The 100,935-nt window shown below is 70.1% G+C and carries 25 protein-coding genes; 18 read left to right on the top strand and 7 right to left on the bottom strand.

The features are described 5' to 3' along the window. On the bottom strand, positions 1-7,722 hold a 7,722-nt coding region (locus I55_RS18615), incomplete at its 3' end, for an S-layer family protein (protein WP_044562075.1). 1,210 nt (positions 7,723-8,932) lie between these two features. Between I55_RS18615 and I55_RS33230 the strand changes: the two genes are divergently transcribed. The 4 genes from I55_RS33230 to fabD are packed head-to-tail and all read left to right on the top strand — an operon-like array spanning position 8,933 to position 17,076. Beyond that, positions 8,933-13,945, top strand: coding sequence for a type I polyketide synthase (locus I55_RS33230; protein WP_049974262.1), 5,013 nt, complete (start codon positions 8,933-8,935; stop codon positions 13,943-13,945). Then, on the top strand, positions 13,938-15,260 hold the full coding sequence (locus I55_RS18600; RefSeq protein WP_044562073.1) for a SagB family peptide dehydrogenase: 1,323 nt from the start codon (positions 13,938-13,940) through the stop codon (positions 15,258-15,260). The genes I55_RS33230 and I55_RS18600 overlap by 8 nt, the downstream gene beginning before the upstream one ends. Then, the gene (locus I55_RS18595; protein WP_044562072.1) at positions 15,257-16,201 is read left to right on the top strand and encodes an acyltransferase domain-containing protein; all 945 of its coding nucleotides are present in this window, start codon (positions 15,257-15,259) and stop codon (positions 16,199-16,201) included. The genes I55_RS18600 and I55_RS18595 overlap by 4 nt, the downstream gene beginning before the upstream one ends. Continuing rightward, positions 16,198-17,076: an ACP S-malonyltransferase gene (gene fabD, locus I55_RS18590; RefSeq protein ID WP_044562071.1), complete on the top strand. Its 879-nt coding sequence runs from the start codon at positions 16,198-16,200 to the stop codon at positions 17,074-17,076. The genes I55_RS18595 and fabD overlap by 4 nt, the downstream gene beginning before the upstream one ends. A 67-nt stretch (positions 17,077-17,143) precedes the next feature. On the opposite strand, the gene I55_RS18585 is transcribed toward fabD, so the two are convergent. From I55_RS18585 to I55_RS18575, 3 genes are all read right to left on the bottom strand, one after another. Beyond that, complete coding sequence (locus I55_RS18585; protein ID WP_083901227.1) at positions 17,144-19,183, bottom strand: AarF/ABC1/UbiB kinase family protein; 2,040 nt, start codon at positions 19,181-19,183, stop codon at positions 17,144-17,146. Positions 19,184-19,479: 296 nt separating this feature from the next. Beyond that, positions 19,480-19,731 (bottom strand): hypothetical protein, encoded by a 252-nt coding sequence (locus I55_RS18580; RefSeq protein WP_148293829.1) that lies wholly within the window; start codon positions 19,729-19,731, stop codon positions 19,480-19,482. An 87-nt stretch (positions 19,732-19,818) separates the two neighbouring features. After that, positions 19,819-20,214, bottom strand: coding sequence for a hypothetical protein (locus tag I55_RS18575; RefSeq protein WP_148293828.1), 396 nt, complete (start codon positions 20,212-20,214; stop codon positions 19,819-19,821). A gap of 400 nt (positions 20,215-20,614) precedes the next feature. On the opposite strand from I55_RS18575, the gene I55_RS35455 reads away from it, so the two are divergent. From I55_RS35455 to I55_RS18505, 13 genes are read left to right on the top strand one after another with little or no spacing between them, the layout of a single operon-like run. After that, positions 20,615-30,067, top strand: a complete 9,453-nt coding sequence (locus I55_RS35455) for an SDR family NAD(P)-dependent oxidoreductase (RefSeq protein ID WP_085940052.1) — start codon at positions 20,615-20,617, stop codon at positions 30,065-30,067. Between the two features lie 16 nt (positions 30,068-30,083). Further along, a complete protein-coding gene (locus I55_RS36115; RefSeq protein ID WP_044562066.1) occupies positions 30,084-44,393 on the top strand; it encodes an SDR family NAD(P)-dependent oxidoreductase in 14,310 nt (4,769 codons plus the stop codon). Beyond that, complete coding sequence (locus tag I55_RS33225; RefSeq protein ID WP_049974261.1) at positions 44,390-47,833, top strand: MupA/Atu3671 family FMN-dependent luciferase-like monooxygenase; 3,444 nt, start codon at positions 44,390-44,392, stop codon at positions 47,831-47,833. The genes I55_RS36115 and I55_RS33225 overlap by 4 nt, the downstream gene beginning before the upstream one ends. Then, positions 47,830-63,330: an SDR family NAD(P)-dependent oxidoreductase gene (locus I55_RS36110; RefSeq protein ID WP_044562065.1), complete on the top strand. Its 15,501-nt coding sequence runs from the start codon at positions 47,830-47,832 to the stop codon at positions 63,328-63,330. Before I55_RS33225 ends, I55_RS36110 begins: the two co-directional genes overlap by 4 nt. Then, the gene (locus I55_RS18545) at positions 63,323-64,129 is read left to right on the top strand and encodes an SDR family oxidoreductase (RefSeq protein ID WP_044562064.1); all 807 of its coding nucleotides are present in this window, start codon (positions 63,323-63,325) and stop codon (positions 64,127-64,129) included. The genes I55_RS36110 and I55_RS18545 overlap by 8 nt, the downstream gene beginning before the upstream one ends. Before the next feature lie 4 nt (positions 64,130-64,133). Further along, the gene (locus tag I55_RS36105) at positions 64,134-83,678 is read left to right on the top strand and encodes an SDR family NAD(P)-dependent oxidoreductase (RefSeq protein ID WP_044562063.1); all 19,545 of its coding nucleotides are present in this window, start codon (positions 64,134-64,136) and stop codon (positions 83,676-83,678) included. After that, a complete protein-coding gene (locus tag I55_RS18535; RefSeq protein WP_049974260.1) occupies positions 83,675-84,910 on the top strand; it encodes a beta-ketoacyl synthase N-terminal-like domain-containing protein in 1,236 nt (411 codons plus the stop codon). Before I55_RS36105 ends, I55_RS18535 begins: the two co-directional genes overlap by 4 nt. After that, complete coding sequence (locus tag I55_RS18530; RefSeq protein ID WP_044562062.1) at positions 84,907-86,130, top strand: hydroxymethylglutaryl-CoA synthase family protein; 1,224 nt, start codon at positions 84,907-84,909, stop codon at positions 86,128-86,130. Before I55_RS18535 ends, I55_RS18530 begins: the two co-directional genes overlap by 4 nt. Further along, complete coding sequence (locus tag I55_RS18525) at positions 86,127-86,900, top strand: enoyl-CoA hydratase-related protein (RefSeq protein WP_049974259.1); 774 nt, start codon at positions 86,127-86,129, stop codon at positions 86,898-86,900. Before I55_RS18530 ends, I55_RS18525 begins: the two co-directional genes overlap by 4 nt. Beyond that, the gene (locus I55_RS18520; RefSeq protein ID WP_044562061.1) at positions 86,885-87,634 is read left to right on the top strand and encodes a polyketide synthase; all 750 of its coding nucleotides are present in this window, start codon (positions 86,885-86,887) and stop codon (positions 87,632-87,634) included. Before I55_RS18525 ends, I55_RS18520 begins: the two co-directional genes overlap by 16 nt. Before the next feature lie 17 nt (positions 87,635-87,651). Next, positions 87,652-88,986 (top strand): hypothetical protein, encoded by a 1,335-nt coding sequence (locus I55_RS18515; RefSeq protein WP_148293827.1) that lies wholly within the window; start codon positions 87,652-87,654, stop codon positions 88,984-88,986. Further along, a complete protein-coding gene (locus I55_RS18510) occupies positions 88,986-89,219 on the top strand; it encodes an acyl carrier protein (RefSeq protein ID WP_159107233.1) in 234 nt (77 codons plus the stop codon). Before I55_RS18515 ends, I55_RS18510 begins: the two co-directional genes overlap by 1 nt. Continuing rightward, positions 89,216-90,043 (top strand): metallophosphoesterase, encoded by an 828-nt coding sequence (locus tag I55_RS18505; protein WP_044562058.1) that lies wholly within the window; start codon positions 89,216-89,218, stop codon positions 90,041-90,043. The genes I55_RS18510 and I55_RS18505 overlap by 4 nt, the downstream gene beginning before the upstream one ends. Before the next feature lie 4 nt (positions 90,044-90,047). On the opposite strand, the gene I55_RS18500 is transcribed toward I55_RS18505, so the two are convergent. Genes I55_RS18500 through I55_RS18490 form a run of 3 tightly spaced genes read right to left on the bottom strand, consistent with a single transcriptional unit; the run spans position 90,048 to position 94,095 of the window. Then, entirely contained in the window at positions 90,048-91,391 is a 1,344-nt protein-coding gene (locus I55_RS18500) for a cytochrome P450 (protein ID WP_044562057.1), read from the bottom strand. Further along, positions 91,388-92,704 (bottom strand): cytochrome P450, encoded by a 1,317-nt coding sequence (locus tag I55_RS33220; protein WP_083901224.1) that lies wholly within the window; start codon positions 92,702-92,704, stop codon positions 91,388-91,390. The genes I55_RS18500 and I55_RS33220 overlap by 4 nt, the downstream gene beginning before the upstream one ends. Beyond that, positions 92,701-94,095, bottom strand: coding sequence for a PfaD family polyunsaturated fatty acid/polyketide biosynthesis protein (locus I55_RS18490; RefSeq protein WP_044562076.1), 1,395 nt, complete (start codon positions 94,093-94,095; stop codon positions 92,701-92,703). Before I55_RS18490 ends, I55_RS33220 begins: the two co-directional genes overlap by 4 nt. Positions 94,096-94,341: 246 nt before the next feature. On the opposite strand from I55_RS18490, the gene I55_RS18485 reads away from it, so the two are divergent. Beyond that, positions 94,342-100,935: SDR family NAD(P)-dependent oxidoreductase (locus I55_RS18485; RefSeq protein ID WP_044562056.1), on the top strand; the 6,594-nt coding region annotated here is incomplete at its 3' end.

The following is a 100,935-nucleotide window of genomic DNA, read 5'->3' as shown; positions in this document are numbered from 1 at the left end:
CGACAGGTTGACGATGTTGCCGCTGATGGTGCCGCTGTTGGAGATCACGCCCAGCGTCGCCGAGGCGCCGTTGTAGACGGCCGTGGCCCCGGCCAGCAGGCCCTGGTTCAGCAGCGTGCCCATGACCCCGCTGTTGCGGATGCCGGTCGCCGACCCGACGATGCTGCCCATCAGCGTGCCGAAGCCGATATTGCCCAGCAGCCCCAGGGTCCCGCTGTTGTCGATGCCGATGGAACCGGAGACCAGGCCCGCGTTCTGGAAGATGGTGACGGAACCGCTATTGCTCACGCCGCTGGTCACGCCCGTCATGGTCCCGGCGTTGCCCAGGCCGAACAGGGTGCCCCGGTTGTCCAAGGCCGCACCCGTGGTGCCAAGGATGGTGCCGTAGCTGGTCAGCGTGCCCAGCGTGCCCTGGTTGAGCACGCCGATGCCGCCCGCCATCACCCCCAGGCTGGTGCCGATCGTCAGCGGCCCGTTCTGGATGCTGGTGAGGCTGCCCACCACGTTGACCGCCGCCGTCGCCCCCAGCAGCGTGCCGGTGTTGAACAGCGTGCCCAGCCGGGCGCCGCCCGCCACATACACCGCGTTGTTGGCCGAGACCGTGCCACTGTTGCTCAGCGTCCCCAGCGTGCCGCCGACATAGTCGTTCAGACCCATGGCATACAGGCTGTTGCCCCCGACGCTGCCGGTTACCTCCAGCCCCACAACGCCGCTGCCATAAGCCAGGCCGGTGTAGCTGGACCCCGTGCCGCCGCTGACCAGCGTTGCCGCCGTGGTTCCCGCCAGGTAGGTGGCGTTGGACACGAGCGTCGCGACCACGGTGCCTCCGGTCATCACCGCGGCACCCGTTACCGACAGTTGGCCACCACCGACGTCAAGCGCGCCCGACGACTGGGCGTAGTTGCCGCTGACGGTCAGGATGGTGCCCAGCCGCAGCGCCGCGCCGCTGTTGACCAGGGTATGGCCCGTCACCACCACCCGGTCGTTCAGCAGCAGGTTGCCCGACACCAGGGTCACGTCCGACCCGGTGTTGGTGAGGGTGCCCAGGCCACTGTAGCCGGTAAGCGTACCCACCTGCGTGCCCGTGCCACCCTGGATGACCAGGGGCGCGGTGCCGGCGTTGGTGACGTTGCCGGCGATGATGCCGCTGTTGACGAGGGTGCCCAGGGTGGCGCCGGTGTCGATGTACAGGGCCTGCGACTGCGCGGTCAGCAGACCGGCGTTGACCAGCGTGCCCAGCCGGCCGCTGGTGTAGAGGCCCAGGCTGGCGCCGCTGATCGTGCCGCTGTTGGACAGCAGGCCGATGGATCCGGTGTTGCTGACGGCCGTGCTGCCGCCAACGATGCGGCCGCTGTTGAGGATGGTGGCGATCGTGCCCTGGTTGGTCAGAGCGAAGTTGGCGCCCAAGGTGCCGGTGTTGTTGAAGGTGCCCAGGACGCCGCCAGTCCCCACCACCACGGCGTTGTTGCCGCCGATGCTGCCAGCGTTGGCCAGGCTGCCCAGGCTGCCGCCGACATAGTCGTTGGTGATGGACAGCAGCAGGTCGACATTGCCGCCCAGGGTGGCGGTGGAGAAGGTGCTCTGCACCGCCGACACGCCGACCAGGGTCACCGCCTGGCCGGTGTAGGCGGAGCCCGCCCCGCCCTGCACCAGGGTATAGGCCTCGCCCGCCAGATAGTTGGAGGTGCTGACCAGGGTGCCGCGCACCATGCCGCCGGTCAGGCTGGCCGTGCTGCTGACCACCAACTGGCCAGTGCCGACGTTGATACCCAGGGTGCCGGTCGCCTGGCGGAAGTTGCCGGCGATGCTGACAACGCCCGGCAGGCTCAGCGTGCCGCCGTTGTTGACCACCGTGTTGGACCCGACACTGAACCCGTCATTCAGCACCAGGCCGCCAGACAGCACAACGTTGCCGCCGGTGTTGCTGATCATGCCCTGATTGGTCAGCGTGCCAGTCAGCGTGCCGTAACGGGTGCCGCTGTCGCCGACGATGGTCAGCGCGCCCGTGCCGCTGTTGATGATGTCGCCGGCGATGACGCCGGTGTTGACCAGGGTGCCCAGCACACCGCCGCTGGCGATGGACACGGCCACACCGTTGCCGCTGCCGATGATGGTGCCGCGCGTGTTGCTGAGCGTGCCGATGATGCCGGCGTCATAGACCGCCGGACCCACCGTGCCCGTCAGCGTGGCCAGCGTGCTGTTGTTGGCGAACGCCCCGAGGCTGCCGGTGGAGGCCACGTACAGCGCCGTCGCCGCCGTCAGGATGGTGGTGTTGTTGGCGCCCGACAGCGTGCCGCCGATGTAGTCGTTGCCCTGGCTCATCACCAGGTTGGTGCCACTGGTGGCGCCAGCGAGGGCCAGGCCCGCGATGCTGCCCGCCGTGACCACCGCCCCAGCGTAGCTGGAGCCCACGCCACCCTGCACCAGCGTGGCCGTGGTGCCGCCCACGAGGTAGTTGCCGCCGGCGCTGAAGCCGCTGGTGCTGACCGTGCCGCCGGTGATGCTGGCCGCACCACTGACCACCAGTTGGCCGCTGGTGCCCAGCGCCAGCGTGCCCGTGGACTGGCTGTAGGCGCCCGTGACGCTGACCACGGTGTTGAGCGCCACCGCCGCGCCGCCGTTGACCAGGGTGCCGGAACCGACGTTGACCGTGTCGTTGAGGACGATGGCGCCCGATGCCAGCGTCACGTTGGCCAAGGTGCTGGTGATGGTGCCGCCGGTGTAGGTGCCGGCGACCGTGCCGCCCGACAGGACAAGCCCGTTGGTCGACAGGTTGACCAGGTTGCCGCTGATGGTGCCGGTGTTGACCACCTGGCCCAGCGTGCCGCCCGACGCCACCTCCACCGCGATGGAGCCGGTGATGGTGCCGCTGTTGGCCAACGTGCCCAGGCTGCCGGTCGAGGCGACGTAAACCGCCCCGGTATTGGCCCCGGTGTAGGTCAGGGCGCCGGTGTTGCTCAGCGTCGCCAGGGTGCCGCCGACATAGTCGTTGCCGATGACCGCCAGCAGGTTATTGCCCGAGACGCTGCCCACCAGGCCCAGGCCGGTGATGCCGCCGCCCGCCACCACCGTGGCGTTGTAGGACGAACCAGCGCCGCCCTGGATCAGGGTGACATTGCTGGAACCGGCCGTGTAGTTGCCGGTGGCGTTGAAGCCGCTGGAGGTGACCGTGCCCACCGTGGCGCTGGCGGCGCCGGAGACCGTCAGCACCGCCCCGTTGGCCAGCGCCAAGGTGGCCGTGGACCCTTGCGCGTAGGTACCGGTGATGGAGATGCCGTTGGCAAGCTGCAGCGAGGCGCCGGCGTTGACCACAGTGCGGCCGGTGGCGGTGATGTCGTCGTTCAGCAGCAGATTGCCGCTGCTGAACACCAGGTCCGCGCCGGTGCTGGTGATCCGGCCCTTGTCGGCGCTGCCAACGCTGCCGCTGGCCCCCGTCAGCACGCCCACCACCGTGCCGCCGCCGCCGGCTATGGTCAGCGCGGTGGCCGCACCGTTGATGATGGAGCCGGCGATGGTGCCGGCGTTGGTCAGCGTGCCGATGGTGCCGCTGCTGCCCACGCGCAGCGCTGTCTGTCCCTGGATGGTCCCGCTGTTGGTCAGGGTGCCGATGGTGCCGAAATTGTCGACGGCCGAACTGCCGCCCAGGATGGTTCCGGTATTGACTAGGCTGACGATGGTGGTGTTGGCGAGGAGGGCGACGCCCTGGTAGTTCACGCCCTGGATCAGGCCGTCATTGATCAGGCTGACGATGGTGCTGTGGGTGCCCCCAGTCAACAGGCCGGTATTGGCGCCCCGGATGACGCCGCTGTTGCTCAGCGTGCCGATCGTGCCCTCGTTGAACAGGGCCGAGCGGGAGGTGGAGGTGATGGTGCCGGCGTTGGCGAATTGGGCGATGCTGCCGCTGGCATAGTTGTCCACGCCATAGACCTGGCCGCTGATGACCGCGCCCACGGTGTTGGACAGCGTGCCGACCACCCCGGCGTTGAACACGCCCGCCAGGCGGGACTGGTTGAAATCGGTGATGCTGCCGGATGCCGCGATGGTGCTGGTGTTGGCCAGCACGCCGATCGTACCGCCCGACAGGTTGGCAATGCCGGCGATGACGTTGAAACCGGTGACGGTGTTGCGGCCGGTGACGGTGACCAGGCCGCTGTTGGTCAGGGTGCCGATGGTGCCGCCGTTGCTCACGCCGGCGATGATGTTGCTGGTGCCGCTGACGATGGTGCCGCTGGCACCGATGGTGCCGCCCGTGGCATTGGTCAGGGTGCCCAGGGTGCCGTAGTTCAGCACGCCATCCGCGATGCGCGCGGCCGTGGCCAGGATGCGGCCGCTGTTGGTCAGGGTGTTGAGCGTACCGTAGTTGGCCACCCCCACCGCGGTGGTCGACCCGCTGGTGATGGAACCGGCGACCAGCCCGGCGTTCAGGATGGTGCCGAGCAGGTTGCTGTTGGCGATGCCGTAGGCGCCGGCGATGGTGCCGGCCGCCTGGTTGTTCACCAGGCCGATGGTGTTGCCGTTATAGATGCCCGAGTTGGGCAGGCTGTCCAGGATCTGGCCACTGTTGTCGATGGTGCCGATGACGCCGTTGTAGTTGGCGACACCCACGCGGCCAGCGATGGTGCCGCTGTTGACGAGCGTGCCGATGGAGGCGCCCAGCGTGCCCGACGAGCCCATGAAGATGCCGTTGCCGAGGTTGGCCTCGCCGTTCAGCACGCCGGTGTTGGTCAGGGTGCCGATGGTGGCGGTGCCCGCCACGTAAAGGGCGGCGCTGGCCTGGCTGTTGGTGCCCAGCACAATGGTGCCGGCCTGGGTGAAGGCGGCGGTGGAGGTGCCGAAGTAATCGTTCTCGACCACGGCCTGCAGGTTGTTGCCCACCTGGGTGCCGATGACGCCCAGGCCACCCACGTTGGACTGGACCACCGGCACGCTCTGGCTGCTGACCAGGGTGTAGCTGGAGGCCGCCCCCGCCTGCACCAAGATCGTGCTATCTCCCGCCACATGGTTGGTGAGGCTGTCGAAGCTGCCGACCTTGATGTAGCCGTCGCTGATGGTGGCCGAACCGCTGACCACAAGGGGGGCGCCCGCCCCAAGGACCAGGGTGCCGTTGGCGCTGTTCTGCAGGTAGTTGCCCGTGACCGTCACGCCCGGCGCCACGCCCAGGGTGCCGCCGGTGTTGTACAGCAGGCCGCTGCCGACGTTGACCTGGTCGGCCAGATAGACCTGGCCGCCCGAAACCACCACGTTGCTGTTGGTGTTGGTGATGGTGCCCAGCGTGCCGCCGGCGCCGGCGAAGGTGCCCCAGGTCGAGATGCCGCCCCGCAGGTTGAGGTCGGCCGCGCCGTTGTTGGCGATGTTGCCCTGGATCGTGCCGCTGTTGGACAGCGTGCCCAGGGTGCCGGTGGTGGCGATGTAGATCAGCGTCTGCACGCTGGGTGAGGACAGGAGGGTACCGGCGCCGACGACGCGCGACGCATAGCTGCTGCCGATATAGTCGTTGAGGACGGTGCCCCACAGGCTGGTGCCCTGGGTGTAGCCGCCCAGGGTCAGGCCGGTGATGCCGCTGTTGTAGGTGATGCTGGTGTAGCTGGACCCCACGCCGCCGGCGATGATGGGCGTGGCGCCGGCGGGTCCCTGCAGCAAGTTCAGCAGGCTGCTGGCGCCGACAACGGAGTAGCTGACGCCGCTGACGATGGCGGCGCCGCTGACCACCAGCTCGCCACCCGTGACGGCCGACAGCTCCAGCAACTGGCCGCCCGTCTGGCTATAGTTGCCGGTGATGGCCATGGGCTGGTTCAGGCGCACGGTGGCACCGTCGGCGACCAGCGTGTGGCCGGTGACGTTGACGCCATCGTTCAGCAGCACGTTGCCGGACACGGTGACATTGCTGGCGGTGTTGGTGATGGTGCCCACCGCCGTGCCGCCGGCGAGGCCGGTGAACGTGCCGAAGGTGCCTGCCGACCCACCCAGCAGGGTCAGGTCGCGGACACTGTTGTTGACGATGTTGCCCTGGATGACGCCGGTGTTGGACACCGCCCCCAGCGTGCCGGTGGAGGCGACGTACACCGCCGAGGCCGCGGTCAGGGTGCCACTGTTGGTGACGGTGCCGTAGGTACCCGCGATATAATAATTCTGGACCATCGCCAGCAGCTCGTTGCCGCTGGTGGTGCCGGTCACGTTGATGCCGGTGCCCGAGGAACTGACCACGCCGGTCAGCGTGCCATAGCCGAGGGTCAGGCCGCCGGCCGCCGAGATCAGGGTGATGGCTTCACCCACCGTGTGGTTGACGGTGGTGGTGAAATTGCTCAGCACCGTGCCGGCGATGCTGGCGGCGCCGCTGATGGACAGCAGGTTGGTACCCAGCGCCAGCGTGCCCAGGGTGGAGGTCTGGGCGAAGTTGCCGGTCAGGCTGATGGTGCCCAGGGTGCCGAAGGTCAGGTTGGCACCGTTGTTGATCAGCGTGTTGGTGCCGAGGTTGATGATGTCGTTAACCCGTAGGTTACCCGACGCCAGCACCACGTTGCTGGTGGTGTTGGTAATGGTGCCGATGGAATTGGAATAGCCCGTCAACGTACCGATGGTGGTCAGCGTGCCGCCACGAATGCTCAGGTCGCTGGCACTGAGGTTGATGATGTCGCCGCGGATGGTGCCGGTGTTGGTCAGGGTGCCCAAGGTGCCGGTGCTGGCGATGTACAGCGCCGTGGGATAAATGGTCGACGTGCCGTTCAGCACGGTGCTGCCGATGCTGATCGAGGCCTGGGCGCCGCCGACATAATCCATCAGCGGGTTGTAATAGATCAGCGTCGTGCCGCTGGCGCCGATGTTGGAGAAATGCGCGCCGGTCGGCGCCTGGACGGACTGGAAGGCGGAGCCGAGGTTGGAGATGCCAGTCGGCGAATAGATCAGGCTGGCGGCCGTGCCGACGATGTAATTGCCCGCACTGCTGAAGGACGGGACGATGGTGCCGGTGATCAGCGTCACGCGGCCCGTCACCGTCAGGCCGCTGGTGGTCAGCGTGTTGGTGGAGAGGGTATTGTAATAGTTGCCGGTGATGGTGGAACCGGCGGCGATGGTCAGGTTGGTGCCCCGGCTGATCAAGGTGCCGCTGCCGACATTGACATTGTCGTTGATCAGCAGGTTGCCGCCGGTGATCACGATATTGCTCAGCGTGTTGATGATCGAGCCCTTGCCCGACACGCCGGTGAAGGTGCCCAGCGTCGCCCCCGAACCGCCGGTGATGCTGAGGTCAACGGCCGAATTGTTCAGGACATTGCCGACGATCAGGCCGCTGTTGGCGATGCCGCCAACGGACCCCGCGGTGCCAATGGAAATGCCGGTGACCGCGCCGCCGATGCTGCCGGTATTGATCAGGGTGCCCAGCGTGCCGCCGCTGATGATTCCACCGATGAAGTTGTTATTGAATAGGGCGGTCAGCGTCTTGCCGCCCTGGATGCTTAAGCCGTCGGAATTGCTGACGGTACCCGTCGAGCTTGCCACCAATGTGCCGTTGTTGATGACGGTGCCCAGTGTGCCGGTCCAGACGAATGACGTGCAGTTCGCCACTGATCCGATGGTGGAGTTGGTGGAGAAGCTGCCGCAGTTGGCGGCCCACGCCGACTTCGGGGCCGCCAGGCCCACGCCAATGGCCACGGCCGATGCCCCCAGCAGGAAGGCCTGCCGCGTCTTCCTGTTGCCATTGCCGCGCGTAACCGTCTGCTTCGCCATGCCACCTGACTCCCAACCAATGGTTTTTACCGCCTTCGGGTTGGGAGACGAGAAGCGCGGCTTTGGGAGTATATCGGAGGACTATGCCCTCACGCCCAAATCCGCTTTTGCCCACCCAACCCTACTGACGTACCGGAAGCCAAAGCGCCCCGCCCTGAGCCCCCGCCCTGCCCCAAAAGACAAGGTCGCTGCCTTCATCTGGCGGATGAAGATCTTTAAGTCAATTTAATCTCGCAGATGTCCGCGTAATGACCGCTCACCCCTGGAAAACTTACAAAATCTTACAGAGTTACCACTAGGAGCGAGCTTTGTAAGATTTGGTGGGATTTGGTAAATTTGCTGACATTCCCTTCCACACCTTTTTCAACTTATTCCGTACAGGTGCGGGTCATATGTGAAAAAATACGGTGGTAGCCATATCCTCTTACGAGAATCTTTTACGGTTTCTTAATCTATATGCCCCTGCGGCGCGCCAGCCGGCCATGGGCGCAGTTCGGAATTGCGCTGGACAACCTATCCTGATGCACCTCGCCCCCTTTCGAGGCTGGTGTCGCCCGATAGGACGGATATAACCTTTAGTTTGTATTACGTAGGTTGTGGCCGGAGGTTGGGCGGCGAGTCCTCACGGTGGACTCGAAGATCTGCCGAGCCGCATGTCACGGCCCGGCCTCCGCCTTCATGGGCCGAATGTTCGTATTCCCAGGACGCGGCGCCGCCGGATCGTTGCAGGGCGAGAGGGGGACACAATCCTTATTCAACGGCCGCCAAGCCTTCCGCCTGAAGCCGCCACCACGCGGGCCAGGCGCTGGCCAGGTTCCGGCGGATCGACGCAAGCCCGTCCCGGCGCCATGCCGCGACCGGGCCGCTACGGGCCGCCGCCCCGGAAACGGTGGGGGATGGCTGACCGCATTCCCGGCGCGCTTCACATGCCCTGCCCAGAGCGACCACCGATCCAGGCCACTTACATGGACGTAAACGCACGTCGCCATCCTTTGCATATCGACGGTTGTGCACCCTCGGCTAATGCTTTAACATTTCTCGTCTACCGAGTGGATTGACGCGGCAGCTCGCCCTGTTCCCGTCCCAATCTTGAATTCCCACGTCTCCATGGCGCATTCCCAGATTTGGACCGGCGATGCTTGATCGGCTCAATCGCTATTCTCACGGTTACGTCGCCATTCCGATTCTCGCCGCACTGGAGCGGCGTGGGGTGCTGGAGTATCTGGCCCATGCCGGCCCAGTGACGTGGGAGACGCTGGTCGCCCGCTATGACGCCAACGCCGGGCATCTCGCGGCGGCTGTGCGGTTGCTGACCAGCCTCGATTGGCTGGAAGAGACAGCGGACGGCCTCATCCTTCTTCCGAGGGCCGAGGAACGGACGAAAATCCCGGCCGGTATCGCCGAATTGCTGGCGGTGCCGCCGATGGATGGACTGCGTGACCCGGCAGCCCTGGGGCTTCTTGGCCACTGGCTGCCCGCCGTCACGGCACGGTGGCACGGGGCCGAAGCGTTCCTCGCCGAAATGCTGGACGGCCTGGTGTTCGGACCAATGCTGATCGCGCTCTCCGGGCATGGGGCGGCCATGGGCATCGTCGACTGGTCGCGCCTGCCGCTGACCGGGTTGAGCCACGACGCCGTCGCCGTGGTTGACCAGCTCTGGCGCTCCGCCGGCTGGGGCGGATGCGAGGGCGAGACGCTGCGGTCAGACGCCGTCGGCGCCAGCATGCTTGAGCGCGGGCTCAACCTGGCAACGACACTTTCCTATCGCCGGATGCTGGCCCAGGTGGATGCCCTGCTGTTCGGCGACGCGCCGGCGGCGATGGCGGCGGTCGGCGGAATTGAAACTCACGTCGACCGGGGGCTCAACGTCACCGGCAGCGGCTTCCAGCATCACAGGTTCTTCGCCGACCTGGTCGCCCTGCTGCACGCCCGGTTCGACGGCAGCCAACCCGATGAGGAACCGGAGGTCGTGGTCGACATGGGGGCGGGCGACGGTTCGCTGCTGTTGGCGATCCATGACGCCGCGCATGCGGTTCCGGGCCGCGACCGGGCCTGGCCGGTGATGGTGGCGGCCGACCTTAACGCCGCGGCCTTGGCGGAGGCCGGCGCCACGCTGTCGCGGCGGGATGTGCCGCATCGATTGGTTGAGGCCAATATCGATCGCCCGGCGGAACTGATGGAACGATTGGGCGCGATCGGTTTGGGCGGCCGGCGGACGTTGCATGTTCGCTCCTTCCTCGATCATGATCGCCAGTGGCGTCCCCCGTTGGACGCGGCGGCGGCGGCCCGGCGGCGGCGGCATGGGCTGCGCGGCGTCTATGCGGCGCCCGATGGCGGGGAGATCGATCCCGCCGACGCGGTCCAGGCCCTGGTCGAGCACCTTGGCGCCTGGTCCGATACGGTGGGTGAAGGCGGGCTCGCCATCGCCGAAGTGCACGCACTGCCCGCCGCCACCGTCGCGGGACATCTCGATGACTGCGAGAACCTGCACTTCGACGCCTACCACGCCCTGTCAGGCCAGCATCTGGTCGAAGCGGACACCTTCCTGCTGGCCATGGCGGAGGTCGGCCTGTTCCCGCGGGCGGGGTCCCTGGTCCGCTATCCCCGCTCGCTGCCGTTCACCCGCATCACGCTCGCCTGGTACGAGAAGCGCGGCTATCGCGTCCGGCTGGCCGAACCAGCGGACCTTGAAAGCCTGCTGGCCCTGGATGAAGCCGGCTGGGTTCCCGCCCTCCGGTTCGGCCGGGACCGCATCCTGGCCTTGCTTTCGGATCACCCAGGCAGCGTCATCGTGGCCGACGTCGCTGGAACCGTCGCCGCGGCGGTCTATATCGGCCGGCTGCCGGCACCAGGGGCCGTGCATGGCCGCACCCTGGATGAGTTCCTGGCGGCACCCTTGGCCGAAGGCCCGGTGGTGCAACTGATGGGCGCCGTCGTGCTGCCGGACGCGCCGGCCGGCCTCGGCGGCCTGCTGCTGGATTTCGTGCTCGACTGGGCCTCCTGCAAGCCGGGCGTCACCACCATCGTCGGCGTGACCCGGTTCGGTGACTATCCGGCCCGGCCCGACCTGGAACCGGCGGACTATCTCCGCCTGTCCGACCCGGGCGGACTGCCGATCGACCCCATCTTGCGCTTCCATGCTCAACGGGGCGCGCGGATCGAGGGCTTGGTTCCGGGCTTCCGGCCAACTGACGCCGATAATCGCGGCTTCGGCGTCCTGATCAGCTATGCGCGTCGCGGCGACCTGCGGGTGGCAGGGCGGGACGACACCAAGGCGGCTGCCGGTGAGGCCTTGGATGTCGCCACCGTCGTGCACGGAACCATCAAGGCCCTGCTGCGGCCTGATCATGCCGAGGCATTCGCCCCGGACCGCCCGCTGCGGGAACTGGGGCTCGACTCCCTGGATTTGCAGGAGTTGCGTCAGCTTCTCGCCACGCGCCTCGGCCGCCCCATCGATCCGGGGTTCCTCTTCCGCTTCCCCAGCGCCGATGCCATCACGCGGGCACTCACCACGTCCGAGCCGGCCAAGGCTCCACAAACCCCGACCGCGCCGGCGGTGGGCCGCCCGTACCTGCCCGCCACCAGCACGGGTTGGCAGCCAATCGCGATCATCGGCCATGCCGGCCGGTTCCCGGGTGCTGCGGATCCCGAGGCGCTGTGGCGGAATTTGATCGATGGCACCGACGCAATTCGACCGGTCCCCTCCTGGCGCTGGGACGCCGCAACCCTGACGGCGGACGAACCGGGCACGCCCGGGCTGATGAACAGCGCCGAGGGCGGCTTCATCGATGGCATCGACCTGTTCGATGCCGGCTTCTTCCATTTGTCCCGGCGCGAAGCCGCCCGGCTGGATCCGCAGCAGCGCTTGCTGCTTGAAGCCAGTTGGCAAGCGTTCGAGCGCGCCGGCATCGATCCGAAACGGCTGACCGGTAGCCTGACCGGTGTCTACGTCGGTCAATTCAGCCACGACTATGAAGTTCTTCAGGCGAAGGACATCCAGGCGATCAGGCTGTCCATGGCCTACAGCTTGGGCGGATCGGCCGCCGGCGCGTCGGGGCGGCTGGCCTATTTTTATGGTTTCCAAGGGCCGGCCATCGCCATCGATACGGCCTGTTCCTCATCGCTGGTCACCATCCATACCGCCTGCCGCGCGCTGCAGGCGGGTGACATCAACCTGGCCGTCTGCGGTGGCGTCAGCGCCGTCCTGTCGCCGGAACTGAGCATCGCCTTCTCGCAAGCCGGCATCCTGTCCGCCGACGCGCGGTGCCGGACACTGGACGCGGCCGCCAGCGGCTACGGCCGGGCCGAAGGCTGCGGCGTCGTGCTGCTGAAGCGGCTGGACGACGCGCTGGCGGAAGGCGACCGGATCGAGGCCGTGGTGCTGGGTGGGGCCTTGGGCCAGGACGGCGCCTCCAACGGCTTCGCCGCCCCCAATGGCGCCGCCCAGGAAGCGTTGATCCGGCGCGCCCTGGAGGTGGCTGGGGTCGGTCCCGATGAGATCGACATGGTCGAAATGCACGGCACCGGCACCGCGGTGGGTGACGTGGTGGAGGCCGGCGCCCTGGCCCAGGTGTTCGCCGGTCGCCAACGGCCCCTGGTGCTGGGGGCGGTGAAAAGCGCTGTCGGCCATATGGAAGCGGCAGCGGGCGTCACCGGCGTGATCAAGCTGCTCCAGTCTTTCCGCCATGGCGCGATCCCGCCCAATCAGCACTATACGGTTCCGGCCGCCGGCTTCGACCCCGCCGCGATCCCGTCCATCGTACCCACCGCGCCCATGAGCTGGCCCTCATCCCGCCCGGTCGCCGGCATCAGCGCTTTCGGTTATAGCGGCACGCTGGCGCATCTGGTGCTGAGCGCGCCGGAACCGGCGGCGGACGCGCCCGTGGACAGACGCGACCATCATGTCTACGCCCTGTCCGCCCCCACACCGACGGCCCTCGCCGACCTTGCCCTCCAGCATGCGGACGCGATCGAAGCCCTGGACGCGCCGCTGGCCGATGCCGCGCATACGGTGACGACCGGCCGCGCGCATTTTCGCCATCGCCTCGCCATCGCGGCCCGGACGAAGGCCACCGTGGTCGACGCGCTGCGCCGGTACGCGGCCGGCGATACCGGTGGCGTCGAGGCTGGCGCCGCCGCGACACCGGAGGGGGTCGCCTTGCTGTTCAGCGGCCAGGGCGGGCACCATCCCGCCATGGCCGCCGCGCAGTTCGAAGCCGCGCCCGCCTTCCGCGCGGTGATCGAACGCTGCGAGGCGCCGGTGCGGGAGGTGCTGGGCCGGTCGCTCACCGCCGCGCTCTACGGTGACGACCCTACAGCCCTCGAGCTGCTGGCGCAGCCGGCGATCTATGCGGTGCAGGCCGGACTGTCCGCGTTGCTGCACGCCTGGGGCGTGAAGCCGACCATCGTGCTGGGCCATTCCCTGGGCGAATTCGCCGCCGCCGAAACCGCAGGCATCTTCTCGTTGGAGGACGGCGCCCGGCTGGTCGCCCACCGGGCCAGGCTGGTCGCGACCGCACCCGGCGATGGCGCCATGGCCGCCATCGAGGCCAGCGCGGAACAGTTGGCGCCCTTGCTGGCAGCCAGCACCGTGGCTGTCGCCGCCTACAACGCGCCAAACCAGACGGTGGTCAGCGGCCCAACCGAGGACGTGCTGGCGCTGATCGCCACGGCCAAGGCCGGCGGTCTGCGGTGCCACCGCCTGCCGGTGGCGCACGCGTTCCATTCCGCGCTGATGGAACCGATCCTGGCGGAATTCGCCGCCGCCGCCGGTGCCGCGACGCTGGCCCCGCCCACCATCACCTATATCTCTTCCCTGGAAGCGGCCGTCGCGAACGAGGCGGTCGCCACGCCGGACTATTGGGCCCGCCATCTTCGCCATCCCGCCCGCTTCAACAGCGCCGCCCGGGTGTTGTCGGAGATGGCGCCGGGTTTGGCCGTCGAGTGCGCACCGGTGCCCATGCTGGCCAGCATGGTGGCGGCGGGGGGCCTGGCCCTTGATGTCTATCCCGCCTTGGGCCTTGCCGATGGTCCGTGGGCCGGTTTGATGGCGATCCTCGCGCGCGCCTACGCCGGCGGTGCCGCGATCGACTGGTCAGCGGTGGATGATGGGCTGCGCCGGCCCCGCGTCCTGTTGCCAACCTACCCCTTCGAGCGTCGGCGCCACTGGTTCAGCGATGGCGCGGCCAGCGCACGCCGCAGCGAGGCCGTGGCAGATGCCTGAGTTGGCACTCGCCTGGCGGTTGGCGGATCCACACGCGCACGCGGTGGCCGATGGCAGCACCGTGGCGCTGACATTCGGTGACGGCGGCCGGCTGCGCCTCGACCTGCCATCGGCCGCTGCGGCGGACCTGCTGACACGTCTTGCCGACACCCATGGATTGGGCGAAGCAGACCTCGCCCGCCTGCCCGATACAGGGCGCGCGCTGGTCACGCTGGAGCGGCTGCGGCTTGCCGGCCGGTTGGAATGGTGCGCTGAAACGGGGAGCGCCAAGGGCGACCTGGATCCATTCGCCATTATCCAGCCCCTGACCCACCGCTTCGAACCGCTGGAGGCGGCCACGGCGGGCCTTGATATCGACCGGTTCGCCTATTTGCGCCGCGATGCCGGCGTGGCGGTGTTGGAATCACCTGAAGCCGCCTGCCGGCTCCTGCTTTCTCCGGCCGCCGGGGCCGCCATCGCCCGCATCATGGCGGGTGCCCCAACGGAGACCGACGCGCCGGCCTATCAGCTTCTGGGCCGCGCGGGCTTCCTCACCGCCAGGCCAGAGGCCCCCACGCGCCAGATCTGGTCCTTCCAGGATCGGCTGTTCCACGCGGCAACCCGGCCGGCGCATGAAGCGGTGAGGGTCGGGCCGACCGAACGGTTCAAGGGCGTCCTGCCCAAGCCCGCGCCCGCTTGGGCGGAGGAGCCGCCAGCGCCGCCGAAACCGGCACCCGCTGAATCAGCCCCGCTGCATCACCTGCTGGAACAGCGCCGGTCCGTGCGTGATTTCGCCGACCGTCCGCCGTCACGGGCCCAGATGGAGGCGTTGTTCTCCCGTACGCTGCGGATCACCGGACGTCGTCGCGCCGGGTTGGAAAGCTGGGTCGAACGGCCGGTTCCGGCCGCTGGCGGACTGGGGGAGATCGTCGGATATCTGGCGGTCCGGGCGGTCGATGGCCTGGCGCCTGGTCTCTGGCGCCACGATGCCCTGGCCGACCGGCTCGATCTGGTCGCCGGTCCGGCCCCAGCGCTGGACCGGATGTTCGAAACGGTCGCGGCTTTCACCCAGCGGCCCGGCACGCCACCGCCCGCCGTGGTGGTGCTGGCCGCCCGCCTGCCGCAGTTGGCGTGGAAATATGAAGCGATCGCCTATCGTTTGGCGTTGCTCGACGCCGGCGCGGCGCTGGGCATCCTGCACCTGGCGGCTCTGGATGTCGGTTTGGGCGCCTGCGCCGTCGGCACGATGAACCCGCGACATTTCGCGATGCTGGCCGAAACGGATGATTTTACCGAGGTATCGTTGGTGGAGATGGCTGTGGGGCGCCCGGTATGAAGCGCGTCGCCTTCATGTATTCCGGCCAAGGGGCGCAATATTTCCAGATGGGTCGCACGCTTTACGATGGCGATCCCGCCTATCGTGACGCCCTTCGGCGCGCGGAAGCCATCTGCGGACCGATCGAAGGCCGGACCATCACCGAGATCCTGTTCTCACGCCCAATGGCCGATACCGCGCGGTTCGATCGCCTGGCCGAGACCCATCCGGTCCTGCTGGCGGTGGGCTGGGCGCTGACCGAAGCGCTGGCGGCCCGGGGCGTGGTGCCCGATCTGGTGATCGGCTACAGCCTGGGTGAAACCATCGCCGCGGTGGTCGCCGGGGCGCTGTCGCTGGATCAGGCGTTTTGGGCCTTGCGGGCGCAAGCGGCCTTGTATGAGCGGTCAGCGCCGCCCGGTCGGCTGGTCGCCGTGTTGAACCGCGTGGAACTGCTCGACACCGCGCCGGAATGGCGTGACCGAATTCATATCGCGGCGATCAATGGGCCCGGCCACATGGTGGTGGCGATGGCGGAAGCGGATTTGGCACCGTTTCTCGACTGGCTGGACGCCCGGCAGCTGGTGTCCGTCGTGCTGCCGGTGCGGTTCGGATTTCATTCGCCGCTGGTGGAGCCGGTGCGCCACGGCTTTTTGGAAATCGTGGAGCAGCTGGGCTTCGGCCGTCTCCGGCTGCCGATGGTTTCCTGCGCGCTGGCACGCCCGGTGGAGACGCTGGACGCCGCGCATTTCTGGGGCGTCAATCGCGGCGTGGTCCGCTTCGCCGACACCATCCAGGAATTCGCGGCGAACCCGGCATCCATCCTGATCGATGTCGGGCCATCCGGCACCTTGGCGGGCTTCATTCGCCTGCGGCGGGAGGTGGCGGCGACCGCCCTGCCGGTGATGAACCAGTTCTGCCGCGACCTGCAAACCCTCGAACGTGTGGTGGAGTGCGTCGGATGACCCGGATTTTCGTCTTCCCCGGCCAGGGGTCCCAGGCCCGCGGCATGGGCAAGGATCTGTTCGACAGCTTTCGGGATATGGAGCGGGAGGCCGACGAGATCCTGGGGTATTCGATCCGCACCCTGTGCCTCGACGACCCTGATGGCAATCTGGTTCGCACGCAGTATACCCAGCCGGCCCTTTACGTCGTGGGTGCCATGGCGTATCGGCGGCGTGTCGAGCAGCTGGGCGACACGCCCGAGTTTGTCGCCGGCCACAGCCTGGGTGAATACAACGCGTTGTTCGCCGCCGAGGCCTTCTCCTTCACCGACGGGCTGAAGCTGGTGCGGCAGCGCGGTGCGCTCATGGGCAATGCCTCGGGCGGAGGCATGGCCGCCGTCGTGGGCGAGGACATCACCAACATCCGCGAGATGCTGGCCGAGGCGGGTGAGACCACCATCGACCTAGCCAACCACAACTCACCGCGCCAGTCGGTCCTGGCGGGGCCGAAGGAGGCGCTGGAACGGGTGGCGCCTTACCTTGAGTCGCGCAAGGGCGTGCGCGTCGTGCCGCTGAACGTGCGCACCGCGTTCCATTCGCGCTATATGGCCCCGACCAAGGCCGAGTTTGGGGCCTACATCGCGGGCTTCAAACTGTCACCCCTCATGCTTCCGGTGATCAGCAACCTGACGGCCCTGCCCTACCGCGACGATGAAATCGCCCATAACCTTGTCCAGCAGATCGACCATCCGGTGCGCTGGGTTGAGTCGATACAGTATCTGCTGCAGGAGCCGGAGCCCACCTTCGAGGAAATTGGCCAGGGTACGGTGCTGACCAAGCTTATTGAGGAAATCCGCAGGGTCCCGCTACCGGTCAACATCGCCCGGCGCTACTGACCGGCCGTGACGGCGCAGGCACGGGTGACGGCCGGCGAAAGCCAAGGGTGGCCGGAACGGTCCGGCATCACCGTCTCGTGGCGATCGACCGCTGGATCGCCCCCAATACATGGACCAGATAGAGCCAGCCGCAGGCGACCACCAGGAAGTCAACCGCGGGCAGGTCGGGCACGGCGTTCCGGATCGGGTTCAGGATACGGGTCGCCAGCGCCGGCACCCAGGCCGGACCATGCGCCACGATGAAATCGGTCTCTTTTTCGGCCAGCAGGGCAAGACCGGTCAGCGCGGCCAAACCGAGGAAGCCCCTCTTGATCGTGCGCAGGGCTACGATCTTCACGGTGGTGGGCATGTCCGCCATGCCCCGCTCCAACAGCGCCAGCTGCCGGATCTTGGGGGACAGGAAGGTATTGAGATCACCGCTGATCTTGACAACCTCCTGGACCGTGCCCGCCAGCGTCGCCATGCGGCCTTTGAAGCTGCTTTGCCGCTTCTGGCGATCGCGGAAGTAGCTTTTGTAGAGGCGCATGAAGTTGCCATCGGGCAGCAGCACCTGCAGCGAGGCGTCGAGCGTGCCCAAGGCGCGGCCGACCCGCAACAAGCCCCAGGAGGTCGGGACCCTGTACTTCGCCATCAATTGCGCCGTTTCAACCGAGGTCGAAGACATCGACCGTTGCGCATAGGGCAAAGCGTCGTTCTGGTTGCGGGCTTCCCATTCGCGGAAAATGGCGGCCAGCCCCTTGCCGAGTTCAGCGACACCGAAGGCGGGGACCCTGTCGCCCAGCAACAGCATGTAGTCGGCCGCCCGCTCATAATCGCCGGTCGCGACCGCTGCGGTCATCTGGCCATAGGTCTGCCAGAGGCGCGTCGTCAACCGGCCGACCGAGCCGAAATCGATCAAGGCGATCCGGTTGTCGGACAACAGGATGATATTGCCGGGATGAAGGTCGCCGTGGAAGTGATTGTCCTCGAGAATCTGCCGCAGAGCAGTGGTGAGCAAGCGGCGCGCCACCCGTTCCGGCTCAATGCCGTTTCGTCGTTCCCAGGCCCGGACGGCATTGGGCGCTTCGCGCCGGCGGCGGATATACTCCGACATCAGTACGCCAGGAACTTCCTCCATCACCAGCACGCGCGAACTGCAGTAGCGGGGGAAACACCGGGGCACGATGACGCCGTGGGACTTCAACTTTTTCCGCATCTGGCGCAGGTTGGCCAGTTCCTGCGTATAGTCCGCCTCCTCCCGAAGCAGCGCGCTCAACTCGACGATGCCTTCCTTGAGATTGAGCAGCCCCCCCAGCCCCAGCGCGTTGACCGCGAATGCCAGCATCCGCAACAGCCGGAGGTCGCCTTCAAAGGAACCGCGCACGTCGGGTCGCATGATCTTGACGACCACCGACCGGTTCTCCTCACGCAGCACCGCGCGATGCACCTGACAGACCGATGCGGCGGCGAACGGCTGGGCCTCTACATGGGAAAACACGCGGCTGATCGGTTGATGAAGGTCCGTCGCCAGGACCTCCATCGCCACCTCGCTGGGAAAACCACATATTTCGAACTGCAGCGCCGCCAGTTCCCTGCACATGGCTTCGGACAACACATCGGTGCGCAGCGACAGGAGCTGGCCCAGCTTGATCCACATGCCGCCCAGGCGTTCGAACAGATGGCGCGCATCCCGGGCACGACTCTCGTCCGTTGAACGCCCGGACCATTTCAACAGCGCCCGGCGCAGGAAAAACCCGATGATCAGTAACAGGCACCAAGCGCCCCGCCACCACGGGCGGCGGGGGACTGGGCGAAGCTCAATCGAACGCCGCCGCTTGGCGCTGACCAGTGGCGTCGGCGTCAAATCTTCCAGGCGCTCGGAAAAGCGCTTGCGCGCGGCCGGACCTCCCGGCCGGGCTATCGGGCCGCGGCGTTGATCCAGAAGCACAAGACGGTAGCGCGCCTTACGGGGGCGCGGGGCGCCCTCGTGGTAAGCCTGGATGGACGCCCCGGAGGACGCCCCGGATTCATTTGGCTCGAGCGACGGAGGCAACGTCCCGGCGCGCGCTGACAGCATCGTCACACGCACCGATTGATGTCTTTTCATCGGCATGTTCAGTTCAGACATCCCCGCATACGCCTACAATCCAGTGGCGATTGTGATCCCATAAATGGATTATCGCTAGAGGCGGCGTAGCTGGTGGCCACCGGTGCCGACGACGGCCGAAGCCTAGAGCTTCAATGAAGATGTCCCACGCCAAGACGGCGGACACCGGGCGGCCATCCACGGCAACTCGATCTGCCCGCGTCTTGACAAAGGCATGCCCTAACGGCGTGCCTGAACAGAGGAAACCGCAACCGGCAACGGGGCGCCCGAGGGTGCGCTTTCCTGGAAAACCGGTCGCGCTTTCAGATCAGCGGCGATCAGTCACCGAACAGGGAGAGACCGGTGCTTTCCTGGCGCACCACCACCACAACGGTCTGCACCTGGTCGCTCAGCACGCCTTGGCTCTGCAGATCGCTGACGGCTTCCTCAACCTTGTACATGAGCGTGCCCTCGCCACGGCGAAGGCGCTTGATGCGCTTCTTGGCGTGTTCACCCAGATCCAGCACACACACGATACCAGCGGGGTTGCTCGGGGCGCCCTTGGTCTTGTCGGCGGCTTCTGCGGTCATGATCCGAACCTTCTCCATATCTGAATTTCTTACGGCGTGAGCCTGGGCTTTGGCGCCGACCTCCCAAGGGGGCCCGCGCTCAAACGGTTAGTCGTCGTCAGGATCGCGAACGGCCCGACGCAGATTCTTGCCGAAATCCTTCAGCCAACCGTCCCCCTTGAGCGTGTTGGAACGGTCGTGCAGAACCATGTAGCGCGAGACCGAGCGCAGGCTCTTGCGCGCCATCTTATGGATCCGCTTGTCGAGCGCGCGGCTCAACTTCGACTGCTTCTTTTTCGGGCCGAGGCGTTCCTTGATTTTTCCGTGGCGGATACGCCCGGCCTGATCAAGCACGACGAACTTCACGCCGGTGCCCAGGTCGCCATCGTCATACTCATCGTCGTCCCGGTCATCGTCATCATCGCCATTGTCGATGCGGATGACCCTACCCTTGGCATCACGGTTGAGCATCGTGAGGCCTTCTACGTTGCCGCGAAACTTCATAGCCCGGCGCCCCTGAAGATTAACATCAAGTTATGCTGGCCAAATTAAGTAGACTTGTCAATCGCATAGGTTGCGAATTCCACATTTGTTCGTTCTTTTAAATAGCCGCTGATGCGCGTGCATCAATGAAGCCGTACGACGGTTTCGCTAGTCCTGCTGCGCCTCTTAGACAGAGGCCTGGCCAGCCAGAACCCACCAGGATGAGGCGGTCCAGCATCTTCCCGGCAATTTTCACCCAAGCTCCCCACCTGGACGCCCTCTGACCGGCACCCGAGCACTGGAAGGGGTATATTATCACGCCAGGTTGTAAAATGGGTTGCGCCGTTTATAGATTATTCGCTATCAAGTTTATGCTGATTCGGTGGGACAAATACAGGCTGTCCGAACGGCATAACACTCGATGAAGACGTTTTTAGGCCACAGCCGGGCATATCGTGGCGGCATTTCAGGGGGCATATTGCCAATGCACGGTGACGATATGGGCGGTGCGGACAACGCCGTCGCCGTAATCGGACTGAGCTGTCGCCTTCCCGGCGCCCCGGGTGAAGGTGCCTACTGGCGAAATCTGGTTTCCGGGCGATGCGCCATCACACGGCTTGACGATGACGGACTGGCAGCTGGCGGCGTCGGCGCCCATGACCGCCACAATCCGCAGGTGATCCGCGCCTTCGGCACCCTGGACGACATTGACCGCTTCGACCATGCGCTGTTTGGTCTTCCGCCGCGTCGCGCGGCCCTGCTGGATCCTCAGCAGCGCCTGCTGCTGGAAACCGCCTGGGCCGCGCTGGAAAATGCCGGCTATGCCCCGGATGGCGCCGGGATGACCATTGGCACCTACGTTTCCCTGACCCAATCCACCTATTTTCCCGACATCGCCGCGCAGGACGACGACGCCGTTTTCGCCTTGACCGCGAGCGAGAAGGATTACGCCGCCACGCGCATCGCCCATAAGCTTGGGCTGACCGGACCGGCGATGGTGGTGCAATCCGCCTGTTCCAGCGCGTTGCTGGCGGTGCATACCGCCGTCGAGGCGCTGGTCAGCGGGCAATGCGACATGGCGATTGCCGGCGGCGTGTCGATTACGCTGCCGCAAGGGGCGTACCGTCACATTCCCGGCCTCATGCTCTCACCCACCGGCCAGTGTCGTGCTTTCGATGCCGCCGCCAACGGCACGGTGCCGGGCAACGGCGTCGGCCTGGTGGTCCTGAAGCCGCTGGTCCGGGCGCTCGCCGACGGGGACCCGATCCGCGCCGTCATCATCGGCTCCGCCGCCAACAACGACGGCGCGGTCAAGGCCGACTATCTGGCCCCGAGCGTCACCGGTCAGGCGCATGTCATCGGCGAGGCCCTGGCCGTCGCCGACCTTGATCCCGCCGGGATCGGCATGATCGAAGCCCACGCGACCGGGACCCGTCTCGGTGACCCCATCGAAGTGCAAGCGCTGGCCAAGATATTCGGCGGTTTGCCCGCCGGCAGCATCGCCCTTGGCTCGGTGAAACCTTCCATCGGGCATTTAAACGCGGCCAGCGGCATCGCTGGACTCATTAAGGCGATCCTGGCGGTGGAGCATGGCGTCGTGCCCCCAAGCCACGGCTTCGCCACTCCCAACCCGGAGATTAATTTCGCCAACACGCCGTTTCGCGTGCCGACGGAAGCCCTGCCATGGCCCGCAACGGCGCCGCGACGCGCGGGCGTCAGTTCCTTCGGCTTCGGCGGCACGAACGTCCACGTGGTGATCGAGGCGGCACCTGAGCCGCAGCCGCGGGCGGCGGCGGCGGATGGCCCCTGGCTATTCCCGCTTTCGGCACTGGATGCCGACCGTTTAGGGGCGGCCAGGCTCAGCTTGGCCGCGGCCATCGAAGCCAATCCCGCCCTGCGGCTCGATGATGTCGCCTGGACGCTGATGGCCGGGCGTAAGGCGCTGCCGGCGCGCTGGATCGCACGGGCCGCCGACCAGGCCGGATTGGTCGCCATGCTGCGCGGCGAGGCGCCCTCCTTGCCCTTACCGCCCGAAGCGATCCGCTGGCAGGCGGCCGGGCCGGTCGACTGGTCCGGCTTCCGGCCCAAGGCGGCGCGGCGCGTGGCGCTGCCGGCGTACCCATTCGCCCCGACGCGCCACTGGGCGCCTCTGCGGGGCACGCAGCCGGCGCCGACGGGGCTCTGCTGGGATGGGGGGGATGCGACAGCGGCGGCCATCCCGACCCCTGTGCCGGTTCCTGTTACCGCCCAGCCGGCCGGCAGCGGTGATCCGCAGCGCGACGCCGAAATTTATCTTGTCGGCGAACTCGCCACGGCATTGGGTTGCCCGGCCGCCGACATCGATCCGGCTCGGCCACTCGCCACCCACGCGCTTGATTCACTGCTGATCGTGTCGGTCACGAACCGCCTGAAGCACGACTTTCCCGGCCTGCGCGACACCGCCCTGTTCGATCATGAGACGCCGCGGGCGCTGGCTGCCTATCTGGTCGCGCAATTCCCGGAAGCGGTCCGTCACGTCGCCAAACCAGCGATGGCCGCGCCAGTCATGCCGATTGCCGGGGCGGACGCCCCAAGGGGTGCGCCGGTGGGCGCCATCGCCGTCATCGGCATGGCCGGACGCTACCCAGGCGCCGCGGACCTCAACGCCTTTTGGCACAATCTCCGGGCCGGCCAATCCGCACTCGGGCCAGCGCCGGCGACGCGCTGGGACGCCCAGGCCCTGTTCGACCGCGAGCGGCGCGACCGCAGCTACGTCCTGAATGGCGGCTTCCTCGACGCCGTGGACCGGTTCGATCCGGTCTTTTTCGGCATCGCCCCGCGCGAGGCCCGGATGATGGACCCGCAGCAGCGGCTGTTCCTGGAAACAGTGTGGGCCGCGGTGGAGGATGCCGGATACACGCCCGAAGGCCTGAAGGCCGTGGCGTCAGCCGGGGTTATTGGTGATGTCGGCGTCTTCGCCGGCGTCATGAACCAGCCCTACCGACTGGTGGGCCATGCGGCGGCCCTCACCGGCCAGGTGCTGCAGAGTGGCCATTGGTCCATCGCCAACCGCATCTCCTATCACTTTGACTTCCAGGGCCCCAGCCTGGCGGTGGATACCGCCTGCTCCGCGTCGCTCGCGGCCGTGCATCTCGCCTGCGCCAGCCTGCGGAATGGCGAATGCGGTGTCGCCATCGCCGGCGGCGTCAATCTGGTGCTGCACCCGGTGCAGCAAGTGGAACTGTGCCGCGTTGGCATGCTGTCGCGGAGCGACGCCTGCCGCCCGTTCGGCGAGGGCGCCGACGGCACGCTTCAGGGCGAGGGGGTCGGCGCCGTGGTGCTGAAGCCGCTGAAGGCAGCGCTGGCCGATGGCGACCATATCCATGCCGTCCTGCTGGGTTCGGCGACGGATGCGGGCGGCCGAACCTCCGGCTATACCGTTCCCAGCGCGGCCGCCCAGCGGCGCGTGATCGCCGCCGCGATCAAGGCCGCCGACGTACCGGCCGCGACGCTCGCCTGCTTCGAATGCCATGGCACCGGGACCGACCTCGGCGACCCCATCGAGGCGCATGGCCTTGCCGATGCGCTCGACGACGCCGGCCGGGGTTCCGGTATGGTGTGGATAGGGTCGGTCAAGGGCAACATCGGGCACCTGGAATCCGCGGCGGGCATTGCCGGCCTGACCAAGTTGATCCTGCAAATCCAGCAGGCTGAAACCGTACCGACGCTGGTGGAGACACCCAGCCGACGGATCGACTTCGCGGGCGCCCGCCTGGAACTCGCCCGGCAGGTGGCGCCCTGGCCGGTGAAGACCGGTCCCGATGGCCGACCCGCGCCACGGCGCGGCGGTGTCAGTTCGTTCGGCGCCGGTGGCGCCAACGTGCATGTCATCGTCGAGCAGGCCCCCGCACGCGGCCCCCGCGCGCCGGCGGCGATGCGGCCGCTGGCCTTTCCGCTGTCGGCCCGCACCGACGATCAGCTTGCCGCCGTGGCCGCCCGCCTGGCGGCACATGTGGAGTCGACAACGGACCAGCCTGGCCTGCTGGACGATATCGCCTGGACGCTCGGTACCGGTCGCGTGGCGCTGGAACGCCGCGCCGTGGTTCTGGCCAGCGACCGGACCGAACTGCTGGCCCGTCTGCGCCTGCTGGCACAAGGCCGGGGGAGTGGCGGGATCATCACCGGCGCCACCATCGGCACAACGGCGCCCGGACCAAGCGCCGAAACGGATAGCGCCGAAACGGATACCGAAGCCATGGCACGCCTTTGGTGCAATCGCGGCACCGTCGACTGGCGCCGGTTGCTGGGGCCCGGCCGTCGCCGCGTGAGCCTGCCGACCTATCCATTCGCCGGGGAATCCTACTGGATCGATACGGCCCCGGCCGCCGCCAACCACCCGCCCGTCCATACTCTGCCCGGTGAGGAAATCGGCGGCCCCCTGCGTCGACGCTTGCGGGTGATGCCGGATGATCCGCTGATCGCCGGTCATCGGGTTCAAGGCCAGCCGACCTTGCCCGGCGTCGCCTATGTGCTGTGGGCGATGGCCGCAGCGGAGGCGGCCGGCTATCCGGATCACCATTCCGCGCGCAACATTTATTGGCTGCGGCCGCTGATGGCGAAAGATGCCCCGATCGAGGCCGAGCTGTCGCTGACTGAAACCACGGACGGCCTTAATTTCAGCATCACGGGCCCGGCCGGACTTTGCTGCCGCGGGCGTCTTGTCCGCACCTCCGCCTCGCACAGCCCGCCGCCGGCTCCGCCCGTTGCGGACAGGGAGGGAGCCGACGCCATTTATCGCCGGCTGGCCCAGGGCGGTCTGGGCTACGAAGGGCCTTACCGGGCCCTAGCCGGCCTTTCCGCATCGGCCACCGGCGCCACGGCCGAGTTGGCGCCGCCGCCCTCCGGCTTTGCCGGCTGGCCCTTCCCGCCCCCCTTGCTCGACGCCGCGCTGCAAACGGCGGCGGCCCTGGTCGACGGAACGGCCCGCCAGACACTGGTACCCTATGCCTGCGCCGGCATTGATCTTTTGGGGCCGGCGGACCAGGCGCGCGCCATTCGCGCCTTCCCCGCCCCGTCCGACACAGGGGACAGCACGGCGCGGTTCGATTCCTGGATCGTCGGCGCGGATGGCACGGCGGTGGTGCGGCTTACAGGATTGGTCGCCCGGCCCATCGCCACGGACGGGCGCCGGCCCATGCCGGCAGCCCGTCCGGACGCCGTCCCAGAAACCGCCAAGGATACGGGCATAGGCAGCGCCTTCTACGTTCCAGTCTGGCGTGCCGAACCGATGGCATCGACGCAGGGGCCCCGCCACGGCCTGCTGGTGATCGGCGCTTCGGCGCCCTTGGCGAACCTGGCGGCCGTGCGGGCCTTGACCGGTGGCACGCCCGGGCGGTTTGCCGTGCTGCCGGCAACGGATGACGAGGCGGAGACGCTCGCCGGGGCCGCGACGGCGGCGGGGAGCGTCGTCATCCTGCTCGGTCCCCAGGGCGAGTCCGCTGATCAGCCGGAGCTTCATCACCTGCTCACCTTCCTGCGCGCCCTGAAGCGCCAGGCGCTGCTCGACCCACTCCGTCTCACGCTGGTGACGGAACGGGCCCAGCGCATCCTGCCCCAGGACGACCCGCCCGCTTTCGCGACCGCGGTGCTGGGCCTGGGGCGGGTCGCGGCCAAGGAATGCAGCCGGTGGCAGGTCGCCTGCGTCGATATCGGCGCGATCGAGGAACTGCCCCGGGCGGTGGCAGATTCCGGCGACCCTGCGGGACGGGAAATCGCCTATCGCGATGGCCAGCGTTTCGTCGCCCGGCTGGAGGCGCGGCCCGCAGCCCGGAAGCCGGCGCCGTGGCGCCCCGCCGGCCACTACGTCATCCTGGGCGGGGCCGGCGGCATCGGCGCCGAGCTGGCCCTGGCCCTTGCCAGCCGCTACGGGGCGCGGCTGACCCTGATCGGCCGCTCCGCCGAAGATGAGGCGCGGCGCGCCCTCGTCGCGGAAATCGCCAGGCGCGGCGGACAGGCCCTATATCTGGCGGCTGATGGGGCCGACGCCACGGCCATGATGGCGGCGCTGGAGACGGCCCGCGCGCAATTCGGCCCTGTCCACGGCGCGATCCACTCCGCGATCGTGATGCAGGACCGGGCGCTTGAACATATGGACACGGCCCGGTTCGACGCGGCCTACCGCATCAAGGCGGCCGGCTGCGCCGCGCTGGCCGCCGCGACCGCAGGGGATCCGCTGGATTTCCTTTTGCTGTTCTCATCGGCCAATTCCTTTGCCGCCATGCCGGGCCAGGCCAACTATGTCGCCGGCTGTCTCGCCAAGGATGGCTTGGGCCTCAAGCTGGCGGCCCAGGGCCGACCGGTGCGCATCATCAATTGGGGCCTTTGGGGCGATGTCGGCCGGGTGGCGTCGCCGGAATATCAGCGGCGACTGGGCAAGGCCGGCGTGTGGCCATTGACGGTCGAAGAAGGGCTGGACGCCATCGACCGGGCGCTGGCGGGTGACGCCGTGCAGGTGCTGGTCCTCAAGGCCGATGCGGCCGCGTTGACCGCCCTGGGTGTCATTGGCACCCCCGACCCGATGGCGTCCCCCCTGGCCGCCGCGGTCACGGCCCCGGCCCTCCAAACGGACGATACCCTCGCCACGGCCGAGCGGGACTACGATCGGCTTGACCGCGTCGCCCGCCACGCCGTGGCCCGCTGGTGGGTCGAGGCCGGGTTGATCGGACCGCCTGGCAGCCGGTTCCGCCTGTCGGATGTCGAGGAGCGGCTGGGCCCGGCGCCGCGCCATGCCAAGCTGGTCGATGCGATGGTGGACATGCTGGTGCGCGACGGCGTCCTGGTGGCGGGGCCGGCCGGCCTGGTCGCCGCCGCCCGGACCGACAGCGACGCCGCCGCCCAGGATGCCGCCGATCGCGTGGCATTGGCCACCGGCCCCTACCAGGCACATCTGCGACTGCTGGACGAGGCGGTCGCCGCCTATCGCGAGGTCATCACCGATCGTCGGCAGGCGACGGACGTGCTGTTCCCAGGCGGTAGCCTGGACCGGGTCGCCCCGATGTACGCCGGCAACCCCATGGTCGATTATTTCACCGCCCGGGCGGCGCAAGCGATCGCATCCACGGCCGGTCCCGCCACGCGCGTCCTGGAATTCGGCGGCGGCACGGGCGGCCTGACCTCCGTCGCGCTGCCGCTGCTCGACCAGTTGGGCGGGGTTTCCGAATATCGCTTCACGGATCTGTCGATGCGCTTCAGCAGGGAGGCGGAACACCGCTTCGCCTCCGGGCGCGCCTGGTTCGCCACGGGCCTGCTGGATATTGGCCGTGATGGGGTTTCACAGGGTTTCGACGCCGCTTGTTTCGATGTCGTAACGGCGGCGAACGCGATTCATGCCACGCCGTCGATCGCTGACAGCCTGGCGACGGCACGCGGCCTGCTGAAGCCGGGCGGCCGCATCGTGCTCTATGAAATGATGCGGCCGCATGACTATGTCACCGCCACTTTCGGCTTGCTCGACGGCTGGTGGACAGCCGTCGACCGGCGCTTGCCGCATTCCCCGCTGCTGGATGAGGCGGGCTGGCGGACGGCCCTGGCCGCCGCCGGGTTCGAGGACATCCGGATTGACGGCGGCAAGGTGCACGGTGTCATCGTGGCGCGACGTCCGGCCGGCGCCGCGCCGGCGATGCCAGCGGCTGCGGCGGCTCCAAGCCGCAACCCCCTGGTCCGCCGTCGCGAGGCCGCCAGGACCGCCACGGCGGACCCCACAGCGCAGCCCGCGGCGGACACCAGCGCCGTCCTGGCGGCTGTCATCGCCGCGGTTGGCGAGGCGCTGGAACTGCCGGCGTCCGGAATTCGGCCGGACCGCGCCTTCAGTGATTATGGCGCGGATTCCATCCTTAGCGTCGACATCATCGCGGCACTCAATCGTCGGCTCGGCATCCAGCTGAAACCGACGATCCTGTTCTCCCAGCCCACCGCGGAGGCCCTCGCCCGCCATATCGCGGCGGAACATATGGTCGAGCTTGGTACGCCGGCGCCCGTGCCGGAGCCTGCTCCCACCGTTGTTCCCGCTGGGACTCCCGCTGGGGCCCCCGCTTCCTCCGACGTGCCGGAGCCGATCGCCATCATCGGCGCCTCGGGCCGGTTCCCGGGCGCCACCGATCTCGACGCCTTCTGGACCAATCTCGCCGCTGGACGGGACAGCATCGGACCGGTGCCGCCAAGCCGCTGGGACCATGCCGCGCTGCTGGACGCGCGCCCCGGGACCCATGGTCGAACCAATTGCCCGGCCGGTGGCTTCCTCGACGACATCGACCAGTTCGATCCGCTGTTCTTCAATCTGTCCCCCACCGAAGCGACCGCCATGGACCCGCAGCAGCGGCTGTTCCTGGAGGAAGCCTGGCGCGCACTGGAGAATGCGGCCCGCGCCGGCCGGGATCTCGCCGGTTCCCGCACCGGCGTCTTCGTCGGCACCGTCACCGGGGATTATGCCGAGGTGCTGAAGGCCGGCGGCCTGCCGGTCGACGCCCACGGCTTCATGGGCAACGCCGCCGGAATGACGGCGGCCCGGGTGGCATTCCACTTCGACCTTGCCGGGCCGACCCTGTCGATCGACACCGCCTGTTCTTCCGCCCTGGTCGCGATCCACCAGGCCTGTGAAAGCCTGCGCAGCCGGGCCTGCGACATGGCGTTGGCCGGCGGCGTCGCCGTCATGACCACCCCGGGCTTCTATCTGGCCGGTGCCAGCGCCGGCATGCTGTCGCCCATCGGACGATGCCGCGCCCTGGATGCCGGCGCCGACGGCTTCGTGCCGGGCGAAGGTGCCGGGGCGTTCGTGCTGAAGCGGTTGGCGGACGCGCTGGCCGACGGCGATCCGATCCGCGCCGTGATCGTCGCGTCCGGCGTCAACCAGGATGGCGCCAGCAATGGCATCACCGCGCCGAACGGCGCCGCCCAGACCCGCCTCATCCGGGAAACCTATGCCCGCTTTGGCATCGATCCCGGCCAAATCGACATGGTGGAACTGCACGGCACCGGAACCCGGCTGGGTGACCCGATCGAGATGGAGGCCTTGGCGGCCGCCTACGCCGATGCGACGCCCCCCGCCGGCGATTGGCGGATCGGATCGGTCAAGAGCAACATCGGCCATACCCTGGCCGCCGCAGGCGCGGCCGGCCTCGCCAAGGTCATGCTGTCCCTGGAACGGCGCACGCTGGCACCGACGCTCCATCTTCAGGCGCCCAATCCCCTGCTCGATTTCAAGGGGGGCGCGTTCCGCCCGGTCACCGCCCTGGCGCCGTGGCCGGCCGGTACCCGCCCGCGGCGGGCCGCGATCAGCGCGTTCGGCTTCGGCGGCACCAACGCCCACCTGGTCATCGAGGAGGCGCCGGCCGTGGAGCAGGTCCGCCACACGGCAGACGTCCACCCGGGGCAGCCTCACGCCATCCTGCTGTCAGCGGCAAGCCAGGGGGCCCTGGCCGCATCCATGGATGCGCTGGCCGCGTGGCTCGACGGTGACGGCCGAACCGCATCGCTGGCGGACATCGCGACGACCCTCGCCACCGGGCGCCGGCCCATGCGCTGCCGTGCGCTGTTCCTGGCGCGGAGCACGGACCAGCTTCGGCAATGGCTCGCCGACCCGGCGGCGCGTCAAGCGGCGTTGACGGCGCAGGATGGAGCCACGCCGCAGAGCGCCGGGCGGCGCATCCACCTGCCAACCTACCGCTTCGACCGCCGCCGCTGCTGGCCACAGCAGCCGGTCACCGCGGCCGCCGCCCCGGTGCCTGCCAAGGTTCCGGAAGCCAAGTCCCCCCAGGTACGCCCGCCCCAGACGCAGCCGCCCCAGACACGGCCGAGCATGGTCGGGCGGATTATCGTGATCTCGAAACCCTGCGGCTGACCGGAACGGAGGCGCCATGAGCGACCCCTTTCATCTTCTGGATCACTATGCGCAGGCGCTGCTGGCGGGATTCGCCGCATCGGCGCGCGGTGCGATCCAGGCCCGACTACCGCGCCACCGCCTGCTGGCGGATACGCTGAACGGCGCTGTCGCCGCCCTGGACCCCGCATTACGGATTGTCGATCCGGCGGCCGAGGCCCGGCGGCGGCGCGCGGCGCTGCTGGAGCGGGCGCCGGCCCTCAAGTCCCACGCCGAACTGCTGGACCACTGCGTCACCGCGCTGGGCGACGTGCTGTCCGGCGAAAAGGCGGGCACCGATGTCATTTTCCCGCGCGGCAGCGTCGACCTGGTGGCGCCGATCTATCATGGCACCGCCTGGACCGACCATTTCAACCGCCTGTCAGCCGAGGCGACCGCGCGCATGGCCGAAGCGCTGGTCGCGGACGGCGTGGACCAGGTCCGCATCCTGGAACTGGGCGCCGGAACCGGCGGAACCAGTAGCACGGTGTTGAAGGCCCTCGCCCCCTTCGCCCACCACCTGCGGTACGACTATACCGACGTGTCGCCCGGCTTCGTCACCCATGGGCGCGCGCGCTTCGGGGCGGAGCATACCTTCGCCGACTTCCGCGTGCTCGACATCGAGCGGCCGCCGGTCGCGCAAGGGTTCGAGGCCGGCGCCTACCATGTCGTCGTCGCCACCAACGTGCTGCATGCCACCCGGCGCATCGACGAAACGCTGCGCCATACTGGCCAATTGCTGGCACCGGGCGGCGCACTGGTCTTGAACGAGGTGACACGCGCCAGCCTGTTCGGCACGTTGACCTTTGGCCTGCTGGACGGCTGGTGGCGGTTCGAGGACGCCGACGCGCGTCTGCCGGGCGCGCCGTTGCTGGACCAGACGCGCTGGGCGGCGGCGCTCGATGCCGCCGGCTTCACGCCCCCCGCCTGCTTCGGCTGGCAGGGATCGGTCGACAGTTTCCAGACCCTTCTTATCAGCGAATGGTGTGGGCAGGAACGATCCGCACATGCCCCGGTGCCGGCACAGGGCCCGTCCGTGCCCCCTGCGATTCCGGCGGGTTCCAGCGTCGCCGCCATCGTGGCGCGCGTGCTTGGCCTCGACCTTGCCGATATCGAGGCGGATCGTCCGCTGGCCGAATTGGGGGTGGATTCGATCGTCGCCGGCCAGCTCGCCACGGCCCTTGCCGACGCTTTGGGCGTCGCCCTGGCGCCGTCCGAAATCTACGACTGCGCCACCCTGGCCGGGCTGGAGCGTCATCTCGCGATGGCGGTGCCCGTCCCGCTTCCGCCCGTCCAGGAGCCGTCCCGCCCCGCCGCGGCCCCGGAACCAAAATTATCGGATAGCCCCGAGGATGTGGCGGTCATCGGCATCGCCTGCCGCTTTCCCGGCGCGGCAAATCGTGAAGAATTCTGGCAAAACCTGGTTGACGGCGTTTGTTCGATAACAGAAGTGCCGGCCGAGCGATGGGACTGGCGGCCGCACTTTTCCCCGACGCGGGGGGATGGCCATACCGTCAGCCGCTGGGGCGGCTTCCTGGACGGCCACGATCTATTCGACCCCGAGCCGTTCCGGATCACCCACGGCGAAGCGCGGGCGATGAGCCCGCAGCAACGCTTGTTCCTGGAAACGGCGTGGCACGCGCTGGAGGATGCCGGCTATGGCCGCGGCGAACTCGCCGGCACAAAATGCGGCGTGTTCGTCGGCGTGGCACCGGACGGCTGGGGGGGCAACCGGGCGGATACGCGCGCCTCACTGGGGGATTCCAACGCCATCCTGTCGGCACGCCTAGCCTATGCCCTGGACCTCAAGGGGTCGTGCCTGCCCATCGACACGGCCTGCTCCTCATCGCTGGTCGCGGTCCACCTGGCGGCGCGCTCGCTGATCGGCGGTGACAACAGCATGGCCCTGGCCGGCGGCGTCTCCGTCCTCATGACCAGTCCCCGGCTGCATGTCTTCCTGACCGACAGCGGCATGGCCAGCCCCACGGGGCTGTGCCGCACCTTCGATGCCGGCGCCGACGGGTTCGTGCCGGGTGAAGGCGTCGGCGTCGTGGTCCTGAAGCGGCTGGCCCAGGCCCGGACCGATGGCGACCATATCTACGCGGTCATCAAGGCGAGTGGCGTCAACCAGGACGGCACGACCAGCGGCATCACGGCGCCCAACGGGCCGGCCCAGACTGCCCTAGAGCGTGAGGTCTATGACCGGGCCGGCATCAGCGCCAGCAGCATCGGCCTGGTCGAGGCGCACGGCACGGGGACCAGGCTGGGCGACCCAATCGAAGTGAACGCGATCGGCCGCGCATTCCGGGCCGACGCGGCGCCAACCGGGGCCTGCCTTATCGGATCGGTCAAGAGCAACATCGGCCACACCCTGGCCGCGGCCGGCATCGCCGGCTTCATCAAGGCGGCACTGGCGGTGGAGCGGGGCGTCGTCCCGCCCAGCCTGCATTATGTTGCCGCCAATCCCGAGATCGACTTCACCGCGAGCCCCTTCCGCGTCGCCACCGCGTCCGAGCCGTGGGAGGGCCGCGACGGCCTGCCACGCCGCGCCGCGATCAGTTCCTTCGGCTTCAGCGGCACCAACGCCCATGTCGTGCTGGAGGCGCCGACCCATGCCCGCCGCGCCACGCCACGACCCGGGGAGCGCCTGATCACGGTCTCCGCCAAGACGGCCGAGGCGCTGGACCGGCGCCTGGTCGAACTCGCCCGCTTCGCCGCCGAGACCACCGTGCCGCTCGCCTGGCTGGCGTGGACGGCAACGGTCGGCCGCACCCATTTCGAGCATAGGGCCGCCATCCGGGCGGACAGTTCGCGGCACCTGAGTGAACGGGCCTCGGGCCTGGCCCACGGGCGGGACTGCGCTGAAGCGCGGCGCGCCATCGTGACCAGTCGTCCGGAGGCCACCGCGCCGCGGATCGTGCCGACGACGCCGGCGGCGGCGGCCGCGGCGTATCTCACCGGCCAGCCGGTCGACCTCGCCGCGTTGTTCGATCCGGCCGACCGGGTGCGCGTGCCGATGCCGGGCTATCCGTTCGACCGGCTGCGCTTCACCGCCCCGGCAACGGGGGAAACGTCAACAACGCCATCCCCTCTTGGGACGCCGTCCCCTCATCGGTTGATCGGCGCCGGGGAGAAGGGACTGAACGGATCCCGTTTTCCCCTGACGGGCGCCACGACCTGGCCCGCCCTGGCCGACCACCGCCATCGCGGACGTTCCATATGGCCGGCGGCGGCGATCGTCGAGGCGATGTGGGCGGCCGGCCGGCACGCCGGGACCGCCAGGTTCGAACTGGGCGACGTGACGTTCCAGACGCCGCTCACCGTCGGCGCCCCCGCCTGGCTGACCCTGGAACCCGCACCGGAGGGCGGACAGGTGCTGCGCCTCAACGGCGCAGGCGACCGCCCCCACGCCAGCGCGCGGTTGCTGGCCGCCGTGCCTCCGTCCGAACGCCGGATCGATGTCGCCGCGCTCGGCTTCGACGATGGGATCGGCATGGATGCCGGGGCGGCCTATACCGCCCTGGCCGCCGTCGGCTTCGACTATGGACCGGCTTTTCGGAGCCTCACCGGCGTAAGGGTTCAGGGCGGCCGCGTCCTGGCGGATCTGATGTGTGCCGACACCGCCGGTTTCGACTGGCCGCCCGGCCTGATCGACGGGGCCATCCAGTCCGCGGTGGGAATGGCCCGGGACGCGGGAATCGCGGGGGCCATGAGCGTCGTGCCCCAAGGGATTTCCCGGGTCAGATTGCATGGTTCCCTGGCCCAGGCGAGGCAGGCCTTGGTGGAACGCCGCCCATCGGCACCGGGGCGTGTGTGCCTGGACATCAGCCTGCTCGATCCTATGGGCCGCGTGCTGGCGGAACTGTCGGGGCTGGAGGCCGCACTCCAGGACCGGCAGTGGGATACCCGGGACGCGGTCATCACCTATGAGCCTTATTGGCGGGTGGAGGGCGATGTGGCATCCGCCCCGCCCGCCCTCAATGGCTCGAACGACTATGCCGTGGTGCTGCCGGAAGGTGGCATCCCAGGTGGCGGCGCGGAAATCGTCGACGCGGCGCGGCAGATCCTGAAGCCGGCGGCCGACGCCGCCGGCTGGCAGGCGCGGTTCGCGGCCTTGGCCGCCACCGGAATGGTTCCCAGCCAGCTCGCCGACCTGCGACCGCTCCCGGCCCCGCCGGCTGCCATCGATGACGCCGCCGCCGCGACGGCCGCTGTGCAGTCGGTGATCGCCCTCATTGCCGGTTGGCAGCTGGCCCTGCCCGGCCGGCCGCTCAGGCTGATCCGCGTTTATCCGCATGACGGCCGGATCGTGCCGGCCGAAGCCGCGCTGGAAAGCCTGGCCCATACCCTGGAGCAGGAAGCCCCGGGGGTGTCGCTTTCGCTGCTGGGGCTTGACCCCGCCACCCCGCCGACGCCGGCCCTTGTGGGTGAATTCGCGCGGCCGGGCACACGCCATATCATGGTCCAGCGGGGCCAGCGCCTGGCCCACGCCTGGCGCCCGGTCACCGAACCGCCAGCCCACCCCCTGAGGTCCCTGGGGAAACGGCCGGTGATCATCGTCACCGGCGCGCGGAGTGGATTGGGGCGCGTCGCCGCCCGGCATCTCGCGCAGACGCGCCAGGCCCGCCTCGTGCTGGTGTCGCGGCGGGCGCCGCCGGCGTCCGAAGCAAGCGCCACACTGGCACAGGACATCGCCCGGCTGGGCGGAGAGGCGGTGGAGGTCGTCGCGGACATCGCGACACCGGAGGGTGCCCGCCACGCGGTCGAAGCCGCGACCACCGCCTTTGGCCGGGTCGACGCCGTGATCCACGCGGCCGGAGTCACGCGCGACGGCTTGCTGCGCGGCCGGGCGCCCGACGATGTCGCGGCCGTGCTGGCGCCCAAGGTGACAGGCACCACGGCGCTGCTGCGGGCCTTGGCTGGACAGCCGGTGCGGGCCTTCGTCTGCTACGGCTCGCTCGCCGCCGTGTTCGGCAATCCCGGGCAGGGCGATTATGGCGCCGCCAACGGCTTCATGGCCGCGCTGGCGGAGCGCGACGGCTTGCCGCTGGTCACCATCGACTGGCCGTTCTGGCGGGAGGGCGGGTTGCGGGCCCGCGAGGGCGACGATGCGCGCCTGCGGGCCACGACCGGCACGCGCTGGCTGGAAACCGCCGAGGGCTTGGCGATCCTCGACCGGGCCCTGGCCGCCGAGCGGCCGCGTTTCGCCGTCGCGGCGGGCGACCCGGCCCGGATCGCCCGCCTGTTCATGGATGGCGGCGACCAGAACCCGGAGGCACCAACCGCGGGGACTATACCCGCCGCCGCCGCTGCCGCCGAGGACGGCCTGCCGATCCTATGCGCCCTGGTGACGGAGGTCGCGGGCACGCCACCGGCGCGCCTGCACGCTGGTCGCGATATCGAGGATCTGGCCCTTGATTCCATGCACATCACCCAGTTGAACGATCGGCTGGAACAGACGTTCGGCCCCATTTCCAAGACACTGTTTTATGAATGCCGCACCCTGGGCGAGCTTGCGGCCCGGCTGCCCGCGAAGGCGGCCACCCTGCCAGCCGCCCCCCCGGCGATGCCGGCCGGCGCGCCGGTCGCCGCGACGGAAAGGCGGCGTCCGGATGTGGCGGAGCCGATCGCGATCATCGGCTTCGCCGGCCGCTTCCCGGGCGCGGACGACCTTGACGCCTACTGGGCCAATCTGATGGCCGGCCGCGACTGCGTGACCGATGTACCGGCCGACCGCTGGGACCATGCGCTGGTGTTCGACCCCGTGCCTGGCCGCCCCGGCAAGGCCTATGCCCGGCGGGGCGGATTCCTGTCCCAGGTCGACGGCTTCGATCCCCTGTTCTTTGGCATCGCCCCGGCTGAAGCCGAACGCATGGACCCGCAGGAACGGCTGGTTCTGGAAACCGCCTGGGAGGCGATGGAGGATGCCGGGCTGACCCGGGCGACCCTGGCGCAGTCACCGGATCGGCTGGGCGCCGTCTATGTCGGCGTCATGTATGGCGACTATCAGATTCTGGGGGCGGAGCAGCACGCCCTCGGCAACCCGGTGAGCGCCAGTTCGCCCTACTGGTCCATTCCCAACCGCCTGTCCTACGCACTTGATCTGCACGGTCCCAGCCTGGCGGTTGACAGCGCCTGTTCGTCATCGCTGACCGCCCTGCATTTCGCCTGTCGGAGCCTCTGGTCGGGCGAGGCGGAGGTGGCGTTGGCGGGCGGCGTCAATCTCAGCCTGCATCCGCTGAAATATGTCGGCCTGAGCCAGGGCCGCTTTGCCTCCACCGACGGCCGCTGCCGCAGCTTCGGCACCGGTGGCGACGGCTACGTCCCGGGTGAGGGCGTGGCCATCGCCATTCTCAAGCCATTGGCCGCCGCACTGGCGCACGGCGACCGCGTCCACGGCGTCATCCGCGGCTCCGCCATCAATCATGGCGGCCGCACCAACGGCTACACCGTTCCCAGCCCAGCGGCCCAGGCCAGCGCCATCCGCACGTCGCTGGCCTCGGCGGGCCTGTCCGCCGGCGACCTGGACTATATCGAGGCGCACGGTACCGGCACGGCCCTGGGCGACCCCATCGAGATCGAAGGCCTGCGCACCGTCCTGGCCGGGGCGGATACGGCGGAAAGCTGCCCGATCGGCACGGTGAAGTCCTCCATCGGGCATCTGGAGGCGGCGGCCGGTATGGCGGGCCTCGCCAAGCTACTGCTGCAGTTCCGCCACGGCATGCTGGCCCCGACCGTGCTGCACGGCGAAGTCAATCCGGCCATCGACCTCACGGCGGCACGGCTTCGGCTGGTGACCGCGGCGGAGGCCTGGCGGCCGCGACGTCCCGGCAGCGCCCTTATCGCCGGCATCAGTTCCTTTGGGGCCGGCGGCGCCAACGCGCACCTGATCGTCGAGGCGCCGCCGCCGGCCGCCGCCCCAACGCAGTCCGACGGCCCGTTCGCCTTTGTCATCTCCGCGAGAACCCAGGACCAGCTACGGGCCTATGTCGACCGCCTGAACGCTTATTTCAGCCAGACCCAGGCGTCGGCGGCGGATATCGCGCGAACGCTGCAGGTGGGGCGGGAGGCCATGCCCGTCCGGCTGGGCCTCGTCGCCCACAGCCTTGCCGAGGCGCGGGAGCGGCTGCGCCAATGGCGGTCGGACGGAACCGGCGGTGTCCATTTTCATGTCCCCGCGGACGAAGACGGACCGGCGGGAACCGTAACGCTTAACGGCAGCCTCGAAGCGCTGGTCGCCGCCTGGGTAAGGGGCGCCACGGTGTCCTGGCCATCCCTGGGTCTGCCTGGCCGGCGCGTCTTCGTCCCACCCCGGCCGTTCATGCGCCGCCGCCACTGGCCAGTGACCATCAGCGCCAGCCCTTCCTCGCCGAGATCGGTGGAGGTCACGCTCGACCCGGCCGCTGCGGTGATTGGGCAGCATCGGGTTGGCGGCAAGGCACTGGTGCCGGCGGCGCTGCTGCTGGGCCTGGCACAAGACGCGGCCGGTGGCGCAACGGCATTGCGCGACGTGATCCTGCACCGGCCGGCAGAGGCGGCGGACGCCCCTCTGACCATCCGCCTCCGGCGCGACGGCGCGAACCTGCGTTTGGAAGCGGGAAACGGCGTCATCCTGCTGACCGCGTCCCAGGCGGCTTCAATGCCGGTCACCCCGATTGGCGCGCCGGCGGGCGGCCGGACGCTGACGGCGTCCGACGCCTATCGACGGTTTGACGCTCTCGGCATCGACTACGGCCCGGCGTTCCGGCGCCTGGGCGACATGACCGTCGCTGACGCGGTCGTGGAGGCGGCGATCATGCCGGCGCCCGCCCCGCAACCCAACCCGGATCATGAGGCCGCCACCGCATTGGATGCGGCCATGCAAGCGGCCATCGCCCTGGTGCCGCAGCTGTCCGGCGCCGCTGGCATCCCCTACCGGATCGACCAGGTGACCTGGCATGACGCGGGGGTGTTGGCGCGGACGCGGGTTCGGGCCACGGCGCCGGACCGGTTCGACATCGACGGTTTGGCCGATACCGGCGCGCTTCTGGTGTCGCTGCGTGGCTTGCAGGTCCGCCGGCCGCTGGTGACCCCATCGGCGCACCCCGCGCTGCTGGCGGCGGCATGGTCCGAAGTCCCGCCGGACTCCGGAACCGGCCTGCGCCCGGGCCGCCTGCTCGTCGTGCGGGGGCCTGGAACCGACGGTCTGGCTCAGGCTCTTGCCGGTGCGGTTCAATTCGACATCGGCGCGCGCGATGAGGAGGGTCTGTCCCGCGCCTTGCAGACAGCGCCGATCCCGTTCGACAGCGTCGCGGTCCTTTGCGCTCCCGCACCGGGACAGGACGGGTACGGCGCGGCCGCGGCAGGGGCGGAACAGCTGGCGCTCGGTTTTCTGGACTTGGCGCGGGCGCTGACGCGCTGCCCGGCCGACCGGCGACCGAACCGGCTGGTCGTCATCACCACCGGCCTGCATCAGGTCGCGGATGGCGACCTGATCGATCCAGTCGCCGCCGCCATCCCCGCCATGGCCCGGACCTTGGCGGTTGAGCTGCCAGCGCTCGCGCTGGTTCTGGTCGATCTTGATGCGACGGATCTCAGCCACGACGCCGTGGCCCGCGCGCTTGCCGAACCCGCCTCCACCCCGCCCCGCGATGTCGCCTGGCGCACCGGGCGACGGTTCGAACGGCAACTGGCACGGGTTGAGCCGGCGCCGACGGGAACGGACCTGCCGCCGGAGCCGGTCTGCGTCATCACGGGCGGCGGCGGCGGCCTGGGCCGGGCACTGGCGGCCCACATCGCCGCGCGTCCGGGAGCCCGCGTCGTCCTGTGCGGCCGACGGCCGGCGCTGGACGGCCCGCTGCCGGCCGGCGTCAGCTATATCGCGACGGATATCCGGGATGCGGCGGCCGTGGCCAGGCTTTTCCACGATGTTCGCGCCCGCCACGGCCGGGTTGACGCGGTGTTTCATCTGCCGCTGGTGCTGGCCGACCGCCGGCTGAACCGCATGTCGGATGACGATTTCCTGGCGGCCTTCACCCCAAAAGCCGCCGGAACGGCCAATGTGCTGGCGGCGGCGCGCCAATGCGGCGCGCGGATGGTGGTCTTCTCCTCGGCCAATGTGTTCGCCGGCGCGGATGGCCAGTCGAATTATGTCGCCGGCACCGCCGTGCAGGACGCACTGGCACTGAGCGCCGGCCCCGGCGTGCAGGTCGTGAGCTGGGGGCTGTGGGGCGAGATCGGCGCCGTCGCCGACGCCGCGACCCAGGCACGGCTGGCCGAAGCCGGCATCCAGCCGATCCAGCCGGCCGAAGGCTTCCAGGAGCTGGATCGGTTGCTGCGGTCATCCACCCGTCACGCCGCCGTGGTGAAGGCGGCGCCAGAGGCCCTTCAGCGCCTGGGGCTGCGCGACGCGGCGCCCCACCCTGACCTGCGCGCCGCGACGGCGGGCTTCGACCGGCTGGAGGCCTATGGCAGGGCCCGGCTGCTCACCTGCCTCACCACCCTGGCCGGTGCGGACCGGCGGACCCACACTCCCGCCGGCTTGGCGCGTCGCATCGGTGTCGCGGCACGACACGGACGCCTGTTCGACGCCTTGCTGGCGATGCTGGACCGTCATGGGCTCGCCAAAACAAGCGAGGGGGTGATCCGTCTGCCCACCCCGGGGGTGGAGCCGGCCGCCACGCTGGCCGCCGCCGCAAGCGCCCTGGATGCCGCCATGGTCGCCCTGCCCTGGCTATCGCGGCCCCGCGCCCTGCTGGATGCGGCGCTCGACCGGTATGGCGCCCTGTTGACGGGGGGCGTGGACCCGCTGGACGTGCTGTTTCCCGGCGGGTCGGGCGCGCTCGTCGAAGGCGCCTATCGTGGCAACCCGCTGTCGGACGGCTACAACGCCGCCGCCGCCGCCGCCGTGGCCGCCCACCGCGCAAAGCGGGGCCCAGGCTGGCGGGCGATCGAGGTCGGTGCCGGCACGGGTGGCACCACTGGCGCCGTGCTGGCGGCGCTGGACCAAGGGGCCGCACCGGAAAGCTATCTCTACACCGACCTGTCCCGCCGCTTCCTGGATCATGGCAGCGCCAGCTTTGGCCCGGGCAGATCCTGGTTCGCCACCGCCCTCTACGACATTGAGCGACCTGTCGAGGCCAACGGCCTGCGGCCGGGCGATTTCGACACCGTGATCGCCGCCAACGTGCTGCACACCGCCACTGACCTGCCTGGGGTTCTGACGGAACTACGGCGGCTGCTGAAGCCGGGCGGCCTGCTGGTGGTGGTGGAACTGATCGCCGCGCAGGATTATGGCACGCTGGTGTTCGGCCTGACCGACGGCTGGTGGAAAGCGGCCGACACCTCGCGCATCGCCCATTCGCCCGTGGTCGACGCCGCCGGTTGGGAACGGCGGCTGATCGACGCGGGCTTCGACGGTATCGAGCGGCGCGACTTGGCCGCGTCCGGCGGCCGTGGCCAGGCCGTCTTCCTGGCCACGGTGCCGGCCAGGCCGGATACCGGCGCGGCCGATGGTCCCATCGTCGGTGATGGACCGCGCCAAGCGCTGCTGGCGCATCTGCGCGGTGTCTTCGCCGAGGTTCTGCGCCTGGACCCCGCCGAGTTGCGCGCCGCCGACCCGTTTGAACGGTACGGGCTTGAGTCGCTGAGCGCCACCGCGATCCGCAACCAGCTTGATGCCCGCTTCGGCGCGCTGTCGCAAACGCTGCTGTTTGAATTCAATACGCTCGGCAGCCTGGCCGACCACTTGCTGGCGACACGGGGACCGGCCGTCCAGGCGGCCCTTGGCATCGCGCCGGAGCCCGCACCGCCGACCGCGGCCCTTGCGTCCCCCGCCGGGGCGCGTGTCGACCTCGCGGCTGCGGGCAAGGACCAGCCAATCGCCATCGTCGGCATGGCCGGGCGCTTTCCCGGCGCTGATACGCTGGACGCGTTCTGGCAGCTGCTGGAGGAAGGACGATCGGCAATCGACGAGGTGCCCGCAGGCCGCTGGGCGCAGGACGGCCGCAGCTACACCAGTTGGGGTGGCTTCCTGCGTGACATCGATCAATTCGACCCCTTGTTCTTCGGCATCGCCCCGACCGACGCGGCGGCGATCGATCCGCAGGAACGGCTGTTTCTCCAGGTCGCCTGGCACGCGATGGAGCAGGCTGGATACACGCCGGCCCGGCTGAACGCCGGCGGTCCGGTCGGCGTCTATGTCGGCGTGATGAACGCGGGCTATCAATGGCTTGCGGCCCGCATCGACGGCACCGCCGCGGCGCCGGCGACCTCGGCCTACTGGTCCATCGCCAACCGCCTGTCCTTCGTCGGCGACTTCAGCGGGCCCAGCCTCGCCGTCGATACCGCCTGCTCCTCATCGTTGACGGCCCTGCACCTGGCGGCGCAGGCGATCCGCGCCGGCGATTGCGCGGCGGCCATCGTCGGCGGGGTCAACCTGATCGTCCATCCGCGGCAGATGGCCAACCTGTGCGAAGCCCGCATGCTGTCCGCCGGTCCCGAAAACCGGGCATTCGGCGCTGGCGCCGACGGCTTCGTCGATGGCGAGGGCGTCGCGGCGCTGCTCCTGAAGCCGCTCGAGGCCGCCATCGCTGACGGTGACCGGATCGAGGCGGTGATCCGCGCCACCGCCATCAACGCCGGCGGCAAGACCGCCGGCTTTTCCGTGCCTAACCCATCGGCCCAGGCCAAGGTCATCGCCGATGCCCTGCGCGGCGCCGGGATCACACCGGACAGCGTTGGTTTCGTCGAGGCCCATGGCACCGGCACCGCACTGGGCGACCCCATTGAGGTCGTCGGCATCGCCGAGGGCTATGGTGGCGCCGGGCGCGCGACTCCCCTGGTGCTGGGCGCGCTCAAGGCCAATATCGGCCATCTGGAATCGGCCGCCGGCATCGCGGGCGTGGTGAAGACGGTCCTGCAGCTGCGCCACGCCCGCATCGCGCCGATGCGCCATGCCGATGATCCCAATCCCCTGATCGACTTCGCCGCCGCCGGCTGCGTGATACCGGCCGCCGCCATGCCATGGCCAGCGCCCGCCGGACCGGACGGATCACCACGGCCACGCCGTGCGGGTGTCAGTTCCTTCGGCGCCGGCGGCGCCAACGCCCATGTCGTGCTGGAGGAAGCCCCGGCCCAGGGCAAGCGGATCACACCGGCGCCGACCGTGGACCTCCTGACCCTGTCGGCCGCCGATGAACCCGCGCTACGCCGCCTTGCCGCTTCGCTGAAGCCCGCCGTCGCCATGGCCGATGCCCGTGAACTGGCTGCGATACTTCACACCCTGCGTATCGGCCGCCGGAGCTTCGCCCTGCGCACCGCCGCTGTGGTGACGGACCCGGCGATGGTCGGCCCCTTGCTCGACGCCATCGCCGCGGGACAGACCCCGGCCGGACTATTGCGCGGCACGGGGACCGGGACCAGCGCGCGGCGCATTGAGGAGACCGCCGAGGGACGCCGGCTGGTCGACGCGATGCTCACCGCCGGCGATGCCGGCGGATTGGCTGAACTGTGGGTCGACGGCGTGACGATCGACTGGACCCGGCTGCCCTGGGCCGCTGGCCGCCCAGTCGTCGCGTTGCCCGGCTATCCCTTCGCCCGTGAACGGTACTGGCTGGACGGCACGCCGGCGGCGGACATGGACGTGCCGCCAGCGCCCGCCGCAACGATCCGATTGATCCACGGCGCCTGGTCGGCGGCCCCCCTGCCGCGCACGACCACGGGCGCCGAGAGGCCCAGGGTCCTGGTCGGGTCGGTCCTGCTGCGCTCGGCCTTCGACCGTCAGCGGGGAACGCTCCTGGCGCACCGGACACCAGGCAACGGGTTTGACCCGGCCGACGCTTCGGCATGGGCCGCGCTGGTCGAGCAGGTCGACCAGAAGCCGGCCGACCTGCTCATCGCCCCGGACGCCCTTCCCGTCGAGCCGGCCGCCGCCTGCCAGGTGGTTTTCCTGGCATTGCAGGCGGCTGCCCGCCGGCCCGGACGGATTGGTCGCCTGGTGGTCGCCGCCGACGGCGCCGCCGCGACCCTGAGCGGCCTGGCCGCCCTCGCGCGGTCGGCTATGGAGGAGGGACTGAAAGCCCGCGTGCTCTGGGTCGCGCCTGGTTCCACCCCCGATGCCCTCGCCGCCCTGCTGGCGGAAGAAGCGGACGCGGTGGATGACGAGACCATGATCGATCGCCGGCGCGCGCGCGGGCGCTGGTCGCCACGTTGGCTCGACACGCCTGCCCAACCACGCGCCCTGTTCCGGCGGGGTGGCCGCTATCTGATCGCCGGCGGCCTTGGCGCCGTTGGCCGGGCACTGGCCGCCCATCTTGTCCAGGTACAGGGCGCCACCGTCGGCATCCTGGGCCGGACCGCGCCGAACGACACGACCCTGCGGCGGCTCAAAGCCATCGGACCAGCGGGCTCAGTCCATTATGCGGCGGCGGATTTGACCGATCCGGCGGCACTCAGCCCAGCGCTATCTACCTTGAAACAGGCGATGGGCGGCATCGACGGCGTCCTCGACCTGGCCCGACTGGTCGACAACGCGCCCATCGCCCGCAAGGAGACGGCGGCGTTCACCCGCGTGCTCGCGGTCAAGGTGGCCGGTACGGTCGCGCTCGATGCGGCGCTGGCGGCGGAGCGGCTGGATTTCTTCATTGTCTTCTCATCGCTGGCCGCCTGGTACGGGCTGGCCGGCGGCGCTGACTATGCCGCCGCCTGCGCCATTCAAGAAGGGCTGATGACCGAACGTGTGGCGCGTGTCGCCAGGGGTGAGCGTCACGGACAAAGCCTGGCCGTGGCCTGGCCACAATGGCGCTACGACGACGAGCTGGATGCCGCGCACAAGCGGCGGCTGGCAACGTCCGGCTTCGACCTGATCGACATCGCGGCCGGAATCGGCGTCCTGGAGCGGGCGGCGGCTTCGGGCGAGATCGCCGTCGCGGCTGTTTCCGGCACGGCGGCGGCGTTGGCGCCCCTGGCGGAAGAGCCGCCCGACGACCTGGACACCCTCTCGGACAGCGCGCTAGCCGCCTATGTCGAAGCCCTGCGGACGGCGCTCGGAAACGAGGAAGCCGGGAGCCCGTCATCGCCCACGCTGGACCTGGTCCGGAGCGCCTTCGCGGAACGGCTGCGGATCGATCCCGCGCGGTTCGGCGACAGCGTGTCGTTCGCCGATCTGGGCCTGGACTCGGTCAAGGCGCTGCATGTCGCCGAGCGGCTGTCGCGCGACCTGGGGATCGACGTGGAACCCGCCCTTTTCCTCGACCACCCGACGGCGGATCGCCTGGCCGCCGTACTCGACCAGCGTCGGGCAACCTTGGTGATGGAGGCCGCGGAATGAACCTTCCGCTTGACCGGGCGGCGCTGTTGGCCGAGGCGGCGCGGCTGCGCACCCGCATCCTGGCCAAGGGCGGCACCGTGCCACCGGCCCCAACGGCCCATCGCACCAGCCAGGCAGCGGCGTCCTCGGCGCTGCCCCGGCTCAGCGTCATGTTCTTTTCGGCCGAAAGCGGGGCGCGTGATCCCTACGACCTGGTGATCGAGGCCGCCAGACAGGCGGATGCGGCCGGGTTCGAGGCCGTGTGGCTGCCGGAGCGGCATTTCGACCGGTTCGGCGGTCCCTACCCCAACCCGGCGGTGATCGCCGCCGCCGTGAGCCAGGTGACGGCGCGCATCCGCATCCGCGCCGGCAGCGTGATCCTGCCGTTGCATGACCCGCTGGAATTGGCCGAAGCGTGGGCGATGGTGGACCTGCTGTCCCATGGCCGGGTGGACCTGGCGGTTGGCAGCGGCTGGAACCCCCAGGATTTTGTGCTATCGCCCGACACGTTCGCGAACGCCAAGAGCGTGATGCGCACACGGCTGGACGAATTGCGCCATCTCTGGGCCGGGGGGGCGGTCCAGAGACGCTCGGGCAAGGGCGAAACGGTCGAGGTGACGCCCCATCCGGCGCCGTCGCGGCCCGACCTCAATGTCTGGATCGCCACGACCGGCAACGCCGACAGCTTCGCCTGGGCCGGCCGCTCCGGCTTCAACGTCCTGACTATGATGCTGGGCAGCGGGATGACCGACCTGGCCGACCGCATCCGCGTCTACCGGGAAGCGAGGAGCGAGGCCGGGCTGGAGCCGGACGCCGGGCGCGTCACCTTGATGCTGCACAGCTATTGCGACCCCGATCCGGCGCGGACCTTGGCCCGGGTCAAGGGACCACTGACCGAGTATGTACGGGGCGCGCTCAACCTGCATGTCGATGCCCAGGCCGATGCCGTCGAGGTCGGCGGGGCACAGCGCGACCGGGTCGCCGATTTCGCCTTTCAGCGCTATCTGCGCTCCGCCAGCCTGATCGGCACGCCCGACGAATGCCGCGAGATGATGGGCCGGGTCGGCGCCATCGGCGTCAACGAGATCGCCTGCCTGCTCGATTTCGGGCTGCCCAAGCGGGATGTGCTGGAAAGCCTGGCGCGGTTGGCGCCGCTGGCCGGGGGCATCACGACGCCCAGCGTGGTGCCGAACGCGGCGACGCCGCCCCGCCCCGATCCCGACATGCGCAAGGCCGCCGTCATCGGCATGGCCTGCCGTTTTCCCGGCGCGCCGGATCTCGATCACTTCCGCGCGCTGCTGCGGTCGGGGGGTTCCGCCCTGCGGCCACCGCCGGCCGGCCGGTTCGCCGGCACCCCAAGCCTGGGGGCGGGTGGCTTCATCGACGGCGTCGATGAATTCGATGCCGAGCCGTTCCGCCTGGCCCCAACAGAAGCGGCCCTGATGGATCCCCATCAGCGACTGTTCCTGGAAACCGTGTGGTGCGCCCTGGAGGATGCCGGGATCGATCCGCAGACCCTCAGGGGCCATCCGGTCGGCGTGTTCGCGGCCATGTATTCCACCAGCCATCTGGAACGGCGTGGCGTCGGCGGCGACGATCCGCTGGCGGTGCCGGGCGGTCTCGCCTCCATGGTCGCGAACCGCACGTCCTTCACCTTCGACTGGCGCGGGCCGAGCGAAACCGTCAATACCGCCTGTTCCAGCGGGCTGGTCGCCATCGAACGCGCCCTTGAATCGCTGCGCCAGGGCCAATGCGAAATCGCGGTCGTGGGCGGCGTCAGCCTGCTGCTGTCCGATGCGGAATCCGCCAGCCTGGCACGCCTTGGCATCCTGGCGCCGGACGGGGCCTGCCGGGCGTTCGATGCCAGCGCTTCGGGCCAGGTCCGGGGCGAGGGGTGCGGCGTGGTGGTGCTGAAACGGCTGGACCGGGCGCGCGCGGACGGCGACGCCGCGCATGCCGCCATCGCCGGCGCCGCCGTGCGCCATGCGGGTGCCAGCGCCGGCTCGCTGATGCTGCCCAGCACCGTCAGCCAGGCCGAAACCGTCGTTGCCGCCTGGCGCGATGCCGGCACGGCACCGGCGGGCGCCTGCTATGTCGAAGCCCACGGCGCCGGCACGGCACACGGCGACCTCGCCGAAATCGCGGCGATCAAGAACGCGTTCCGAACCCTGCGCGTCGATGCCGCGGCATTGGACTGCCGGGTCGGCGCCGTCAAGCCGGCGATCGGCTCGCTGGACGCGGCCGGCGGCATTGCCGGGCTGATGGCGGCGATCCTGGCCGTCGGCGACGGCTTCCGACCGGGGGTGCCGGGCCTGCGGGAGACAAACCCCGCGCTGGCCTTGGCGGACAGCGGTATCAGGCTGGAGGCCTTGCCCGACGCCTGGCCACCGGGCGAGACCCGGCGTGCGGGCGTGCATGCCTATGGCCTGGGTGGTGTCAGCGCGCATGTGGTGGTCGAGCAGGCCGCGGGCCCGTCGCACCGTCCGCTGCGGACGCAACGCGCCTTCACCCCGCGGCGCTATCCGCTCGACACCCAGACGGCGGTGGACCGGCCGAGCGTGGTGGCGAGTTTCTATGACTATGTCGCGACCGCTGGCAGCGACCCGACGCGCGAGCGACGCGACGCACCACCCTATCTGACCCTGGCGCCCTTCGCCGAGGTGGTCCCGGGCTTTTCCTGGACGCGCACCATGCAGGATCCGCAGGCGAACCCCGACCACTGGCGCCTGATGGTCGCGGCCCAGCGGGAAATGCGCGCCGAGATCTTCGGTGGCGTCGATTTCAGCAAGGTCGGCCGCGTGCTGGATTTCGGTTGCGGCTTCGGCACCGACCTGATCGATCTGGCCACGCGGCACGAAGGGATCGACGCCGTGGGCTACACGATCTCGCCGGAGCAGGCGGCCGAAGCGCGGCGGCACGTGGCGGCGGCCGGACTGGCCGACCGGGTCCAAATCCATTGCCGCGACAGCGCGGCCGAGGCCTTCCCCGGCATGTTCCAGCTCGCCTTCGGATTCGAGGTGGGCCACCACATCAGCGACAAGGATGGGCTGTTCGGCAATCTCGCCGCCCATCTCGACGTTGGCGCGACGCTGGCGTTGATCGACTGCGCATCCGACACGGCCGCGCCGATCATCCTGCCCGATGTTGGTTCCTGGACCAGCACGCTGATGGGCTATGCCAGCATCCTGGCCCGCCACGGCTTCCGCGTCGTGACGTGCATCGATGCCAGCCGGGAAGTCTCAAACTTCCTGGTCGATCCCGGCCTTGACGACATGCTGGCCGGCGAGCGTGACCGGGGGGAACCCGCCGCCGCCGGCTTGGTCGAGCGGATCCAGCGTTCCTGGGACGGTTTCGGCCAAGCGCTCGGCGAAGGGCTGGTGCGCTATCTGCTGATCACGGCGGAGTACCGCCCCGGCCTGCCCGGCCTGGAATCCTGGAACCAGGAAAGGATGCGGCCATGATCCGCTATGCTGACCGGCACCGCCGCATCGTTGAGCATTCAGTGGGCGAGGCTCCGGCAAGCCGTTCCAGCGGTGAACATCCGACGGACGCCCAGGCCCTCGCCGACACGGTGGCGGCGATCATCGGCGAGGTCCTGGGGCGGACGATGGACGGCCGCTCCGCCAACATCAGCTTTGCCGACATGGGGCTGAATTCGCTGCTGACGGTTCGGCTGATCGACCGCATCAATCGGCGCTACGGCCTGACGCTTGGCGTCGAGACGCTGTTCGAATGTCCGACGCCGGCCGATCTGACGGCACGCCTGGCCGGGATGGGCGGGGTCATGCGTCGTCCATCGGCCGAACCGGCGGTGGCCATCGTGACGAAACCGGCGGCAACGTCCTCGGCCGGGCCCCTGCCCATCGCCGTGATCGGTCTATCCGGACGTTTTGGCGGCACCCAGTCCGTTGCCGAATTCTGGGCCGCCATCCGTGACGGCCGCTCGCTGGTCGGGCCCTTCCCTAGGGACCGGCGCCGCCTGGTGGGCGGACGCGGCGGCGACCTGACCGGGGGTTTTCTGAGCGGCATCGATCTGTTCGATGCCAGCCTGTTCGGGCTGTCGCCGCGTGAGGCGCGGGCGACCGACCCCCAGCAGCGCCTGTTCCTGGAGCAGGCGTGGCTGGCGCTGGAAAATGCCGGCTACCCCGCCCGCCGCATCGGCGGCCGACGTGTTGGCGTCTATGTCGGTGCGGCACCCCAGGGTTATGAAAAGCTGCTGACGGCGGAAGGAGGGGCCGCTGACGCCTGGGGCATGACCGGCAACCTCAAGGCCATGCTGGCGTCGCGCATTTCCTATCACCTGGATCTGCGGGGACCGGCGTTGACGGTAGATACCGCCTGTTCCTCCTCGCTCGTGGCCTTGGACCTCGCCTGCCAGGGGATCGCGCGCGGCGACTGCGACATGGCGCTGGCTGGGGGCGTCGGCCTGTTCATCGATCCGGACGCGCTGGGACTGATGCGCCGCGCCGGCATGCTGTCTCCGGTCGGCCGCTGCGCCACGTTCGACGCGGCGGCCGACGGCATCGCCATCGGCGAAGCGGTCGCCGCCGTGCTGCTGAAGCCCCTCGACCGGGCCTTGGCCGATGGCGACCGGATCGATGCCGTGGTGCTGGCGACCGCCACCAACCAGGATGGCCGCTCGAACGGCATCACCGCGCCGAACAGCCGGGCGCAGGCGGAGGTCATCGGCCTTGCCCTGCGCCGCGCCGGGATTGACGCGGACGGAATCGACCTGATCGAGGCCCACGGCACGGGCACCCCGCTGGGCGATCCGATCGAGATCGCGGGGCTGGCGGCCGCGTTGGCCGGCCGCCGGTGGACTGAGCCCGTCAAGCTCGGATCGGCCAAGGCCACCCTTGGCCATAGTTCCGAAGCGGCCGGCATCGTCGGGCTGATCAAGGCGATCCTTTCGCTGCGCGAGCAGGAGATACCGGCCCTGGCTGGCTTCAGCACGCTGAACCCGCATATTCAGCTCAGCGGCAAGGGGATGGCCGTCGCCGAGACCACCTCCCCCTGGCCGCCGTCGGTCGACCGGCCCCGGCGCGCCGGCGTCAGCTCCTTCGGGCTTGCGGGCACCAACGCCCATGCGGTGATCGAGGAAGGGCCCGCTGGCACCGCTCACGCTGGTACCGGCGGGGAAAGCGCCGCCGGTCCATGGCCATTCTTCCTATCGGCCGAAACCGACGCGCTGCTGGCGGCACGGGCCGGCGGCCTGGCGGAATGGTTGCGGTCGGAGACACGAGCGGGGGGACGGCACGTCCCCCTCGGCGCCGTGGCGGCGACGCTGGCGCGGGGTCGCAGCCATTTTTCCCGGCGGGCCGCCATCGTGGCCGGTGATCGGAACAAACTGCTGGAGGCGCTCGACACCCTCGCCCGCGGTGATGCCAACCCGGTTGCCCCGTCCGGTCCCTGGGCTGAAACCGTGGCCCGCTATGTCAGTGGCGGCGATGCCTGGTCCGATGTCGATTTGCCCGGCTTCGCCGCCGTCGACCTGCCGGACCAGCCGCTGCATCGCGGCCATCATTGGCCGGCTGTCGGCGCTGATACGGTCATCGCCCTGTCGCCAGATGACCCCATGGTGGGGGACCACCGAATTGGCGGCACGGCGGTGTTGCATGCCGCGGCATTGCTGCACCTGGCGCTTGACACGGCCGAGACGTCGACGCTGGCGGAGGTGCGGTGGTTGCGGCCCCTGGCCGTGCCCACCGCCGGCACCAGCCTGCGGCTGGCGGCGCCGGACGGCGACGGGCGCGTCGCCGTCAGCGACGGCGAGGGCCGGGATATCGCCACCTTCCGGGCGGGCGGCGGAACCGTGGTCCTGCCGCCCGGACTGGCGGATGTTCTCGCCATGCAGGCGGCCGCCGACCGCATCGTCACCGGCGGTATCGCGGAACCGGCACCGGGCGTGGTGCTGGGCCCCTGCTATCGCGGCTTCGACCGCCTGGCACTGGCGCCGGGGGGGGCCGCCGGCACGCGGAACCTGACCGCAGGTCCCTCGGCGCGTCTGCGCCTGCTGGATGCCGCCATCCAGGCCGCCGCCGCCGTCGCCGGCGCGGATGACGGCGCGGTGCTGCGCCCCCGCATGCCAATCTCGCTGGCGGCGCTTACCCTCCACGGCGAGCCGGAGCTGGGCTCCGCCTATCTGCTGGCGCGCCGCGGTGCCGTCACCAGCACCGGGAGCCACATCACTGTCGACATCCTATCGGCGGCCGGCGCGCCCCTGCTGACGCTCACGGATCTTGTCCTCAGCGAGATGGATGCGCCCGCGAAGCCCGCCGCGCCCCTCGCCCCCGCCGGCACCGCTGGTTTCAACGCCGAGCCGGCGCCCCGCACGATGCGACCGGTCTGGACGGATACCGGCACCCTGGCCCGGGGCACACTCGAACCGCGCGGCACGCTGTTGGTCGCCGACGCGCGGGATGTGTTGGCGGATCGACTGGCGGCGGCCCTTTCCGGCCCGGTGACCCGCATCGGCACCGCCGCGGCGGATGCCGCCGCCGCCTGGATCGCCGCGACCGAAGGGGCCGTCCGCGTGGTGATGCTGCCCCCCCCCGGGCCCGTCATGACCGACGCGGCTGCGGTGCAGGCGACCATCGACGCCAGCGCCGGCCTTATCCTGGCCCTTGCCAGGTCGACGACCGGACGGGCGATGGGCGATCAAGCGATCGCCCTCCAGGCAGGCCCGGTGGACCGTGACCTGGACGTGATCGTCGTGTCGCGGGGCGCTTATGCCGCCGGCATCCCCGACCAGCCGGGCGATCCGGTCCAGGCCGCCGTCCTCGGCCTGGCCAAAGTGGTGTTCGGCCGCGAGGTCCCCGGCGCCCGTGTCCGCCTGTTCGATCTGCCGCCCCAGGAGGAGGGGCGCATTGATGCGCCTGCCCTGCTGGCCGATCCCGGCGCCTGGACGGGTGAAACGGTCGCGATCCGGAACGGACGGCGTCTGGAACGGCGGCTGGTGCCCCTGCCGCTGCCTCCTGTCGCGCCGACACCGGTGCGCCGGGTGTTGATCGCGGGCGGATTCGGTCGCTTGGGCCGCACCCTGGCGCGCCATGCCGCGACCCGGTGGGGGGCGGACGTGATCCTGGTCGGCCGTAAACCGATCGTGGGCGAGCGGTCGGCCTTCCTGGAGGAACTGCGCGGCCTGGGCGTCACCGCGCGCGGCGTCCAGGCCGACCTGACCACGGTGGACGGGGCCGCGGCCGCCTTCGCGGCGGCGGGCGGGCCGGTCGACCTGGTCGTCCAAGCCGTGGTCGACCCCTTGTTCGGCCGTGCCGCGACGGTCCGCGCGACGGAGTTCCTGGCCTCACTCCGCCCCAAGATCGCCGGGCTGGTGGCGTTGCGCGCGGCGGCGGCGGCGGCGGGCGTGCCCCGGCTGTTCGTCTTCTCCTCGATCAGCGCCTTCGCCGGCTTCCCGGGTGCCGCTGGCCAATCGGCCTACGCGCTGCAATGCGCCTTCGAGGATGCGCTGGCCGATGGTTGCGATACCACAGCCGGGCCCGCCTTGCAGGTCGCGCATTGGGGACTGTGGGAGGACCCGTCCTGGCGGGCCGATCTGGTCGCCCAGGTCAAGGGCCATGGCATGTACCCCATGCCCACCGACGCCTGCCTTGCGACATTGGACGCGATGCTGGCCGGCACCGTCCGGCATGCCGTCCACGCCACCCTGGCCGATCCGGTCTGGCGCGCGATGGGGGCAAGCACGCTGCCGCAGGCGGCAGCGGACGCCGTCAGGGCCGCCCAGTCGATCACGGGCGGGCTCACCGCCGCCGATCCGGCGCATCATGCGCTGATGGAGCGGCACGCCCTGACGTCGATGGCGCGGCAGTTGGCGCGGGCCGGGCTGCTGGGTGAACCCGGCGGACGCGAAACCGTTGCCGCCGTCGTCAAGCGGTTCGCCACCCTTCCGCGCTTCACCGGCCTCGCGCATGCCCTGGTGGACCTGCTGGCCCAGGCCGGCGCGCTTCATCGGGAGGGCGGCGATATCCACTGGTTGGCGGGTCCAGAGGCGTACGATGCGCCGGCTGACACCGCCATGATCCGTGCCCTGGGGGCCGGGGCGGCCGCGGCGGTGGACCTGCTGGACCATTGCATCGCGGCCCTGCCGGACATCCTGCGCGGAGATGTGGTCGCGACCGACGTGCTGTTTCCGCTCGGCAGCATGGAACGGGTTGAACCGATCTATCGCGACCAGCCGGGGCTGGAAGCGGCGAACCGCCTGGTCGCCGAAACCGTCGCGGCCCTGGCGGCGGCGAAACCGGACCTGACCGTGATCGAAATCGGTGCTGGCACCGGCAGCACCACGGTCGCCATCCTGGATCGGCTGCGCGACGGCATGCCGGCCCCGTCGCGCTATCTCTACACGGATATTTCCACGGGCTTCGTCCAGCATGGCCGTGGCCGCCATCGTCGCGACTGGCTGGAATTCGGCCTGCTGGACATCGAGCGCGATCCCGCGACGCAAGGGATAGACGCCAATTTCGATGTGGCCGTCGCCACCAATGTGCTGCACGCCACCGCGGGGATCGAGACGACCCTGGCCCACGCGGCGTCGCTGCTGCGCCCTGGCGGCTTGCTGGTCATCAACGAGAACGTCAAGCTGGAGGCGTTCGCGACCCTGACCTTCGGCCTGCTTGATGGCTGGTGGCGGGCCACCGACCCGCAAAAGCGACTGGCCGGCGGCCCGTTGCTGGACACCGCGCGCTGGCGGGCGGCCTTGCGGCGCGCGGGCCTGGATCCCGTCGCGGAACTGGCGCCAGGCAGTGGCGAGGCCAGTCAAGTCGTCATCCTGGCCCTGAAATCTGAAGCGGCGACCTCCCAGGACGGGGCTGGCCACGGTCAGTGTCCGGCGGCGCACCCCCTCCCGGCGGCACCGGGTCCCAAGGGCCCGGCCACCCCGGTTCCGACCCGGATCCGGACGATCGTCGCCCGCGCGCTGGAAATCGCGCCGGAAGCGATCGACCCGGACCGTCCCTTCGCCGAATACGGCGTCGATTCCATCATTTCGCCCCAGATCGCCGATGAGCTGGCGTCGGCCTTCCGCATCCCCCTGCGCTCGACCGACTTGTTCAGCTTTGCCAGCGTCACGGCGCTGGCGACCCACATCGCGACGCTATCGCCGCTGCCGGCCGATCCCCCGCCGGAAGCGGCCGCCACTCCACCAGAGCCTGTCGCTTCCGAGCCCTCGGCCCCGGAGCCCACCGCGCCTGCTCCCACCGCGCCGACGCCCGCTGCGGCCATCAACGCCGATCAGCGCATCGCCATCATCGGTATGGCGGGACGCTTCCCCGATGCGCCGGACCTCGCGACCTTCTGGGGGAATATCGTCGCCGGCCGGGGGTCGATCCGCGAGATCGACCGCTTCCCCGTGCCGCGCCTTTATGATTCCGGCACCGGCACCCCGATCCCCGTCACCGCGCGCTGGGCCGGGCTGATCCAGGATTTCGACGGCTTCGACCCCTATTTCTTCCACATCACCCCGGCCGAGGCCGAGGCGATGGACCCGCAGCAACGTCTGCTGCTGGAGGAGGCGTGGCGCGCGCTGGAGGACGCCGGCATCGTGCCCGCCGATCTCGCCGCCAGCCGCACCGGCGTGTTCGTCGGGGCCTCCGCCAACAGTTACGTGGCACCCGGATCGCCCAGCCTGCAGACCCTGGGCGGATCGATGGCGATCCTGTCGGCGCGGCTGGCTTATCTGCTTGACCTCAAGGGGCCGAGCTTCCCGGTCGACACCGGCTGCTCCTCGTCCCTGGTCGCGTTGCATCTGGCTTGCCGCAGCCTGGCCACCGGCGAATGCGACGTCGCGATCAGCGGGGGTGTCGCCATCAACCTGTTGTCCCCGGACATCCTGGCCTATCTGTCCGATGCGGGCATGGCAAGCCAGACCGGGGTCTGTCGCGCTTTCGATGACGCCGCCGATGGCTTCGTGCCCGGCGAGGGCGTGGGTGTCGTCGTGTTGAAGCGCCTGGCCGATGCCCAGCGCGACGGCGACCCCATCCGGGCCGTGATCCTGGCCACCGGCACCAACCAGGATGGCCGCACCAGTGGCATCACCGCCCCCAGCGCCGCGGCGCAGACCGCCCTGGAAATCGATGTCTGGAGCCGCGCCGGCATCGATCCGGAAACCATCCGCCTGGTGGAGGCGCACGGCACCGGCACGCGGCTGGGCGACCCGATCGAGGTCAACGCCCTGACGGACGCGTTCCGCCACTTCACCGATCGCCGCGGCTTCTGCGCCATCGGCTCGGTCAAGACCAATGTCGGCCATGCCATGGCGGCGGCCGGCACGGCCGGATTGTTCAAGGCCGTGCTGGCCCTTGAGCATGGCATCATTCCGCCGACGCTCAACTTCACCACCCCCAACCGGCACATCGACTTCGCCGGCAGCCCGTTCCGCGTCGCGACCACCGCCACCCCGTGGCCGATGGACGTGCCCGGCCGCGCGACCGTCAGTTCCTTCGGCTTCAGCGGTTCGAACGCGCATGTCCTGCTGGAGGCCGCACCCCGCCATATCGCCGCCAGCGATGATCCGGGTCCGTGGATCTTCCCGCTGTCAGCCAAGACCACCGCGTCACTCGATCGTCTGAAGACGGCGCTGCTGGCCCATCTCGACCGGTTGGACGGCGGGCTCGCCGACCTCGCCTGGACGCTGGGAGCCAAGCGGACGCACCATCGGGCCCGCCATGCCGTGGTCGCCGGTGACCGTGTGGCGCTGGCCGCCGCCTTGCGCGCGCCCCTACCGCCGGCGTCCAGCACCGCCGCCGACATCGACATCGAACACGCCATCGCGACGCGCGATCTCATGAGCCTCGCCACCGCCTATGTCGCGGGCGCCGCCGTGCCGTTCCCCCGCCTGTTTCGCGCGCCGGGCCGGGTCCTGCGCCTGCCGGTCTATCCCTTCGACAACCAACGCTACTGGAACCCCCTGAACCGTGGCGCCACGGCCGTGGCCGAACCGGACGACGGCGCCTTGCCGCTGCGTGTCGACAGCGCCGACTGGCGGCTGGACCAGCATCGTGTCGACGGGGCGCCGATGCTGCCCGCCGCCGCCGTGATGGAGTTGGCCGCGGCGGCGCTGACCCGCCGGCATGGCCACCCCTGCCCGGGGCTGGCGGACCTCACCTGGATCCGGCCGATCGCCGGCACCGGCCCCTTCGACCTGCGGCTGGAGGCGTCCGGAGCAGCACCCCGGTCGCTCACGTTGATGCTGGCCGGCACCGAGCATGCGGCCCTGACACCGGCCTCCCCGGCGCCCCCGCCCCCCAGCCTGGACATCGCCACCATCCTGGGACGTTTCGGTGACGCGGTCGACGGCGCGGACATTTATCAGGCCGCCACGGCGCGTGGCATCGCCTATGGGCCCGCCTTCCGCCTGATCGACCGGCTGTGGGCCCGGGAGGGCGAGGCGCTCGCCCGGCTCATGGCGCGGCCCGATCTCTCGGCGCGCAGCGCGGCGGTACTGGACGCCGCGATGCAGGCCGCCGCCGGGATCGGCACGGCTGCCGGGGCGCCGCAGGGCCTGTTCGTGCCGGTCGCCCTCGGCGCCGTGCGCTGGTTCGCCGAGGCGGAACCGGCCTGGGTTCATGTGCAGGCGCGGCGGATCGACCAGGACGGCGCGGTGTTCGACATCCTGCTGGCAACCCGCGATGGCCACCCCGTCGCGGCCCTGGAGCGGCTGGTCGCCCGCAGCATGGGCAAGACCCGGCAGACCACCGACATCGAAGCCCAAACCCAACGGCTGATACCGGTTTGGCGGGACGACCCCCTGCCAGACCGGGATGCTTCAGAGCCGACCCCCGTCGTCATCGCCTCCGAGCCGGCTTGCGGCCGGTGGGCATCGGCCGTGCCCGCGGCCATCCGCCTGACGCCGGACCAGTTGGATCGCCTGCCCGCGATCTTTGCCGACCGGCCCACGGCCGACGTGATCCTGGAACTGGACGCCGTCCCGGACCCCAGGGCGCTCGATGCCCTGCCGCTGGCCACGGCCATAGACCGTCTCGACCCCTGCCCGGCGCTGGAGAGCCTTCTGGACATCGTGCGCGGTCTCGCCGGCCGCGCGGTCGTCCGGCTGTTGGTCGTATCGCCCGGCGGCGCCGACGCGCCGGGACATCGGGCGGTCACCTCGATGCTTCGTTGCATCGCCGCCGAGCATCCGGGCTGGCTTGTGCGCAGCCTGGCGTTGGAAGACGGCGAGGCCAGCCCGGCCGCCCTGCTGGCGGCCCGGCCAACGGAGCGCGGCGGCCCTGACGACATGCGCCTGGTGCTGGGCAAACCGCAAAGTCGTGTGCTTGTCCCCGCCCCCCGGCCCGGCGTGGACATCGCCCCGATCCTGCCCGAACGGGCCGCCTGCGTGATCACCGGCGGAACCGGCGGCATCGGCCTGTTGCTGGCCGAACATCTGGTGCGGCACCACCGGGCCCGCGTCGCCCTCGTGGCCCGAAACGCCCCCGACGCGGCCATGGCCGCCCGGCTGGCGGCGTTGGAACAGGCCGGCGGCGAAGTCCTGATCATTGAGGCGGACGTCGCCGACGTGCAGGGATTACGCCGCGCGCTTGACCGGGTGCGGCATGGCTTTGGCGCCATCCAGGCGGTTTTCCACCTGGCCGGCGCGCGGCGGGACGGCGTGGCCGCGACAAAATCACCGGCCGACCTTGCCACGGTGCTGCGGGCCAAGGTCGCCGGCACCCTGGCGCTTGACCGGCTGACCCGGGACGACGGCTTGGCGCTGTTCTGCGTTTTCAGCTCGACCGCCGCGGCGTTTCCCACCTTCGGGCAGGCCGATTACGCCGCCGCCAACGGCTTCCTCGACGGTTTCGCCACCTGGCGGACCGGCGCCGTGGCGGCCGGCATGCGCCGTGGCCGCACCTTGTCCGCCGCCTGGCCGCTGTGGCGGGAAGGCGGCATGACGGCACCGGCCGAGCTTCTGGCCCTGCTGCGTCGTGAGGCCGGCTTCGAACCATTGCCGGCCGACGCCGCTTTCGCCGCCCTGCGGGCCGCCTTGGCGACCGATGACCCTGTCCAGGTCGTGCTGCACGGCCGGGGCGACGTGGCCGCCGGGCTCCGGCAGTTGGGCCTGGGGGCCGCCGGCCACCCGGCCGTCATCCTCGACCCGGCACCCAGGGCCACCACGGCGGGGATCGCCGACGGGGCCGCCGGATATGTCGCCGGCATCCTGGCGGAGGTCGCCCGCATCCCGGCCCAGCGTGTCGAGCCCGATATGCCGTTCGAGGAGTACGGCATTGATTCGATGATGATCACCCATCTTAACGCCGCGCTGGAACGCGATCTCGGCACCGTGCCGAAGACGCTGTTCTTCGAATACCGGACACCGCGCGAGATTGCCGGCTATCTGCAGCGCGAACACGCCGAGGCCATGGCCCGGCTGGCCGGCCCGGCGCCCGCGGTTCCCCTGGCCACGGCCTCATCCAATCCGGTCACGGTCCAAGCCGCGAAAGAACCGCCCCCGGACGACGCGGTCGCCATCATTGGCATCGCCGGTATTTACCCCGGCGCCGAGGATCTGGAGGGCTTTTGGCAGCTGCTGCGCAGCGGCACCGATCTGATCCGGGAAGTCCCGGCCGAGCGCTGGCCGCTTGAGGGCTTCTATGATCCGGACCGGGACAACCCATCGACCTGTCACACCAAATGGGGCGGCTTCATCGACGATGCGGACGGCTTCGATCCACGTTTCTTCGATATGTCGCCCATCGAAGCCGAGAGCCTTGACCCGCAAGCCCGCAAGTTTCTGGAGGTCGCCTGGTGGGCGCTGGAGGACGCGGGCTATGGGCGGCATAGCCTGTTCGCCCGCGATGCCCAGCCGGAGCGGCGCGCCGGTGGCGTGTTCGTCGGATTGATGCACGCCGATTACCCGCTGTTCGCGGCCGAGGCACGGGCCAAGGGCGCGCTCGCGATCACCGCGTCGGGCTATTGGAACGCCGCCAACCGGGTGTCGCATTTCCTGGATTTCCACGGGCCCAGCGTCGCGGTCGACACCGCCTGCTCCGCCTCGCTCACGGCCGTGCACATGGCGATCCAGGCGCTGCGTGCAGGGGATTGCACCGTGGCCATCGCCGGCGGGGTCAATCTCAGCCTGCATCCGATGAAATATTGGGTGCTGAGCAAGGCCGGATTCTCGGCGTCGGACGGCCGCTGCCGCAGCTTCGGCGAGGGCGGCGACGGTTATGTCCCGGGCGAAGGCGCCGGTGCCGTCGTGCTGAAGCCGCTGGCGCGGGCGCGCGCCGATGGCGACCGCATCCATGCGGTGATCCGTGGCAGCGCGGTCAATCACGGCGGCCGCACCAGCGGCTTCACCGTGCCGAACCCGGTCGCACAGGGCGCGCTGATCGCTGAAACGCTGGCCCGTGCCGGCGTGGCACCAGACTCCATTTCCTACGTCGAGGCGCACGGTACCGGCACGGCCCTGGGCGACCCCATCGAGATCACCGGCTTGCGCCGCGCCTTCGGTGCGGCGGGTTGCCCCATCGGGTCGGTCAAATCGAACGTCGGTCACCTGGAATCGGCCGCCGGCATCGTGGCCCTGACCAAGGTCGTGCTGCAGATGCGCCACGCCACCTTGGCGCCCAGCCTGCACAGCGCCGTGCTCAACAAGGACGCCGGCCTGGCGGGCAGCGGGTTCCGCGTCGTCCAGAGCGCCGAGCCTTGGACATCGCCGGATGGCGGGCCACTGCGGGCCGGGCTCAGTTCGTTCGGCGCCGGTGGGGCCAATGTCCATCTGATCCTGGAAGCCCCGCCGCCGGCCAAGCCCCCGGCGGAAGACGGGCGGCCCCACCCCATCCTGCTGTCGGGCCGGACGCCCGCCGCGCTCCGGTCGCTGGCGGCGCGGCTGGCGGATCGCCTGACGGTGCCGGACGGCGCGGCCCTGACCGATATCGCCGGGACGCTTGCCATCGGTCGCGACACGATGCGCCACCGCATGGGCTTCATCACCGCTGACCGCGCGGCGGCCGTGGCGCGGCTGAGGGACTTCGCCGCCACCGGTGAACCGCCCGCCGTCGCCACCTCCGCCGCCGACCCTGAACTGCAAGACGCGCTCCAATCCTGGCTGGACGGCGGGGCGGTCGATTGGCGACGGTTCTTCCCCGCCGGATTCACCCGGGTGGGCGTGCCGCTTTATCCGTTCGAGCGGCGACGGTGTTGGCTGTCTACCCGGCCGGACCCGGCCTTCAAAACGGCCACCCAAACCGAAACGATCGTGCTGCGGGACGATGACCCGCTGGTGGCCGACCATCGTGTCGCGGGCGCGTGCCAGGTGGCGGGCGCCTTGCTGATCGCCCGTACCCTGGCGGCGACCGGCGCCCCCGTGCCCCTGCGTCTGAGCGCCATCGGTTGGACCGCCCCCGTCCAGGTGCCCGTGGGGGGCGCCACCATTCCCCTCAGCGGGGCGGTGACACCCGAAGGCCAGACGCTCCGGCTTGGCGACGCCATGGCGCTGACGGTCGGGACGGCCGTTCCGGCCCCCACCGAGCTGCGCGTCCATGTCGGGGACATCATCGACCGGTGCCCGACGGCACTTCCCCATGCGCGCATCTACGCGATGCTGGGTGCCGCCGGCGTGGACTATGGCCCATCCTATGCGCTGCTGGACACGGTCCATGCCGGGATGGACGAAGCGATCGGCCGCCTTCGGCCGACGCCAACCCCGTCTTCGGATGCCATCGACGCCCGCGTGCTCGACGCGGCGATGCAGCTCTGTTTCGCCGTGGCCAGCGAGGATGCCGCGGGCCTGCGACCGGCCTCGGCCGACGCGCTGACCCTTTGGCGGCCGCTATCCGAAGCCCGTTACGCCCATGCGCGCCGTACCTTGGCGGAACCTGGCCGCCTGGTCGTGACGATCACCGTGCTTGACGAGCAGGGGGACTTGATCGCCCGCCTCGACGGGCTGACCCTGCGCGGTGCGCGGAAGCGGCCCAGCCCACGCGCGGACGGCGAAGCCCCGCCGCTGCGCATCCTGCGCCCCGTCTGGCGCCAGGTTCCAGCCCGGACCGTCGAGTACGCCGACGGGGCCATGCTGGTGGTCGGGCACGAGGACGATGGCGGTTTCGGCCAGGCGTTGGCCACCGGGGCGGGAGCGGCGCTGATGATCATGCGCGGCGGCCAGGCCCCAGCGATCGAGGATTTCCGCCACCGTCTGGCCAGTGCGCCGGAGCGGATCGACCGGGTCATCTTCCTTGGCGGCTGGTGTCCGCCAACCACCCCTCCCGATGCCACCACCCACGAGCGCCAACGCCAGACCGGAACCATCGCCCTGCTGCGGCTGGTCAAGGCCCTGGCCGGCACCGGCATCCCCTTGCGGGTCGTCACCCGGCATGGCCAGGCGGTTGCGGATGGGGACAGCGTGTCGCCCGAAGCGGCGGCGGTGACGGCCCTGGCCAAGGCCGCCGGGCGCGACCTGCCCGAGCTGGCCGTGCGGCTCATCGATCTCGGCGGCGCCACCCCGGATGTCGCCGCGGCCCTGGGCGATGCCGAAGCGCCCGCCGATGCCGAATTGGCCTGGCGCGATGGCGTGTGGTTCGCCAAGCGACTGGAACCGGCCGCGGCAACGCTGGCTCAAATATCGACACCCCCGGCATCGACGCCCGCGGCCTTCCGCAACGGTGGCCGCTATCTGATCGCCGGCGCCGGGGGCATCGGCCGGGCGCTGGCCCGGCACCTGGCGGAGCAGTATGACGCCACGGTCTGGCTGCTGGGCCGCCGGCCCCTGTCGGCGGAAGAGGCGTCGGGCCTCGAGGGACTGACGGCTGGCCGCATCCTCCATCGCGCGGCCAGCCTGACAGAGCCCGCGGCACTCACCCGCGCCGTGAGCGAGGCCGCCGGGGTGGACCGGCGCCTGGACGGCGTCTTCCATACCGCCCTTGTCATGCACGACCAGGGCATCGCCGACCTTGTGGAGGCTGATTTCCGCGCCGTCGTCGATGCGAAAGGGGTGGGGGCGATCAATCTGCTGGCCGCCTTGACGGACTGCGATGTCGGGTTCGTCTGCGCGTTTTCATCCAGCAACGCCTACACCGCCAATCGCGGCCAGTCCGCCTATGCGGCCGCCTGCGCCTTCCTGGATGCCCTGGTTCTGGCCCATAGCGGCGGCAAGGCGCGCGTGATCGACTGGGGCCTGTGGGGTGAAGCGGGACGCATGGCCGACCCTGCGAGCCTGGCCGCGATGCGCCGATTCGGCGTTTGGCCCATCAGGAACCAGGAGGGCTTCGCCGCGCTCTCCGCCATCTTGGCCGGCGCGGACCGCCATGTGCTGGCGCTGAAGCTGCGTGAAGACCTGCTGGCGCCGCTGGGTGTCGATGCCGTGGGCGGAGGGACGGCCAGTGACCCGGCGCCGACCGCGACGGCGGCGGCCGCCTTGGACGCGTTCATCGCGGCGGTACCGCCGCCGGCCGATCTGGACCCGGGCCGGTTCGCGGCCGTCGATGTCTATGGTCGGGCGCTCCTGGCCGAAACCCTCGCCCGGACCCCGCTGCCCGAGCCCGAGGGGCCGGCCATGGCCCGGTTGGCGGAAGCCGTGCGAACCATCGTCGCGGCCGCGCCATCCCAGCCGGCCGAGACGCTGCGTCGGGAGTTGCTGGCCAGTGGCGCCGAGGCGACCCCCTATGTGGCCCTGCTCGACCAGACGGTGCCTGGTCTACCGGATGTCGTGGGCGGGCGGGTCAAGGCCGCGTCGCTGCTGTTCCCCGACGGGTCCGACCGCCTGGTCAGCGCGATTTACCGGGGCAATCGCCTGATCGACTGGTTGCAGGGCCTGGCGGCCGAGGCGGTCGCCGCCGAGGTGCGCCGGCGCCTGGACCGGGATCACACCGCCACCGTACGGGTGTTGGAGATCGGCGCGGGGACGGGGGCGACCAGCGCCTTCGTGCTCGCCGCCCTGCGGCCCTTGGGGGGGCGGGTCCAGTACGTCTTCACCGATATCGGGCCGAGTTTCCTTGTGGCGGCCCGGCGGCGCTTCGCGGCTGAACCAGGGTTTGAGACCAAGCTGCTGGATGTCAGCCGCCCTGCCGCCCCGCAAGGCGTCGCGGACGGATCGATCGACGTGGTGCTGGCCGCCAATGTCGTCCACGCCACGGCACGGGTGACGGAGACGCTCGGCCATATCGGGCGGATGCTGAAGCCGGACGGCCTGCTGGTGCTGAAGGAGGCGACCTCCGCCCATGATTTCAACACCCTTACCTTCGGCCTGACCGCCGATTGGTGGGGCTTTGACGATCCGGCGCTCCGCCTGCCCGGCGGTCCGCTGCTGTCCCGTGATGGGTGGGCGACCGCCCTCAAGGCGGCGCGCTTCCGCGATCCCCGGGCCTCCGGCCTGTCCGGCGCCGAGACGGTCGAGAGCGTCATGCTGGCCCGCGCCCCCCTGGGTGACCGGGCACCGTCCGCCGGCAGCCAGGAACAGGCCACCCGGAAGCCGGAGTCCCCCTCCGCACCCCGTACCGGGACGGTGGAGGCTGCCTTGCTGGAGGTCGTGGCAGCGGCGCTGCACCTCACCCCGGACGAGGTCGAGCCCGATGGCAGCTTCGCCGACTACGGCGCGGACTCCATCATCAGTGTCGAGCTGGTACGCAGCATCAACCTTCGGTTTGGCATCAATCTGAAGACGACGTCGCTGTTCAACTTCGCCACCGTGCGCGACCTCGCCCGCTTCATCGAGATGGAATTCACCGATCCCGCGTCCAAAGCCGGCGAAGCCGGAGATACGGCCGTGGAACGCCGGGTGGCCGAGACCAAGGGCCGGACACGCCGCCTGCGGGAACGGATCGACGCGCGACGCCAAGCGGCGCCGGTCAACGCGGAAGCCCACTTCCTCGCCAGCGAGGCCAAGAAGGCGGCGGCCGTGCCGCGGACGCCCGAACGAGGCGGCACGACCCTGGAACAACTGCTGGCCAAGCTGGAGGCCGGCGAAATCGACGTCGACGACGCATTGGCGCTTGAGGTGATGGACGATGCTTAGGCAATTTTTCGCGGCCGACCTGTTTGCCGGTCGCACGGTGTTCGTCACCGGCGGCGGCGGCACGATCAATTTCGCCATCGCCCGGGGCCTGGGCTCGCTGGGCGCGCGGGTCGTGCTGGCCGGCCGCACCGTGGACCGGCTGGAGAATTGCCGCCGTGAGCTTGAGGCCGAAGGAACGCCGGCGTTGGCGGTGCGCTGTGATGTGCAGGAGCATGCCGACCTGGAAGCGGCGCTGTCCCGGAGCGAAGCCACCTTCGGCCCGGTCGATGTCCTGATCTGTGGCGCCGCGGCGAATTTCCCGGCCCCGGCGGAGCAGATGAGCGCTGAAGGTTTCCGCAAGGTGATCTCGACCGACCTGCTGGGCTCCTTCAACGCCTCGCGCGCCGCCTTCGCCCAATTGAAACGGACGCGCGGCAACATTGTCTTCGTCTCCGCGACCAACTCCATCATGCCCTTCGCCTTCCAGGCCCATGTCGGCGCCGCCAAGGCGGGCATAGACAGCCTGATGCGCGGCCTGGCGCTGGAATGGGGCAAGTACGGAATCCGGGCGAACAGCGTGCTGCCCGGCCCCATCGACAACACCGAGGGGCTGGGCCGGTTGCTGACGGGCGATGACGCGGCGGCGCTGGCCGAATACGTGCCGATCGGCCGCTTTGGCACGGTCGAGGACATCGCCGCGATGACCGCGTTCCTGGCATCGCCGATCGCCTCGCTCATGACCGGGGCGACACTGGTGGCCGATGGCGGGCAGTCCTTCTCCGGCAGCGCCATGCTTGCCGAAATGATGATGAGCCCGTGAGGCGATGATGATGGAGCCCGCCCTGAAAGCCTCCCCCCAGGGACCGGCCTCGCCGGCGCCGGACCAGACGCGCCGGCGCGAGGTGTTCCGGCTGGTCGCCGAGGGGCGGTTGACCGCCGCGGACGCCGCCTTGCTGCTGCGCGGCGGACAGACGGGGCCTACCCGATCCGGCCCATCCGAAACCGGCACGCCGCTGGACATCGCCGTCGTGGGCTTGGCCGGGCGGTTCGCCGACGCGCCGGACATCTGGAGCTATTGGGACATGCTGCGCGCCGGCCGCGCCGCGATCGCCCCCATGCCGGCGCACCGTCATCCCAAGGCCGCCGGATTGGCCCGCCGCGGCGGCTTCATACCCGACGCCGACATGTTCGACGCCGCCTTCTTCCGCATCTCGCCGACCGAAGCGGCGTTGATGGACCCGCAGCAGCGCCTGTTCCTGGAACAGGCGTGGCTGGCGCTGGAGGAAGCCGGCCTTGCCGGCGACCGGGCCTCAGGCCTGCGCTGCGGCGTCTATGTCGGTGCCGGAGCCGGCGACTATGCCGACGCGCTGAAGGCGGCCGGGGTGGACAGCAACCCGCTGGCGCTCATGGGCAACGTGCCCTCCATCCTCGCGGCGCGCATCTCCTATTTCCTCAACCTCAAGGGACCCAGCCTGGCGGTCGATACCGCCTGCTCGTCCTCGCTGGTGGCGCTGGACCTCGCGATCAAGGCGTTGGAACGGGGCGAGATCGACGTGGCGCTGGCGGGCGGCGTCTGCGTCATCAACACGCCCGCCTTCCTGCAGGCCATGGCGGAGGGCGGCATGCTGTCGCCCTCGGATGCCTGTCACACCTTCGACGCGGCGGCCGATGGCTTCGCCTGCGGCGAAAGTGCGGCCGCCGTCGTGCTGAAGCCCCTGGCGGCCGCCCTGGCGGACGGTGACCATATCTGGGGCGTGATCCGCGGCAGCGCCGTGAACCAGGACGGTCGCACCAACGGCATCACGGCCCCGAACGGCCCCTCGCAAGAGGCGCTGGCGAGGGATCTCTATCGCCGCTACGGCATCGACCCGCGCGGCATAGGCTATGTGGAGGCCCACGGGACCGGCACGCCCCTTGGCGACCCCATCGAACTCGACGCCCTGACGGCGGCGTTTCGCGCCTTCACCGGGGACACCGGCTTCTGCCGCATCGGATCGGCCAAGACCAACATCGGCCATGCGCTGACGGCGGCCGGAATCGCCAGTCTGGTCAAGGTCCTGCTGCAGCTGCATTTCGAAACGATCGCGCCGAGCCTCAATTTTTCGGGCCCCAATCCACGGATCGACCTGGCCGCCAGCCCGTTCACCGTGCCGGTCCGTACCGAGGCCTGGCCGCGCAAGCCGGGCGCGCCGCGTCGTGCCGCCATCAGCTCCTTCGGCTTCAGTGGCACCAACGCCCATGTCGTGGTGGAGGAAGCGCCCACGCGAAGCGCGCGCCCACGGGCGACGGGACCGTTTCCCATCATGGTTCAGGCCCGGACGGCCGAGGCGCTGCGGCAGCGCGCGGCGGCGATCCGGGCCGCCATCGCCGCACGGCCGGACATGGCGTTGGACGACCTCGCCTTCACGCTTTCCTCCGGCCGGGCGGCCTTGCCGGAAGGTGCTGGCTTCATGGCGGACAGCATCGCCGACGCGTTGGCCGGCCTGGACAGGATCGCGTCGGGGGCGGTCCTGCGGGCCAACCTGCCGCCCGTTCAATGGGCCGGTGCCCGCCGCATCCCCCTGCCGGGCACCCCGTTCGAGCGGGGACGCTTCCGCCCCGCGATGCCTGTGGCGACGCCGGCGGCCGACGCCGCGATCGACTCCGCCGTGCTGCATGCGCACGGCACGGTTTTCGCGGCGGCGGAGGCCTGGGGCCGTGCCGCCCTGGTCGACGCGATGCGGCGGATGGGCTTGTTTGACGCCGGCCGGCTGAGTTTCACCCGGGCCTGGACCCAGCGGAAGCTGGGCATCGCCCAGAACCGCACGCGGCTGTTCGACGCCCTGATCGACATTCTGGCCAGGACCGGCGCGCTGATCGCGGACGGCGATCTCATTCGGCTGCCACCCAACGCGTCGCCGCCGGATAGCACGGCGCCAAAGCCGACCCAGGCGGAAGCGAAGCCGTTCCTGGACCTGCTGGGGGCCGCGATCGCCGGCCTGCCGGATGTCCTGACCGGCCGGCGCACCGCCATGGAGGTCTTGTTCCCCGGCGGCAGCGGCCATCTGGTCGAGGCGGTCTATCGCGGCAACCCGCTGGCCGACCATCTGAACACGCTGCTGGCCGACCGCGTCGCGGACCTGGCGCGGGCCCGGTGCGCCGATCGTCCGGTGGTGCGCGTGCTGGAGGTCGGCGCCGGCACCGGGGGGTCCACGCGCGCGGTGCTGGCCCGGCTGGGGCCACAGGCGGAATACCTATTCACCGACGTGGCCCCCGCCTTTGTCAGCGCGGCGCGACGGTCGTTCGCCGGGGACGGGCGCGTCACCTGCGCGGTCTTCGACCTGGAAACCGCCGTGCCGGCGGAAGTCGCGGCCGCCGGGCCGTTCGACATCGTGATCGCGGCCAACGTGCTGCACGCCACGCGCCGGATCGATGGCGTGCTGCGGCGCCTGCACAGCGTCATGGCGCCCGGCGCGGCCCTGGTGCTGAACGAGGTGACGCGCGTCCAGGACTTCGCCACCCTCACCTTCGGATTGACCGACGGCTGGTGGGCGTTCGAAGACGACCGCCTGCCCGGCTCCCCGCTGCTTTCGACGGAAGGTTGGCAGGCGGCCCTCGCCGCCGCCGGCTTCCCGGAATTGTCAGTCGGCGGCTTGGCCGACGACAGCGGCCAGATCATCCAGGCGGTCCTGACGGCGACCCGTGACCAAGCCGCCGCCGCCCTGACCGCGCCGATGCCGGCGCCGTCGAAATTGGCGCCCGCGCCGCGTCCAGCCGCCACCGCGGGGTCGGCCGACATCGACCGGCTGCTGATCGAAGCGGTCGCCCGGGTGCTGACGATGGCCCCGGCCGACATCGACCGGCGGGCACGCTTCATGGATTACGGCCTGGATTCGATCCTGGGCGTCGGACTGGTGGAAAAGCTCAACGCGGCGCTGGCTCTCGACCTCAGGCCGACCGTGGTGTTCGACCACCCGACCGTGGCCGACCTGGGCGCCCATCTCACCGCACTGCTGGCCGAACGGCAGCCCCCGGCGCCAGCCGTGATGCCCGAGCCCGCCCCCACCCCTGGCGGCGGGGGCGGGCAGGACCGGCGCATCGCCGTGATCGGCATGGCGGCGCGTTACGCCGGCGCGCCCGACCTGGAGGCGTTCCGCAACCTGCTGCGTGAAGGCCGGTCGGGTGTCGGCGAAGTGCCGCCGTCGCGGTGGCGCCCGGACCCGCAGCCGGACGGTGACCTCAACCCGTTCGAACGCTGGGGCGGCTTTGTCGCCAATGTCGAGGGCTTCGACCCACTTGCCTTGCGCATCTCCGGCAAGGAAGCGGAACTGACCGATCCGCAGCATCGCGTGTTCCTGATGGAGGCGTGGCACGCGCTGGAGGATGCCGGCTACGGCGAGGGGATGCTGGATGGCATGCGCTGCGGCGTGTTCGTCGGCGCCCATGGCGGCGACTACACCCATCGCATGGTACAGGCCGGCATCGAGCCGCAGGCCTTCGCCTTCATGGGCAATGCCGCCTCGATCCTGGCGGCACGCATTTCCTATATGCTCAATCTCAAGGGCCCGGCGATGGCGGTGGACACCGCCTGCTCCTCGTCCTTGGTTTCCGTGCACATGGCCTGCCGTAGCCTGCTGGACGGCGAATGCGACATGGCCTTGGCCGGCGGCGTGTTCGTCACCACCACCAAGGGCTTCAACGTTGCCGCGGGCACGGCCGGGATGCTGTCGCGCACCGGCCGCTGCGCCGCGTTCGATGCCAGCGCCGACGGCTTCGTGCCGGGCGAGGGGGCCGGCATCGTCGTGTTGAAGCGGCTGGACCGGGCCATGGCCGACGGCGACCACATCGATGCCGTCATCATCGCGACCGGCGTCAACCAGGACGGCAGGACCAACGGCATCACGGCGCCCAGTCCACAGAGCCAAGCGGCGCTGATCCGCGAAACCTACCGCCGTCACGACATCGACCCGCGCGGCATCGCCTATGTCGAGGCGCACGGCACGGGTACACCGCTGGGCGATCCCATCGAGGTCGAGGGCCTGACCCGGGCCTGGGCCGACTGGTCGGTCCCCCGCGGCGTCACCGCACTCGGCTCGGTCAAGACCAATATTGGCCATGCCGCCCACGCCGCGGGCATCGCCGGCCTGATCAAGGCCGTGCTGGCCGTCCGGGACGGCGAAATCCATCCGTCCCTCCATTTCCGGCAGGAGAACCCCAAACTCCATCTCCGCGAAACGCCGTTCCATGTTCCGGTGGCGTTGGAACGCTGGCCGTCCGGCGCGGACATCCCCCGGCGCGCCGCCGTCAGTTCATTCGGCTTCAGCGGCACCAATTGCCATGTCGTCATCGAACAGGGTCCGTCAATGGACCGACCAGACCCGGTGCCGGGTCCCCACCTGTTTCTCTTGTCCGCGAAGACCGAAACGGCGCTGGCCCACCGTATCGCCAACCTCGCCCGATGGTTGGAGACCGCGCAGCCCCGCCCGGACGATCTTGCCCGCACCCTGGCCGAGGGACGCACGCACTTCGAGCGGCGTTGGGCCGCCGTCGCCGACGGCATCGGCGAGCTGCGCCGCCTGCTGGCCGGCGCGTCGGAAAGCCGGGCGGAAGATGCCGCGCGCATGGACCTGGCGGCCTTGGCCAGCCGGTATCGCGCGGGCGAGACCATAGACATGAGCGCCATTGGCGCCGGCGGCCGGCGCATTTCCGTGCCGACCTACCCGTTCGAGCTTTCGCCGTACTGGATCGAGGTCGCGCAACCTCAAGCCCCTATCCCGGTTGGGAAGTCCGTCCCCGTTGGCAAGCCCCCCCTCCCCACCGGCGAGAGCTGCCTGATGGCGCCGCGCTGGCGCCCCCTGCCCCACGGCACCCCCGCCCGTGCGGTCGGGACACTGGCGGTGGCGGGCGGCACGCCGGCGGTGCGCGCCCGCCTGCTGGAAGAGTGGCGGGCCGCCGGCGGCGGCACCATCGTCGATGCCCCCGCTTCCGATGCCGACGCCGTCCTGGTCCTGGCCGGTGCCGAGACCGGCAAGGCCTTGCTGGATGCCGTCCGCGGCCTGCTGGCGGCGAATGGGCCGACCATCCCCGTCCTGCTCGCCCACACCGGTGCGCCCGGGGATGCCGCCTTGGTGGCGTTCGGCCGGTCCATCGCTTTCATCGGCGGTCGCGCCCATGTTCGGGCGTTGGAGATCCCAGCACTCGTGCCTGAGGCCGCCCCCGTGATCGTCCAGGAATTGGCGCTGGGCGTTGCCGGCCCCCGTGAGCTTCGCCTGCACCGGGGTGAACGGCTGCAGCGGGTGCTGGAGCCAGCGTCCGTGACGTCGCCCCTGGTCATGCCAACGGGTGCCCACTGCCTTGTCACTGGCGGCGGCGGGGTGCTGGCCCGCGCCCTCGCGGTGCGGCTGGCCCAGCGCCATGCCGCCCGGATCACGCTGGTCGGGCGATCCCCGGCGAATGACCGGGTCGCCGCGACGATCGCCGCGATCGAGGCCGCCGGTGGCTGCGCCGCCTATCGCCAGGCCGACATCGCGGAACCCGGCGACATCGCCACGGTGCTGGCCGAGGCGGAAACCCGCTTCGGCCCCCTTTCCACCGTGTTCCATCTTGCCGGCGTCCCCGGTCAGGGCGTTGTCGGCGACAAGGACTGGGATCAGATGCGCGCGGTGTTGCGGCCCAAGGCCGCCGGCCTCGCCGCACTGGACGAGGCGATCGGAACCCGGCCCATCGACCTGTTCGTCAGCTTCGCCTCCTTGGCCTCCGAACTCGGCGATTTCGGCCAATGCGATTACGCCGTGGCCAACGCCTACGCCGACCGCTTCGCCAGCTGGCGCGAGGCGGAACGGCAGGCCGGCAGGCGGCAGGGCCGGACACTCTCCGTCGATTGGCCCCTCTGGGCGGAAGGCCGGCAGGTGCTCTCCCGTGAAGGGGCGGCCCTGTTCAGCGCCGCCTCGGGCCTGCGACCGCTGGCGACCGACGAGGCGCTGGATCTGCTGGATGATGCCATCGCCAGCGGCGAGGCCCAGATCGCGATTTTCCCCACCGGGCTGGACAAGGCGAAAGCGATGCTGACCGAACACCCCGCGCCACACCCGCCCCTGGCGACCGCGGCCCCGCCGGCGACGCTTGCCACCGATCTGCGGCCGGCCTTGGTGGAAATGGTCGCGGCCCTGATGAAGCTCCCGGCTGACCGGCTGCCGGTTGACGTCAACCTGGCCGATTTCGGATTTGATTCGATCTCACTCAAGGATTTCGCATCCCGCATCTCAGACCGTTGGGGGGTGGCGGTCTCTCCGGCGGTGTTCTTCGCCTATGGCACGATCGCCCGGTTGGCGGACTATCTTGCGACCGAAGGCGGCGTGCGCGTTTCGCCGCCCGCGCCCGCCCCCATGGCGGCGCCCATGGCCCCCCCCGTCGCACCCCCCGGGACGCCGGCGCCGGCCGTCGCCGCGGTGCGAAGCCCCTCCGTGGCGGCGTCCGGTGACGGGGCCATCGCCATCATCGGCATGGCAGGCCGGTTCCCTGGCTCGCCGGACGTCGACGCGTTCTGGGCGCACCTGGAGGCGGGGCACGACCTCGTCACGGCCATGCCGGATGAGCGCGTGTCGCTTGCCGGCAAGCGCGGCGGCGCCGGTGGCTATCTGGACAATGTCGACCGCTTCGATCACGGCTTCTTCGGCATCAGCCTGCGCGACGCCCAGTTGATGGACCCGCAGCACCGGCTTGCCCTTGAGGCGACCAGCAACGCGTTTGAGACCGCCGGCATCGACCCCAGCGGCCTGGCCGGCCGCCGTGTCGGCGTTTTCTTCGCCTCCCAGGTCAACGAGTATGCCGCCCTGGTTCCGTTCGACGAGAGCGTCCGGCCCCAGATGGCGCTTGGCAACATCGCGTCGCTGCTGCCCAACCGCATCTCTTGGCTTTATGATTTCCGGGGACCGAGCGAGGCGGTCGACACCGCCTGCTCCGGCAGCCTCGTGGCGCTGCATCGCGCGGTCAGGGCGCTGCGCCAGGGTGAGGCGGAGCTGGCCATCGCGGGGGGCGTGAGCCTCATGCTGAGCCCCGATGCCGAGGAAACGGTGAAACGCCTGGGCGTCGGCTCGCCCGGTGGTCGCTGCCGGGTATTCGATGCCGGTGCCGATGGCTACGTCAAGGGCGAGGGCGTCGCCGCCCTCGTGCTGAAGCCCCTGGCCGCCGCCCTGGCGGACGGCGATCCGGTGCTGGCGGTGATCCGTGGATCGGCGGTCGGCCATGGTGGCCACGCGCAGACCATCACCGCGCCGGACGCGCAGGCCCAAGCGGACGTCATCGCGATGGCCTTGACCGATGCCGGCGTCCCGGCCGCCACCCTGGGCATGATCGAAGCGCACGGTACCGGCACGCAGCTGGGCGACCCCGTGGAGATCGAGGGGCTGAAGATCCTGTTCCGGCGCCTGGGCGGCGGGGCGCCGGAAAGCTGCGCCATCGGCTCCGTCAAATCCAATATCGGACACCTGGAACCGGCCGCCGGCATCGCGGGCGTGGTCAAGGCGGTGCAGGCCCTGCGCCATGCGGTGATTCCACCGACCATCCATTATTCCACGCGAAACCCGCTGATCGAGCTGAGCGACAGCCCGTTGCGCATCGCCGATACGCCGATCGCCTGGCCCCGGGCCGAGGATGGCACCCCCCGACGGGCTGGTGTCAGCTCCTTCGGCTTCGGCGGGGCCTACGCCCATGTCGTGTTGGAGGAGGCGCGGATGCCGACGGCCCCCGCCGCCCAGACGGGCCCGCTGCTGATCGTCTGGTCGGCCCACACCGCCGACCGGCTACCGGCCATGGCCCGCCGGTTGGCCGAAGCCGCCCGCGCCGGTGAGATCGCCCCGGTGGACTTCGCCTGGACACTCATGACCGGTCGCGCGCAGTTGCCCTTCCGGGCGGCCCTGGTGTTGCGACCCGGGCAGGACTTGGGCCAGCGGCTTGACGCCGCCGCCGCGATGCTGGCGGGCGGTGGCCTCACGACCGAGGTCTTCGTGACCGGCGACGGCACCCCGCCCGTCTGGAACGATGCGACTGAGCGTTTGGTCCGCGAATGGGCCGGCGAGGGCCGGTTCGGCCGGATCGCGCAACTCTGGGTCGCGGGCGTGACCATCGATTGGTCCTTCCTCGGCTTGTCCGGCCGCCGCCGGGTGGCTCTGCCCGGCATGCCGTTCGAGGGACCACGGCACTGGTTCCGTGGCCGGCCCGGCGGGGCCACCGCCCCGGTGGTTGCGCCCGTCCAAGCCGCGCCGACCGCCTCTCCGGCGATGCCGGCGGTGGCTACGGTGACGGAGCCTCCGGCGGCGTCGGAGCCGCGCCCCCCTGCGGCCCCCCCCACCGCCCCGCTCACGTCCTCCTTCCCGGCCGTATCGCCAGCGGTGTTTTCCGCCGTGTCCATTGACCCGGACGAGGCGCTCGACCGCATCCGCGCGATGGTGGCATCGCTGCTCTATGTCGATGCCCATGCCATCGATACGTCCACCGGACTGGCCGACCTTGGCCTTGATTCCATTCTCGCGGTCGAACTGGTGCGCGAGATCAATGCCGCCTTCGGCACCCGGCTGGAGGCCGCGCGGCTGTACGACCATCCCTCGATCGAGGCGGTGACCCGCTTCGTCACCGGCACTCTTGCCGGCAATGACACGCCCCGGCCAGCCCCCCAGGCCGCCGTCGTCATGCCCTCGCCTGTCCCGCCCCTCCCCGAAATCCGAACTGGCGCGGCAGTCAATGGCGCGGCAGTCACTGGCGACGACCCGGCGATCCTCACCGCCGTCCGCCGCATCGTCGCCGACGCGCTTTATGTCGAACCGGCGGCCCTGGATGAGACGGTGGGGTTCGGCAACCTGGGGCTTGATTCCATCCTGGCGGTGGAGGTGGTCAAGGCGATCAACGACCAGTTCGACGTCGGGCTGGAAGCGGCCCGGCTCTACGACCACCCGACCCTGGCGGCGCTGGCGGCCTTCGTCGCCAGCCGGGGGACGGCCACGGCTCAGCCCGCCCCCGCGACACCCGCGCCGGTCACCGCTACCGGCGGCTCAGCCCGCGCGTCATCCGGCGACAGGTCGGAAACGATCCGCACCCTGGTCGCGGCGGCGTTGGGCCGGGCGCCGGAAAGCATCGATATGGCCGCGCCGCTGGCCGGCTTCTCCATCGGCCCGGATCTGGCCGCGCGCCTGCTGGATCAGCTGGCGGTGGCCACCGGTGTCCGGCTCAGTCCAGAGGCGGTGGGGCGTTGCGCCAATCTGGAGGCGCTGGCGGCCCTGCTGGGCGGCGGCGACACGCCCGCATCCGCCCGCCCACCAGTCGCGGCACCGGTCGCGATGCCCGCGCGGTCCGCGCCGGACGCGGTGATCCACGCCAAGCCGGCAGCCCTTTCAGCGGCCCCTCCCGCACCCAAGGCCGCGCCTCCAGATGATCCGGTCGCCGCCGTACAGGCCGTCGTCGCGGACATATTGGCGGTCAGCGTCGACGATATCGATCCGCAGGCCTCCCTTGCCACCTTGGGGGTCGATCTGGTCCAGGCCGGTGAGATCGCCTACCACCTCAATCGCAGCCACCATGGTGGCCTGAAGGCGCGAGCCGTGCTTGAGGCCGGCACCGTCCGCGCGCTCGCCGATAACCTCATCGCGCCCATGGACCGGGAACCCCCCGCCCGCCCGGCGGCGCAACCCATGCCAGCCGCCCCCGTCGCGGCGGTCGCTCCCGTCCCCGGCGCGGACAACGGCGTGGCCATCATCGGCCTGGCCTGCCGCTTTCCCGGCGCGCCGGACGCGGCATCCTTCTGGCGCAATATCGCGACCGGGGTCTGCTCGATCACCGAAATTCCGGCGGAGCGTTGGGCGGCCGGCACGCACGACGGAATATTGACGGACGATCGCCAGCGTGCCGCGGTGCGGTGGGGTGGCTTCATCGACGACGTTGACCGGTTCGATCCGCTGTTCTTCGGCATCTCCCCGAAGGAAGCGGAGGTCATGGACCCGCAGCAGCGGCTGTTCCTGGAGGAAGCCTGGCATGCGCTGGAAGACGCGGGGCTGACGCGTGAGGCGCTCAGCGGCTCCGCCTGCGGCGTGTTCGTCGGCGGCGGCCAGGGCGACTACTCCCATTTGCTGCCCCGCGACGGCGCCGGCTTGTCCGGCCAGATGCTGCTGGGCAACACCGCGTCCATCCTGGCGGCCCGCATCGCCTACTTCCTCAATCTCAAGGGCCCGAGCCTGGCGCTCGACACGGCGTGCTCATCCGCCCTGGTGGCGCTGCACTATGCCGCCCGCTCCGTCCGCGATGGTGAGTGCACGCTGGCGCTGGCCGGCGGGGTGTCGCTGACGCTCACCCCGCAGATGCATCTCATGACCGCCGCGTCGGGCATGCTGGCGGCCGACGGCCGCTGCAAGACGTTCGACGACGGGGCGGACGGCTTCGTCACGGGCGAGGGCGTGGGCATCGCCGTGCTGAAGCGGCTTGACCAGGCGATGGCCGATGGCGACCGCATTTATGGCGTTATCGCCGGATCGGCGGTGAACCAGGATGGCCGCACCAGTTCGATCACCGCGCCCAGCGCCGCGTCGCAGGCGCGGTTGATCGGTGGACTCTACCGTTCGGCGGACATCGATGCCCGGCGGATCGGGTATGTGGAGGCCCACGGCACCGGCACCAAACTCGGCGATCCGATCGAGATATCAGCCCTTACCGAGGCCTTTACCGAACTGGGGGCGCCGGGCCCCTGCGCCATCGGATCGGTCAAGACCAACATCGGCCATACGCTGGCGTCGGCCGGCGCGGCCGGATTGATCAAGGCGGCATTGGCGATGCATCACCGCGTCGTCCCCCCCAGCCTGTTCTTCACCCGCCCCAACGCGCATATCCGGTTTGAAGAAACCCCGTTCCGCGTGCAGACCGCGCCCGGCCCCTGGCCGGTGGCGCAGCCACTGGCGGCGATCAGCTCGTTCGGCTTCAGCGGCACCAACGCGCATGTCGTCCTGGCGCCGCCGCCGGCCCGGCCCCAGTCCACCGACCAGGACCTGGACGTATGGCCGATCGCGCTGTCCGCGCCGTCGGACACAGCACTGCGGCGCTGGGCCGGGGCGCTGGCCGAGGGGTTGGCCGATGCCGACGCGCCGTCGATGCGCGACCTGGCCCACACCCTGGCGCGCCGGCGCACCGCGTTCAAATGCCGTCACGTGCTGTGGGCCAAGGATCGCGAGAGCCTGCTGCCCATGCTGCGGGCGCTGGCCGAGGGTTCGGAACGGCCGGGCGCGGACAGGGGCCTGGTGCCCGGCCTCCACACCGCCGCGGAGTCGTTCCTGCGGGGCGAGGCGCCGGACTGGAAGGCCCTGCCTCGCGGAGCCGTCGTATCGTTGCCAGGCTATCCGTTCGAGCGGCGGCGGTTCTGGATCGAAACCCCATCGCCGTCGTCACCTCCGGAGCCGCCCGGTGGAAAACGGCACATGCCGCTGACGCTGCACCGCCATGACGCAATGATCGCCGGCCATATCGTCGATGCCCGGCCGCTGCTGCCTGGTGCCGCGTCCGTGCTGATCGCCGCGCACCAGGCCGGGTACACCTGGGCCGAAGTCTCGGACCTGGCATGGCTGGCCCCGGTCGAGGTGACCGGGACGCGGCGGCTGGCCACCCAGCTGGACGAAACGGGCGCCTTCACCCTGACGGACAGCGCCAGCGGTTCGCCGTTGGTTCGGGCGACCGTCCGGCGGGCGCAGCCTTCGGGTGAGCGCCTCGCCCCCTCTTCCCTAGCCGCCAGCCTGGCCAGGCGGGTGCCGGCTGACGCGATCTACCGCTTCCTGCAAGCGGCCGGAATCGCCTACGGCCCGGCGTTCCAGCGGGTTGAATCGGCTCAGGTCGGCGGCGATCGCGCCCTGGTCCGGCTGCGTCCCGCCTCCCCCAACGCGGGCACCCCGCCGGATGCCGACGCCGTCGGCCACCTGGACGCGGCGCTGCACGCCCTGGCGGCCTTCGCGGTTGCCGATGACGCGGCGGCCGGCCTGATGATGCCAGCGACCCTGGACCGGGCTCTGATCGGGCCGGCGACCGCCACCGCGGTGTGGGCGTTCGTCACGCTGCATCCGCCCGGCGCCGACCAGACGCTTGCCGCCGATGTCGTGTTGGCGGACGAGGATGGCGCGATCCTCGCCCGCCTCGACGGACTGCGCGCCGCCGCCCCCGCCACCAGCCCGCGCACTTTCGTTCTGGCACCGGAATGGACGCCCGCGACAGCGTCGCACGCCGTGAGAAGCGTGGAGCCCCTGGTGGTGCTGCACGGGCCGGCGGCCGCCGAATGGGCGCGCAACGTCGTCGCGATCGCCACCGCGAACGGACGCCAGGCCCGGACCGCCGGTCTCGATCAGCCGTTCGCGGAATCCGTCGCCGATGCCGGGACCATCCTGTTCTGCGGCTGGGACGGTGACGTGCCGGCCCTGGCCGGGACCGAAGAGGCCAGCGTGGCCCAACTGCTGGCGCTTGCCCGCTTCCTGATCGCGGCCGGGCGGCCCCGGACCCTTCGGGTGGTCACCCGGGGCGTGCAGGCGGTCGGCCCCGACGACCATATCGAAGCGAGGCATGCCGCCCTGTCCGGCTTCGTTCGCACGCTTGCCCGCGAGCATCCCTCCTTGCAGGCGGCCATCGTCGATCTGCCGAACGCGGCGGCCGAGGATCGGGCCACCAGCCGCCGCCACGCCGAATTGCTGCTGGCTGAAACCGGCACGCCGGACAATGTCGATATCGCCTATCGCGCGGGCCAGCGCTACACCCGGCGCTTCGCCCTGCTCGACCTGCCGGCGTCGCCCCAGGAAAGGCTGCGCCGCGCCGGCACCTATCTGATCATCGGTGGGGCCGGTGGCATTGGCCGGGCGCTGAGCCTTGATCTCGCCCGCCGTTTCGGTGCGCGGTGCGCCTGGGTCGGGCGCCGCGCCGCCGACGATGACATCGCCAGGGCCCTCGCCGCGGTGGAAGCCGCCGGTGGCGCCGCGCGCTATCATCGGGCGGACGCGCAATCGGCCGAGGAACTGGCCGCCGTGGTACGGGCGGTGGAAGCGGAATGGGGGCCGATCCACGGCGTGATCCATGCCGCGATCGTGCTGGCCGACTGCCGCGTCGAGACCATGGACGAACCGACCCTGATGGCGGCACTGCGGCCGAAATCCCGCGTGGCGGCGGCATTGGCCGTCGCATTGCAGGGGTGCCACCTTGATTTCCTGGCCATCTTCTCTTCCAGCAACGCCTTCACCTGCAATCCGGGCCAAGCCAACTACGCCGCCGGCTGCACCTTCCTCGACACCTGGGCCGCGGCTTGGAGGCAGACCACCGGCATCCCCACCTGCGTGATCGACTGGGGATTCTGGGGAGAGACCGGAATCGTCGCGCGTGACGATTACCGCCAGCGGGCCGTCGCCGCCGGCGTCGATCCCATGAGCACGGCCGAAGGTCTGGACCTGTTCCGCCGCCTGCTGGGGGCGGAGGTGCCCCAGGCGGCGGTGATGCGCTTCGCCGCTGCCGGGCGCGCCAAGCTTGAAGCGGCGTTGGAAAGACGGCTCAGCCCGGCGACGGAGGCCTGCGCCGCCGATGCCACCGTCGCCCGGCGTGTCCTCGCCGCCCCGGCCGCGCCGCCCGACGGAAGCCTGCGCACGGCGGCGCTTGAGGTTGAAGCGATCGAGATCTATGCCCGCCGCCGGCTGGTCCAGGCCCTGCTGAACAATGGACTGCTCGCCCCCGGACACGAGACTGTCGACGCGCTGGCGCGCCGCGCCGGCGTGGTGCCGGCCTATCGCCGGCTGTTCGAAGCGCTGCTGGACATGGCCGCGCGATCCGGCGCGCTGAAATACCATGGCGGCCGGGTCGAGATTGAGGTGTCGCCGGCGGCCGAGACACCCGAGCGACCGGCGGTGACGCGGCTGTCGGCCCACCTGACGTTGCTGGAGGCCTGTCTGGATGGGTTGACCGATGTGATGCGCGGCCGGCGCACCTATGTCGAGGTCATGTTCCCCGGCGGGTCGGCACATATGGTTGAGGCGGTGTATCGCGACAACCCCTCCTCCGACATCTACAACACCATCATGGCCGGGATCGGGGAGGCGTTCGCCACCGGAGCCGGCGGCCCGCTGCGCGTCCTGGAGATCGGCGCCGGCACCGGTGGCGCGACGGTCGGGCTGGTCGCGGCCCTCGACCGGGCCGGCAGGCCCTTCACCTACACCTATACCGATGTCTCTCCGCGTTTCCTGGATCTGGGCCGCCAGCTGTTCCCGGGGCGCGCCGACTTGACTTTCGCGGCGCTGGACATTGATGCCGATCCGGTGGCCCAGGGCTTCGCCGCCGGCAGCTTCGACCTGGTCGTCGCGTCCAACGTGCTGCACGCCGGACGCGACCTGGGGACGTGCCTGGACCACGCCAAACGCTTGCTGAAACGCGGCGGCCTGTTGCTGTTGAACGAGATGACGGCACCGTCCGATCTCGCCACGCTGACTTTCGGGTTGACCGACGGCTGGTGGGCGTTCGCCGATGCCGATATCCGCCTGCCGCATTCGCCGCTGTTGGATCGCGACGGCTGGCGCAGGGCCGCGTGGCGGGCCGGCTTCCGCGACACGACCGTCGGCGGCCCCGGCGGGGGCCAGTCCGTGGTGCTGGCGGTGAGCGATGGCTGGCTGCCCGAACGGCGGTCGGCGGCACCCGACGTCGCCGCAAGCGCCACCCCGCAGCCTTCGATCACGCCAGCGACGGAAGGCAAGTCCGCCGTTTCGGACTGGTTGCGCGGCGTCTTCGCCACCACGCTGAAGTTGGCACCGGCTGAGATCGACCCTGCGGAAAGCTATGATCGCTATGGCGTCGACTCATTGGTGGCGATGGAAATCCGGGCGCAGCTGGAGAAGTCCATCGGCCCGCTGGCGACGCCGCTGCTGTTCGAAGGCGTGTCGATCGACGGCTTCGCGACCGTTCTGATGCGCGAGAAACCGGCGGAAATCGCAGCCCTGCTGGGCGATGCCGGAGGTGCGCGCGCCAGCGCCGCATCGAAGCCGGCCACACCGGACCTCCCCGCCGACGCCGGCGGCCGCGAGCCCGGTGACCCCGAGCCAATCGCCATCGTTGGCCTGTCCGGCCGCTATCCGGGTGGGGCTGATCTCTGGTCTTTCTGGGACACGCTCTCGACCGGCAGGTCGGCGATCGTCCAGGTCCCGGCGGAGCGTGGCGACTGGCAGGGCGCCGGCGGCGGCCGCGCCGGCCTGATCGATGATGTCGCCGCCTTCGATCCGCTGTTCTTCCAGATTTCGCCGGCGGAAGCGGCGGCGATGGACCCGCAGGAGAGACTGTTCCTGGAGGTCGCCTGGGCGGCGATCGAGGACGCCGGCACGACGCCGCGCCGATTGGGCGGTGCCGACCGCCGGGTTGGCGTGTTCGCCGGGGCCATGCGCTCGGACTATCAACGGCTGGGCACGTTGGACTTTGCCCACGGCGGCCTTGGCCTGGCCGGCAGCGCCCTATGGTCGATCGCGAACCGGCTTTCGTTCCTGCTGGATTTCCGAGGGCCCAGCCTGGGTGTCGACACGGCTTGCTCCGCCTCGCTGGTCGCGGTGTGGATCGCGTGCGAGCACCTGCGCACTGGCCGCATCGACGCGGCCATCGCCGGCGGCGCCCATCTGATCCTTCATCCCCAGAACCAGGTGGCGATGGGCCGGATGGGCCTGCTGTCGCCGACAGGCGACGGGCGTCCGTTCGCGGCCGACGCCGACGGCTTCGTCGAGGGTGAGGGCGTTGGCGCGGTGGTGCTGAAGCGCTTGTCGGATGCTGAGCGGGACGGCGACCGCGTCCGGGCCATCATCCTGGGCGGCGGCGTCGGCAGCAACGGGCGAACCGGCGGCTTCATGCTACCCAACCCCTCCGCGGAGGCCGAGTTGGCGCGGATCACCCTGGCCGACGCCGGCGTGACGGCATCGGACATCGATTATATCGAGGCGCAGGCGAGCGGGTCGCCCATCGGTGACGCGGTCGAATTTGCAGCGTTGCGCAGCGCCTTTCAGGACGTGGACGGCAAGCGCCCCATCGGCTCGCTCAAAGGCACGATCGGTCATCTGTCAGCGGCCTCGGGCATGGCCCAACTGTCCAAGCTTGTGCTTCAGCTTGAACACGGCCGCATCGCGCCGATGACGGCCCCGGCCGTCCCCAATGCCGAGATCGACATCGGCTCCTCGCCATTCCGGTTCGCCAGCGGTGAACCGTGGCCGGCGCGGACCGGCCACCGGCGTACGGCCACGGTCTCGTCTTACGGCGCCGGCGGAGCCAACGCCATGCTGGTCCTGGCGGAGGCACCGCCTCACCTGGCAGGGCAGGCGGCCGCCTGCCCTGCCGCCCCCTGCCCCGCTGCCCATGTCATGGTGCTGTCGGCACGGACATCGGAACGCTTGCGCGCCATCGCGGATCGTCTGGCCGCATTCATCGCCACGCGGCCGGAATTGGACCCCGCCGCCGTCGCCTGGACCCTGCAGGCCGGGCGGGAAGCCATGGCGTACCGCTGCGCCATCGTGGCCCACAGCCTGCCGGAGCTGTTGGCCGGCATCGCTGATTTCCTGGCCGACCGGCCTGGCGCCTGGTCGGCCGGCAAAGCGAACGGCCACGCCCCCGCCGAACCGGCCGACGACGCCCCGGCCCAGGCCATCGCCACGGCCTGGACCCAGGGTGCGCCAATCGCGTGGTCGCGGCTTTGGCGGACCACCCCGCCACGGCCGGTCTCGCTGCCGACCTACCCATTCGAGCGCCGCCGCTGCTGGATCGAGATGGCGGCGGCCCCCATCCCGCAGCCCGTCGCCGTCCACCCCCTTCCCCCACCTGCCGCGCCGTCGCCCGTCAACAGGGGGCCGGCCAAAGCGCCGGACCACCGACCCACACGGCGCGCCGTATCGATTTCCCGGCCGACCGACCTGGATGGCGGCATCGAGATCACTGAACTGCCGCTAGCCGCCCCCGGCGCCGGTGAGATCGAGATCGCGGTGGCCGCTTTCGCCCTCAATTTCGGCGACCTGCTCAGCCTGCGGGGGCTGTATCCGAACATGCCCCCCTATCCCTTCGTGCCCGGCTTTGAGGTATCGGGCCACGTGGCCGCGATCGGGGAGGCCGTCACCGGCCTTGCCGTCGGCGATCCCGTGGTGGCGCTGACCGGCGGCCACGGCGGGCAGGCCGACCGGCTGGTGCTGCCGGCCAGCCACGCGGTCAGACTGCCGGACGGCTATGACTTGACCGAGGCGGCGGCATTCCCGGTCGGCTGGCTCACCGCCCGGCAGGCGCTTGACCGCGCCGGGGTGGCGCCGGGTGAAACCGTGTTGGTCACATCGGCGGGCGGGGGCGTCGGCCCGTTCGTCGTCCAGTTGGCCTTGGCGGCGAAGGCCCGTGTGCTGGCCACCGCCGGCTCCCCGGCCAAGCTCGACGCGCTCCGCCACCTGGGCGCCGAGGCGCTGGATTATCGTCAGGAGGACACCACCGGCTGGGTCCGCGCGATGACCGGGGGGCGCGGCGTCGACGTCGTGGTCAATCTGCTGGGTGGCGACGCGGTGCAACAGGGCATCGACCTGCTGGCGCCCGGCGGCCGTTATGTGGAAATCGCCCTGGCCGGCCTGATGTCCGCAGGCAAACTGGATCTGTCACGCTTCCTCGACAATCAAAGCCTCATCACCGTCAATCTTGGCCGGATGCTGGCCACCCCGACCGACACGCAAGCCGGGTTGGCGGCCATGGCGGCGGCCATGGCGACGGGCGCGGTGCGGCCCTTGATCGACCAGGTACTGCCCTTTTCCCGGATCGAGGATGCCTATGGCCGGCTGGCGCACCGGGAAAATGTCGGCAAGGTGGTGGTCACCATCGATGACGCGCCCCTTCGAGCGGAACGCGATCATGAACAGGTTACGAGCGGGATGCGATCACACCTGATCGCATCCCGCTCCAGGCGGTCCAAGGCCGGCGGCGCGCCAACGGTGGTCCCGGATGCGGAACTGCTGACCCGGTTGACGGGCGTCACCGCAGCGGTCCTGGGCCTCGACGTGGCGGAGATCGCCCCCGACCGCCCGCTGGACGAACTGGGCCTCACCTCGGTCAGCGGCCTCGAAATCGCGCGCCGGATCGAGGGCGTGATCGGCCGGCCGGTCCCGGTGACCCTGCTGTGGCGGCATCGGACACTGGGAGGACTCAGCGCCGCGCTCACCGGATCGGTCGCCCAAGAGAAGCCGGCGGCGCGCTCGCCACTGGTCACCATCCGGGCGACCGGCACCACCCCACCCCTGTTCCTGGTGCATGGCGCACCCGGCGAGGTGAGCTGGGCCGTCGACCTGGCCCAACGCCTCGGCGACACCATCCCGGTCCATGCCTTTGAGGCACCGGGCCTGCACGGCGATGGCCCGGTGCCGGACTCTGTCGAGGGCTTCGCCGCCATCTACGCCGATCTGCTGGCGACCGCCTGTCCAGCCGGCCCCTATTGGCTGGGTGGCTATTCGGGTGGCGGCGCCATCGCCTTCGCGGTGGCGCGGATCCTGGCGGCGCGCGGCCGGCCGGCGGCGGGCCTGCTGTTGCTCGACGCCAACACCCCGGGCAATGCCAGCCTCGCCGGCATGGACGCGGGCCTGGGCGACGGTTTCATCCATCGGCTGGCCGGCAATTGGCTGGCGCGACGCTGGGGCCGGCCGTTGCTGCCGCCCACGGCGCTCGACGGCGTGGACGATGCGCGGCGGCTGACCATCGTGCTCGACCATCTCTACGCCGGCCCTCAGCCGTCCGCCCCGCCGCCCATGCCGCGCGAGGAGGCGGCGCGCCTGATCGCCGGCATGGACAGGGCGGCGCGCGCCATCGGCCGCGCACTGGGCACCTATCAGGCCGAACCGATCGACCCGCCGGTGCGAACGGTGCTGTTCCGCTGCAGTCAGGGCATGGCGCCGAGGGATAACCCGCTGGACCTGCCGGGTTTCCTGACCGACGGCGATTATCGGGCCGGCTGGGAGGGTTTGGTGGGCAACGCCCCGGAGGAGCATTCCATCGATTGCGACCATTTCTCCCTGGTGCTGGAACCGCATGCCACGACCCTGGCCGCCGCGATCCGCGCGGTGCTTGCGCACCCGGTGCGCCCAGGCGGGGAAGCCACGGGGACACGCGACCATGTCGCCCGGGTGATGCTGGAGGAAGTGCGCCGCGGGCTGCCCGACGTGCCGCCCGAGGAAATCCGGGCCGACCGCAGCATGACGGAGCTGGGCGCCAACTCCATCGACCGGGTCGAGGTCATCCTGGCCGCCATGACGGCCCTGGGCGTGGATGTGGCGCCGCGCGATCTGGCCGGCCTGCCCACCATCGATGCGCTGATCGATGTACTACACCAGCACGTGGCCAACGGCGGAGTGGGTGGATGACCGTTCGGATCAGCATCAGCGGCATGGGCGCCGTCACCGGCTTGGGGTTCGGCGTGCCGGCCCTGGCGGAAGGCCTTGCCGCCGGCGGCAGCGCCATCCGGCGGCTCAACCCTGGTGAAATTCCCAGCCTGGCGGCGCCACGCTGGGCGGCGATCGCGCCCGACCTGGATGAGAACACGCTGCGGGGGCGGATTGCGGCCCTGCTGCCGCAGGCGGTGGAGCGAAACTTTAGAGCCCTTCGCGGCGGGCGGCGCAGCATCTGGCTGGGCGCGCTCGCCGCGGCGGAGGCGATGGCGATGGCCGGCCGGGAGGCCGTGCAACCGGACGAACAGTTGGGCCTCGTGGTCGCCGGCAACAACCTGTTCCCGGCCTACACGGCGGCGATGGTGACCCGGCTTACCTACGCCCCCCGCCCGGAGCCGCGCTACGGCTATGAAATGTTCGACAGCCACGCCGTTGGCGTGTTGTCGGCGGTGTTTGGCTGCCGTGGCGCCGGCGCGACCGTGGGGGCCGCCTCGGCCAGCGGCCTTGCCGCCCTTGTCGCGGCCGTGGACATGCTGGCCGCCGGCCGTGTTTCCCGTTGCCTGGTCGTCGGCTTGCCAACGGATTTCGGTGTGGCCGAATGGGCCGGCCTGGATCTGATCGGCGCGCTGGGTGATGAGCGCCGTATCGGCAACGGACCGGCCAGCCGGCCATTCGACGCCGCCGCCTCCGGGTTCATTCCCGGCGAAGCGGCGGCCGCCTTGCTGCTGGAACGGTCGGATGTCGGCTTGGCCCATATAGCAGCAGCGGAACTCACCCTGGACGGCACCCACCTGCCGGCGCCGAACCCCGAAGGCGAAACCAGGGTGATGCGCCGGGCCTGCGACGCCGCCGGATTGACACCGGCCGACATCGACCTCATCAGCGCGCATGCGACATCGACGCCGCTGGGCGACCGGGTCGAGGCCGATGCCATCGCGACGGTGTTCGCGGAGGCGCCGAACCTGCTGGTCAACGCCACCAAGGGCCTGATCGGCCACGCGCTCAATGCCGCCGGGCTGGTGGAGACCGTCGCGACCCTGATCCAGATGCGGGACGGCTTCGTCCATCCCAACATCGGCCTGGTCGATCCGGTACGACCCCTGCCCTATGCCGGGGCGGTGGCCGTACGGCGCCCAACCCGGCGCGCGATGAAGACGGCGTTCGGTTTCGGCGGCTTCAACGCCGCGTTGATCCTGGAGAAAGAATGAGTATCGGCATCGAGCGCATGGGCGTTTACGCCGGCCGGGCCTATCTGGATGTGGGTGAGCTGGCGCGCGCACGCGGCCTGGACCAGCGCCGCTTCGAAAACCTGCTGATGCGCCGCAGAAGCCTTGTCCTGCCGTTCGAGGACCCGGTCAGCTTCGCGGTCAACGCCGCCAAGCCCCTGATCGATGGCCTGAGCGCGGCGGAGCGCGCGGAAATCCGCCTGCTGATCGTGGCCAGCGAGTCCGGCATCGACCAGGGGAAATCCATGGGCGCCTACGTCCATAAATACCTGCAACTCGACCCGCGCTGTCGGCAGTTCGAACTGAAGCAGGCTTGCTACGGTGGCACCGCGGCGTTGCGCATGGCGGCGGCCTGGGCCGCCAGCGATGGCCAGGGCGCCCGCGCCCTGGTCGTCTGCACCGACCTCGGCCGACCGGTGCGCCATTCCTACGCGGAGCCGAGCCAGGGTTCCGCCGCCGTGGCGTTGCTGATCGGTGGCCGGCCGGATGTCCTGGCCCTTGAACCCGGAGCCTCCGGCATCCATAGCTACGAGGTCGCGGACTCCTGCAGGCCCACCGCCGACATGGAAACCGGCGACGCCGATATGTCGCTGCTGAGCTATCTCACCTGCTGCGAACAGGCCTTCGCCGCCTACCGCCAGTCGGTGGGGCCCATTGACTTCGTCCAGCACTTCGAACGGCTTGCCTTCCACACCCCGTTCGGGGGCATGGTCAAGGGCGCGCACCGCACGTTGATGCGCAAGCTGATGTCGGCCGCCCCCGACGTGATCGAGGCGGATTTCCAGCGGCGGGCGGCGCCGTCGCTGACCTATTGCCGCGAAGTCGGCAATATCTATTCCGGGACGGTGTTCCTGGCGTTGGCCGGCGCGATCGACGATGGCGATGATCGGAGGGCGCGGCGGATCGGCCTGTTCTCCTATGGTTCGGGGTGCTGTTCGGAATTCTACAGCGGCATCGCCCCCGCCGGTGCCGCGCGCGCGCTGGCGGAAGCCGGCGTCGCCGACGCGCTGGCCGGCCGGGTACGGATCCCGGTGGCGCGTTACGACGCCTTGCTGGATGGCTATCAAAGCCTGTCCGGCGTGCGCGACGTGGTCATCGACGCGGGCGACACGGCCGACCTCTACGAGCAGGCGTTCGCCGGGCGCGGCTATCTGGTCCTGGATCGGGTCGCCGGCTGGCAGAGGCAATACCGATGGAGTTGACGCCCCCCCTAACCCTGTCCCGCCGCGGGTCGCTGCTGATGGCCGAGCTGTCCCGTCCGGCCTCGGGCAATACGCTCAACGCCGCGTTGGTCACGGCGTTGAGCGGAGCCATCGACCAGCTGGAAACGGATGACAGCCTGCGCGTGCTGGCGATCCTCGGTCGCGACGGTGTGTTCTGCGACGGCATGGATTTTACGGAAGCCGCCGCGACCGAAGTGGCCGCCCCAGACGGCATCCGGCAACGCATCGTCCCCTTCTGGCGGCTGCTGACACGGATCGCGCAAGCGGGCAAGCCGGTGGTGGCTGGGGTTGACGGCCGCGTCAGCGCCGGCGGGCTGGGCTTGGCCGCGGCCTGCGACCTGGTGTTCGCGACCCCGCGCAGCGGCTTCATCCTGACCGAACTGCTATTCGGGCTGGTGCCGGCCACCATCGCCCCGTTCCTGGTGCGGCGCACCGGCGTGCAGGCGGCTTGGCGCCTGACGCTGACCGCCCAGCGCGTGGACGCCGCCGAGGCCCGTGGCATCGGCCTGGTGGACGAGGTGGTGGCCGACGTGGAGGAGGCGCTGCGGCGGGTCTGGATCAAGGTCGATCGCATGGACCCCGCGGCCATCGCCGCGGCCAAGGCCTATTTCCGGGAAATGGCGCCCATCGATGCCGAAACCGAGCGGCGGGCGATCGACCTGATATGCGCGCGCATCGCCGATCCGGCAACCATGATCGGCATCCGCCGCTTCGTCGAAGGAGGAGGGCTGCCATGGCGCAAGCCGTGAGGTGTACCCGCCAGTCCAACGGCATCTGGGTCGTCGCCATGGAGGAACGGGAGGGCCGCAACACCTTCACCCCCGCCTTGGTCGGCGGCCTGTTCGAGGCGATGGCCGACATCGCCGCCGATGCGGACGCCCGCGCGGTGGTCCTGCATGGCTTTGACAGCATTTTCCTGGCCGGCGGCACGGTGGAGGAGCTGATCGGCATCGCCGAGCGACGCACCCGCTTTGACGGGGCCGGCTTCTATCGCCTGCTGCTGGACTGCCCGGTGCCCGTGATCAGCGCGATGCAGGGCCACGCGTTGGGCGGCGGCCTGGTGTTCGGGCTCTACGCCGACATGGTCGTGTTCGCCCGTGAGGCGCTCTATTCCGCGAATTTCATGAAATATGGCTTCACCCCCGGGATGGGCTCAACACTGCTGCTGCCGGAGAAGCTGGGCGCCGCCCTGTCATCGGAAATGCTGATGACGGCGTCGAGCTATCACGGCGGAGCGCTGGAAAAGCGCGGCCTGCCCTACCCGGTGGTGCCGCGCGCGGACGTGATCGAAACCGCGCTGCGCCTGGCACGGGAACTGGCCGACAAGCCGGCGGAGGCGCTGAGGCTGCTGAAATCGCAACTGACCCAAGGATTGAAGACCCGGCTGCAGGCCGCGGTCGACGCCGAGGTCGCGATGCATGACATAACCTTCGCGGAGGCCGGCGTTCAGGACCGGATCCGCGACAGATGGGGTAATCGATGACGGACGTTGGCCAAACCATGATTGCGACCGAGTTCCAGGACCAGGTCACCGGGATCTTCATGAATTTCGGCGCCACCGGCTATCTGTACCTGGTGCTGGACTTCCCCACACCGCTCGATGCCGGCGCTCTGGCCCTGGCGACGCGCCGGCTGCTGGACGCCGAACCGGTGCTGGGCTGCCGGTTCGATGATAGCGAGGAGACGCCGGTCTGGCGCCGCCGGGCCGACCTCGACACCAATTCGGGGTTCGCGCTGATCGAGACGGGGGATATCGAGGGCGAAACCACGAAATTCGTCGCCACGGTGTTCGATCCGCGGACGGGCGACAATATGGCGGTGCGATTGCTGCGCCGCACCGGGGATGGGGCCATTGGGGATGGCGCCGGTGGCGACCGCTTGATCCTGTGCGTGTCCCACACCGTGGCCGACGGCGGCGCCGCCGTCATGGTGCTGGAGCGGCTCGCCACGCTCTACAGCGGCATCGTCGCCGATCCCGCATTCCAGTTACCTCCCAACCCCGCCCCGCGCGACAGCTTCGGCTGGCTGGCCAACTTCAGCCTGCGTGACAAGATGAAGGTGGTTCGCCGCGACCTGGGCGAGCTGCCGCGCCTCATGCGCCGCCAGCAGGGCTTTCTGCGATCCCGCGCCCAATTCGCGGCGACCCCCAGGGTGCGCCCGATCCTGGCCCGGATGGTCGTGCCGGCCGAACGGCTGGCGACCATCGACGCTGCGGCCAAGGCGCATGGCCTGTCGCGCAACGACATGCTGCTGGGTGGCTTCGCCCGCGCCTTCGTCGCGTTCTGTCATGGCGACCCGGGCCGGCCCCTGCAGATCATCATGCCGGTCAACCTTCGGCGTTATGCCGAAACGGAAAGCCGCCCGGCAATCTGCAACCTGGGCGGAATCTCGAACATCTTCATTGAGCCGAACCTGGGGAAAGCCTTCGGGGATACGGTCCAGCGCGTCGACCGCGACATGGAGCGGCAGCGCAAGTCGTTCATGGGCGCCGCCAACCCCTACACCGCCAAGATGTTGGCGTCCCTCTCCTATGCGCGAAAGCGCCGGACGCTGGACCGCATGATGGAAGCCGGCATGAAGAAGCCGGTGCCCCCCACCTTCACCAATGTCGGCAGGATCCAGGAGCGACGCATCCGCTTCGCCGGCACCGCGCCCACGGGCGTGACGCTTTACGGGACACCGCTGCCTTTGCCCATCGTCGTGGTCGCGGTGGTCGAATATGCTGGGTCGCTGATCCTGACCATGCCCTATTACCAGGATGACTACCCCCCCGGCGCCGTGGAACATTTCCTGGCCGATATCGTGAACAGCATCGAAACCAACAGGGACGAATGATGAAACGCGCGGAAATATTGGCGATCATCGAGGATTTGGCGGGTACGCCACCCGGCAGCGCGACGGAGAGCCAGGTCCTGATGGAGTTCGGCGAATGGGATTCGCTGGCAGGGTCGGAATTCCGTGTCGCCGTGGCCGAAACCTGGGGCGTGAAGCTGAGCGGCGTGGCCATGGAGCAGGTTCAGACGGTGGGGGACATGCTGGCGCTGCTGCGGCCCCATCTCGACGATTGACCCGTCCTGACCGCAGCCCGCAGCTGTTCGCCATCAGCGACCTGCATCTGGATCACCGGGAAAACCGCGCGCTGGCCGAGATGTTTCGGCCTGACGGTCCCGACGACTGGCTTGCCGTCGTCGGGGACGTGTCGCACCGGCTGGAGGCGATCGTCGCCTTCCTGGGCCTGATGCGGGAGCGGTTCGCGAAGGTGATATTCACCCCCGGCAACCACGATCTCTGGCAGGTCGCGGAAACCGAACGGGGCGGCGAGGACAGATATCGTCATCTGGTCGAGCGGTGCCGGGCGATCGACGTGGCGACCCCCGAAGATCCCTATCCGCTGTGGCCCGATCATGGCGGCGCCATCGCGGTGGCGCCGCTGTTCATCCTGTACGACTACAGCCTACGACCGGACGGCATCAGCAAACAGCAGGCGCTGGCCGCGTCGCGCGTCAGGTGCAGCGACGAGGCACTGCTGAAGGCTCATCCCTTTCCCGATGTGGAGAGCTGGTGCGCGGCCAGGCTGGATTACACGGCCGCGCGCCTCGCCGCCTTGCCTGATGGCACCCGGACGGTGCTCATGTCGCACTGGCCCCTGCATCCGGGACCCCTCGGCCGCCTATGGTATCCGGAGTTCAGCCTTTGGTGCGGCACGCGCCGGACCGCGGACTGGCACCGGCGCTTCCGGGCGGTCTGCTCCGTCTACGGTCATCTCCACATCCCGCTGACCGATCAGTACGACGGCGTGCGCCATGTCGAAGCCTCGCTGGGCTACCCGCGGGAAAGGGCGGCGCACCCCCGGTTGTTCGACCATGGTCCGCGCCGCATCCTGCCGCTGTGATGGGTCAGGTGGCACCGCGACGGCTTATCCTGGCCTTCACGCCGCCGGCCGGGCCGGCAACGGCATCGATGACGCGATGGCGTTCCGGCTGGCGGCCAAGCAAGGTCACGTCATAGTCGGCGACCAGTTCAGCCAGCGCCAGCTTGAGTTCGGTCAGCGCCAGGTTGGCGCCGAGACAATGACGAACCCCGCCGCCGAAGGCGATGGAGCGGCCCACCGACTCCCCTTCATCAATGAAGCGTTCCGGCCGGAACTCGTTGGGATCGGCATAACCGGCGGGATCACGATCGGCCAGCACAACCGACAGGCCAATCATGGTGCCCGCCGGCAGCGACCATCCGCCGAATTCGATCGGCTTTTTCAGCTTCCGCCCGATCACCGGCCCGATTGGGCGGAAACGCAGGACTTCCCGGCAAAACGCGTTCAGGTAGGGCAAACGGATCACACGGCCCGGATCGCGCTCGGGCGCCAGCGGATCCAGTTCAGCGCGCAAGCGCGCCAGCCGGGCGGGGTCGCTCCAGGCGTGGTGAATCGCCCAGGCCAGCGCCTGCGCCGTCGAGGAATGGCCGGCGGACAGCAGGGTGAAGACCTGGTGCCGAAGCGCCTCGGTGCCCAGGGTGGGTTCGGACGCGATGGCGGCGGCGGCGGCCACGGGCCCCAGGGCCGCGAACCGCGCAGGCTCCGCGCTGGCGGCATCGATCACGTCGCCGATGATGGTATCGACCTGACGGCGCGCCCGCTTGATCCGGCCCCAGGGACTGCGCGGCCCGAGGTCGATTTGCAGCGCCGGGAGGAAATGCAGCAGGAAACTGGCCTTCGCGCTCAAGGTCGCGTAGGCCGAGGCGAAGCGTTCGACGGTGGCAGGGTCGCTGAGGTTCAGCACGCTCCTCAGGATCACCTCCATCGTCAGGCGCTTCGTCAGCGCCACGACAGGGCCCGCCGGCCGGTCGACAGCCTCGGCGAACAGCCGGCGGGCGATCGCCTGCAACGCCAGGCCATTGCCGTCGCGCAATGGCTCCATCACCAGCGGGCCGACCTGGCGCCGCACCGCCTGATGCGTGGCGCCATCAAGGCGGACCAGCGAATAGCGGCCCATGATGGCGGCACCGGTGTCGATGACGCCAAAGGCGTCGGGCGGCAGCGCCAACACCTGCTGGATGACGTCGGCCCTGCCGGTCACGACCATCTTGAAGCCGGGCATCGGCTGGGTGAACGGGTCGCCGTAACGCGCGATCCACCGCGCATGACTGCCCACCGGGTCATTCGCGAAGCGCATCAGGGCGGGCAGCAGCCCGCGCGGGCCCGGCGGTAGCCCGCCGGCATCGGTCGTCGGGATCGCCACCGTCATAGCGCCCCCTCATAGCGGCATAGGATGGGCTGCTTCGGTCCCATCAGGAAGCGGGTGCGGGTGACCTCCGGCATCCTGGTATTGAGCAGGGTGAATCGGCACCGCTTCAGCAACACCGCCAGGACGATCTTGATTTCCATGGGCGCGAAGGTGTTGCCGACACAAATGCGCTCGCCGCCGCCGAACGGATAGTATTCATAGGCGGAATAGCGCCGTTCCAGGTGCCGCTCCGGCCGGAAAACATAGGGGTCCGGATAAATTTCCGGATTGAAATGCGTCAGGAAAACGCAGGCGGCGACCTGCATGTTCTCTGTCAGGCGATAACCGGCCACCTCCAGCGGCTCCTCGCCGATCACCCGGATGACATCCGGCACCGGCGGCCAGAAGCGCAGGGTCTCGCGTACGAAGGCGTTGAGATAGGGCAGCGTCTGTGTCGCGTGGGGGTCCCCCTCCACATCGACGTCCGCCAGTTCCGCCATCAGCTTTTCGTAAATTTCCGGATTGGACAGCGCCCAGTACATCGACCAGCCGATGCTGAGGGCAGAGGTCTCATGCCCCGCGATCAGCATCGTTATCATGTTGTCGACGATCACCGAATCCGCCATCGCCGGCTGGCCATCCTCCGCCCGCGTGCCGACGATGCGGGCCAGTAGGCCGCGCCGTCCTTCCGGCTTGGCCCGGATCTGCCGAATGGTGTCGAACAGCAGCCCCCTCAGATTTTCCTTCGCGGCCGAGAAATGGGCCATGGGCGGCAGCGCGTCGTTCAGGATGCCCAAGATCGACAGTATCAGGAACGACTTGTTGCTGATCCTGTCGCCGAATTCGCGGATGGCCACCCGCCGCGCCGCGATGCCCTCGGCATCCTCGACGCTGAATATCGTGCGCACGATGATCTCGAGCGCCATGGCGACACCTTCTTCGACCATGTCGAGTTCATCGCCCGGCCGCCAACCTTCGATGCGGGCGACCGTCGCGTCGACCATCATCGGCGCAAGGCCGCGCAGCCCCTCGGCCCGCAGACCCGGCGTCACGATCTCGCGTTGCGCCCGATGCGGCGGCCCGGACAATGAGGTGAAGGAGTCCCCCAAAATCCGGGTTTGCGCCTTGTTCTGCAATGCCTTGAAATGCTCGGTTGGCGCGGTGAAAATCTGTCTTACCGCGGCGGGATCGCCGGTTATCACCGTTTTCATCGAGGTCGTCACGGTGAAGGGATCGCCATATTTCCGGCGGCAGGCATCGAACAGCGCGTAAGGGTTGCGCACGTATTTCAGGCGAGAGGCAAAGGCGGAGTTCGGACCCGGTGGCAGGCTCATCGGTTGCTCTCTGTTGGGAAAATGGAGGGGGGTGGTCCGGCGGTCCAGCGGACAAGCTGGCGGGTCAGGTGGTCGGCCGCTTCCGACATCAGGCGAATGCCCAGGTCGTCAACATGACGACGGCGCCAGTCGGCCAGAGGCGTGCCGGCCAGCCAAGCGTTGCATGCCGCCATGGCCGGGCCGGCATGAATCTGGAAATTGCTGCGCGCGCCGACCTCCCCCGCCAGGGCCAGCCGCGCGCTGTGGATGAAATACCAGCGGAAGATCATGGCCAGTTTCTTATGCGGATTGGCCTCCGCCTCGGCCAGGGCGCCCGGGGCGGAGGCCGCATAATGGCGGGCCGTCTCATCCCAAACCGCGGCGACACTGCGGCCGAAGTAGCGCTCCTCGATTTCACGCAGCACGGGGGCCGGGATATCCTCGATCGATGCGTGCGACCGATAGAGTTCGTGCAGCCGATTGGCACGCGCGGCGAACAGCGTGCCGCGCTTCAGCACCTGAACGCGGGCGCCGATCTCAAACATGTCCCCGGCCGGGGCGGTGTCGAAATCCTGCGGGGCGGCCGCGGCCAGCATGTCCTTGACCAGATCGCTGGTCGCGGCCTCAACCGTGCATTGGTTGAGCGACCCCGTGAGCACGAAATCGGCCCCAAGCACGAAGGCCGCCGCCGCGGCCTCCGGCGCGCCGATGCCGCCGGCGGCACCGACACGCACCCGGCCCGCCGGTGGGAAATCACCGGCAACCTCGGCGCGCAGCCTCAGCATGCTTGGCACCAGGGCCAGTGCCACCTGCCTGTCCGTGTGACCACCGGAGTCGGCCTCGATGCAGAGATCGTCCGCCAGCGATATCCGGGCGGCGAGGGCCGCCTGCGCTTCGGTCACGTGGCCACGGGCGACGAGCATCCGGATGATTTCCGGGTCAGCCGCCGCCAGAAAGCGGCGCGCGACTTCCGGACGGGAAACCTTGGCCATGATGCGGTGACGGGCGACCGGGTGGCCGTCGGCCCCCATCGCCAGCCCGGTGAGGCGATAGCGCACCAGTGCGGGCGTGGGCACGATGAAGGCGGATGCCTCGATACACCGGACACCGTGGCGCAGCAGGATATCCACCACCTGCTCTTCCGCCTCGGGCATGACGAAATTGTGCAGGAAATTAACACCCCAGGGCGCATCCTGGCCGAGCGTCCGGGCCAAGGTGGCGACCTCATCCGCGATTTGCGCCGCCGCCATGCCGCCGGTGCCGAAAAATCCCAGCAACCGCGCGCGGGCCAGGCGTTCCACCATCGCGCGGGAGGCTATGCCCTTGACCATGCCGCCCACCACATAGGCCAGCGCGACGTTATGAGCGCGCAGGAACGAGGGCGCGCCCAGCGCTTCCGGCCTGATCGACATAGGCGTGGTGGCCTGCCGCGCCCCGATGTGCGGACTGGCGTTGGTCAAGGCCGGGCCGACAGCCATCATCGCCGTTCCATCCGACCGTTTCGCAGCGCGGCCATTCCCCTAGCCCTCGGTTGTGGCAAAAAACGTCCAAAACCCACAGCCGGGTCCGTGGTTGCGAAGCCACACGTTTCGATTGCCGCAAGGCCCCACGTCCGCTAGTTTTGCATGGTTCTATGTCTCGCGGAAGTAGAATGCAACATGGCCGATACCGTCGCCATCATCGGCATGGCCTTTCGGCTGCCGGGCGCCGCCACCGAAGAAGCCCTCTGGGACCTGCTTTCTTCCGGCGGCTCGGCCATACGCCCGATACCCGCGGAGCGGTGGGCGGTTGACGACTTCCACCACCCGGTGCCGGGCACGCCCGGCCGCACGGTCATGCGGCGGGGCGGGTTCCTTGACGCGATCGACAAATTTGATGAGCGTTTCTTTGGCATCTCCCCCCGGGAAGCCCGCGCGATGGACCCGCAGCAACGGATGCTGCTGGAGGAAACCTGGCATTGCCTGGAGGACGCCGGCATCCGCCCCTCGTCCCTCGCTGGCCGGGAGGTTGGCGTCTTCACCGGCGTGATGGCCACCGACTATCTGGAAAACGCCAACCAACCCGAGGGGGAAACCGACGGATACTCGGCCCTGGGCACCTACGGCGCCATCCTGGCGAACCGTATCAGCCATTTTTTCCGCTGGACCGGACCGAGTTTCACGATTGACGCCGCCTGCGCTTCCTCACTGGTGGCGCTGCATCAGGCGCGCCGGGCGCTGCTGACTGGCGAATGCGAGCTTGCGGTGGTGGCGGCGGCCAACGCGCTGATCAACCCTTGGCGTTCGATCTCCTTCTCCAATGCCCGCATGCTCAGCGCCGAGGGTGAATGCCGGACGTTCGACGCCGCCGCCAAAGGCTATGTCCAGGGCGAAGGCGCCGCCGTCCTGCTTCTGGCCCGCCAGCGCGACGTGGCGTCGCTGGGCGCCCGGATCAGGGCGCTGGTGCCGGGCAGCGCCGTCAATCATGTCGGCCCGTCCCAGGGCATCACCCAGCCCAGCGTCGCGGCTCAGCGCAGCGTCATCGAGAGCGCGTTGAGCCAGGCCGGCGTCACGCCCGACGCCATCTCCTATGTCGAAGCCCACGGCACCGGCACCCCCCTTGGCGACCCGATCGAGGTGGCCGCCCTGTCGGACGTGCTGGCCGGTCCGCGTGCCGAGCCGTGCCGCATCGGCGCGATCAAGCCCAACATCGGCCATCTCGAGGCGGCCGCCGGCCTGGCCGGCGTCATCAAGGTGGTGCTGATGCTCGAGCGGCGCCGACTGCTTCCCAACCGGAACCTGGCGACGGTCAACCCGCTGATCAACTTCACCACCGGTCCGCTGCGCCCCGTGACGGAAACGACGGACTGGACGGGCGACGTCCTGCGCGCCGGCGTCAGTTCCTTCGGCTTCGGCGGCGCCAACGCCCATGTCGTATTGCAAGGTGCCCCCGATACGCCGCCGGCGCGTCGGCGGCCGGCGATGCCCTCGCCCACGGCGCCGCAGCCGCTGGTGTTGTCGGCAGCCACCCCCGCGAGCCTGGACAGCTTGCGGGGCGCGATGCGGACCGCAGCCGCCCGGGCGGCCGAGGAGGGTATGCCGCTCACCGCCTTCTGCCAGACCTTGCTGCGGCGCGAGACGCTGCCCTGTCGAATCGCCGGCATGGTGGGGGACTGGCGTGACGTGGACCACCTGCTGTCGGAAACGCCGTCATCGACCGCCGCTCCGGCGCGGCGGCCCCGTGTTGTCATGCGGTTCGGCGGCATCCAGGAGGTCTATGACGGCACCTGGCTGCCCATGCAGCGCGACCTGCCGGCCGCCGCCGACGCCTATGACGAGGCCGAAGCCCTGGCACGGGCGCAGGGCGCCCGCCGATCGCCACGGCTGGTGACGTTGGCCAGGCTCTACGCCATTGGCTCGATCCTGATGCGCGCCGGCGTCACCCCCGATCTGCTTTATGGCGAGGGGGCCGGCTTCTGGGTCACTCTGGCCCTGGCCGGGGTGGTGACGCTGGCCGACGCGGTCGCCGCGACGGGCGAGGCCCAGCCCACCTCCTTGGTGCTGCGCCGGCCGCGCCTGGCCGTTTACGATCGCGGCACCGATCGGATCCTGGCCCCCAACACCGTCGGGCCAGGATATCTCGCCCTGCTGCGCGAAGGGTGGAACGCGGCATTGCCCATGGCCGGCGCCTTCGCCGCTTATGGCGCCAGCCTGGCCGCCACCAACCAGACATCGCGCAATTTCCTGGCTGACTGGACACCGGCTTTCGCATCGCACGGCTTGCCACCGGTGGAAGCGCTGCTCACGGCGCCGCCCGCCGACCCGCTGGCGCAACGGCTGCTGATCCTGGCCGTCGCGGTGACGCGGCGGCGCACCTGCGCCCGCTGGGCCATCCCGGAAACAGGTCCGGTGCTGCCGCCGCTGGCCGATGAACTGGCGCATCTCGTCGCCCAAGGCGCGCTGTCGCCGCTGGCCGCCGCGGCCTTGGCCGCCGAGGCGCCGGCCTTCGACAGCCTGGCCGCCGGGATCGATCTGTCGGTCCTGCCCACAGGGTGGGCGGAGAAGGAGTTGCCGCAGCTCACGGCGGGTGCCAGCGCGCTGGAAACCATCGCCGATCCGGAGGCATGGCTGCGCGGCTATCCCGGGCGGCCCCGCAAGCCGGCGCCGATGGCGGCCGATCTGACGCTGGACATCGGCCGGGTCGGTGTCGCCGCCGAAGGCCGCCACCTGCCGCTGCCGTTGGGCCAAGGGTTCTTCGCCGGCCTCTGCCAGATCCTGTGCCAGCATTGGCAGGAAGGGGGCGACACGCGCTGGCAGCTGCTGGAACGGCGGCAGGCGCCGGTCCCGCTGCCGCTCTATCCCTTCGATCGCCGCCCGCACTGGATAGCGTTGGATTGGCGGCGGCATCAAGCCGCACCAACCGTTGCGCCGGCCATTGCACCAGCCGGGCCGCCTTCCCTCAAGGGTCCCGGCGTGCCGACCCATCGCCCCACATGGGGGGGCGCTCAAGGCGCGCCTGCGCCGCTGCCGGCACCCTTGGCCCTTCTCACCGGCCATTCGGAACACGCGGGCGCGCTGGCCCGGTTGCTGCCGGATGCCACGGCCTTACGGGAAGGCGCGTCGCTGCCGGCGGATTGTCGCTGCGTGGTCGTTACCTGGCCGCTGGATCATCCCGCCGCCATGCCCGACAGGCAGGCGACCGAAACCTTCGAGACTAAGTGCCTGCTGCCCCTGTTCACGCTCGCCAAGGATTGGGCCCGCCGCGGCGACCCCCTCAGCATCGTCCTGGTCGGCGCCGACACCGGCGGATCGGCGCCGCGCTTCTCCCCCGCCCTCGCCGCAGCGGCGGCCATGCTGAAATCCGTGGCGATGGAAACGCCATCGCTGACCGTGTCGGCCGTGGCCTTCCCCCCCGATGGTGGCGTCCTCGCCGCCGTGGCCCCCCGGTTGGGGGCCGCGATCGGGACGCCGCTGGGCGAAGCCTCGATCCGGGCGGACGGAATCCATGTCCGCCGCCTGGAACCGGTGACGGTCGAAGAGGCCGCGACGGAATCCCGGAACGGCGCCTGGCTGATCATTGGCGGAAGGGGGGGTATCGGCACCGTCCTGGCGCGGCATGTCGCCACCGTCCACGGTGCGCCGGTGGCATTGCTGGGGCGGCGCCCCGTGGTGGAGGCCGCCCCCGGCACTACGCCCACGGACACCACTCCGCTCCACCTGTCCGCCGACGTGACCGATCCTGCCGCCCTGGCCGCGGCGATTGATCGGGCGGAAGAGGTGTTGGGGCCCATCGGCACCGTGGTCCATGCGGAAATGGTGTTGGCCGATGCCGCCGCCGGCGCGATGACGGGGACCCAATTCACCGACGCGTGGCGGCCCAAGGCCTATGGCTTGACCAACACCCATGCGGTCTTCGCCGCCCGGCGGGCGGCGGGATCGTTGCCGCGCCTGGTCGTGTTCGGCTCCATTCTCGGCATCACCGGCAATGCCGGCCAGGCGAATTATACCGCGGGCTCGGCGTACCAGATGGCGCTGGCCGAGGGACTGGCTGAGGGGCTGGCTGGCGGGGGCGCCGACGTGCGCGTGCTGGGCTGGGGCTATTGGGGCGAGGTCGGTCGGGTCGCCAACGATCGGCATCGCCGGCGGGTGGCCCGGATCGGTCTGTTGGACATGGCGACGGATGAGGCCCTCGCCAGCTTTGAAGCCTTCCTGGCAAGCCCTTATCCCGTCATTATCGCCGCCCGGCTCGATGCCGCGCGGATCACCGCCCTGACGGCGGCACCGCGCGGAACGCCCGATCCAGCCGGCGGCATCGCCGGGCTTGATGCGCTGGACCTGCTGGCCGCGGCGCGGTTGCACGCCGCCTTTACCGAAGCCGGCTGGCTGCGGCTGCTCGACGCGCCGGAGGCGGCCGGCATCGCGGCCGGCCAGGAGCGGTTGTACCAGGCGGCGGGTGCCATCCTGCGCCGCCACGGGTGGGACGTGGCCCCCGAAGCGGCCCCGAATCCGGAGCCGATCGCCGCCGACATACTGGCCCATCAACCCTGGCTCGGCGGCGTGGTCCGGCTGATCGATACGGCGGTGCCGCGCATTGCCGACGTGCTGCGCGGCACCGTGATGGGAACCCAGGTCATGTTCCCCGAGGGCGACATGGATCTGGTCGCCGGCTTCTACGCCGGCAACCGACTGGCCGATGAAGCCAACCGGATGACGGCGCGGCGTGTCGCCGACCTGATCGCCGCGCGTCTCGCCGCACAACCCGCCGCCGGCGCCGCGCCACTGCGTATCCTGGAGGTGGGTGCCGGCACCGGCGCCACGACCGCACCGGTCCTGGACGCGCTGGCACCGTATGGCGACCGCATCCGTTACGTTTTCAGCGACCTGTCGCCGGCCTTCATCCGACGCGCCCGGCGGCGCTTCGGCGCCGACCGTCCCTGGTTCGCGGCTGAACGCTTCGATTTCGACGGCGACCCGGACATGTACGCCGAGCTGGGCGAATTCGACCTGATCCTTGCGGCCAACGCCGTGCATGTGACCGCCGATATCGGCGGCATGCTCGATCGGCTGTCGCGGCGGTTGGCCCCCCAGGGGCAACTGGTGCTGAACGAGTTGATGCGGCCGATGGATCACCTGACGCTGACGTTCGGCCTGCTGCCCGGCTGGTGGTTGGCGGGCGACGCGCGTGCCGGCTTCGGCCCGCTGCTGTCGCCGGAGGGTTGGCGGGCCGCCCTCGCGGACCGGTTCGACATCATCTCACTCGATGGCGTTAAAGACCGGGACGGGCTGGTGCAGGGGGTTCTGGCCGCCTCCATCCGTCCCGTTCCGACGATTTCCGCACCACCCGGCGCCGCCCCGGACAACCCGGACGACCTCATGGCGCGCGTCATCGCCATCGTGGCCGACCTGGTTCAGGCGGCACCCGAAAGCCTGGCGCCCGACACGCATTTCGCCGACATCGGCATGGACTCCATCCTCAGCCTGGAACTGGTCGATCACATCGCCGAGATCTTCTCGGTCCCGCTGGACCCCGCCGCCATCATGGAGCGGGGCACCCCGGCGCGGCTGACCGACCTCATCGCCGCCCGCGGCGGCAAAGCGCCGGTCCGCGTGCCGGATCCCGCCGGCGCTCCGGCCCCGGCCCCCATCGTCCCGCCTCAAACGACCGTCGCGCCGGCACCACCGGCCGCCGCCAATCCCAGCGGTGAGGGGATCGCGATCATCGGCATGGCCGGCACCTTGCCCGGCGCCGATACGCTGGCGGGTTTCATGAACCGGCTGGCCACCGGCGAAAGCGGTATCGGACCCCTCCCCGCCGGGCGGTGGAGCGCGGAAGAGACGAAATTCTGGGGTGCCGAAAGCCTGGGTGCCCTAAAGGTCGGCTTTGTCACCGATGCCGACCAGTTCGACCCGGCGTTGTTCGGCCTGTCAGCCCGCGAGGCGATGCTGATGGACCCGCAACAGCGTCTGCTGCTGACGCAGGCCTGGGCGGCCCTGGCCGACGCCGGCCGGCCGCAACGCGATGCCGAAACCGCGCGGGGCACCGGCGTGTTCGTGGGCGCCAGCGGCGGCGATTGGACGTTGAAGCTGGCGATCGCCGGCAAGGACATGGAGGCACAGTCGCTGTCGGCGCAGTTGCCGTCGAGCATGGTGGCGCGGCTGTCGCACACCTTCGGGTTCGAGGGGCCGGCGATGACGGTCGATCTCGCCTGCGCCTCCGGCCTCGCCGCCTTGCATCTCGCGGTCGAGGCGCTGCAGCGGGGCGAGTGCCGCCTGGCGCTGGTCGGCAGCGTCAGTCTCATGGCGACGCCGCAATTCCCCATGCTGGTGGCGCGCGCCGGCTTGCTGTCGCCGTCCGGCCAACCACGGCCGTTCTCGCCCGACAGCGACGGAATCGTTCTGGGTGAAGGGGCGGTCGTCCTCGTGCTGAAGCCGCTGGCCCGTGCCCGGGCGGACGGCGACCGCATTCACGCGGTGATCGAGGGTTCCGCGGTCAGCCAGGCGGGCACCTCGGAGGGGCTGAGCGCCCCGGACGCCGCGGCCCAGGCGGCGACGCTGCGCCGCGCCCTGGCGATGGCCGGCGTCCAAGGGAACGACGTCGCCGCGATCGATGCGCATGGCGTCGGCACCCGTACCGGCGACGCCGCGGAAATGGCCGCGCTGGCCGAGGTGTTGGGCGAGCGTGCGCGCGGGCTGCCGCTGGATACGCTGAAACCCGCGGCCGGCCATATGCTGGCCGTCTCCGGCTTGGCCGCGGTCGCGCGCGCGGCCCTGGCG

The sequence above is a fragment of the Azospirillum sp. B4 genome (genome assembly GCF_000333275.1).
Lineage (GTDB): Bacteria > Pseudomonadota > Alphaproteobacteria > Azospirillales > Azospirillaceae > Nitrospirillum.
Note: the sequence above shows the minus strand (reverse complement) of the source record. Positions and strands in the feature narration are given on the sequence as shown.

Excerpts from the sequence above, each read along its gene's own strand:
- I55_RS18600 (WP_044562073.1), top strand. The coding sequence starts at position 13,938 with ATGCCTGAGTTGGCACTCGCCTGGCGGTTGGCGGATCCACACGCGCAC.
- I55_RS18595 (WP_044562072.1), top strand. The coding sequence starts at position 15,257 with ATGAAGCGCGTCGCCTTCATGTATTCCGGCCAAGGGGCGCAATATTTC.
- fabD (WP_044562071.1), top strand. The coding sequence starts at position 16,198 with ATGACCCGGATTTTCGTCTTCCCCGGCCAGGGGTCCCAGGCCCGCGGC.
- I55_RS18585 (WP_083901227.1), bottom strand. The coding sequence starts at position 19,183 with ATGTCTGAACTGAACATGCCGATGAAAAGACATCAATCGGTGCGTGTG.
- I55_RS18580 (WP_148293829.1), bottom strand. The coding sequence starts at position 19,731 with ATGACCGCAGAAGCCGCCGACAAGACCAAGGGCGCCCCGAGCAACCCC.
- I55_RS18575 (WP_148293828.1), bottom strand. The coding sequence starts at position 20,214 with ATGAAGTTTCGCGGCAACGTAGAAGGCCTCACGATGCTCAACCGTGAT.
- I55_RS35455 (WP_085940052.1), top strand. The coding sequence starts at position 20,615 with ATGAAGACGTTTTTAGGCCACAGCCGGGCATATCGTGGCGGCATTTCA.
- I55_RS36115 (WP_044562066.1), top strand. The coding sequence starts at position 30,084 with ATGAGCGACCCCTTTCATCTTCTGGATCACTATGCGCAGGCGCTGCTG.
- I55_RS33225 (WP_049974261.1), top strand. The coding sequence starts at position 44,390 with ATGAACCTTCCGCTTGACCGGGCGGCGCTGTTGGCCGAGGCGGCGCGG.
- I55_RS36110 (WP_044562065.1), top strand. The coding sequence starts at position 47,830 with ATGATCCGCTATGCTGACCGGCACCGCCGCATCGTTGAGCATTCAGTG.
- I55_RS18545 (WP_044562064.1), top strand. The coding sequence starts at position 63,323 with ATGCTTAGGCAATTTTTCGCGGCCGACCTGTTTGCCGGTCGCACGGTG.
- I55_RS36105 (WP_044562063.1), top strand. The coding sequence starts at position 64,134 with ATGATGATGGAGCCCGCCCTGAAAGCCTCCCCCCAGGGACCGGCCTCG.
- I55_RS18535 (WP_049974260.1), top strand. The coding sequence starts at position 83,675 with ATGACCGTTCGGATCAGCATCAGCGGCATGGGCGCCGTCACCGGCTTG.
- I55_RS18530 (WP_044562062.1), top strand. The coding sequence starts at position 84,907 with ATGAGTATCGGCATCGAGCGCATGGGCGTTTACGCCGGCCGGGCCTAT.
- I55_RS18520 (WP_044562061.1), top strand. The coding sequence starts at position 86,885 with ATGGCGCAAGCCGTGAGGTGTACCCGCCAGTCCAACGGCATCTGGGTC.
- I55_RS18515 (WP_148293827.1), top strand. The coding sequence starts at position 87,652 with ATGATTGCGACCGAGTTCCAGGACCAGGTCACCGGGATCTTCATGAAT.
- I55_RS18510 (WP_159107233.1), top strand. The coding sequence starts at position 88,986 with ATGAAACGCGCGGAAATATTGGCGATCATCGAGGATTTGGCGGGTACG.
- I55_RS18500 (WP_044562057.1), bottom strand. The coding sequence starts at position 91,391 with ATGACGGTGGCGATCCCGACGACCGATGCCGGCGGGCTACCGCCGGGC.
- I55_RS33220 (WP_083901224.1), bottom strand. The coding sequence starts at position 92,704 with ATGAGCCTGCCACCGGGTCCGAACTCCGCCTTTGCCTCTCGCCTGAAA.
- I55_RS18490 (WP_044562076.1), bottom strand. The coding sequence starts at position 94,095 with ATGTCGATCAGGCCGGAAGCGCTGGGCGCGCCCTCGTTCCTGCGCGCT.